This is a genomic window from Thalassovita sp., from assembly GCF_034670005.1.
Classification (GTDB): domain Bacteria; phylum Pseudomonadota; class Alphaproteobacteria; order Rhodobacterales; family Rhodobacteraceae; genus Thalassobius.
Map to the genome: position 1 here is coordinate 341,307 of NZ_JAXMOH010000003.1, position 82,448 is coordinate 423,754.

The 82,448-nt window shown below is 59.0% G+C and carries 76 protein-coding genes and 2 tRNA genes (1 of these 78 only partly in view); 48 read left to right on the plus strand and 30 right to left on the minus strand.

Annotated features, from left to right (window positions below; translation table 11 throughout):
• The 4 genes from VOI23_RS09135 to VOI23_RS09150 form a co-directional block, all read left to right on the plus strand.
• Positions 1–280 carry the 3' portion of a hypothetical protein gene (locus VOI23_RS09135; protein ID WP_323784348.1) on the plus strand. It extends 98 nt beyond the left edge of the window, so the window shows 280 of its 378 coding nt (coding positions 99–378); the start codon falls outside the window, past its left edge; the stop codon is at positions 278–280.
• A gap of 47 nt (positions 281–327) precedes the next feature.
• Positions 328–660: a helix-turn-helix transcriptional regulator gene (locus VOI23_RS09140; RefSeq protein WP_323784350.1), complete on the plus strand. Its 333-nt coding sequence runs from the start codon at positions 328–330 to the stop codon at positions 658–660.
• A gap of 110 nt (positions 661–770) precedes the next feature.
• The gene (locus VOI23_RS09145) at positions 771–1,073 is read left to right on the plus strand and encodes a monooxygenase (protein WP_323784352.1); all 303 of its coding nucleotides are present in this window, start codon (positions 771–773) and stop codon (positions 1,071–1,073) included.
• 168 nt (positions 1,074–1,241) lie between these two features.
• Positions 1,242–3,266: an NADPH-dependent 2,4-dienoyl-CoA reductase gene (locus VOI23_RS09150; protein ID WP_323784354.1), complete on the plus strand. Its 2,025-nt coding sequence runs from the start codon at positions 1,242–1,244 to the stop codon at positions 3,264–3,266.
• 98 nt (positions 3,267–3,364) lie between these two features.
• On the opposite strand, the gene VOI23_RS09155 is transcribed toward VOI23_RS09150, so the two are convergent.
• Positions 3,365–3,697: an antibiotic biosynthesis monooxygenase gene (locus VOI23_RS09155; RefSeq protein ID WP_323784355.1), complete on the minus strand. Its 333-nt coding sequence runs from the start codon at positions 3,695–3,697 to the stop codon at positions 3,365–3,367.
• The gene (locus tag VOI23_RS09160) at positions 3,694–4,017 is read right to left on the minus strand and encodes an NIPSNAP family protein (protein ID WP_323784356.1); all 324 of its coding nucleotides are present in this window, start codon (positions 4,015–4,017) and stop codon (positions 3,694–3,696) included. Before VOI23_RS09160 ends, VOI23_RS09155 begins: the two co-directional genes overlap by 4 nt.
• 74 nt (positions 4,018–4,091) lie before the next feature.
• Here VOI23_RS09160 and VOI23_RS09165 point away from each other — a divergent pair, with 74 nt between their 5' ends.
• From VOI23_RS09165 to VOI23_RS09185, 5 genes are all read left to right on the plus strand, one after another.
• Positions 4,092–4,784, plus strand: coding sequence for a winged helix-turn-helix domain-containing protein (locus VOI23_RS09165; RefSeq protein ID WP_323784357.1), 693 nt, complete (start codon positions 4,092–4,094; stop codon positions 4,782–4,784).
• A 62-nt stretch (positions 4,785–4,846) separates the two neighbouring features.
• Positions 4,847–5,755, plus strand: a complete 909-nt coding sequence (locus VOI23_RS09170; RefSeq protein ID WP_323784358.1) for an AEC family transporter — start codon at positions 4,847–4,849, stop codon at positions 5,753–5,755.
• A 151-nt stretch (positions 5,756–5,906) separates the two neighbouring features.
• The gene (locus VOI23_RS09175) at positions 5,907–6,812 is read left to right on the plus strand and encodes a LysR family transcriptional regulator (protein ID WP_323784359.1); all 906 of its coding nucleotides are present in this window, start codon (positions 5,907–5,909) and stop codon (positions 6,810–6,812) included.
• A gap of 400 nt (positions 6,813–7,212) precedes the next feature.
• The gene (locus VOI23_RS09180) at positions 7,213–8,832 is read left to right on the plus strand and encodes a methyl-accepting chemotaxis protein (RefSeq protein WP_323784360.1); all 1,620 of its coding nucleotides are present in this window, start codon (positions 7,213–7,215) and stop codon (positions 8,830–8,832) included.
• A gap of 237 nt (positions 8,833–9,069) precedes the next feature.
• Entirely contained in the window at positions 9,070–10,206 is a 1,137-nt protein-coding gene (locus VOI23_RS09185; protein WP_323784362.1) for an acyl-CoA dehydrogenase family protein, read from the plus strand.
• On the opposite strand, the gene VOI23_RS09190 is transcribed toward VOI23_RS09185, so the two are convergent.
• From VOI23_RS09190 to ureE, 6 genes are all read right to left on the minus strand, one after another.
• Positions 10,207–11,088, minus strand: a complete 882-nt coding sequence (locus tag VOI23_RS09190) for a transglutaminase family protein (RefSeq protein ID WP_323784364.1) — start codon at positions 11,086–11,088, stop codon at positions 10,207–10,209. It lies immediately after the preceding gene.
• 5 nt (positions 11,089–11,093) lie between these two features.
• A complete protein-coding gene (locus VOI23_RS09195) occupies positions 11,094–13,475 on the minus strand; it encodes a circularly permuted type 2 ATP-grasp protein (protein WP_323784366.1) in 2,382 nt (793 codons plus the stop codon).
• A 6-nt stretch (positions 13,476–13,481) separates the two neighbouring features.
• Positions 13,482–16,820: a transglutaminase family protein gene (locus VOI23_RS09200; RefSeq protein WP_323784368.1), complete on the minus strand. Its 3,339-nt coding sequence runs from the start codon at positions 16,818–16,820 to the stop codon at positions 13,482–13,484.
• A gap of 128 nt (positions 16,821–16,948) precedes the next feature.
• Entirely contained in the window at positions 16,949–17,572 is a 624-nt protein-coding gene (gene ureG / locus VOI23_RS09205) for an urease accessory protein UreG (protein WP_323784371.1), read from the minus strand.
• The gene (locus VOI23_RS09210) at positions 17,569–18,237 is read right to left on the minus strand and encodes an urease accessory protein UreF (protein WP_323784373.1); all 669 of its coding nucleotides are present in this window, start codon (positions 18,235–18,237) and stop codon (positions 17,569–17,571) included. Before VOI23_RS09210 ends, ureG begins: the two co-directional genes overlap by 4 nt.
• On the minus strand, positions 18,203–18,715 hold the full coding sequence (ureE, locus tag VOI23_RS09215; RefSeq protein WP_323784375.1) for an urease accessory protein UreE: 513 nt from the start codon (positions 18,713–18,715) through the stop codon (positions 18,203–18,205). The genes VOI23_RS09210 and ureE overlap by 35 nt, the downstream gene beginning before the upstream one ends.
• A 108-nt stretch (positions 18,716–18,823) precedes the next feature.
• Between ureE and VOI23_RS09220 the strand changes: the two genes are divergently transcribed.
• On the plus strand, positions 18,824–19,147 hold the full coding sequence (locus tag VOI23_RS09220) for a hypothetical protein (protein ID WP_323784377.1): 324 nt from the start codon (positions 18,824–18,826) through the stop codon (positions 19,145–19,147).
• Here the strand turns inward: VOI23_RS09220 and ureC are convergent.
• The 5 genes from ureC to VOI23_RS09245 are packed head-to-tail and all read right to left on the minus strand — an operon-like array spanning position 19,144 to position 22,739.
• Positions 19,144–20,904 (minus strand): urease subunit alpha, encoded by a 1,761-nt coding sequence (gene ureC / locus VOI23_RS09225; RefSeq protein ID WP_323784379.1) that lies wholly within the window; start codon positions 20,902–20,904, stop codon positions 19,144–19,146. The two genes, VOI23_RS09220 and ureC, sit on opposite strands and share 4 nt — an antisense overlap.
• Before the next feature lie 21 nt (positions 20,905–20,925).
• Positions 20,926–21,315, minus strand: coding sequence for a lysozyme inhibitor LprI family protein (locus VOI23_RS09230; RefSeq protein ID WP_323784381.1), 390 nt, complete (start codon positions 21,313–21,315; stop codon positions 20,926–20,928).
• Entirely contained in the window at positions 21,312–21,617 is a 306-nt protein-coding gene (locus VOI23_RS09235; RefSeq protein ID WP_323784383.1) for an urease subunit beta, read from the minus strand. Before VOI23_RS09235 ends, VOI23_RS09230 begins: the two co-directional genes overlap by 4 nt.
• Before the next feature lie 41 nt (positions 21,618–21,658).
• Positions 21,659–21,961 carry an urease subunit gamma gene (locus VOI23_RS09240; protein ID WP_323784385.1) on the minus strand — a complete coding sequence of 101 codons (303 nt, stop codon included), beginning with the start codon at positions 21,959–21,961 and terminating at the stop codon, positions 21,659–21,661.
• A gap of 1 nt (position 21,962) precedes the next feature.
• Complete coding sequence (locus VOI23_RS09245) at positions 21,963–22,739, minus strand: urease accessory protein UreD (RefSeq protein WP_323784388.1); 777 nt, start codon at positions 22,737–22,739, stop codon at positions 21,963–21,965.
• 470 nt (positions 22,740–23,209) lie between these two features.
• Here VOI23_RS09245 and urtA point away from each other — a divergent pair, with 470 nt between their 5' ends.
• The 17 genes from urtA (at position 23,210) to VOI23_RS09330 (ending at position 41,166) form a co-directional block, all read left to right on the plus strand.
• A complete protein-coding gene (urtA, locus tag VOI23_RS09250) occupies positions 23,210–24,490 on the plus strand; it encodes an urea ABC transporter substrate-binding protein (RefSeq protein WP_323784390.1) in 1,281 nt (426 codons plus the stop codon).
• 70 nt (positions 24,491–24,560) lie between these two features.
• Positions 24,561–26,516, plus strand: coding sequence for an urea ABC transporter permease subunit UrtB (urtB, locus tag VOI23_RS09255; RefSeq protein WP_323784393.1), 1,956 nt, complete (start codon positions 24,561–24,563; stop codon positions 26,514–26,516).
• Position 26,517: 1 nt separating this feature from the next.
• Positions 26,518–27,747, plus strand: coding sequence for an urea ABC transporter permease subunit UrtC (gene urtC / locus VOI23_RS09260; RefSeq protein WP_323784395.1), 1,230 nt, complete (start codon positions 26,518–26,520; stop codon positions 27,745–27,747).
• Positions 27,747–28,487, plus strand: coding sequence for an urea ABC transporter ATP-binding protein UrtD (gene urtD, locus VOI23_RS09265; protein WP_323784397.1), 741 nt, complete (start codon positions 27,747–27,749; stop codon positions 28,485–28,487). Before urtC ends, urtD begins: the two co-directional genes overlap by 1 nt.
• Positions 28,488–28,490: 3 nt before the next feature.
• The gene (urtE, locus tag VOI23_RS09270) at positions 28,491–29,186 is read left to right on the plus strand and encodes an urea ABC transporter ATP-binding subunit UrtE (RefSeq protein ID WP_323784399.1); all 696 of its coding nucleotides are present in this window, start codon (positions 28,491–28,493) and stop codon (positions 29,184–29,186) included.
• A 91-nt stretch (positions 29,187–29,277) separates the two neighbouring features.
• Positions 29,278–29,354: transfer RNA gene (locus tag VOI23_RS09275), tRNA-Met, on the plus strand.
• A 514-nt stretch (positions 29,355–29,868) separates the two neighbouring features.
• Positions 29,869–31,497 carry a methyl-accepting chemotaxis protein gene (locus VOI23_RS09280; RefSeq protein ID WP_323784401.1) on the plus strand — a complete coding sequence of 543 codons (1,629 nt, stop codon included), beginning with the start codon at positions 29,869–29,871 and terminating at the stop codon, positions 31,495–31,497.
• A gap of 69 nt (positions 31,498–31,566) precedes the next feature.
• On the plus strand, positions 31,567–31,863 hold the full coding sequence (locus VOI23_RS09285) for a hypothetical protein (protein WP_323784403.1): 297 nt from the start codon (positions 31,567–31,569) through the stop codon (positions 31,861–31,863).
• A gap of 26 nt (positions 31,864–31,889) precedes the next feature.
• Complete coding sequence (locus VOI23_RS09290; RefSeq protein ID WP_323784405.1) at positions 31,890–32,255, plus strand: response regulator; 366 nt, start codon at positions 31,890–31,892, stop codon at positions 32,253–32,255.
• Positions 32,255–34,243, plus strand: coding sequence for a chemotaxis protein CheA (locus VOI23_RS09295; RefSeq protein ID WP_323784407.1), 1,989 nt, complete (start codon positions 32,255–32,257; stop codon positions 34,241–34,243). The genes VOI23_RS09290 and VOI23_RS09295 overlap by 1 nt, the downstream gene beginning before the upstream one ends.
• Positions 34,240–34,740 carry a chemotaxis protein CheW gene (locus VOI23_RS09300; protein WP_323784409.1) on the plus strand — a complete coding sequence of 167 codons (501 nt, stop codon included), beginning with the start codon at positions 34,240–34,242 and terminating at the stop codon, positions 34,738–34,740. Before VOI23_RS09295 ends, VOI23_RS09300 begins: the two co-directional genes overlap by 4 nt.
• 107 nt (positions 34,741–34,847) lie before the next feature.
• Positions 34,848–35,351, plus strand: coding sequence for a chemotaxis protein CheW (locus VOI23_RS09305; RefSeq protein WP_323784411.1), 504 nt, complete (start codon positions 34,848–34,850; stop codon positions 35,349–35,351).
• A 36-nt stretch (positions 35,352–35,387) separates the two neighbouring features.
• Positions 35,388–36,224, plus strand: a complete 837-nt coding sequence (locus VOI23_RS09310) for a CheR family methyltransferase (RefSeq protein ID WP_323784413.1) — start codon at positions 35,388–35,390, stop codon at positions 36,222–36,224.
• On the plus strand, positions 36,224–37,363 hold the full coding sequence (locus tag VOI23_RS09315) for a chemotaxis response regulator protein-glutamate methylesterase (protein WP_323784415.1): 1,140 nt from the start codon (positions 36,224–36,226) through the stop codon (positions 37,361–37,363). Before VOI23_RS09310 ends, VOI23_RS09315 begins: the two co-directional genes overlap by 1 nt.
• 4 nt (positions 37,364–37,367) lie before the next feature.
• Positions 37,368–39,071: a hypothetical protein gene (locus VOI23_RS09320; protein ID WP_323784417.1), complete on the plus strand. Its 1,704-nt coding sequence runs from the start codon at positions 37,368–37,370 to the stop codon at positions 39,069–39,071.
• A 399-nt stretch (positions 39,072–39,470) separates the two neighbouring features.
• On the plus strand, positions 39,471–40,358 hold the full coding sequence (locus VOI23_RS09325; RefSeq protein ID WP_323784419.1) for an ABC transporter permease: 888 nt from the start codon (positions 39,471–39,473) through the stop codon (positions 40,356–40,358).
• 4 nt (positions 40,359–40,362) lie between these two features.
• Positions 40,363–41,166 carry an ATP-binding cassette domain-containing protein gene (locus VOI23_RS09330; RefSeq protein WP_323784421.1) on the plus strand — a complete coding sequence of 268 codons (804 nt, stop codon included), beginning with the start codon at positions 40,363–40,365 and terminating at the stop codon, positions 41,164–41,166.
• On the opposite strand, the gene VOI23_RS09335 is transcribed toward VOI23_RS09330, so the two are convergent.
• Together VOI23_RS09335 and VOI23_RS09340 are read right to left on the minus strand one after the other, a co-directional pair.
• The gene (locus VOI23_RS09335; protein WP_323784423.1) at positions 41,154–44,123 is read right to left on the minus strand and encodes an ATP-binding protein; all 2,970 of its coding nucleotides are present in this window, start codon (positions 44,121–44,123) and stop codon (positions 41,154–41,156) included. The two genes, VOI23_RS09330 and VOI23_RS09335, sit on opposite strands and share 13 nt — an antisense overlap.
• A 427-nt stretch (positions 44,124–44,550) precedes the next feature.
• Positions 44,551–45,483 (minus strand): LysR family transcriptional regulator, encoded by a 933-nt coding sequence (locus VOI23_RS09340; protein ID WP_323784425.1) that lies wholly within the window; start codon positions 45,481–45,483, stop codon positions 44,551–44,553.
• A gap of 100 nt (positions 45,484–45,583) precedes the next feature.
• On the opposite strand from VOI23_RS09340, the gene VOI23_RS09345 reads away from it, so the two are divergent.
• From VOI23_RS09345 to VOI23_RS09370, 6 genes are all read left to right on the plus strand, one after another.
• Positions 45,584–46,807, plus strand: a complete 1,224-nt coding sequence (locus tag VOI23_RS09345; protein ID WP_323784427.1) for a urate hydroxylase PuuD — start codon at positions 45,584–45,586, stop codon at positions 46,805–46,807.
• Positions 46,808–46,922: 115 nt separating this feature from the next.
• Entirely contained in the window at positions 46,923–48,032 is a 1,110-nt protein-coding gene (locus VOI23_RS09350) for a class I SAM-dependent RNA methyltransferase (RefSeq protein WP_323784429.1), read from the plus strand.
• A gap of 57 nt (positions 48,033–48,089) precedes the next feature.
• Positions 48,090–49,955 (plus strand): DNA mismatch repair endonuclease MutL, encoded by a 1,866-nt coding sequence (gene mutL / locus VOI23_RS09355; RefSeq protein WP_323784431.1) that lies wholly within the window; start codon positions 48,090–48,092, stop codon positions 49,953–49,955.
• Positions 49,952–51,124, plus strand: a complete 1,173-nt coding sequence (locus VOI23_RS09360; protein WP_323784433.1) for a DNA recombination protein RmuC — start codon at positions 49,952–49,954, stop codon at positions 51,122–51,124. Before mutL ends, VOI23_RS09360 begins: the two co-directional genes overlap by 4 nt.
• Positions 51,125–51,201: 77 nt before the next feature.
• A complete protein-coding gene (locus VOI23_RS09365; RefSeq protein ID WP_323784435.1) occupies positions 51,202–51,528 on the plus strand; it encodes a DUF3775 domain-containing protein in 327 nt (108 codons plus the stop codon).
• A gap of 334 nt (positions 51,529–51,862) precedes the next feature.
• Positions 51,863–52,162 carry a hypothetical protein gene (locus tag VOI23_RS09370; RefSeq protein WP_323784437.1) on the plus strand — a complete coding sequence of 100 codons (300 nt, stop codon included), beginning with the start codon at positions 51,863–51,865 and terminating at the stop codon, positions 52,160–52,162.
• Between the two features lie 54 nt (positions 52,163–52,216).
• Here the strand turns inward: VOI23_RS09370 and VOI23_RS09375 are convergent, their stop codons facing one another.
• The 7 genes from VOI23_RS09375 to VOI23_RS09405 form a co-directional block, all read right to left on the minus strand.
• Positions 52,217–53,359: a saccharopine dehydrogenase family protein gene (locus VOI23_RS09375; RefSeq protein WP_323784439.1), complete on the minus strand. Its 1,143-nt coding sequence runs from the start codon at positions 53,357–53,359 to the stop codon at positions 52,217–52,219.
• Positions 53,360–53,371: 12 nt separating this feature from the next.
• Positions 53,372–53,620 (minus strand): SemiSWEET transporter, encoded by a 249-nt coding sequence (locus VOI23_RS09380; RefSeq protein WP_323784441.1) that lies wholly within the window; start codon positions 53,618–53,620, stop codon positions 53,372–53,374.
• A 2-nt stretch (positions 53,621–53,622) separates the two neighbouring features.
• Positions 53,623–54,672 carry a saccharopine dehydrogenase gene (locus VOI23_RS09385; protein WP_323784443.1) on the minus strand — a complete coding sequence of 350 codons (1,050 nt, stop codon included), beginning with the start codon at positions 54,670–54,672 and terminating at the stop codon, positions 53,623–53,625.
• A 33-nt stretch (positions 54,673–54,705) separates the two neighbouring features.
• Entirely contained in the window at positions 54,706–55,365 is a 660-nt protein-coding gene (locus VOI23_RS09390) for a histidine phosphatase family protein (RefSeq protein ID WP_323784445.1), read from the minus strand.
• 87 nt (positions 55,366–55,452) lie between these two features.
• Positions 55,453–55,689: a WGR domain-containing protein gene (locus VOI23_RS09395; RefSeq protein ID WP_323784447.1), complete on the minus strand. Its 237-nt coding sequence runs from the start codon at positions 55,687–55,689 to the stop codon at positions 55,453–55,455.
• Between the two features lie 63 nt (positions 55,690–55,752).
• A complete protein-coding gene (locus tag VOI23_RS09400) occupies positions 55,753–56,454 on the minus strand; it encodes a response regulator transcription factor (protein WP_323784449.1) in 702 nt (233 codons plus the stop codon).
• Positions 56,451–58,373, minus strand: a complete 1,923-nt coding sequence (locus tag VOI23_RS09405) for a PAS-domain containing protein (protein WP_323784451.1) — start codon at positions 58,371–58,373, stop codon at positions 56,451–56,453. Before VOI23_RS09405 ends, VOI23_RS09400 begins: the two co-directional genes overlap by 4 nt.
• Before the next feature lie 201 nt (positions 58,374–58,574).
• Between VOI23_RS09405 and VOI23_RS09410 the strand changes: the two genes are divergently transcribed.
• From VOI23_RS09410 to VOI23_RS09450, 9 genes are all read left to right on the plus strand, one after another.
• On the plus strand, positions 58,575–60,548 hold the full coding sequence (locus tag VOI23_RS09410) for an AMP-binding protein (protein ID WP_323784453.1): 1,974 nt from the start codon (positions 58,575–58,577) through the stop codon (positions 60,546–60,548).
• Positions 60,545–61,360, plus strand: coding sequence for an ABC transporter ATP-binding protein (locus VOI23_RS09415; RefSeq protein WP_323784455.1), 816 nt, complete (start codon positions 60,545–60,547; stop codon positions 61,358–61,360). The genes VOI23_RS09410 and VOI23_RS09415 overlap by 4 nt, the downstream gene beginning before the upstream one ends.
• Positions 61,361–61,400: 40 nt before the next feature.
• Entirely contained in the window at positions 61,401–62,402 is a 1,002-nt protein-coding gene (locus VOI23_RS09420; protein WP_323784457.1) for a branched-chain amino acid ABC transporter permease, read from the plus strand.
• A 3-nt stretch (positions 62,403–62,405) separates the two neighbouring features.
• Positions 62,406–62,663, plus strand: coding sequence for a hypothetical protein (locus VOI23_RS09425; protein ID WP_323784459.1), 258 nt, complete (start codon positions 62,406–62,408; stop codon positions 62,661–62,663).
• A 22-nt stretch (positions 62,664–62,685) separates the two neighbouring features.
• A complete protein-coding gene (locus VOI23_RS09430) occupies positions 62,686–63,762 on the plus strand; it encodes a branched-chain amino acid ABC transporter permease (protein ID WP_323784460.1) in 1,077 nt (358 codons plus the stop codon).
• Between the two features lie 83 nt (positions 63,763–63,845).
• A complete protein-coding gene (locus tag VOI23_RS09435) occupies positions 63,846–65,129 on the plus strand; it encodes an ABC transporter substrate-binding protein (protein ID WP_323784462.1) in 1,284 nt (427 codons plus the stop codon).
• A 74-nt stretch (positions 65,130–65,203) separates the two neighbouring features.
• Positions 65,204–66,028 carry an ABC transporter ATP-binding protein gene (locus tag VOI23_RS09440; RefSeq protein WP_323784464.1) on the plus strand — a complete coding sequence of 275 codons (825 nt, stop codon included), beginning with the start codon at positions 65,204–65,206 and terminating at the stop codon, positions 66,026–66,028.
• Positions 66,029–66,111: 83 nt separating this feature from the next.
• Entirely contained in the window at positions 66,112–67,332 is a 1,221-nt protein-coding gene (locus tag VOI23_RS09445; RefSeq protein WP_323784466.1) for a phenylacetate--CoA ligase family protein, read from the plus strand.
• Between the two features lie 29 nt (positions 67,333–67,361).
• Positions 67,362–68,963 carry a peptidoglycan-binding protein gene (locus VOI23_RS09450; protein WP_323784468.1) on the plus strand — a complete coding sequence of 534 codons (1,602 nt, stop codon included), beginning with the start codon at positions 67,362–67,364 and terminating at the stop codon, positions 68,961–68,963.
• Between the two features lies 1 nt (position 68,964).
• On the opposite strand, the gene VOI23_RS09455 is transcribed toward VOI23_RS09450, so the two are convergent.
• From VOI23_RS09455 to VOI23_RS09465, 3 genes are all read right to left on the minus strand, one after another.
• Positions 68,965–70,806: a PHA/PHB synthase family protein gene (locus VOI23_RS09455; RefSeq protein WP_323784470.1), complete on the minus strand. Its 1,842-nt coding sequence runs from the start codon at positions 70,804–70,806 to the stop codon at positions 68,965–68,967.
• Positions 70,807–71,027: 221 nt separating this feature from the next.
• On the minus strand, positions 71,028–71,153 hold the full coding sequence (gene ykgO, locus VOI23_RS09460) for a type B 50S ribosomal protein L36 (RefSeq protein WP_012177066.1): 126 nt from the start codon (positions 71,151–71,153) through the stop codon (positions 71,028–71,030).
• Between the two features lie 71 nt (positions 71,154–71,224).
• A tRNA-Val gene (locus VOI23_RS09465) sits at positions 71,225–71,299 on the minus strand.
• Positions 71,300–71,449: 150 nt separating this feature from the next.
• On the opposite strand from VOI23_RS09465, the gene VOI23_RS09470 reads away from it, so the two are divergent.
• A complete protein-coding gene (locus VOI23_RS09470; RefSeq protein WP_323784485.1) occupies positions 71,450–72,310 on the plus strand; it encodes an N-formylglutamate amidohydrolase in 861 nt (286 codons plus the stop codon).
• On the opposite strand, the gene VOI23_RS09475 is transcribed toward VOI23_RS09470, so the two are convergent.
• Positions 72,311–73,564 carry a DNA polymerase IV gene (locus VOI23_RS09475; protein ID WP_323784488.1) on the minus strand — a complete coding sequence of 418 codons (1,254 nt, stop codon included), beginning with the start codon at positions 73,562–73,564 and terminating at the stop codon, positions 72,311–72,313. It abuts the gene before it with no gap.
• 38 nt (positions 73,565–73,602) lie between these two features.
• Between VOI23_RS09475 and VOI23_RS09480 the strand changes: the two genes are divergently transcribed.
• A complete protein-coding gene (locus tag VOI23_RS09480) occupies positions 73,603–74,034 on the plus strand; it encodes an NUDIX hydrolase (RefSeq protein WP_323784491.1) in 432 nt (143 codons plus the stop codon).
• Positions 74,035–74,064: 30 nt separating this feature from the next.
• Here the strand turns inward: VOI23_RS09480 and pyrF are convergent, their stop codons facing one another.
• A complete protein-coding gene (pyrF, locus tag VOI23_RS09485; RefSeq protein WP_323784493.1) occupies positions 74,065–74,781 on the minus strand; it encodes an orotidine-5'-phosphate decarboxylase in 717 nt (238 codons plus the stop codon).
• Between the two features lie 54 nt (positions 74,782–74,835).
• A complete protein-coding gene (locus tag VOI23_RS09490) occupies positions 74,836–75,096 on the minus strand; it encodes a hypothetical protein (protein WP_323784495.1) in 261 nt (86 codons plus the stop codon).
• Positions 75,097–75,313: 217 nt separating this feature from the next.
• On the opposite strand from VOI23_RS09490, the gene clpB reads away from it, so the two are divergent.
• Entirely contained in the window at positions 75,314–77,932 is a 2,619-nt protein-coding gene (clpB, locus tag VOI23_RS09495) for an ATP-dependent chaperone ClpB (protein ID WP_323784497.1), read from the plus strand.
• A 63-nt stretch (positions 77,933–77,995) separates the two neighbouring features.
• Here the strand turns inward: clpB and VOI23_RS09500 are convergent, their stop codons facing one another.
• Both VOI23_RS09500 and VOI23_RS09505 read right to left on the minus strand, forming a co-directional pair.
• The gene (locus VOI23_RS09500) at positions 77,996–79,453 is read right to left on the minus strand and encodes a calcium-binding protein (protein WP_323784499.1); all 1,458 of its coding nucleotides are present in this window, start codon (positions 79,451–79,453) and stop codon (positions 77,996–77,998) included.
• A 202-nt stretch (positions 79,454–79,655) separates the two neighbouring features.
• Complete coding sequence (locus VOI23_RS09505) at positions 79,656–80,099, minus strand: DUF302 domain-containing protein (RefSeq protein ID WP_323784501.1); 444 nt, start codon at positions 80,097–80,099, stop codon at positions 79,656–79,658.
• A gap of 217 nt (positions 80,100–80,316) precedes the next feature.
• Between VOI23_RS09505 and msrP the strand changes: the two genes are divergently transcribed.
• The 3 genes from msrP to msrQ are packed head-to-tail and all read left to right on the plus strand — an operon-like array spanning position 80,317 to position 82,042.
• Positions 80,317–81,213, plus strand: a complete 897-nt coding sequence (gene msrP, locus VOI23_RS09510; RefSeq protein ID WP_323784503.1) for a protein-methionine-sulfoxide reductase catalytic subunit MsrP — start codon at positions 80,317–80,319, stop codon at positions 81,211–81,213.
• A 20-nt stretch (positions 81,214–81,233) separates the two neighbouring features.
• Complete coding sequence (locus VOI23_RS09515; RefSeq protein WP_323784516.1) at positions 81,234–81,446, plus strand: GDCCVxC domain-containing (seleno)protein; 213 nt, start codon at positions 81,234–81,236, stop codon at positions 81,444–81,446.
• Positions 81,425–82,042: a protein-methionine-sulfoxide reductase heme-binding subunit MsrQ gene (gene msrQ / locus VOI23_RS09520; protein ID WP_323784505.1), complete on the plus strand. Its 618-nt coding sequence runs from the start codon at positions 81,425–81,427 to the stop codon at positions 82,040–82,042. The genes VOI23_RS09515 and msrQ overlap by 22 nt, the downstream gene beginning before the upstream one ends.
• Positions 82,043–82,448: the final 406 nt, after the last annotated feature.

Below are 82,448 nucleotides of genomic sequence, written 5' to 3' on the forward strand. Positions count from 1 at the left end.
AGTGATCCACCTTGAGGCACGGTTGCCCGATGTCGAGTTGATTGAGGACACCGATGCGGGGCGTTGGGTGCTGCGGGTGCCGATCCCGGCCGAATTGTTGTCGGACGGGGTGCAAAGTTTCGTGATCCGCGATGCCGAAAGCGGCGAAACGCTGGAAAGCTTCGCGATACTGGCGGGCGAGGTGATGGCCGACGATCTGAGGGCCGAAATCACGCTGCTGCGCGAAGAGCTGGACATGTTGAAACGCGCCTTCCGGCGGCATTGTCTGGAAACCATGTGAGGGGGGTAGACTTGCCTCGACGCAGTAATATCCATACTTCTTGAAGTATGGATAAAAATAGAGCACTCGCCGTCTTCGCGGCCCTGTCACAATCAAGCCGTCTCGACGCGTTCCGCCTGCTGATCAAGGCGGGAAGCACAGGCATGGCGGCGGGCGAGATTTCGGGTGCTCTGGGAGTGAAGCAAAACACCATGTCAGCCAACCTGTCGCTGTTGTTTCAGGCCGGGCTGGTCAGGACGATCCGCGAAGGCCGTTCGATCCGCTATTTTGCCGATATGGACGGGCTGCGCGCGATGTTGGCCTTTCTGATGGAAGACTGTTGCGGCGGCGACCCCGATCTGTGCCGTCCTGTTCTGGATGCCCTTGCCTGTGAGGTTTGATGAAAACGTCTGAGCTGACATCACGACCTTGCGGAACGTCTGAAATCGTTGCCGCAACGGGTGAACATGAAATCCGCGACCTGAACGCGGATATCTGCTAGGATCAAGATATGATTACAGAGATTGTCACTTTCGACCTGCCAGCTGACATGTCCCGAGAAGAGGTGTTGGCCCGGTATCAGGCGACGTTGCCGCGCTGGCGCGCCAACCCGGAGCTGATCCGCAAAACTTACCTCTATGATCCCGACGGCAATCGTGGCGGCGGGGTTTACCTGTGGAAGTCGGTAGAGGCGGCCAAGGCCGCGCATGATGCCGATTGGTGCCGCATGGCCGAGGAAACTTATGGCTGCGCGCCCCGGTTCGATTATTTTGAAGCCCCGCTGATCTTGGAAAACGACAACGACAAGGCGTAGGCGCAGGCCTTTGGTCTGCTGAAATCGGTTCCCGGGGCAAGACCGCAGACTGCCCGGTGTTGGCCCGACTTGCGCCTTGTTGCGCCCTGCCTTCGCTTTACGCTGCGTTTTGGATGACAATCCGCGCGGCCTCGGGCCAGATACCGGCCAATTGCAGGGAGGCATGTCATGACCACTTATCCGCACCTACTCGCCCCGCTTGATCTGGGATTCACCACGTTGAAGAACCGGGTCCTGATGGGGTCGATGCATACCGGGCTGGAAGAAACCAGGGATTGGCCGCGGGTGGCTGAATTCTATGCCGCCCGGGCCCGTGGCGGTATCGGTCTGATGGTGACCGGCGGGATCGGCCCCAATCTGGAAGGATCGGTGGCCCCCGGCGCGGCGATGATGGTCAGCGATGATGACGTGCAGAACCATTCGGTTGTCACCAAGGCGGTGCATGATGCGGGCGGCAAGATCGCGATGCAGATCCTGCATGCTGGACGCTATGCCTTTGGCCCCAAATGCGTCGCGCCCTCGGCGGTCAAATCTCCGATTTCTCCCTTCCCGCCAAACGAGCTGGACGAGGACGGCATCGAAAAGCAGATCGGCGATATCGTCAACGCTGCCGTGCGGTCGCGCAAGGCGGGCTATGACGGGGTCGAGATCATGGGATCGGAGGGCTATTTCCTCAACCAGTTCCTGGTAACCCATACCAACAAGCGGACCGACCGCTGGGGCGGGTCCTATGAAAACCGGATGCGGCTGCCGATCGAGGTTGTGCGGCGTGTGCGCGCAGCGGTGGGAGAGGATTTCATCATCATCTATCGTCTGTCGATGATCGACCTGGTGCCTGACGGATCGACCTTTGAAGAGGTGGTTCAACTGGCGCAAGAGATCGAAAAGGCGGGCGCAACGATCATCAACACCGGTATCGGCTGGCACGAGGCGCGGGTTCCCACCATTGCCACATCGGTGCCGCGCCGTGCCTTTGCCTGGGTCACCAAGAAACTGATGGGCAAGGTCGGCATTCCGGTCGTTACCTCGAACCGGATCAATACGCCCGAAGTGGGTGAAGAGGTTCTGGCCGAGGGCTGTGCCGACATGGTGTCGATGGCGCGCCCGCTGCTGGCCGATGCCGATTTCGTGGTCAAGGCAGAGACCGGACAGTCCGATCATATCGCGCCCTGTATCGGCTGCAATCAGGCCTGTCTGGATCACACATTCGGCGGCAAGCTGACCTCTTGTCTGGTCAATCCACGCGCCTGTCATGAGACCGAATTGGCGATCACCCCGACCGAACGGCCCAAAAGCATCGCCGTTGTCGGGGCGGGACCGGCCGGTTTGTCTGCGGCGCTGACCGCGGCGGAACGTGGCCATGCGGTCACCCTGTTCGACAAATCCAACCGGATCGGCGGGCAGTTGAATATGGCGCGGCAGGTCCCGGGCAAGGAAGAATTCAACGGGCTGGTCGATTGGTTCGCCAATATGGTCGCCGATGCGGGCATTACCGTGAAGCTGAACGCCGAAGCCGGGGTCGACGATCTGAAAGGCTTTGACGAGGTGATCATTGCCACCGGCGTCCTGCCGCGTGACCCGGGTATTCCGGGGCAGGACCGGGACAATGTCCTGAACTATATCGACGTGCTGCGCGACAAGGCCGAGGTCGGGCAGAAGGTGGCAATCATCGGTGCCGGTGGTATCGGGTTCGACGTGGCCGAATTTCTGGTCACCGGTGACAGCCCGACGCTGGATCTGCCGGAATGGTTGAAGGAATGGGGTGTTGCCGATCCCGAGATGGTGCGTGGCGGTTTGGCGCCCGAAGGGCCGCAACCGGATGCGCCGGTGCGCCAGGTCACGCTGATGCAGCGCAAGGCCAAGGCGCTGGGCAAAGGATTGGGCAAGACCACCGGCTGGATTCATCGCGCGACGCTGAAAATGAAAGACGTCGAAATGATCGGCGGCGTGAATTACGAAAAGATCGACGACGCGGGCCTGCATATCAGTTTCGGCGAGGCGCGGGAAAATCCGCGGGTGATCGAATGCGACACGGTGGTCCTGTGCGCCGGGCAGCTGAGCGAACGGTCGCTGGCCGACGCGCTACAAGCGGAAGGCATTTCCTGCCACGTGATCGGCGGTGCCGACGTTGCGGCGGAACTGGACGCAAAGCGGGCGATCAATCAGGGCACGCGGCTGGCGGCGGCACTTTAAGGTTGGGGTGCGGGGGCGTTGCCCCCCTTGGCCTGCGGCCAATTCCCCCCAGAGTATTTTGGCCAAGATGAAAGCGGCGCGGGAACCCCGAGGAAGCTCTATGCCTGTGGCTTTGGGGCCTCGTCCCGATCGGTCATGCCGTAATCGCGCAGCACCTGAACCACCTTCAGCCGGTAATCGGAAAAGATGCCCGCCCGGCCCTTGGCCTGCGCGACGCGGTGTTCGGCCAGGTTACGCCAGGTCTGCACCGCCTCTTCGTCGCGGAAGAAGGACAGCGACAACAGTTTGTCGGGATCGTTCAGGCTCTGGAACCGTTCGACCGAAATGAAACCCTCGACCTGTTCCAGCAATGGTTTCAGGTCGGCGGCGATGTCGAGGTATTCGGGCTTGCGCCCCTCGGCAATGTGGACTTCGAAAATGATCGCGATCATGATTGTTCTCCGTGCGGGGTCGAGGCCAGTTTGAAAAAGCAGCGGTCTTCGCGCAACAGGAAGCCTTCGCGTTGGGCAAATTCATAATTTTCCCGTCCCAGCGGATCGGCGGCCAGCCGGGCGCGATAGGATTCGTAATCGGCAAGGCTGGGCACGTTGTAGATGCCATAGGCGAGCGTTGTCGATCCTTCGTGCGGGGCGTAATAGCCGACCAGTTCGGCGCCGTTGCGTGGGATCGACTGACCCCAGTTGCGGGCATAGGTTTCGAATTGGGCCTTCTTGGTCGGGTCGATCTGGTAGCGGATGATGCAGGTCAGCATGTGCGGTCTCCTTTGTCGCGATGGCCGACCTATAGCGGCTTGTCCGGATGGAATGCTTCGGTCATGATCGAACTATGAAAGAAGGTCCCGATATCGCCCGCATCGCCGCCCTGATCGGCGATCCCGCCCGCGCCAATATCCTGACCGCGCTGATGGCGGGCAAGGCGCTGACCGCCAGCGAATTGGCGCAGGAGGCTGGGGTCAGCCTGCAGACGACCTCGGCCCATCTGGCCAAGCTGGACCAGGGCGGGCTGATTGGCATGCGCAAATCGGGGCGGCACAAATATTTCCGGCTGGCGGGGGATGAGGTCGCCGGGGTGCTTGAGGCGCTGATGGGGCTGGCGGCCGGGGCCGGGCATCTGCGCACGCGGACCGGGCCGAAGGACGTGGCGATGCGCCGGGCGCGGGTCTGTTACAACCATCTGGCCGGGGAAATGGGCGTGCGGATGTATGCCGCGATGCTGGGCCGGGGATATCTGCGGCAGGAGGGCGAGGCGCTGGCGCTGACCCCGGCGGGCACCGACTTCGTCGCCTCCTTGGGCATCGACTTGGGCGCTCTGCCGCGCAGCAAGGCGCCGATGTGCCGCGAATGCCTGGACTGGAGCGCGCGGCAATCGCATCTGGCAGGGCAGTTGGGCCGGGCCATGCTGAGCCATTTCATCGCCCGGGGCTGGGCCCGGCGGGACAAAGGCAGCCGGGTGGTCTGGTTCAGCCCGGCGGGCGAGGCAGCCTTCGACAGGCTGTTCGGCGCGGTGCAACCGGCCTGAGTCCGGGCGCTTTGCGCTTGTTCGCGCCCGGTCCGCGCCGTTAGATGTCAATAGGGGGCATCATGGTTTTCATCTCGATCCTGCTGGGGCTGTTGCCCAGTTTCATAATGGTGGGTCTGGGCGGGCTGATCCGCAACCGGTTGTCGGCGAATGCCTGGCAGGGGCTGGACCGGCTGAATTTCGAAATCCTGTTTCCGGCGCTGATTTTCGTGGCTGCATCCAGCCGTCCGATTGCCCTTACGGATATGGCGCGGATCGGCCCGGCGGTTTGGGCGATCCTGCTGTTTGCAATGTCGCTGGGATATCTGGCGCGGCGTTTCGGCCCCGACAGTTTCCGCGATTTCGCGGGCGCGTGGCAGACCGCGTGGCGGTTCAATACCGCGCTGGGGTTCGTCGCAGTGGAAACGCTGCACCCGGCCCCGGTGGGGGAATTGGCGGTGGCGGTGGGGATGGCGATCCCGATGGCCAACCTGCTGGCGGTGACGGCGCTGTCGCGCGGCAGCGGCAATTGGCGGCAGACTGTTTTCAAGGTGGCAACAAATCCATTCCTTCTGGCGTCGGTATCGGGCGTGATTGTCGGGGTCAGCGGGCTGTCGATCCCGGTGCCGGTGATGGCGCCGCTGGAAATGTTGTCGCGGGCTGCGATTCCGGTGGCGTTGATTTCCGTTGGCGCAACAATGAACTGGGGCGCTTTGGCCCGGATGACCCGGTTCAGCGCCATTATCGTGGCGACGAAATTGATTGCAGCCCCGGTTGCGGCACTTTCGCTGTGCCTTGTCGTTGAACCGGGGGAGGCAATTGCCCGCACGCTGATCCTGTTTGCGGCCTTGCCTACGGCGTCGGCGGCGCATGTTTTGGCTGCGGGCTTTGGCGCGGATCGCGAATTGGCGGCAACATTAGTGGCGCAGTCGACCCTGCTGGCTGCGGCCACTTTGCCGCTGTGGATCACCGTAATTACGGTTCTGTTTTAGAAACAATCGATCCGTGCAACACAGCGTTTCCTTGTTTCCGTGCCATTAACGATCCCTGACTTTACCCCGATATTGTCCAGTGCTTGCCCCAGTGCTGCCCGATTTCACCGTGATACCGGATGCTGAAGACGCAATACTGAAGGGTACGCAGATGGATCGCCTGACCGAAATGGAAGCTTTCGCCACCGTAGTGGACCAAGGAGGCTTCACCGATGCGGCCAAGAAAATGGGGATTTCGAAATCCGCTGTTTCAAAGCATGTTTCCAGTCTGGAAGCGCGCCTTGGTGCCCGTTTGCTGAACCGCACAACCCGCCGGGTTAGCCCGACCGAGATCGGGCTGGCCTATTACGACCGCGCCCGCCGGGTTCTGACCGATGCCGGTGAAGCCGACGCCTTGGTCAGTTCGATGCAATCGGCCCCCTCGGGCCTGTTGCGGATCAGCGTCGCCACCGATTTCGGTGTCAATCATTTGTCCCCGATCCTGGGCGAATTCCTGTCCGATTTCCCCGACATCACCGTCAATATGGTGCTGAACAACCGTTACGTGGAACTGATCAGCGAAGGGTTCGACATGGCGATCCGCATCGGTGAGCTGGAAGACAGCACCCTGCGCGCCCGCAAGCTGACCGAGACCACCAAGCGGATGATCGCCAGCCCGAAATATTTCGAACAACATGGCCGGCCGCAGAAGATCGACGATCTGAACGAACACAAGCTGCTGCATTATTCCAACCAGTCGAACGGCAATGTCTGGAAACTGACCGCGCCGTCGGGCGAAAAGCGGCAGGTCCGCACCGCCGGCTGGCTGAGCGTGAATGACGGACAGTCACTGCTGAATGCGGCGGTGTCGGGGCTGGGGATCGCCTATCTGCCCAGCTACCTTTATGCCGATGCGATGAAACAGGGTCTGGTCGAGGACGTGATCCCCGAGTTGCCGATGGAAACCCAAGGCATCTATGCGGTGTATCCGCCGGGCCGGTTCACCCAGCCCAAGGTCCGTGCCTTCATTGATTTCCTGGCTCATGCCTTTGCCGACAAAGGCCCGAGCATCTGGTAAGTATTTCCTCACGCGTTGATCAAGCGCCCCCTGGACCCTGGTGATTTCACCGGGGTCTTTTTCTTTGGGTTTCCGCGAATAAGTAACCGGCGCGGCGCGGCGCGGGCTGCGGCGGAAGTCTGCAAGACCTTCCAAATCCCACATTCAGGGGTACGAGTTCGTCTTTGCGGTCCAGAATTTTCAGGACACGCGATAAAGGCAGCTGCCTGATTTGTAAGCATTATGAGGTGTTTGGTCGAATTTTGTGAAATGATTGGAAAATATTCTGCAATAATTTTCATTTAATGAAATTAAAAATAGTTTCCTAATATGAACTTGTGAGTGGGCGTATTTCTAATTGAACATCAAAGGTCAGGCAGATGTGCTTGTTCGGTTTGTGCCCATGGCAGGAGTTTTTTCGATGAGTCAGTTTCGTAGTCGCCGTCCAGGTCTGTTCCAAAGCGTCTCGGCAAAAATCCTGTCCATTCAGGCCATTTCCTTTGTTGCGATGATCGTGATCGGGATCGCGGGCTATCACGGCATGACCTCGATCACTGCACGTCTGCATTCTGTTCACTTTGATCGCGTCGTGCCGCTGATCCATCTGAAAGAGATTTCCACCGGCTATGCGGTTGACGCGGTGCGCGTGGCGTCTTCTCCGGTGCATGGCGAACAAAGCTGGGCGCAAGCGCTGGCCGAGCTACAGGCGGTTCATGCCGAAATCGAAAAGAACTGGGCCGCCTATACGGAAAATGATCTGTCCCCCGGGGAAGCCGCGATCTTTGAAGACCTGCAAGCAGCCCGGCCGGATGCTGAAAAGGGGCTGAACAAACTGGAGGCATTGCTGCAAGCGGAAGACGCTGATGCGCTGCAAAACTATGTCTTTTTTGATTATTCGTATGAGTTCGAACCGATGTATTTTGCAGTCAAGCGCCTGATGGAATATCAGCAGCGCGAGGCAGACGCGATGACCTATGAGGCCGAAGCGCTGGCCAGCGATCTGACCAAGGCAATCGTCGGCCTTAGCATTGCGGCGATCGGTTTGGCGCTGATCGTGCTTTTGATGTTTAACCGCAAGCTGAAGCGGCAACTCGGTGCGGCGTTGCGACTGGCTGGGAATGTGGCCGCAGGCGATCTTCGGGAAACGGCCACCGTGCGGTCGCATGATGAAATCGGCCAATTGGTCGGGTCGCTCAACTCGATGGTTCTGAAACTGCGGGACGTGGTGGGTGATGTGACCGATTCGGCGCGCAACGTGGCTGCTGCCGCAGGACAGACATCCGCGACCTCCGAGCAGCTGAACCGGGGCGCTGTCGATCAGGCGGCGAGCAGCGAAGAAGTGTCCGCATCAATGACCCAGATGGCGGCCAACGTGCAAAGCAGCGCCCGCAACGCGATGGAAACCGAGGACATGGCGAAACGTGCCGCAGAGGACGCGCGCCAGACCGGAGAAACCGTGGCAGAGGCGGTGCAATCAATGCAGACCATCGCGAACACCATCACGGTGGTCCAGGAAATCGCCCGTCAGACCGATCTTTTGGCGTTGAACGCCGCAGTGGAAGCCGCCCGTGCCGGCGAACACGGGCGCGGATTTGCGGTGGTGGCGCAAGAGGTGCGCAAGCTTGCCGAAAATTGTCAGCAGGCGGCGGAAGAAATTTCAACGCTGTCGCGGAACACGACGACATCCGCAACCAGCGCCGGTGAAAAGCTGTCAAAGCTGGTCCCTGATATCGAAAAGACCTCGGCCCTTGTTTCCAGCATTTCGGCCAGCGCGCGCGAACAGTCGATCGGGGTTGATCAGGTTGCGACGGCGATCGAACAACTTGATCAAGTGGCGCAGCAAACCGGCGCCGCGTCAGAGGAACTGGCCGCCAATGCAGTCGAACTGTCGAGCCAGGCGGATTTGCTGGAACAGACGATTTCCTTCTTCAAGCTGGACCAAGAAGAGCCCGCGCAGGACCAAGCGGAGCTGTTGATCATGCCGAGTTTCGCGGAACAAGACCCGCAAGCGGATTTCAAGCCGCTGAAGGTAGTCGCCTGATCGGCAAGGAAACTTAGCGGCAGGCCGTGCCCCGCAGGTCTGACCCCAACCACGTCCAATTGGAACCCGATACGTCCCGGCGTATCGGGTTCTTCCTGTCTGCCGATGACGGAACGGGCCGGGATCGGGGGGCTTGCAAAACTCCTGCAAGGTTTTGCGCCGATACCCTCTTTGCGTTGGGCCGGGGTTCTGACATCTTGCCGGCCAATCGGGAAATGGCAGCGGGGAGGCTTCATCATGACCGTACTGACCGAAGATCAACAGATGATTCAGGATATGGCGCGGGGGTTTGCCCGTGATGTGCTGGCACCGGGCGCGGCGGCGCGGGATCGCTCGAAGGTTATCGAACCTGAGATTCTGGCACAGATGGGCGAACTGGGGTTCCTTGGCATGACGGTGCCGGAAGATCTGGGCGGTGTCGGGGCCGATTACGTGTCCTATGCGCTGGCTCTGATCGAAATCGCCGCCGGGGACGGTGCGGTTTCCACTGTGATGAGCGTGCATAACGCGCCCTTCAACGCGATCCTGCAACGCTATGGCAGTGATGAACAGAAAGACCGGGTGTTGCGCCCCGCTACCGCGGGAAAGTTCATCGGGGCCTTCGCCCTGACCGAACCCCATGCCGGGTCCGATGCCTCGGCCATCCGCAGCCGGGCGCGACGGGATGGCGACGATTACGTGATCAACGGCGAAAAGGCGTTCATCACCTCGGGCCAGATCGGTGAATGGGTGGTGGTCTTTGCCCGCATGGAAGGCAGCGAAGGCAAGAACGGGATCACCGCGTTTCTGGTCAAAACCGACACCCCCGGCTATCACGTCACGTCGGTCGAGGAAAAGCTGGGTCAGCGCTGTTCCGACACTTGTGCCTTGCGGTTCGAGGACATGAGGGTGCCCGCCGATATGCGGATCGGCGCAGAAGGCGATGGCTATCGCATCGCCTTGTCAAGCTTAGAGACCGGCCGCATCGGTATCGCGTCGCAATCGGTCGGCATGGCGCAGGCGGCGCTGGATATGGCGATCGACTATGCCAAGGACCGGCAGTCTTTCGGTCAGCCGCTGATCGCTCATCAGGCCGTCGGGTTCCGTCTGGCCGATGCGCGCACCGAACTGGAAGCAGCGCGGCAGCTTGTGCTGAACGCGGCCCGGATGAAGGATGCGGGCATTCCCTGCCTGACCGAAGCGGCGATGGCCAAGCTGTTCGCCTCGGAAGCAGCAGAACGGATCATTTCCGCGTCGATCCAGACCTTTGGCGGCTATGGCTACATGCAGGATTTCGCGGTTGAACGGATTTACCGCGATGCGCGGGTCTGTCAGATTTACGAGGGCACCAGCGATATTCAGAAGCTGATCATCACCCGGGCTCTGGCGGGTTGATCAGTCCAGTGGGATGACATCGACGCGGTGGGAACTGACCTGATCCCCCGCGATCCGCACCACGCCCCGGATAGGTGCTACGTCGGAATAATCGCGGCCATAGGCCGACACGATGTGATCGGCCCCCACCACCAGATCATTGGTCGGATCATATTCCAGCCACCCCAGTTGCGTCCCGCCCCAGACGCGGACCCAGGCATGCATTGCATCGGCGCCTTCCAGCCGCGGCTGACCCTCTGGGGGAATGGTGCGCAGGTACCCTCCGACATATCCGGCCGGAATGCCGATGCCGCGCAGACAGGCGATCATGACATGGCTGAAATCCTGGCAAACGCCGTGGCGGTTGGCGAAGGCCGTTTCGGTGGCGGTATCGACATCGGTGGCGTCAGCATCATAGGTCATGTCTTCATGCAGCCGCTGCCCGATTGCCAGCGCCGCCTGAACCACGCTCATGCCGTCATTGATCGAGGCGCGGGCATAGGCCGTCATGTCGGCATGGGGGCGCACCCGTGGCGACGCGGCGAGGAAGTGATGCGGCGATTCCGGTCCGATATTCCTGACCGCATGCAATTGCGCCCGCAGATCAGTCAGCGCCACGCCATCCGACGCCGCGAGCGGTGGCGGCGAGGTGCAGGCCACTTCGGTCAGAAGCGCCACGCTGAGCGCGTTGATCGGCATCTGAAAGGCGATTTCGGTGACCTGATTGCCGAAGAAATCCAACCAGTCTCTGCGTTCGCTTGGTGGTGGCGACACCGTCACATTACAGTGCGTCACCTGTTGACGTCCCGGGATCGGCCTAGGGCTGACCCGGATAAGATTGCGCGCCGCATGAGAGGCGGCGGCATAGGTGTAGTCCTGCTGCATCCTGATTTCGTACCGCATCACCATCACCTCATGTAAATCGATGACAGGCTGGTGCTGAGTTCAAAGAGTCGCTGGCGGATATCGTCGAAATCCGTGCTCTCGATGTCTTCGGGTCGGGCGCCGATCAGGAATTGCTGAACCGCTGTGATCTGACGGAACAGGGTTTCACGCCACTCCGTGTGGTCGGGATTGCGCGGCAGATCGGGCACCAGGCTGCACAGGATGTCAATTTGGAACAGGACCGACCGGGGGTTGCCCAGATCGAGCATCATCAGGTCCAGCACGCTGTAACGGTTGGGATCGACCAGAAACAGCCGCTGGTGGGTGGATATGCTGTCGCCATATTCGATCGCCAGATCGAGGCTGCCATTTGGTGCCCCGGCAGCGGTGAAGCTTTGCAACACATCGTTCAGCGTGATCGCCCGTTCCAACGCCCGTCCGAATTCAAGAAAGCGCCAGCCGGACGACCGGTACATGTTTTCCAGAACCAGCCCGCCGAAGCCTGACAATTTGCGCAGCAGAACGCTCATCGCGCGGGCGCAATCGTCGCCGGCGCGCACGGTTTCGGCCATCCCTGTCAGCGTCTGGTTGAGATCGCTCAGCGCCACCCAGGCATCGACCGAGAACCTGTCGCGCACCTTGCTGGCGCAGTGGGTTGCGGCACCAATTTGCTGAATCAGCACCTCGGGCAAATCCTGATCCAGATCTACGCCAAGCCGGTCGAGATGCGCCGCCAGATGCTGTAACCGCTGCGAATGGGCCGGTTCGCCTTCGCTGATGCGGCGGTGATAGCTGCGGATCAGGCGGATCGTGCTTTCGGCCCGTTCGACATAGCGGCCCAGCCAGAACAGGTTGTCGGCGGCGCGACTGGGCAGGGCACCCTGCAACACCCGCTGATAGGTATCGCGGTTGGGGTCCAGCGGGTCACGCGGCACGTCTTTGTCCGACACCACCCAGACATCGGCGACCGATCCGCCCCGTTGCATCGACAGTGCCGAATTTTCACCGCCAGGTCCGATCCGGGCATAGCCGCCGGGCATCACCGCCCAGCCGGTGGGGGTGCGGGCCAGAAACACCCGCAGCACCATGGGGCGCGGCACCAATCGGCCATTTTCATAGCAGGGCGTGGTCGACAGGCTGACGGCCTCCTGACCGACAAGGGTGCCGTCCCAATCGTCGGGGCGGGTGAGGCCGTTGATACCGGTCGGGCCCATTGCGCTGATATTGGAATCATGCGGCAATCCGGTCGTCAGAGCCGGGGCCAGCGCCAGTTTGTGGATGTTGTTTTGCACATAGGCACGGGCGCGTGGGTCGCCACACCACCATGTTGCGATATTGGGCAGTTTCAGCTTCTGGCCCAGCAGGATTTCCGACAGCCGCGGCAGGAAGGCCATCAGGGCGCGGGTTTCCAGCACGCCGCTGCCCAAAGCATTGCTGAGGGCAAGGCTGCCAGAGCGGACCGCGCTGACCAGTCCCGGGGTGCCGATCCGGCTGGTTTCGTTCAGTTCCAGCGGGTCCGCGAATTGCGCATCCATCCGCCGCCACAACATCGACACCGGTTTCAACCCCGAAACGGTGCGCACCATGGCCTGACCGTTATGGACGGTCAGGTCCTCGCCTTCCAGCAGCATCAGGCCAAGATAGCGGGCGATGAAGACATGTTCGAAATAGGCGTCGTTATTGGGCCCCGGGGTCAGGATTGCCAGCATGTCGCCATCGCTCATCCCGCGCAGCGCGTCGCGGAACCGGCGGAAGAACCCGGCCAGCCGGTGGACATTGGTGTCGGGAAAGAAATCGGAATACATATGCGCGCTGGCGCGGCGGTTTTCCAGCGCGAAACCGGCACCCGACGGCGCCTGAGTGCGGTCGCCCAGCACGAACCAGCTGCCATCTGGATTGCGGCCCAGTTCGAAGGCCAGATGTTGCAGGTACCGGCCCGAACGGGGCCGGATGCCGACCATCGGGCGCAGCCATTCGGGGTTTTGCGCCAGCAGTTCCGCAGGAAGCTGCCCGTTGCGGACCAGCCGTTGTGGGCCATAGATATCGGCCACGACCCGTTCCAGCAGGTTGGCACGCTGAATCAGGCCGGTTTCGATCCGGGCCCAGTCGCTGTCATGCAGCAACACCGGGATATGGCTGAGCGGCCAGTCGCGGTCTTCGCCAGAGGACGTGGAATAGCGGCGAAAAAACACCCCCATGTCGCGCAGGTATTGATTGCCGCGATGAAACCGGGCTTCGCATTGGGTCGGTCCCAGCCGGTTCAGGTAGGCAATGAAATCGCGCCAGACCGGCCGCATGACCCCCTGAGCATCGAACAGCTCATCCGCCGTGCCGTCAGGCACGCTGTAGCCTTCCGGCAAATTTGACGGGTCGGGCTGGTTGATCCGTTGCTCATCATCCGGCATCGGCGGTCAGATCCCCGGTGAGCGCCTGAGATCCAATGTATGCGGAAATTCCGGATGCGTTGTCTCGGGCGCGGGTATGTATGTCCCAGATGTATGACCGTGCGGTTCGAACCGCGCAAGCCTGCGCGCTTCGGCTTCGTTGCCATTGACCGGAAAGGTTTCGTAACTGCGCCCGCCGGGATGGGCAACGTGATAAACGCACCCGCCCAGAGCGCGGCCTGTCCAGCTGTCGTAAATGTCAAAGGTCAGCGGCGCGTTGACCGGCAAAACGGGATGTAATGCCTCGGCCGGTTGCCAGGCTTTGAACCGGACAGCGCCTACAAAGGTGCCGGCCTCTTCGGTTGCGGCCAGTGGCACGGTACGTTGATTGCAGGTGACGACATAGCGATCTGGAGTGGGGGTGCTTAGTTTGACCTGTAGCCGTTCCACCGAACTGTCGGTGTAGCGTACCGTTCCGCCGATGGCGCCGGTTTCGCCCAGCACGTGCCACGGTTCCAGCGCCTGACGTAGTTCCAGCGTGTTGCCTTCATAGGTGACTTCGCCGCAGAACGGGAAGCGGAATTCAGACTGCGCCTTGAACCAGTCGGGGTTCATGTCAAAACCGTGATCTCCGAGGTCGCGTAACACGTCCATCAGGTCATCCCACAAGAAATGCGGCAGCATGTACCGGTCGTGCAGCACCGTGCCCCAGCGTACCGGTTTGCCTTTGATCGGGGCCTTCCACATCCGTGCGATGATGGCGCGGATCAGCAATTGCTGCGCAAGGCTCATGCGTGGATTTGGCGGCATTTCAAAGCCACGGAATTCAACCAGACCCAGCCGCCCGGTGGGACCGTCGGGGGAATAGAGCTTGTCGATGCAAATTTCGGCCCGGTGGGTGTTGCCGGTCACGTCGATCATCATGTTGCGCAGCAGCCGGTCGATCAGCCACGGCTGCGGTGCGGGACCTTCGTCGGGATCGGGAATCTGGCTCAGCGCGATTTCCAGCTCGTACAGGCTGTCATGGCGGGCTTCGTCGATCCTTGGTGCCTGCGAGGTCGGGCCGATGAACAGGCCCGAGAACAGGTAGCTGAGCGATGGGTGCCGCTGCCAGAAGAGGATCAGCGACCGCAGCAGGTCGGGGCGGCGCAGGAACGGGCTGTCGAGCGGCGTGGCGCCGCCCACGACCACGTGATTGCCGCCACCGGTGCCGGTGTGACGCCCGTCGAGCATGAATTTATCGGCACCCAGACGGCATTGCCGGGCTTCTTCATACACGGCTTCGGTGGTGGCAACGCAGTCGTCCCAACTGTCGGCGGGGTGAATATTGACCTCGATCACGCCGGGATCGGGGGCGACGCGGATCACGTTGATACGCGGGTCATGCGGCGGGGAGTAGCCTTCGATATGCACTGGCAGGCCCAGTTTGCGGGCCGCCGTTTCGGCGGCAGCGACCAGTTCAAGGTAATCTTCGGCATCTTCGACCGGCGGCATGAATACGCACAGGCGACCATCGCGTTCTTCGACCGACAGGGCGGTGCGCACCGCGCCGCCGACTTCGCCGAGTTCCTGTTCGATAATATCCTGACCGGCGCGCCCGGCGGTGATGCTGGACACCGGTTGGGTATGTTCCGGCGTCGGTTCGGGTTTTTCACGTTTATTGTCGAAATCGGGCAGGTCGCCGCGCGGCACCGTCGGGTCGGTGACATAGGTATAGGGATATTGCGATTTCGGAAGATGCGGCAGCGCGTCGAGCGGCAGGCGGTAGCCGACCGGGCTGTCACCGGGCACCAGAAACAGATGGCCGCGGCGCATTTTCCATTTTTCCGACCGCCAGACATGGCCGGTCGCCTTGGATTGCCAGCGCTGGATCGGCAGCACATAGCCCGCCGGATCGGTCAGCCCGCGGCCAAAGACACGGGCGATGCGATTGCGTTCTTCGGGGTCTTTCAGTTTCGAATTCTGCGGCGTGACGTTTTCGGGCAGGTTGCCTTCTTTCACGATCCATTCGGCGGGGTCTTCAAAGGCGGGTTGCACCATGTCAGCATCCACCCCGAGCGTTTCGGCAATGCCGGTCATCAGCTTGGCCGCATCGTCATGAGTGGCGCCGGTCTGGGCGGTTTCCGTTGCGATCAGGTCTGGATCGTGCCAGATCGGTTTGCCGTCCTTGCGCCAATAGAGCGAAAAGGTCCAGCGCGGCAGGGTTTCACCGGGATACCATTTGCCCTGTCCGTAATGCAGGAACCCACCGGGGGCGAAGCGTTTTTGCAGCCGCCGGATCAGGGTGTCGGCCAGATCGCGTTTCATCGGACCAACGGCGGCGGTGTTCCATTCGTCGCTTTCGAAATCGTCGATCGACACGAAGGTCGGTTCACCGCCCATGGTCAGGCGCACGTCGCCGTCTTTCAGGCTGTCGTCGACCTTGGCCCCCAGGGTCAGCAGGTCGGTCCAGGCTTCGTCCGAAAACGGTTTGGTGATGCGCGGATGTTCGGCGGTGCGTTTGACCGTCATGTCAAAGTCGAAGTCGACCTCAGCGGCGCTGGCCATGCCGGAAATGGGCGCGGCGTTGCGGTAATGCGGCGTGGCGGCCAGCGGGATATGGCTTTCGCCAGCCAGCAGCCCGCTGGTCGGGTCCAGCCCGACCCAGCCGGCGCCGGGGATGAAGGCCTCGACCCAGGCGTGCAGATCGGTGAAGTCATGTTCGGTGCCCGAGGGACCGTCGAGGGCCTTAAGGTCCGGTTTCAGCTGAATCAGGTAGCCCGACACGAAGCGCGCGGCGATGCCCAGATGGCGCAGCACCTGCACCAGAAGCCAGCTGGAATCACGGCACGACCCGGTGCCGATTTCCAGCGTTTCCTCGGGCGTTTGCACCCCGGGTTCCATGCGGATGACATAGCCGACATTGGAACTTACCAGTGCATTCAGGGCCACCAGCTTATCCGTGGTGCGCAAACTGTCGCGCGGGATCGCGGCGACGAAATCGGCCATCAACGGCCCCATCGGTTCCGGTTTGAGGTAGATCGACAGATCCTCATCGAAATCCAGCGGGTAGGTGAAGGGCCAGTTTTCCGCGCTTTCCTCGACGAAGAAATCGAACGGATTATAGACCGACATATCGGCGGTCAGATCGACCTCGATCTTGAATTCCCGCACCGGTTCTGGAAACACGAAACGCGCCTGCCAATTGCCATACGGGTCCTGCTGGTGGTTCACGAAATGCGGTTGCGGCCCGACTTTCAGAGAATGGCTGATCACCCGTGTTCTGCCATGCGGTGCAGGGCGCAGGCGTATGATCTGAGGGCCCAAGCTGACGGGGCGGTCATATTTGTAATGAGTCAGGTGATGAATAGAAGCAATAATCGCCATTGGATACCTGTCTGATTGGTCATTTGCCCAGTATGAAGGAGCTGGAAATCCGGATCATTTCGAAACGCGCGCCGGGGTCTGTCCGGTCGAGCTTATCTGCGGCGCTGCCGAAAAAACAGGCAAAGCGTTCAAGTTGCCGCGACCAGCCCGCCGATGTCTTCGATCAGGGCGATCACCGGTTCGATACCGTCACCCCGGCGCAGCGCGGTAAAGACAAAGGGCCGCCCGGCGCGCATCCGCGTCGCATCGCGGTCCATCACCTCCAACGACGCACCGACATGCGGGGCGAGATCGGTTTTGTTGATCACCAGAATGTCGGATTTGGTGATCGCCGGACCGCCCTTGCGCGGGATTTCTTCGCCTGCTGCCACGTCGATCACATAGATGGTCAGATCGGCCAGTTCCGGGCTGAACGTGGCGCTGAGATTGTCACCCCCCGATTCAATCAGTACCAGATCGAGGTCGGGGTGGCGGTTGCGCATTTCATCCACGGCGGCGAGGTTGATCGAAGCGTCTTCGCGGATCGCCGTATGCGGGCAGCCGCCGGTTTCAACCCCGATGATGCGGTCCTGCGGCAGCACCTGCAACCGCATCAGCGCTTCGGCGTCTTCCTGAGTATAGATGTCATTGGTGATCGCGCCGATGGAATAGCGGCCCGACAGCGCCTTGCACAGGGCGGCGGTGAGGGTGGTTTTCCCGGCGCCAACCGGGCCGCCGATGCCGATGCGCAGAGGACCGTGAGGGGAAGTCATGAACGGAACAGCCTTGTATATTGGGTTTCATGTTTCATCGCGGCGATATCGGCCAGAAAGACCGAACCGCCCAGATCGTCAAGCTCCAGCGTCTCGGTGTCCCGAGCAAGGGTTTCACAAAGCGGTGCGAGCGCGGTCACGATGGATTGACCTTCGGTCTGGCCCAGGGGCACCAGCCGGATCGCCGCCGAGGTCAGGTTGCTGGCGAAGGCGTGCAGATACATCGCGCCGGTCTGGCGCAGGGGGATATTGTTACGCCTGGCAGCATGGCCGACGGCCACCGGGTAGGTCAAATCAGGCAGGTCATCGCCCCAGATCGCGGTGGTCGTCCGGCAGAACGCTGCCCCCTGTGCATTGGTTTCCAGCAGCCGTTCCTTCGACGCGGCAAAGGCGCGGGCGGTCTCGTCGATGTCACGCAGCGCAGCCGGGTCGGCGCGATAGGCGCAGGCCAGCAGGATCGCGTCGTTGCGGCCCGTTCCAAAGCGCAGGATATCGCCCAGCCAGTCGCGGAAACTGTCGGCGTCCTGCACCTGTCCGGCCTCAATCGCCCATTCCAGCCCGTGGCTATAGCTGAAGGCCCCCACCGGGTAGGCGGGCGACAGCCATTGCGCCAAAGTCAGAAGAGCCTGTTCAGTGATCATGTTCATGTCCGTGGGAATGAGCATGGCCGTTTTCATGGCTGTGCAGGGTCGCGCCATGTTCGTGGCTATGAGTGCGGCCATGACCATAGGCGCCGCCTTCGGGGAGGAAGGGTTCGCTGACCTCGCTTACCGTGGCCCCCAAGTGGTGCAGCATCGCTTCGATCACGTGGTCGCGCTGGATCAGCAGCCGGGCGGCTTCGATTTGGCAGGGGGTGTGGCGGTTGCCGATATGCCAGGCCAGCCGGGGCAGGTTGTCACCGGTGATCTGCAGAAGGTTTTCATCCGCCGCGTTGACTTCGATCCGTCGCCCGTCTTGCAGTTCGAAGGCGTCACCATCACCGACAGAGGTGGTTTGTTGCAGATCGACCAGAAACCTGTCTCCCTGCACCGTTCGCAGCATTTTGCGGCGCAGGAAACGTTCCTCATAGGTTAACGCCACCTTGCCGATGGAGTCGCTCCAATCGCCTTTTTTTCGCAACATGTATGCATTTGGCAGGGTCATTGCATATATCCTGTGTCAGACCGGGATTGAGATTTGTTAAACTTTGGTCTGCATCCGTCGTCTAAAAAAACAACAAGAAGCGTTTAAACGGTAAAAGGGGAAGTACTCATGATGATGAAATTTGGCCTTGCGGACGAGCTTGCCGACATTCGTGAAGAAATCGCGCGTTTGCGTGAAAAGGAGGCGGCGGTTCAGGCCGCGATCCTGAGCTTCGAAGGGCCAGTGCCAGCCGGACGCTTCCACCGCATCGAACTGATCGAACGTCGGGAGTTGGTGTTCGACAAGGACCGCCTGCCCGAAAAAGTCAGGGACAATCCCCGGTTCTGGCGGCAAAAGGTCAGCCAGAGCGTGCGCTGCCTGCCGATCCGGCCGCAGCTGGACCGTCCGGGTTGGCCGATCCGCCGATTGGTGTCGTCTTCGCTGAGCCATTAGAACATGAAATAACGCTGTGCCATCGGCAGAACATCTGCCGGTTGGCAGGTCAGCAATTCGCCGTCGGCGCGCACCTCGTAGGTTTCGGGATTGACCTCGATATGCGGGGTGGCGTCATTCAGCCTCAGGTCCTTTTTGCCGATATTGCGGGTGTTCTGCACCGCGACGGTCTGTTTCGCCAGCCCCAGCGTGGCGCCGATGCCCTCGGCCTGCGCGGCGGCGGACACGAAGGTGACGGCGGATTGTTCCACCGACCGGCCATAGGCGCCGAACATCGGGCGGCTGTACACCGGTTGCGGCGTTGGAATCGACGCGTTGGGATCGCCCATCTGCGCCATCACGATTGTGCCTGCCATCAGAACCATTTCCGGTTTTACCCCGAAAAACGCCGGGTTCCATAGCACCAGATCGGCGCGCTTGCCTTCCTCGATACTGCCGATTTCGTGGCTGATGCCATGCGCGATGGCCGGGTTGATGGTGTATTTGGCGATATAGCGGCGGACGCGGAAATTGTCGTTTTCGCCGACCTCCTCGGGCAAACGCCCGCGCTGTTTCTTCATCTTGTCGGCGGTCTGCCAGGTGCGGATCAGCACCTCGCCCACCCGGCCCATCGCCTGACTGTCGCTGGCGATAATGCTGAAGGCGCCCATATCGTGCAGAATGTCCTCGGCGGCGATGGTTTCGCGACGGATCCGGCTTTCGGCGAAAGCGACGTCTTCGGGGATTGATTTGTCCAGATGGTGACAGACCATCAGCATGTCGAGATGTTCATCGACGGTGTTGACCGTGAACGGCCGCGTCGGGTTAGTCGAGGACGGCAGCACGTGGTCTTCGCCGCAGATCTTGATAATGTCGGGGGCGTGGCCACCGCCCGCGCCCTCGGTATGGAAGGCGTGGATGGTGCGGCCCTTCATCGCCGCCACGGTGTGTTCGACAAAACCGGATTCGTTCAGCGTATCGGTGTGGATCATCACCTGCACGTCCCAGGCGTCAGCGACCGACAGGCAGCAATCGATGGCGGCGGGGGTGGTGCCCCAGTCTTCGTGCAGTTTCAGCGCACAGGCGCCGCCCTTGATCTGTTCCTCCAGCGCCGCCGGAAGCGAGGCGTTGCCCTTTCCCGCAAAAGCGAGGTTCATCGGGAAGGCGTCCGCGGCCTGCAGCATCCGGCCGATATGCCACGGGCCCGGGGTGCAGGTGGTGGCCAGCGTGCCATGCGCCGGGCCGGTGCCGCCGCCGAGCATGGTGGTCAGGCCCGAATGCAGCGCGTCCTCGATCTGCTGCGGGCAGATGAAATGAATATGGCTGTCGAACCCGCCAGCGGTCAGGATGCGGCCTTCGCCCGCGATCACCTCTGTGCCCGGTCCGACGATGATGTCGACACCCGGTTGCGTATCGGGATTGCCCGCCTTGCCGATCTTGGCGATGCGGCCGTTCTTCAGCCCGACATCGGCTTTGTAGATGCCTGTGTGATCGACGATCAGCGCGTTGGTGATGACGGTGTCCACCGCGCCGCCCGCGCGGGTGACCTGGGATTGCCCCATGCCGTCGCGGATCACCTTGCCACCGCCGAACTTGACTTCTTCGCCATAGGCCAGCGCATTGGCCCCAGACCCGCCGCTGGCGGCGGCACCGGCGCGTTCGGCGATCAGGTCGCGTTCAACCTCGATGATCAGGTCGGTATCGGCCAGGCGCAGCCTGTCGCCGGTGGTGGGGCCGTACATGGCGGCATAATCGGAACGGGATATCTTGGCAGGCATCGGTACGGGTCCCTTTCAGGCTCAATTCATCTCGGACAGGCTGCGCAACTCTTCGGTGCGCTGCCGGGTCAGGCGTTCTTTGCAGCTCAAAACCATCAGCGGTTCCATCGACCCGCCCCGAAAGGCAAAGCCTTCGGCGGCACAGGCATTGTCGCGGAACGGGATCCAGGCGCGCTGGGCATCGCGCAGCGCGGCTTCGGCCCCTTTCAGGTTTTCGGGCAGATAACTGTCGGTGGTCCGCATGAAATCGCGGGCCATCTGATAGGCCAGATTCAAATCCTCATCGGCATATTGCCACATCTGATAGGCGCATTGGTTCATGTCCTGCTGGGTCTGCGGGGCGCTGCAATCGAGCGCCTGCGCGGCACCGGATGTGGCCAGCAAGGCAGACAGGGTGATAATCAGTTTCACAGTTTGCCCATCACTTTCTGATTGAATCCGTAAATCGCGCGGTTGCCCGAAACCGGGACCAGCGTCACCTCGCGCCGCTGGCCCGGTTCGAACCGCACCGCGGTCCCGGCAGCGATGTCCAGCCGCATGCCGCGTGCGGCGCCGCGGTCGAAATCGAGCGCCGGGTTGGTTTCATGGAAATGGTAGTGCGATCCGACCTGCACCGGGCGGTCGCCGGTATTGGCCACCATCAGGGTGATGGTTTCGCGGTCGGCGTTCAGCTCCAGCTCGCCTGCCGCGGGAAACAATTCACCGGGGATCATGGGCGCCTCTCCTCTTTCATCTTGCTAAAAATACTCAAAATTCAACGGATCGGATCGTGGACCGTCACCAGCTTGGTGCCGTCCGGGAAGGTTGCTTCGACCTGCACTTCATGGATCATCTCGGCGATGCCTTCCATGCACTGGTCGCGGCTGATCACCTGCGCGCCCGCCTCCATCATCTCTGCGACCGAACGGCCGTCGCGGGCACCTTCAACCACCGCGTCGGTGATCAGCGCGATCGCTTCGGGATGGTTCAGTTTGACGCCGCGCGCCAGCCGTTTGCGGGCCACTTCGGCCGCCATTGCGACCATCAATTTGTCTTTTTCTCTGGGTGTGAGATTCATGTCAGATCATCCAGGTTCTGGGAAGGTTGCCCCCGTTCAGGCAGGTCAGAACGGGAAGTAGGGTTTTGCGCAGTTCGAACCCGTCAAGGCTTAGAAGGCGCAGATAAAGCAGACCCGGCCGGATCACCGATGCCCCGGCGCTGTCCGGCAGCAGAGCGCGGATTTGCGGCAGCAGGCTGTCGGCTTCGTCGGTGGTGGTTGCCAGCAGGACCGTGGCCATCGCGCCCGCGCCCGCACCGATGGCGGTGCGCGCCATATGTGCCCGCAGATCGCCCTGCAATCGCATCGTGTCGGCAAAGATCAGGCTGCCGTCGCGGATCACCCGGATCTGGTCGGTCAACTGCGCAGCGTCCACGGTTTCACCCATCGCCGCGCGGCCAAAGATCAAGGGTTCGGCCAGTAGCAGGCGGGCGTTACCCGACAGATTGACCGTCAATCGACGGATCAATGCGGCGCGGTCGAAAAGGATGGTTTCCTGCGGCAACCAGTCTAGCCTTGCGCCGTCTGCGGCGCTGAGGTCGGTTTCGATCTGGCCGACCTCGCCGGGCTGGGCGCGGTAGATCCGTTCGGAGGCTTGCGTGGACAGGCGCAGATGGCTGCCTGCCTTTGCCCCGGCGTGCAGCGACAGGTGGTCGCCACCGGTAACACCGCCCGCAGTGTTGAGCAGAATGCCGGTCAGTTCCTTACCGTCTCCGCGCGGGAACAGCATCTTCATGCAGCCGGATGTGCGCAAATCGGAGAGGGCCGAGCGGTCGCCGCGCAACTTGGAAAACACCATTGCCGTGCCTTCTGCACGGGGCTGCTGCGAAATAGGCAGGCCTGATGATATTTTGGCCGCGATAGTGATGATCCCCTCCAGCATTCATGCCTTTGCACGGAATCGGTCGCACAAAGCGCAGCAGCTTGGAAGTGGAACGCTTAAAAAACGGGCTGAGGGTGGATTTCGACTAAATATGAGCCCAATTAATGGGCGCTAGCCTTGGGTTTTGCTTAAAAAATAACCAAATGCGGCAGTGCAGCAAAACGGATGTGCCGGGAAAGTTGCGCGGTTGGCTGCTTCCGACCTCTCTTGGCTCTGCCCCCAGGGAAATGCGTTTCCTGCACGGGGCGTGTGACGACCGCAAGGATGTGGAAATCGAACGGCCGTCACACTGGTGCAACAAATCACATGTTGCGGGGGATCACGTAAGCGGTCCGGCGTTGCCGGACAAGACTTGCATATAAAAAAGCCCCGCCTGGAGGATAACTATGACTTTTCTGAAATCCACGCTTGCGGGGGCTTTGGCTCTGGGCGCGCTGAGCCTTCCGGCCGCCGCCGCCGAAGACACCATCAAGATTGGCGTGCTGCATTCGCTGTCCGGGACGATGGCGATCTCGGAAACCACGCTGAAAGACACGATGCTGATGCTGATCGACGAACAGAACGCCAAGGGCGGCGTGCTGGGCAAGCAATTGGAAGCGGTTGTCGTCGACCCGGCGTCCGACTGGCCGCTGTTTGCTGAAAAAGCGCGCGAATTGCTGACGGTGCAGGATGTTGACGTGATGTTCGGCTGCTGGACCTCGGTATCGCGCAAATCGGTTCTGCCGGTCATCGAAGAACTGAACGGGTTGCTGTTCTACCCGGTGCAGTATGAGGGCGAAGAAAGCTCGAAAAACGTATTCTACACCGGTGCGGCGCCGAACCAGCAGGCGATCCCGGCGACCGATTATTTCCTCGATGAGTTGGGAGTCGAAAAATTCGCGCTGCTGGGGACTGACTATGTCTATCCGCGTACCACCAACAACATTCTGGAAAGCTACCTGAAGGGCAAAGGCATCGCCGAAGAGGATATCTTCGTCAACTACACCCCCTTCGGCCATTCCGATTGGTCGAAAATCGTGGCCGATGTCGTGGCTCTGGGCGCGGATGGTAAAAAGGTCGGCGTGATCAGCACCATCAATGGCGACGCCAATATCGGTTTTTACAAGGAACTGGCTGCTGCCGGTATTTCGGCTGATGACATTCCGGTCGTGGCCTTCTCGGTCGGCGAAGAGGAATTGTCGGGTCTCGACACCGCCAACCTGGTTGGCCATCTGGCAGCCTGGAACTATTTCCAGTCGGCTGAATCCGAACTGAACGACGAATTCGTCGCCGCCTGGAAGGCCAAGATGGGCGACGAACGCGTTACCAATGACCCGATGGAAGCGCATTTCATCGGCTTCAACATGTGGGTGAACGCGGTTGAAGCGGCCGGTACCACCGATGTCGACGCGGTTTCCGCCGCCATGATCGGCCAGGAATATCCGAACCTGACCGGTGGCACTTCGGTCATGCTGCCGAACCATCACCTGGCCAAGCCGGTTCTGATCGGCGAAATCCAGGCAGACGGTCAGTTCGACATCATCAGCCAGACTACCGAAGTGCCGGGCGACGCCTGGACCGATTTCCTGCCGGAATCGGCGGTGCTGAAGTCGGATTGGAAAGATCTGGGTTGCGGTATGTACAACACCGAAACCGAAAGCTGCGTTCAGATCAAATCGAACTACTGATTGAACGTTTGGGTGGGCACCGACCGGGTGCCCGCCCACCCCTTCCCCAAAATACCCCAGGTTCCCAGAAATGCGGCAGCTTCTCACCCTGTTCAGCGCAGTGATCCTGCTCGCGCTTTCGCTCCCGGCGCAGGCCGGTCCGGTGCAGGATATCCTGCAAGAGCACAGCGCACTCATCTCCAAATCATCGCGCAAGACGATTCAGCCCGCTATTGATGCACTGGCCAATAGCGGTCTGCCGCAGGCGCAGGCGGTTTTGCAGACCTGGCAGAGCAAGGACATGTGGTTGCGGACCGGGGATGGGCTGTTCTTTCGCGGTGAAACGCTACCCTCGGGCACCATCCGGCTGAGCGATTTCGACAGCGGCGAAGCTGTCGGTGAGGCCGACAAGAAAACGCTGAAACAGCTCAAACCCAATTCCGGGGTGCGGGCGCTGATCGGGACCGCGCTGGTGCAGTTTCAACTGTCCGATCCCGATCCGGCGCGACGCGCTGAGGCATTGACCGCTATCGAACGAGCGCCCGATGCGTCCACCCTGCTGCCGCTGCGGGCTTCGATCGAAAGCGAAACCGATCCCGACTTGAAGGCACGCAAAATCCGTACCGAACGGTTGCAGACGATTTCCTTCGATCCCGACGATGATGCCCGGATTACGGCGCTTGCCGCGATCAAGGGCGATCTGGGGGTCGATGTGCGCGCGGCTCTGAACCCGATCCTGACCTCCAAACGTAAGGTTTTTGCCGGTGAGCCACCAGCGGGGCTGAATATCGCGCGGGCATTAAAACCGGGGTCGGACGATCTGACCGAAACCGAAGCCTATGATCTGATCGTTGCTGCCGGTCTGGGTGTGCCGCGGCTGACGCCCGAAGCGCTGCGCGCGGCCATGCTGAACAACATTGCGGATGGCATGGTCGGCGGCGTGCCGGTGGCCGAATTGAATACGCAGGCGGCACGGGAACGCGCCTATGCCGGTCTGGTCAAGGCCGGGATCGTCCCCGCCGCCGTCACCGATGCAGAGGCCGCCCAAGCGGTCCGGGCGCATCGTTTTGTCGATATCTATGACGAACCGTCTCAGGCAGTAACAGATGCCGCCAGCGCGACGCTCGATGCGATTGAAACCAAGGTGGCGCTCAATCAGGCGCTCGATCTCGGGCTTGATGCACTATCGCTCGCCTCGATCTATTTTCTGGCCGCGATCGGGCTGGCCATCACCTTTGGCGTGATGGGGGTGATCAATATGGCGCATGGCGAATTCATCATGATGGGCGCCTATACCGGTTACGTGGTGCAGCAGATCATCCCCAACTACACCGTCTCGATCATTGTCGCCATCCCGATGGCCTTTGCCGTGACCTTCGCTGCGGGCGTGGCGATGGAACGGCTGGTGATCCGCTGGCTCTATTCACGGCCTCTAGAAACCCTGTTGGCGACTTTCGGTATTTCCATCGCATTACAGCAGATCGCCAAGAACATCTTTGGCACCCAGGCGCGGCCCTTGACCTCGCCCGGTTGGCTCGACGGGGCGTGGGTGCTCAACGACGTGGTGGCGATCAGCTATATCCGCATCGCGATCTTCGTTCTGGCGATGATATTTCTCGGGTTTTTCCTGTTCCTGATGAAGAAAACCCGGCTGGGTCTGGAAACCCGCGCGGTGACGCAGAACCCGCGCATGGCGGCCAGCATGGGGATCAACCCGGATCGGGTCAACATGCTGACCTTTGGGCTTGGTTCCGGCATTGCCGGCATCGCCGGTGTCGCCATCGGGCTTTATGCCAAGGTGACCAGTGAGCTGGGGGCCGATTATATCGTGCAAAGCTTCATGACCGTGGTGGTGGGTGGCGTTGGCAATATCTGGGGTACGCTGCTGGGCGCGACCATGATCGGATCGTTGCAAAAAGGGATCGAATGGCTGAACCCGTCCAACACGCTGGCGGCGCAGACCTACATGATCATCTTCATCATCATCTTTATCCAGTTCCGGCCAAGAGGCATCATCGCCCTCAAGGGCCGCGCCGCGGGAGATTGACATGAAAAACAGTTTTCTGATGCGCAACCCGTCCGTGCTTATCTTCCTCGGCCTGCTGGCGCTGTTCACCCTCGCCGTCACCTTGATGTCCGAAGCCACCGGCGCGGGTTTGATTTCCACCAGTTTCGTCAAAACGCTGGGCAAGACTTTGTGCCTGTGCCTGATTGCCATCGCGATGGATCTGGTCTGGGGCTATACCGGCATTCTCAGCCTTGGCCATTTCGCCTTCTTTGGCTTGGGTGGCTACATGATCGGGATGTGGCTGATGTATGAACGCACCCGCCAGATCGTCGAAACATCCTTGGCCAATGCTGAAATTCCACCCACTTCCCAGGAAGTGGTCGATGCCATCGGCAGCCAGATATTCGGCGTGGTGGGCAGTAGCGATTTTCCCGCTGTATGGGCCTTTGCCGACAGTCTTTCCCTCCAGCTCATCCTCGTGGTCGCGGTGCCGGGACTTCTGGCGCTGGTCTTCGGCTGGCTGGCCTTCCGGTCCCGCGTGACCGGCGTCTACCTGTCGATCCTGACCCAGGCGATGACGCTGGCGCTGGCGCTTTACCTGTTCCAGAACGACAGCGGGTTGCGCGGCAATAACGGGCTTTCCGGGTTGCAGAACCTGCCGGGTGCCGATGATATCCCGCAAAGTCTGGTGTCGATCTGGTTCTTCTGGGCCTCGGCGCTGGCGCTTGGTCTTGGTTATCTTCTGGCGGCCTTCGTGGTGTCGGGCAAGTTCGGCAGCGTCATCCGCGGTATCCGCGATGACGAAGCGCGGGTGCGGTTCCTTGGCTATTCGGTCGAAGGCTACAAGCTGTTCATCTTCGTCATCACCGCGATGATTTCGGGCATTGCGGGGGCGCTTTACTACCCGCAGGCGGGCATTATCAACCCGGCTGAAATCGCCCCCATCGCCTCGATCTACCTCGCGGTCTGGGTCGCCATCGGCGGGCGCGGCCGGCTTTATGGTGCGGTGATCGGGGCGGCCTTGGTGTCTCTGGTATCCACATGGTTCACCGGCGGACAGGTGCCCGATCTGCCGCTGGGCGGCTATACCGTGAAATGGGTCGATTGGTGGCAGGTGCTTTTGGGTCTCAGTTTCGTCCTGGTCACGTTGTTCGCCCCCAAGGGCATTGGCGGACTGATCGATCTTCTCGACGGCATTCGCAGTCCCAACCGGCACGGCGCGCCCTTGGGCCCCGGAAGCGGGTCGTTGCAGGAAAAGGAGGCACAGTAATGAGCACGCTTCTGGAAGTGTCCGGCGTTTCGGTCAGTTTCGACGGCTTCAAGGCGATCAACAATCTGTCGTTCCAGATAGGTCAGGCCGAGATGCGCGCCATTATCGGGCCGAACGGCGCGGGCAAAACCACCTTCATGGATATCGTCACTGGCAAGACGCGACCCGATGCGGGCCGGGTGATCTGGGGTGAAAAATCGGTGTCTTTGCTAAAAATGTCCGAGGCCCGTATCGCCCGTGAAGGGGTGGGGCGCAAATTTCAGCGCCCAACCGTGTTCGAAGATCAGAGTGTCCACGACAATCTGCTGATGGCGTTGAAGAATGACCGCAAACCGTGGGCGGTGCTGTTCTTCAGGCCGAAATTCAGGGACCTGGCCCGGGTCGAAGAACTGGCCAGTGAAATCGGCCTGAGTGCCGAACTGGCGCGCAAGGCCGGAGAGCTGAGCCACGGTCAGAAACAATGGTTGGAAATTGGCATGTTGCTGGCGCAGGAACCGCGTTTATTGCTGGTCGATGAACCCGCCGCCGGAATGACATTGTCGGAACGCGAACACACCACCGACATCCTGGTCGAGGCGGCCAAGACCCGCGCTGTCGTGGTTGTCGAACATGACATGGAATTCGTCCGGCGACTGAATTGCAAGGTCACGGTGCTGCATGAAGGGTCGGTTCTGGCCGAAGGATCGCTGGACCATGTCACCCAAAACAAAGACGTCATCGACGTATATCTGGGGCGCTGAGAGATGCTGAAGATCGACAACCTGACCCTGCATTACGGCAGTTCGCAAATCCTCAACGGGGTTTCGCTGGAGGCCCAAACCGGCAAGGTGACCTGTGTCATGGGCACCAATGGGGTCGGTAAAACGTCGCTGCTCAAGGCGATATCAGGCACTCATTTGCGTTCCGGTGGCACGATGGAACTGGACGGCGAAGACCTGGGCCGTTTGCCGGCGCATCAGTTGGCCAAGAAGGGCATTGGATATGTGCCGCAGGGACGAATGATTTTTCCGCTGCTGACGGTGCAGGAAAACATGGAAACCGCCTATGCCTGCCTGCCGCGGTCGGAACATGTCATCCCCGGAGAAATTTACGAACTGTTCCCGATCCTGAAGGAATTCCTGCATCGTCGGGGCGGCGACCTGTCGGGTGGGCAACAACAGCAGCTGGCCATCGCGCGGGCGATGATCACCAAGCCGAAACTATTGCTGCTGGATGAACCTACCGAAGGCATTCAGCCCAATATCATTCAACAAATCGGCCGGGTGATCGAATATCTGCGCGATCAGGGCAATATGGCGATCGTTCTGGTCGAACAGTATTTCGATTTCGCCTATGCGCTGGCGGATGATTTCGTGGTGATGCGGCGCGGCTCGGTGTTGAAACGCGGGACCAAATCGGAAGTGACCCGGGATGAACTGGTCGAGGCGGTTTCGGTCTGACCGGTTTGACCGTTGCGATGAAAAAGAGTCGACCCGGCGCATTTTCGCCCTTGACGCCATCGCCCTGCTTTCGTAATTCGCATTCCACTTTGGCGGTGTAGCTCAGTTGGTTAGAGCAGCGGAATCATAATCCGCGTGTCCGGGGTTCAAGTCCCTGCACCGCCACCATTCCCCTACAGCAGAAAGACGATGATCCGCCGCCATCTGCGCGTGGAGCACAGTGCCGATATTGGGGCATTTTGCCATCGAAAGGGTATCCGCCGCAGGGACTGCCGGTAGGACGAATGTCGCGGTGCCCTTACCATAAATAGCGAGTCGCCGCGATTTGCTGCCTGCCATTCGTTGGCTTGCCAAGGTTCAAATGAGTCGGATTATCCATCAATAAGGCGGTGTGTCCCAGACTTTCGACTAAGTTTCGCTCTCAAGCGTGATGCGACCTTAGTCACATTCGTTGATCCCTGTAAAATTCCCCGTTTCATGCCGTTTTCATAGTCAGAGCGCTTCGTGCGTGTTTCGTGATGGTAACGGTTTTGGGTGTGTTCGAATGTACGGATCAGTCTCGACATTGAGTTCTTCGACAGCGCAACCGCGTCACGATTTCATTTCGGAATGCGGTTTGGCCTCCAGCGAGAGGGCTGCGCCCTTTTCCCAAGTACATAGTTCTGCCTCAGAAGGATAAACCATGCGGTTCACACTCAAAGCCCGGTTGGCTCTGACTTTTCTTTTCATTCTGAGCATGTTTGCCGGCAGCATGTATTTTGCTGTCAGTGAGATGCAAAAAGCCAATGCGACCTTCGATCGTGTGGTTAATGTCGAGATGGCCAAGGTCAACATCATCGAGGAAATCGCGGCCACGGAAAGCGCCTTGCGCAGTGTGGTTTCAGAAATCCTGATCCCTTTGCCGACCGGAGAACCCGAGCGGATACCGGGTATGATGAAGGAAATCGACCGGCTGAACGGTGTCTATAACGGGCTGGTCAAGGAACTGCAGGCGAATGTCGATGAGGAAACTCAGAACTCGCTGTCACAGTTGCAGACGATGCATGACCTTGCCTATGAAACCAACCAGACATCGCTGGAATACAGTCAGAGCGGATCCAAGGGGAAGGCCCGGGCGGCGACGATCCTGTACCATAACGGATCGCGCGACGCGACGAATGCAGCACTGGATGTGCTGACCGGCCTGACCGAAACGGTGAACACCGGAATGCAGGCCGAAGTGGAAAAAGCCAAGGCGGCGCTGTCCGAAACGGTGCGCAACATGTCGATCCTGGTTGTGGTTGGCTTCGTGATCAGCGGCATTTCGGCGTTGCTTATCCTGCGCAGCATTTCGTCGGGGTTCAAACGGTCGATCGAACTGGCCCGCCGTGTGGCCGAAGGCGATCTGCGTGAAACCGCCACTGTGACAGGCAATAACGAAATCAGCGATCTGTTGAACGTTCAGAACGAGATGGTCCTGCGTCTGCGCGATACCGTTGAAAACGTGGCATCGGCCGTGCGCAACCTGGCGTCGGGCGCCAACCAGATGGCGGGAACGTCGGAATCGTTGTCCGAAGGGGCGTCGGTTCAGGCCGGGTCGACCGAAGAAGTGTCGGCCGCGGTCGAAGAAATGTCGGCCAATATCAGCGCCAGTTCGGACAATGCGACCACGACCGAGGAAATCGCAACCAGAGCCGCAAACGATGCACAAGCATCGGGCGATGCGGTGTCCGAGGCGGTCGACGCGATGAAAACCATCGGCGAACGCATCATGATCTTGCAGGAAATCGCCCGTCAGACCGACCTGTTGGCGCTGAACGCAGCCGTTGAGGCGGCCCGCGCCGGTGAACATGGTCGTGGTTTTGCGGTGGTCGCTTCTGAAGTGCGCAAGCTGGCCGAGAACAGCCAGAAAGCCGCTGCCGAAATTTCAGCCCTGTCCGCGAATACTGTTACCTCGGCAACAAAAGCGGGCGAGATGCTGAAGGAACTGGTGCCCAATATCGAAAAGACCTCTTCGCTGGTCAGCGACATTTCTTCAGCGTCGCGCGAATTGGCGATCGGGTCGACCCAGATCAGTGAATCGGTTCAGCGTCTCGACAGCGTGACACAGGCAAACACCTCGGCTTCGGAAGAAATGTCGAGCGCGGCAACCGAGCTGTCGAGCCAGGCTGAACAACTGGCCGAAGTGATTTCTTTCTTTCAGGTCGATGAACGCATCGTGTCGCACGACGTGGTCGAGGAAGGTGACGAAGAAGAGGGCGGGGCCGACCTGTACCTCGGTGACGACGGCGAAAGCGACAAAGACGGCGCCGATTTCAAACTCGCCTCGTAAACCCCTGCCTGGCGAGGGCACCGTGCCCCGCCATCCCTGCGTATGCGAATAACAGACAAGGAACATTCAATGCCCGATACGGCCCTGCAGATCACCCTGGATAGCGCCAGCACATTCGAAACGCTGGTTCCGTTCCGCGACGCGCTCGTCGGACTGCCTGAGGGAAAAACGGCAGCGCTTGATCTGGATCTGGCCGAGGATGCGCCGCCGTCAGTGTTGTTCGCATTCGGCCAGCTACTTGCCGCTGCTGAAAAGGAAAGCCGCGTGAGCCCGGAAAATCTGGCCGATCTGGCCGAAGCACATGTCCCGTTCAGCGCAATGTTGGCGCAGACGGGGCTGGGATCCGTTTTGACTGAAACGGCATAAGAAACCATCGCAAAGGTTGAAGAGACATGAGCAAAGACATCCTGATTATCGACGATTCCCCTTCTGTCCGGCGCATGGTCGCAATGACTTTGCAGCAGGAAGGGTTTGAAGTGACGCAATGCGAAGACGGCGCGCAGGGGTTGGAAACAGCCAAGGCCAAACGCTTCGACATGGTTATTACAGACCAGAACATGCCCAACATGACCGGCATTGAATTCATCCAGGCCTATCGTAGCGATCCCAGCAGCAACGGCGTTCCTATCATTTTCCTGTCGACGGAAAGCGAAGGCAACCTGAAGGATCAGGCGCGGTCGGCGGGGGCGTTGGGCTGGATCATGAAACCGTTTGAACAGGCCAAGCTGCTGGCCGTTGTGAATAAGGTGGTCGGCTGATGATTGATGCAGAAACCCAAGAGATATTCCGTCAGGAAACCGAGGCGCTGATCGAAAGTCTTCAGGATGCGCTGCTGGAGTTGAACAAGACACCAGACAATGCCGAACTGGTGACTCAGGTTTTCCGCGATCTGCATACGCTGAAGGGCACCGGTGCGATGTTCGGTTACGCCCGTCTGGCCGCGTTCATTCACGATTTCGAAGCCGCCTTTGAGGCGGTGCGGTCCGGCAAATCGACCGTCACCCCCGAGTTGATAGCAGTGTCGTTGAAAGCCTATGATCTGATCGTGGAACTGCTGGAAGGCGAAGACCCGCCGGAAGACCGCGATGCCGAGCTGAAAGCGGCGCTGAGCGCTGTCACAAAGGGGGAAGCCCCGGCAGCCGCGCAGGCGGACGCCCCCGACGAAGTGGCGTCCTCCGAGGGGGAGGTAGAGGGCTGGACACTGGTTTTCAAACTGCCGCCGGATTTTATGGAAATCGGTGGCAACCCAATCGCGATGCTGGACGAGCTGATCGAGATCGGCGGCGAAGGTACCAAGGTCGAAGCCTTGACCGATGGGCTGCCCGCTCTGGCCGATCTGAAACCGTCGGAAATGCACACCGCATGGCGGGTGACGTTGCCTGCGGACGCTTCGGAAGCGGACATCCGTGACGTTTTCATGTTCCACGAGGACCAGATGGAACTATCGCTGGAACCGATCCGCGCGGCACCGTCGTCTGCGGTTGCAGCGCCAGAAGTGGCGGTGAAGGCAGAAGACAAGGCCGCGTCAGACCAGAAACAGGCGGCTCAGGGAGCCAAGAAACCAGGCACCGCCAAGGTGCAGATGCGGGTTTCGGCCGAACGTCTGGACGATATCATGGACCGCGTCGGTGAATTGGTGATCGCCGAGGCCCGGTTGTCGGATTTGGCGGCGAAGCTGGAAAACCCAGACCTGATGGAAGTGGTGGAAAATATTCAGCGCCTGGCGCTTGGCCTGCGCGACACCACGATGGCGATCCGGATGACACCGATGTCGAGCATCACTGGACGGTTCCAGCGTCTGGCGCATGACCTGGCGGGCAAGACAGGCAAGGATTTCGATTTCGTCATCGAAGGCGAAACCACCGAGCTGGACAAGACGGTGATCGAAAAACTGTCCGATCCACTGGTTCACATCCTGCGCAATGCGGTGGATCACGGTCTTGAAGATCGCGAAACGCGGATTGGAGCAGGAAAAGCCGAACGCGGCACCGTCACGCTGAGCGCGCGCTATTCCGGCGCGGACGTGCTGATCAGCGTGAAGGATGATGGCAAGGGGCTGGACCCCGATTTCATTCACCAGCGCGCCGTAGCGCGTGGCTTGATTGAAGAAAATGCCATTCTGACCCGGAGCGAAACCTTTGCGCTGCTGATGGAGCCGGGGTTCTCAACCGCCGAAAAGATCACCGACCTGTCCGGGCGTGGCGTTGGTACCGACGTGGTCAAATCGACGGTGGAGGCGCTGCGCGGATCGGTGGAAATCGAATCTGAACTGGGTGCCGGATCTACCTTTACGTTGCGGCTGCCGCTGACTCTGGCGATCATCGAAGGGCTGTTGATGCAGGTCGGTGATGAGCGTTTCACCATTCCGCTGGCCGCGGTGGGTGGTATCGTGGAACAGCCCGAAGATTTGCGCAAAGGGTCCGAGCCGACCACCGTAATCGAACTGCGCGAAAAGCTGGTTTCGATCATGCGACTGCGCGAAGTGTTCGGATGTTCGGGGCCGGTTAACGAGCATCCCAAGGTGGTTCTGGTGGAAACCGGCGACACCCAGATCGGTCTGGCGGTCGATCGGATCATCGGGTCCTACCAGACGGTCATCAAGCAATTGTCACCGATGCACAGCCGCCTGAACGTTTTCTCGGGTGCCACCATACTTGGTGATGGCGATGTCGCGCTGATCATCGATGTGGCGCAACTGGTCAAGTCTCAGGGACTGGACAATCTGGACAAGGAGCAAGCAGCATGAGCCTGTCACTGATATCCGCCACCGAAGATGAACTGAAGGATCTGGTGGCCTTCGAAATGGGCGGCGAATTGATGGCGGTGCCGACCCGCATCCTGCGCGAAGTGCTGGAGCCGCCCCGGATCACCCGGGTGCCGATGGCAGGGGTCTATTCTGCCGGTCTGATGAATGTGCGCGGCGTGGTCGTGCCGGTGACCGATCTGCGTCCGCTGTTTGAAATGCCGGATAAGCCGTTCGATATCGACACCCGGATTCTGGTTCTGGAACTGGCGCTGGGATCGGGAAATGTCACCATCGGGTTGATTGCCGAAAAGGTGCACGCCGTGATGTCTATGGATCCCGAAACCGTACAGCCAGTGCCATCGGTCGGAACCCGTTGGCCGGCGCAGACCATCAAGGGCATCGGCCGTTGGCAGGACCGTTTCGTCAACCTGATCGATCTGGAACGTGTCGCCCAAGAATATATTGGCGCGGCTCATGCCGACGATGAAGCAGCATGAGGATTTCGCCATGCGCGATCCGGCCTTTCGAACACTAACAACCGCACGGCCCATTGCAGCAGTAATGCGTGCCGCAGCCTTTCAAACCGTGAAACAGGACGCCGAACATGCTTGATCAGCAGCTCATGACCGATGAAATCCAAAAGACTTTTCTGACCTGTAGCCTGGGTGAGGAATACGTCGCCCTGCCGGTATCGCGGGTGGTGGAAATCCTCGACCCCAAGCCGGCCACCAGGCTGCCGCAAGCCCCTGAATTTTTGCTAGGGTATATCGATCTGCGCGGCGAGAGCATTCTGGTGGTCGATCTGCGCCTGTTGTTGGCGCGGCCATTCAAGGAAGACACCACCGAAACCCGGATCGTGGTTCTGTCGGTCCGAAACGGCGAATCTGAAATGTCCGTTGGCCTGCGTGCCGATCAGGTTTTCGAAGTGACCCGTCTGGACGACGACAAGCTACAGACTTTCGCTCAGGACGGATTGCTGAACTGGGATGCCCGCATGGTCGAAGGTGTCGGCCGTCGCAACGGCGATTTCGTTACGGTTCTCGATCTCGACCGGATGCTGAGTTCGAAGGTGATCGCGGAATTTCACCAAGCCCCCGAAGAGACTTAAGAGCAGCCATAATATTAAAAAAATAAAGGGATTGCCATGTCGTCACCCATCATTGCCGCCGACCGAGAGCTGCGCACAAAACTGTGCGCCATCGTGACCGAGAAAACGGGCATTCTGTTGCCCGAAAACAAATCGACCATGATCGAAGGCCGGCTGCGGAAACGCATTCGTGCGGTCGGCGTGCCGGATATCCGCACCTATCTGAGAATGGTGTTTGACGACGGCCAGCTGCAAAGCGAACTGCCGCATATCATTGATGTTCTGACCACGAACAAGACGGATTTTTTCCGCGAAAAAGCGCATTTCGGGTTCATGGAAAAGCACATCCTGCCCAAGCATTCTTCGACGCGCAGTTTCAAGTTCTGGAGCGCGGCAAGTTCGAGTGGCGAAGAAGCCTATACCGCGGCGATGATCTTTGCCGAGCATGCCAAGCGCAATCCGGGGTTCCAGTTTTCGATTCTGGGTACTGACATTTCCAGCATCGTGGTGACCAAGGCACGTCAGGCGATTTATACCCGTGAGGAACTGGTTGATATCCCGCAGTCGATGCAGGACGAATATATGGAAATGGGCCATTCCAGCGATGGCCGCGAACTGGCACGCATCGTGCAGAACCTGCGCGACAAGGTGGTGTTTGCCCAGATGAATCTGACCGATCCGAATTTTCCCGTCGACCGGAACATGGACGTGATCTTCTTGCGCAATGTTTTGATCTATTTCGACGAAGCGATGCAGAAAAAAGTCGTCTCAAAAATTGCCGACCATGTGCGTCCTGGTGGTTATCTGTTCGTTGGTCATTCTGAATCCGCGGCTGTGACAGACCCCCGGCTGGGCCAATGCGCTGCCGCTGCGTTCCGCAAGGAGATTGTGTGATGAATGCACATGTTACAACGCACGATCAGGTGCGGGTGATGATCGTCGAAGATTCGCTGACCGCACGCACGATGCTGAAGCAGATGGTCGAAACCGCGCCCGATCTGAAAGTGGTTGATATGGCGCGCGATCCGTTCGATGCCGCCGAAAAGATGCGCAAGGCATTGCCCGATGTGATCCTTTTGGACGTGGAAATGCCGCGTATGGACGGCCTGACTTTCCTGCGCCGGATCATGGCGCAGCATCCGATCCCGGTCGTGATCTGTTCCAATCACACGCAACAGGGATCGGCCGCGTCGATGAAGGCGCTGGAGATGGGGGCCGTTGAAGTCCTGTCGAAGGCGGATGTCGGGGCGTTGTCCAAGGATGACGAAGGTACTCAACGGGTATGTCACGCGGTTCGCGCAGCGTCGCAGGCGCGGATCAGCCCAAAATCCAAGGCGAAACCGAAACGCACGGTGCGCGATTTCAATCCGCAGAAGAAGCAATCCCCCGATGTGATCATGCCAAGGCGCAATCCGACTGCACCGGCAGTGGTGAAAACGCCGCCGATCATCGGCATCGGCGCCTCGACCGGCGGGACCGAAGCATTGGCCCGCGTGCTGAAAGAGTTGCCGGTCGATTGCCCGCCTATCGCGATTGTCCAGCATATGCCGGAAAAATTCACCGAAGCGTTCGCCAACCGGCTGAATAAACTGTGTGACATTACCGTGCGCGAAGCCCGCGACGGCGACAAAATGGAGCGCGGTCTGGCGCTGGTCGCGCCGGGCAGTCACCACATCACGATCGAACGCAACGGCCGGGCCTATATCTGCCGGGTCATTGATGGGCCGCCGGTGTCGCGGCACAAGCCGTCGGTCGATGTCTTGTTCCGGTCGCTGTCGATTTCTGCCGGTGCGAATGCGCAGGGCGTGATCATGACCGGGATGGGCGATGACGGTGCCCAATGTTTGTTGGAAATGCGCGAAGCCGGTGCATCGACCTTGGCGCAGAACGAAGAAAGCTGCGTCGTCTATGGGATGCCGCGCGAAGCGGTGGAGCGCGGTGCGGCGGAAAGTGCCGTGCATCTGTCCAAGATCGCGTCGCAGATCATGAGTTTTGATGCCGAGCACCGAGCCAGGGTTGCTCTGAAAGGGTAGTGTGATGAAAGAGTTTCGTATGGTGCCAGTGGATGCGCACGGTCTGAATGACGGCCCGTTTTTGCGCATGGAAAGCGTTCTCAGCGACATTCTCGACAAGCTGTTTTTCGCCTTTGACACCACCAAGAAGCTGCGCGAAGGCGTGGCCGATCTGGATCGGTTGCTGGAACCGGCTAACCTGACCCTGATCCACGACCGGATGCAGGCAGTGTCCGATCTGTTGGATGAAATCGACCGCAACAGCGGGGATGCGAAAGCGTTCGTAAAGGACCTGCGCGACAACAGCCACAAGATGTCGATGACGCTGAGAGAACTGTCCAAGATCATTCAGTCGTCGAACATTGTATCGCTGAATGCGCGGATCATTGCACAGGGCCACCGGCATCGACCGCTGGGCAGTCAGTTGGTGCGACTGGCCGAAAGCCTGTCGGATATTTCCAGCGACGCCTCGGGTCTGGTGAACGAAATGTTCGATGTGATCGACAGCATCGTCGCCGCGACCGAAGACATGGGTGGCAATGTCGAACAACGTGCGCAGGCTTTGTTTTCGACGCTGAAGCCACGTGCGCGGGCGCTGGAAACTGCGTTGACTGCGCTGGAACAGGGCATGACCGCAGCACGGTCCGCGTCTGCCTGGCTGTCTGAATTTGTGGCGGTTGCCGAACGCGACGTTTCCGAGGTCATTTCGGCGTTGCAGGTTGGCGACCGAAGCCGACAGCGCGCCGAACATGTTCGTTTTGTCACCAGCCGCGCGTCGCTTTATCCGCCGCAATCGGTCGAGGGGCACAGTCTGATCCTTCTGGCTAAGGCACAGATGCAACAGACCGTGACCGAGGCGGTCACCGATACCCGCAAGGCCAGCAGGCAGTTTTCCGATCTGGCCGGTCGGCAGAACGAATTCCTGGCACGCTGCCGGGAAATCGCGTCTTCTTTCGAAGACAGTGCCCGTATGCTCAATCTTAACGACCATGATAGCGGCAAGCGCAAGTTTGACTTTGCCGCCAGCGCCAGGGCGCAGGAAAAAGCCCAGCAACGACTGCAAGAGGCCGACGATTCACTGGTTGCGCGGTCCAAGACATTGTCGGATTGCGCGTTCCAGATGCAGTTGGCGGCACTTAACACGATCATCACCTGCGCCCGTGGCTTCAAGGAAGCGATGGACATGATCATGATTTCCCAACAGATCAACGAAGTCATTTCCGAAGCGCCGGTAACCTTCGATCTGTTTGCCGAGACAATGGATCTGACCAAGCAGCGGGTGACTGAATGGGCGTCGCGCGAGGTCGGTGCAGTGGATGCCGAAATTGATGGGATCGGCGAAAACGATCCGACTCTGGTCGAGGCGCAAAATGTTCTGGCGAAGCTTATGCCCAGCCTGACCAATGACGCGCCGCAGATCGCACAGGCGATATCGTCGAGCGCGGAAACCTTTTTGTCGTTCTTTCGAGAACTTGAACAGCTGGCGCAGCAAGATCTGGTCGAAGTGGCGCCACTGGCGCTGTCTGACGCGATCACATCGGAAACCTTTGCGCAGCATCTGAAAGAGATCCGCGCCAGCTACACGATGCAGGAAGAACGCGATATCCAGGATATCATGTTTGCCGAACTGAGCGGCAAAGACGGCAGCGAACAGGCGGCTGCGAAGCCCGAACCGCAACCCGCAGCGGTCGAGACCGAAGATGACGATTTGTCGGATATCTTTTTCTGATCAAGCCACCATTCTGTATTTGACCGCGCAAGCGCCTCATGGCCTTGGGCGGTCTTTGCATGCCACCACAAGATATTGTGTCTAAGATCGCGTTAAGATTGCAATTCCGGGCCACCTCGCCGCAAAAATTTTCTAAAAATTGTTTTCTTTAAGGGTGTGGAGATTTTTCCTATGCTTGAAGAGGTTTTGAAGATTCGCGGTTGGGTTGATTGACGGGCCGCAGGCGGGGAGGGGCACATGTCGGAGTTGGGCACCAAGGTGTCTGCGAAAACGGGACTGGAAGCTGCCGCTGCGGTTCCCAATTCAGCACCCGAACCGACAACGCCGGGAAGCCTAAGCTTTGCTTTTTTCAAATCCGGGCCGTCTTTAATGGAATGTCCCGCTTTTCGGGGCGCAGCAATGTGTTTTGTTGTGTTTTCGATCCTGATCGATGGGTTCTTTTCAATCGATACCCTTTCGGCGGTTCTGCTTGTTTCGGCGCAGCTTGGAATCGTTGCTACCGGTGTCGGGCTGCTGTTGACCGCGCGGGAATTCGATCTGTCCGTCGGGGCGGTGTTTGCCCTGGCCGGTGGCATGACGGTTGTTGGTATCAATATCGGTCTGGTCCCGACATTTACCGTCGCGGCGGTGTTGACGGGGGCCGGAATCATCGGCGCGTTGAATGGATACCTGGTCACCCGGCTGAAGGTGCATTCGCTGCTTGTGACGCTCGGTACGATGCTGATTTGTCATGCCGTTGTCGCGGCATTGATGCAGAGCCAGAAGATGCAACTGAACGGATATTACTGGTCATTCGGGCTATTCGATTTCAGGCTGTTCGGGGCCATTCCGATCAGTGTCGTCTGGATGGTTATGTTGGTTCTGCTGGCTGCTCTGGGTGTGGGCCGGACCCGGTTTGGGAATTGGATCTACGCCACCGGTGCCGATCCGCTAGCGGCGTATAATCTGGGTGTGCCGGTGACGGCGGTGCGGTTGCAGAGCTTTGCCATTGCATCGCTTATGGCGGCGCTGGCAGGGGTGATGAGCATCGTCCAAACTGGCAACATGGCCTTGGTGGCTGGCGATGCTCTGGCTTTGGAAGCCTTGTTGGCGGCGCTTGTCGGGGGTGTGCGGCTAAGCGATGGGCGCGGCACCGTTTCAGGTATAATATGCGCCGTTCTGGCCCTCAAAATGAGCCAGCAGGCGCTGGTTATGGTGGGCGGCGACCCGGTTTGGTACCGCACCGGGGTCATGGTAGCGCTGGCTTTGATCACGTTCCGGTTTCTGCAACAGCGGCAGGAGGTCTGAACGGATGTCGGATGGTTTCGCTGGTCCCCGTCTGTCGCTGCAGAACGTTTCTGTCGCGCCGGGGCGCCAGCCCGGATTGGAGAAAATCAGCTTCGATCTGTACCCGGGGGAAATTCTGGCGGTGCAGGGGGATGCCGGAGCGGGCAAGACATCCCTTGTGCGGCTGCTTGCCGGTTTGCAGCGCCCTGACAGTGGCAAGATCGTGTGGCACGGCAAACCGGTTTCGCTGGGGGCGCCGCAAGCTGCGATTTCATTCGGGATTTCCACTGTTTTCGAAACCCATGCCCTGATCCCCGGATTACCGATCTGGCGCAGCCTGTTTCTGCTTCACGAAAATCGGATCGGGCGCAGGATCGGTCCGGTTCTGATTCTGAACAAACGTCAGGCCCGTGAAAAGGCGCGGACCGTCCTTGCTGCGGCCGGTGTCGATACCTTGGATGTGGATCAACCCGTCACGCGGCTGTCCTTGGTGCAGCGTCGGGCGCTGGCCATTGCACGGGCGGTCTATTTCAAAACCGGGCTTCTGGTGTTGGACAATGTTACCTCTGCACTGTCGGCGGGCGAGTCGGACAACCTGCTTGAGCAAATCGACTCGGCCCGAAAAACTGGAATGAGCGTGATCTTTTGCACTGCTAATGCCGAACAGGCAGATAAAGTTTGTGATCGGGGCCTGATATTGCAGCAGGGTCGGATTCGGACTTTGGGTAAGAGGTTCGAAGCCGCCGAGGTCAAACAGCGGGAGAATGCGATGCGAACCAGCGCCGGCACCAAGTTCCGGGGCAGGAAGCTCGCGCCTCAGGCGTCGTGATGGGCTTTGCCGTTTGAGGCATAAGAGGCCATCAGGGCCTTCAGCTTGGCCGGGGTCAACGGTTTTGGGATGTATTCGTTGATTTCACAAGTTTGGCAGAGTTGTTCGATTTCCATCGTCAGGTCGGCAGAAACCGCGACAATGGGCGTCTGTGGCAGTCTGCGTTTCATTTCCTCATCGCGGATACAAGCAGCCATCTGGAACCCGTCCATGATCGGCATGTGGCAATCCGACAGCAACAGCGCATATTTCCCGCTGCGCCACAATTCCAGACCTTCCTTGCCATTGGCGACGGCATCGGCGGCGATCCCCAGTTCCTGCAACATGCGCATGGTGATGTCGCGGGTCATCTTGTCGTCTTCGATCAGCAAGACCTTGCTTTGAGGTATCACAATGGTCGCCAGTTTCTGGACTGGTTTGGATTTCAGGTCGATCAGTTTCCGGATCAGCATTGACGGCAGCAGAGCCGTCACCGCCATGCGGGTATCGCTGCTGATCTGGTCGTTGTCTTCGACCGTGTTGACGATTTCCAGCAGCGGCACAGCGTCGATATTCTGAGACAGGTTTTTCAGTTCAGCCACGGTTTCACCATAGATGATGACATAGTCGGGCTTTAGATCCGGATTGCTGTCCAGCGGCAGGTTGTTTTCCAATAAAACGGCACCGGCGTTTTCGACGTAGCTGCGCACGATATCGCATATTTCCGAATTTCTGCCTTTGAACAAAACCGTATTGCCAGCCAGCGGCTTGGCAGGCTCCGCAGGCAGGGCCGAAGGTTCGGACGGGGCAAACCGCAAAGGGATCTTAACCTCGAATGTTGACCCGAAGCCGGCATTGCTGCTGACACTGATGGTTCCGTCCATCAACCTGACCAGACGATCAGTCAGTGCCAGTCCCAGCCCGGTGCCGCCATAATGGCGGCGGATCGACCCATCCGCCTGAGTAAACGGCAGGAAGATCTGGTCCATGGTTTCCTGCGTCATGCCGATGCCGTTGTCGCGAACCCGCAAGATTACGTGCTGGGTGTCTCCGTGGCGGATGCCAGGCAGGATGGATACCTTAACTTCTCCATCACGTGGCATCTGAGCGCTGAACTTGATCGCGTTGCCGATCAGATTCGTCAGGACCTGGCGCAGCCGCAGCCCGTCGGCCTGCACGAGTGGTAAATCGGGAGCGCAAAAGGGGATCAGCCGGACATCGCTATTCCAGGCTTGCCAGCGCAGCGTGTCGGCGACATCGGCCAGCACGTTTTCCAGAACGACATCCTGCAGATTAAGATCGAGAGTGCCCGATTCCATCCGGGAGAAATCGAGTATGTCGTCGATCGTACCCAGAAGAAGCTGGGCCGAGCGTTGCGAAGCGTCGAGAAGATTGCGGTCTTCGGTATTTGCCGCGCGGCCGATGATCAGTTCGATGGCCGAGATCACACTGATCAGCGGCGAACGCAATTCATGGCTGATGGTCGATAGGAAGGATGCCTTGGTGCGATTGGCGGCTTCCGCCTTCTTCAGCGCTTCGCGCAGCTTGGATTCACGCCGGTCAATGTCGCGGTAATCGTGAACCACCACCAGATATTCGTCATGCGACCTGTCGCCAGCAAGCCGTTCAACCCGAAGCCCGATTGGAATATTGCCGTCGCCCCGTCCGATTCCACGTCCACGAACGATCATGTCGACATCGCCGCGACCTAGGGTTTTCAGCTCTTGCGGGGACAGTTCCCCATCATAGTCGGGACCAAGCGTGACAAAGGTGGTGATCGGTTCACCGATGGCCGCTTCATGGGCGAGGCCGAACACGTTCCGGAAGGCCGGGTTCACCTGGGTGATCACGCCTTGGGCATTGAGCAGGAAATTGACATCCTTGTTGGCTGACAGAACCGATTCCATCATGCGGCGTTGCTTGTCCGCGTGCCGAGTGGTGAACAGCATTGCCAGAAACACCAGCGTGGACACCAGCATGCCAAGGGCGAAGGCTATAAAAGTCAGATTTTTGAACAGGGCTGCCGTCTGGTAGGCGGTTGCCTTGTCGATTTCAGTGACCATGCCCAAGCCCAGAGCGTCGTTGAACGACCAGGCCCCAACGGCTTCAACGCCGGCATAGTTTTCATACCCTTCTGTCGAAACACCATCGACGCCGCGCAATGCTTCGCGGACAGGCATGATGAAATCGCTTGGATCTGTGGCGTCGGGGCTGGTCAGCGGGCGCGCCGTGCTTTGACTCCAAAAAGCGTGGTTTGCCATCTGCTCGTTTTCGCCAGGTGGGGTCAGAAGATTGCCGTCGGAATCGAAAGCATAAGAACGCAATTGTTCCCCTGACAGGCTGGCATTGACCAGTGGGAATAGTTTGGTTTTTGGCGGCAGACGCAGGGCAAAAAGAGCGATCACCTGACCGTTTTTCTGCCGGATCTGAGTCACAGCGAAAAGCGTGGTATTGCCACGGGAGAAGGCTCCATCCGACAGTGGTACATCCGATTTCTGCAACCGGGTCACGAGCGTCTTTCCGGCGAGAGCGGAAAAAAACATTTCCGGTTGCTTCAGCAGCAGGTTGGGTGTGCCCGTATTGGCGGCCCTGGACGACGCCAGACTGGTCCCGTCCGGTGCGATCAGGAAATAGCCTTCGATATGGTCGCTTGCCAGGTAGGGTTCAAAGAATTTACGCAATTGTATCTGGTCAGGGTGAACCAGCAGCGCGTCGCGGTCATCGCGGATTTCCAGCAGGTTTTGCGTTGCGGACTGGATCAAAGCCAGTTCCGAAATTGCGATCGCTTCGCGTTTGTTCGCATCGGCCCAGATATCCAGCAAGGATTGTGTAGTGTGCACCCCATCCTGCAATTGCACCGCAAGCGCATCGCGGTAGTTCTTGTCGAGAATTTCACGCGTGATCAGGTAACCCGAGCTCAAAATACTGACTGCGAGCAGGTAGACCATCACAACTATGGATTTGATGTTACGTTCCACCACTCACCCATTGGTCGGGAATTGGGGCGTCATCGCGCATCCAAACAGCGCTAGGCGTCCCGTCTGCGACGGGTGGGGCCGTACAGTGCCTGCAATAGATTTGCGCGTTTTCAATTCGCGGCCCTCTGGAACCGCCCGGCCGCAGAAACTGCCCTTTCCGACCGAAGTTTGTACTTTGCACATGTGGCGCGAAATTCCATTCTATCCGAGGTGGATGCGGAGCCAATTTCTGTAGAAAAGGAGTAAAGTCTTCAAAAGAACCTACTGCATGACGGAGCTATTTCCATAGCCTTACATACTAAAGAGACATATTTTGGCAGCGTCTTGCCTACTATTGTATGTATAGCTGCCGAATATGTTCGTCTGTGGCGATTTTTTCAGGGTTGAATTATACCGTTGGTTGTGGTTCGCGCGGGGATATGAAGGTTCAGGCTGGCAAAACATAGCTCTCATGCAGTTTGGCCAATTTTTCCCGACAATTGCGGACCATGAATTCAGCAAAGAGCTGCACCTTCGGGTCGCGTAAGCGGCGACTGGGCGACAGGCACACAAGCTGTGTCGGCAGCGGCGGCGTACGCTGAGCCACCGGCACCAGAGTACCGGATGCGAGGTGCTCGGCGATTTCGAAAATCGGTTTCAGAATAATACCCGATCCGTTCAACGCCCAGCCGGTCAGCACATCGCCGTCATCGGATTCGAACGGGCCACTGATTTCGAATTTGCGCGGCCCTTTTTCGGTTTCCAGAGTCCATTGAAATTCCTGTGCGCCGGGAAAACGCAGGTTCAGGCAATCGTGGGTTTGGGTCAGCAGATCGTCGCCGGTTTCCGGCATTCCGCGCCGGGCGATGTAGTCGGGAGAGGCGCAGAGAATGCGCGGGCAATCGGCGACAACGCGTACCTTCAATTCGCTGTCCTGCAACGGCCCGAGATGAAAACACAGATCAAGCCCTTCCCCGGTCACGTCAATGATCCGGTCTGACAGTCGTAACCGGACGTCAATTTCGGGATAGAGCGCTTTGAATTCCGGAACCAATGGAGCGATGAAGCGTCGCCCGACGCCCAGCGGCGCCGCGACGAACAGCGTACCGCGCGGCGATTGGGTTGCGACCATCACCTTGGCCTCGGCCTCTTCGATCGCATCGAGTATCTTGCTGGCTCCGTCATAGAACAGTTTGCCATGTTCGGTTGCGTGCAGCGCACGAGTAGTGCGGTTGAACAGCCGCACACCCAGATGCCGTTCCAGATCGGCAATCCGCGACGATGCCACCGCAGGTGATGTGCGTTGATCGCGCGCGGCGGCGCTCATGCTGCCCAATTCATAGACGCGCAGGAACATGCGGATGTTATTTACATAGGCCATTTTCAGCTAGTTCTTGAAACTGTTCTTCCGATTTGAAGAATTAACAAACAAGTGCGGCGGGGGATACCCTGCTTTCAAATCCGATCAGCAGGAGGTTTCGATGTATGATTTTGCCGCCATGGGCGAATGGCTGGAATTCGCGGTCCGTTGGCTGCATGTGATCACCGCAATCGCCTGGATCGGATCGTCGTTCTATTTCATCGCTTTGGACCTTGGGTTGCACCGCGACCGCAAGCTTGCCACCGGCGCCGATGGCGAGGAATGGCAGGTGCATGGCGGCGGTTTCTACCACATTCAGAAATATCTGGTGGCACCGGACAACATGCCCGACGGGCTGGTCTGGTTCAAATGGGAAAGCTATTCGACTTGGCTGTCGGGCTTCGCTTTGCTGGCGGTGGTTTACTATCTGGGAGCCGAATTTTACCTCGTCGATCCGGCGGTGATGGATCTGGCCAGTTGGCAGGCGGTGTTGATTTCCATGGCCTCGCTGGCGTTCGGCTGGGTGGTCTACAACACGCTGTGCAAGCAGTTCGTGAACGCCAATCAGACCGCGCTGATGGTGGCGCTGTTCGTGGTGTTGGTGGGCATGGCCTATTTCTATACCTCGGTGTTTTCGGGGCGCGCCGCGATGCTGCATCTGGGGGCGTTCACCGCCACGATCATGAGCGCGAACGTATTTTTCATCATCATTCCCAATCAGAAAATCGTGGTGGCTGACCTGATCGCCGGGCGCAAGCCGGATGCGCAATACGGCAAGATTGCCAAGCAAAGGTCGACTCATAACAATTACCTGACCCTGCCGGTTATTTTCCTGATGCTGTCGAACCATTACCCGCTGGCCTTTGCCACCGACTATAACTGGATCATCGCCAGCCTTGTGTTCCTGATGGGGGTGACGATCCGGCACTATTTCAATTCGCTGCACGCGCGGAAGGGTAATCCGACCTGGACCTGGCTGGCCACCGCGTTGCTGTTCGTTCTGATCATGTGGTTGTCCACCGCGCCGATGTTCCGCACCGAAGAGCAGGAAGAGGCGCATGGCGCGGCCCTGCGGTTTGCCCAAACCGAAGGATTTGACGAGGTCGCCGACATCGTCATGGGCCGGTGTTCCATGTGCCATGCGGCTGAACCCGGTTGGGACGGGCTGCATTGGGCCCCGAGAGGCGTGCGGCTGGAAACCCCGCACCAGATCGCGATGCAGGCGCGCAACATCTATATGCAGGCCGGATTGAGCCATGCGATGCCGCTGGCGAACCTGTCTTTTATCGAACCCGCGGAACGGGCCAAGATCGTGGCCTGGTATCAGGCGGCGATAAAAGGCTAACAGCGGATCAGATCGTTCCAAGGACCGCTAACGCTGGGTATCTGTAAGCCTGTGTTTCTTCGTGCCGTGGTAAATTCCTGTCGCGCCCCGACGCAAACCCCGCTAATCAGGCGCAATGGATTCAGAATTTGAAATTTTCCTCGCCACCCCGCCGGGGTTGGAGCCTTACCTCGCCGACGAAGCCCGAGAAAAGGGCTTTGCCGAGGTTAGTGCCGTGCCCGGTGGCGTCACCCTGACCGGGGGCTGGCCCGAGGTTTGGCGCGCGAATCTGGAATTGCGCGGGGCGTCGCGGGTGTTGGCGCGGATCGGATCGTTTCGCGCTTTTCATCTGGCGCAACTGGATAAACGGGCGCGGAAATTCCCTTGGGGCGATATCTTGCATCCGGGTCAGTCGGTTAGGGTCGAGGTGTCGACCAACAAGAAATCAAAAATCTATCATGCCGGGGCCGCCAAGCAGCGGTTGGAAACGGCCCTTGCAGAAGAATTGGGTGCGGTCATTTCTGACCAAGCCGAGGTGCAGATCAAAGCCCGGATCGACGATAATCTGGTTCTTCTCAGCATCGATACGTCGGGCGAAAGCCTGCATAAACGTGGGCTGAAGGCTGCTGTTGGCAAGGCGCCGATGCGTGAAAACATGGCGGCCCTGCTGCTGCGGGCCTGTGGCTATGACGGGTCTGAGCCGGTGCTTGACCCGATGTGTGGATCGGGAACCTTTCCGATCGAGGCGGCCGAGATCGCACTGGGAATGCTCCCGGGGCGGGCCCGGTCGTTTGCGTTTGAAAAATTGGTCGGATTCGATGCAGATCAATGGCAACAGATGCGGGCGTCGGCGAAGGTGCAATCTACCGATTTGCGGTTCTACGGATCAGACCGCAATGCCGGGGTTATCGAGATGGCGCGCAGCAATGCAGACCGCGCCGGGGTTGCCGAGTGCACCACCTTCACACATGCCGCGATCAGCGATCTGGAACGTCCCGAAGGGCCGCCGGGGCTGGTCATGGTGAACCCACCCTATGGTGCGCGGATTGGCAATAAAAGGGACCTCTTCGCGCTGTATGGATCGCTGGGGCTGGTGTTAAAACAGCGGTTTTCCGGCTGGCGTGTCGGGATCGTGACCAGCGAACCGGGCCTGGCCAAGGCCACCACTCTACCGTTCGAACCGCCGGGACCGCCGATTGCCCATGGCGGGCTGAAGGTGACGTTGTACAAGACCGCTGCGCTGTAATCCTGCTGAGAATTCGGCAATGGTCGAATCGCGGCGGCTTATGCTAGGTCTTGTTGTATGGTTCAGGCATCCCCCAATATAAGCGAAAATCAGCCCGTTATCCGACAGCTGGACGAAGGCACGATTAACCGTATCGCCGCCGGTGAGGTGGTCGAACGACCGGCTTCGGCGGTGAAGGAACTGATGGAAAACGCCATCGACGCGGGTGCGAAGCGGATCGAGGTGGCCATTGCCGATGGCGGCAAGACGCTGATCCGGGTGTCTGATGACGGCTGTGGCATTGCCGCAGATCAGTTGCCGCTGGCCTTGTCGCGCCATGCGACGTCGAAAATCGATGGGTCGGACCTGCTGGACATCCACAGTTTCGGGTTTCGCGGCGAAGCACTGCCCTCTTTGGGTGCGGTGGGACGGTTGAGCATCACCAGCCGGGTGGACGGTGCCGAAGCTGCACAGATTGCAGTGACCGGTGGGCAGATGTCGACGGTCAAACCCGCGGCGTTGAACCGGGGCACGGTGGTTGAATTGCGCGACCTGTTTTATGCCACCCCCGCGCGGTTGAAATTCCTGCGCACCGACCGGGCCGAAACTCAGGCGATCAACGACGTGGTCAAACGGCTGGCGATGGCCGAACCGTTCATCGGCTTTACCTTGCGCGATGTGTCGGGTGGCGGCGAAGGCCGGGTCACGTTTCGCGCCGATGCCGAAAGCGGCGATCTGTTTGACGCGTTGCATGGCCGTTTGGCCCGGGTCTTGGGGGCGGAATTTGCCGAAAATGCGCTGAAGATCGACGCCGAACGCGACGAATTCATGCTGACCGGCTATGCCGCTTTGCCGACCTATTCGCGCGGATCGGCGGTGGCACAGTTCCTGTTCGTCAATGGTCGCCCGGTGAAGGACAAGCTGCTGATCGGGGCCCTGCGCGGGGCCTATTTCGATTTTCTCAGCCGGGACCGGCACCCGGCAGCGGCCTTGTTCGTCGAATGCGATCCACACCGGGTCGACGTTAACGTGCACCCGGCGAAATCCGAGGTGCGGTTCCGCGACCCCGGCATGGTGCGCGGGCTGATCGTTTCGGCGCTGCGTCATGCCTTGGCCGAGGCGGGGCATCGGGCATCGACCACGGTGGCCGGGGCCACTTTGGGTGCGTTCCGCCCCGAACCGGTGCAGCCGGGCCCGGCGCGGGTCTACCAGATGGACCGCCCGTCGCAGCAGGCGATTGCGCAAAGTTACCGGGCGCAGGCCCCCGAGCCGGGATTTGCCGAGTTTGGCCAAAGTTACAGTGCGCGGGTGGAAGAGGTGGTCGAAGCTGGTCCGGTCGGGCCGGATGAGACTAGGGTCGAGGCGCTGCCTCTGGGGGCTGCGCGGGCACAGGTGCATGAAAATTACATCATCGCCCAGACCGAAACGGGCATGGTGATCGTTGATCAGCATGCGGCGCATGAACGGTTGGTCTATGAAAAACTGAAACACCAGATGGCCGAAAACGGGGTCGCGGCGCAGGCTCTGCTGATCCCCGAAATCGTTGAACTGTCCGAAGGCGACTGCGCCCGGATCATCGACATCGCGGCGGATCTGCAAAAGCTGGGACTGGGGATTGAACCCTTTGGCGGCGGGGCTATCGCGGTGCGTGAAACCCCTGCCATTCTGGGCGAAGTCAACGCGCGGGCGATGGTATTGGACATCCTGGACGAACTGGCCGATCTGGGCGACAGCCAGACGGTACAGGCGAGGATCGAAGCGATCCTGAGCCGGGTGGCCTGTCATGGGTCGATCCGGTCGGGCCGCCGGATGCGGGCAGAGGAAATGAACGCGCTGTTGCGCGAAATGGAGGCGACGCCGCATTCGGGCCAGTGCAATCACGGCCGGCCCACCTATGTGGAGTTGAAGCTGAGCGATATAGAACGGTTGTTTGGGCGGACATGATCGAAATCGGCGGCCAGCAATACCATTTGGGCGACCCTCAGGTGATCGTGGCATTGGCGGTCGCGGGCATTGTTTTTCTGGTGATGATCCTGCTGATCATGTCGGTCCGGGCTTCGGGGCGGTCGGCGCGTCTGACCGAACCTTTGGCGCGCCAGATCGGGCAGATGGGACAGCGGGTGCAGGCGCTGTCGGATGGGCAGCAACAGTTGGCCGGAGGGCTGACCCATGTGGCCGAGGCGCAATCGGCGGCGCAGACCAATATGTTGCGATTGATGGAACAGCGGCTGGCGCAGGTGCAGAACCAGATGACCGAGAACCTGCAAGGAACGTCCCGGCGCACGGCGCATAGTCTGGGCGAATTGCAGCAGCGGTTGCAGGTGATCGACAAGGCACAGGAAAACATCACCAAACTGTCGGGTGACGTGCTGAGCCTGCAGGACATCCTGTCGAACAAGCAGACCCGGGGCGCCTTTGGTGAAATCCAGTTGCGCGATATCGTTGGCAAGGCGCTGCCCAGTGACAGTTTCACCTGGCAGGCGACGCTGTCGAACGGCAAGCGGGCCGATTGCCTGATCCACCTGCCCAACCCGCCCGGCCCGATCGTGATCGACAGCAAGTTCCCGCTGGAAGCCTATGAGGCGCTGCGCCGGGCCGAAACGCAGGATCAACTGAACCGCGCGGCGCAATTTCTACGCCAGACCGTGCGGACCCATATCCGGGCGATTTCCGAAAAATATCAGATCGAGGGCGAAACCGCCGACGGGGCATTGATGTTCCTGCCATCCGAAGCGGTCTATGCCGAGCTGCACGCGAATTTCCCCGAACTGGTACGCGAAGGGTTCGACAAACGTGTGTGGATCGTTTCTCCAACCACCTGCATGGCGACGCTGAACACGATGCGGGCGATTCTGAAAGATGCCCGCATGCGCGAACAGGCCGGTGCCATCCGGCGCGAATTGGCGTTGTTGTTTGCCGATGTGGAACGGTTGGGGACGCGGGTGGAAAACCTTGACCGGCATTTCGGGCAGGCGGCCAAGGACATTGCCGACATCAAGATCAGTTCAGACAAGGCGGGCCGTCGGGCGCGGCGGCTGGACAATTTCGATTTCGAGGAACTGGCCCCGGACCCCGATGCCCACGCGGTTCCGTTGGAAACGCCGAAAACCTAACTTAATCCAGATCAAGGACGCGGCATGGTGCCGGTTTCATGGTATGATCCAAATACGCGCGAATAGGAGAATGAGATATGCTTGAAATCAGCATCAGAAAAGTTGCCAATGTGATCCTCATGGCGCGGGAACTGAACCGCGCCGAAGGCGAGTTGCGCGCCTTCCTTGATCGGCTGAACGAAGAGGAACAGGTCGATCTGGTCACGTTGATGTGGATCGGGCGCGGCAGCTTTGAGGCGGAAGAATGGGCAGAGGCCCGTAGAACCGCATCAGAAGAGGCCACCACCCCGACTTCCGACTACCTGATCGGAACGCCACATTTGTCCGACCATCTGGAAAACGGGCTGGATGCGCTGGGTCTGTCGGCGATTGACGAAGAAGACGACCTGATCCGGGGCGGCTGATCCTGTACCCTATGACAAATATCTGGGCCTCGCTGTGAATGCGGGGCCTTTTTTGATTTCAGTGCGGTGAGATCATTGGGTAATTTTCTGATCCGGACGGATGATCGGATGTGAACGCGCAGCTCAATTCAGCCTGCTGTCATTGGTTAAGCAGCTGATTTCTTTATCTTTGTGCGATCACAAGTAAGTGTCGTGCATTTTTGCGCGGAGAGGGACGGTTTTTCACACATATTTCAATGGCTTGGGTCCGTTGAAGGTTGGGGTTGGCGCCGCCATCTGTTGCTCAGGTCGCAGCGAGCGACACTGAATAGACCAACCCTTGAAAGGAAAAGACATGAAACTCATCATCACCACCGCCGCAATCGCCCTGACCGTTGCTTCGGCCGCATTTGCCGGACAGGACTATGCCACGGATACCGTTTCGACCCGCAGCGTTCCGGCTTCGACCTATCAGGATAACCGTGATCGCGGACAATTTCCTGCGGACACCCTGTCGGTTACGATCGGTCAGAAATCGACCGTTGATGCGATTGCTTATCAGACCGAGCGGGATCTTGGCCTGTATCAGGACGAAATCGTGAACGTATATACGTTCAGCGGGCAGCCTGCGGATACTTATCCCAGCCTGCGCTAACGTTCCGGCCTCTGCACACTATCAGCGCCCGCCCTTTGGCGGGCGCTGTTGCGTTCAGGCGAGATGATCGACGATGTCCATATGCTGGGCAAGAGTTTTGATTTCACCCAGCCAATCGTTCAGCACCGGCGCGTCTGCCGGGGCGGCCGATACGCCCGGCGCGATCTTGCCTTGCAGCACTGATTCAATCGCCAGCGACACCGGTACCGAGACAAGTCGCGCCATCGCGTTGCCGCGGTCATCGCCCCAAGCATCCATGACATAGGTCTTGTGCCAGACCTCAGCGCCGTCTTTCACCGCTTTCAGCGCCACGCAAAGCACGACGCGGTCGGGTTCACCTTCGTCATAGGCGTTCTCGGTCCAGAACTGATCGGACATTTCTTTCAGTCGCGCGTCGCCTTCGGGCCCTTCCAGCGTTTCGATTTCTTTGAACACCTCCGACCAGGCGTCGGTCCAGCCGTTCAGCCGCAGAGTGCCGCGCACGAACTGGCGCACCGGCCAATCGGGATCGAAGCCATATTCGGCCATGAAGGGCAGGGAGTCGCGGTTGGGATAGACTTCGAAACCTTCCGGCATCGGCAGTGGCGCGGTGTAGCTGCTGATTGCGTCCCAAGGGCGGTTCACGTCGAACGGTTCGAAGTCTCGGATCGACCGGGACGGCGAACGTAGCGCCTTCAGCACGCCCAAGGGCGACCAGCTGAATTTGTAGCGGAACGGGTTTTCGTTCTTCGGCACGCCGCCGCAATAGGAAATGAAGGACAGCTCGTTGGCCGGATCGAAGGCGTCCGACGCCTTGTAATCGGCCATCAAGGCATGCGCCATCAGATGGTCGATGCCCGGGTCGAGCCCCACTTCATTCACCAGGCAGAGACCTTTTTTCTTAGCCGCATCGTCCAGCGCCCGCATTTCCGGCGCGATGTAGGACGAGGACACGAAATGCGCGCCTTTTTCCAGGCATAGCTTGGCCAATGGCACGTGATGATCGGCAGGCAGCATCGACACCACCACATCGCCTTCGGCGACGGCCCCGGCCAGCGTGTCCATATCGAAAGCGCGAATGTCGTCGGTCAGATCACCGACCGCTTCTTGCGCTTTCTCCACTGTCCGGTTCCAGACCGTGACCTTGTGTCCGTTTTCGATCAGCCGGCGCAGGCCGGGAATGGCCGATAGGCCGGTGCCACACCAATGAATGGTCATGGGTTGCCCCCCTTAGTTATATTTCAGTTTCGCCGCGACGATGCTCAGCACGATCAACAGAGCGCAGCCATTGGCAACGATCAACGGCCAGTCCGTCACCAGCAGACCATAGAGCAACCAGAGTGTCACGGTCAGAAGGAACAGAATATTTGCCGCCAGCGACAGGCCGGACGTATCGCGGGTAGACCACGCCTTCCAAGCCTGCGGAACCCAACAGACAGTGCCGAGAAATCCGGCGAAATAACCAATATAAAGTTCCATGATCAGCCCATATGACTTGCGAAAGTGGCCTTGGCCCGGCCCCAGACGCCCGTTTCCAGATCGGTCAGCGTCAGCAGCGACGGCAGAAGCTGCGCGGCATAGTCCTTGGAGCTTTCCACCGGGAGCATCGAAGGCAGGTTGTCGATCGCCATCACGTCCATCACCGGGTCGGTCGCCACGCGCAGCGCCGGTTCGGCCCAGCTGGTGGCGCGGTCATAGACCGGGATCGGGTTGTAATCGCTGTCGGGGTCGCAGGCCACGTCGCCGATGGCGTTGAGCTTGCGCGGCTGATCCAGCGCTTCGCGCGGGACGAAGACCGGGGTGCCGGGACGGGCGAAGATGCAGTTGAGGAAAATGTCGTGGTCGAGGATTTCCGGGAACGGCCCGCCGCTGGCGGTCTCATTCATGTCCCATTTGGTGACTGCGACACCCATCGCGCTGCAAAGATCCGCCGCGCCGGTACCGACCCGGCCCAAAGCGCCGATCACGATGGCGTGTGGCCGGTTAGTACCGGTCGCGTCCAGTTCGGCCAGCAATTCGGTATTCAGCGCGTCCTTGCTGGGATAGACCCCGACGGGGCCGCAGATTTCGCCGCGCTGCTGCGCTGCCCAGGTTTTCAGCGTTACCGCCGCCCCGGCATAGCCGGCCCAGTAGCCGAAGGCGGCGACGCGGCGGCCGTTTTCATCGACAAGGTATTCCAGATCGTACAGCGTGCCGCCGCCCGCCTTGAACCGTTGCAGCAGCGCCTTGCCCGAATGCTGCCCCTTATAGGCATGTCCGAACATGATATGACGATGCGACAGCGGGGTGCCGTCTTCGGGCAGTTCCTTCAGGCCAAAAATGATCGCGTCCAACGGCGCGTCTGGCCATGAGTTTTCCGCCGCGATTTCGACGCCTGCGTCGCGGTAGCTGTCGATTGGAATGGCGCGCACATGGCTTTCCTCAACCGTAACGCGGAAACCTGCCTTGATCAGGTCGGCTGCGCCTTCTGGGGTCAGGCCGACCCTGTCTTCGTTCGGGCGCTGTTCTGCGCGGACCCAGAGATGTGTCATGTTTCAGAGCTTTCCAGTCACATATGCGTGGTATCAGAGATGAGTTTGGGCATATTGCCGGTCCGGGTGATCCAGATGCGGCACCGCATTGAATTGGGTCAGTGCCAGATCGTCGCCGATCCGGTGCAGACGATGGACCGAGGTATTCATGATAGCAATGCAGCTACGGGCAAAGGCGGGGATATCCAGCCCCAGCACATGGCGCATCACCATGCCGATCAGCCCGCCAGAGGTCACCACCAAGGCGGGACCACGACCTTGGCTGATTTCGACGATGATCGAACCAACCCGGTTTTCGAATTCTTGAAAGCTTTCCGGTGGATGGGCGATACCCCCGCTTTGCCATTTTGACAGCAGCATCGGCATATAGGGTACGAATTCTTCGCGCGAGGCGGGCAGGGGGATATCCTGTTGGTCGCGCAGCAGGTTGGCCAAGGTAAAGAATTCCATTTCGTTAAGTCGATTGTCTTGCACGATTTCGGCATGGGTTTCCGCCTGCATCGCGCTGGCGGTTTCGACATGGCGAGTCAGCGTGCCGCAATAAACCCGTTCGAAATGTTCGCCGGTAGCGCGGATATGATCGCCCAGCCAGGCCGCTTGCTGGGTGCCCAGATCGCTGAGTCTGTCATAGCTGACTTCATCTTGCGCCGCAGTATTGGCCTGACCGTGGCGGATGAGGGTAATGGTGGACATGTGCTTTGCCTTTCGGGTTGGGCAAAGGCCTAGGCAAAGCCGCGTCCGGGTGCAATGGTCCTGCGCCCAAAAATGCCGGAAAATGGTTCAGGCTGCGGATCGGTTATAGCCCCGTTTCAGCGCCGCATTACGCAGTCGGTCGGCCTGTTCCGAGGCCTGGCGCAGATTGCCGAACAAATCGATCCGGCTTTGGCCTTTACCGCCGCTGATGCCCCATTCGCGCAGCACCGAAACCTCTTCAAAGAGGTTCATTTCAATCTCGACCCGGTAATAGCGCGGGAGGAAGGATCGTACAGAGGGACGGTAAAGCAGGCAGCAGGTCATATTGTGAATCTATGCGGGCGATTCGCCGGGATCAAGCCTGTTCGACCCGGGGCGCGCAGCCTGTCAGTTCCAGCTGACATCGCCCAGGAAAATATAGCCGGCGCCATAGATCGTTTTGATCAGGCGGGGGTTCTTGGGGTCTTCGCGCAGCTTGGTCCGCAACCGCGAAATCCGTACATCCATCGCGCGATCGAAACTTTCCCCGGCCGCGCCGCCCAGCGTTTCCTGCATTGCCGCGCGGGAAATCAGCCGTTTGGGCCGTTCCAGAAACAGCCGGAGGACTTCGCCTTCGGCATGGGAAAACGGGGTTTCTTCGCCCGCTTCGTTTTCCAGAATGTAACTGTCGAAATGTGCGCTCCAGCCGTTGAAACGGGCTGTGTTGCCCGATTGCGGCTGCGACTGATCGCGCCGCAGGCGCGCGCGGATGCGGGCCACGACCTCGGCCGGGTCGAAGGGTTTGATAATATAGTCATCCGCCCCCAATTCCAGCCCGGTAACGCGGTCCTGCACCTGTGCCCGACCGGAAATGATGATGACCGTCGCGCCCTGTTCCAGCGCCAGCCTGTGTACCAGAGTCAGCCCGTCCTTGTCTGGCAAGGACAGATCGACAAGGCAGACATCAGGCGTTGCCGTTTTCAGCGCGGCCTCGAATTCAGTGGCGCGGCCAAAGCTCAGGGTGCGGAACCCTGCTTCGGACAGGGCATCGGACAACATCGAGCGTATTGCCGGTTCGTCGTCGAGGATGGTGACAAGGGGCGCGGTCATTCAGTGGCGCTTTCATGGTGCAAAAAAGAGGTGAGCTGCGATTGGGTAAAGGGTTTACGCAGCAATGGCGCCCGCGTCGAGGCCATTTGGAAAAGCGGGTGTTCAGGAGGAAGCGAGGTCATCAGCGACAAAGGCTGGTGATTGTCTGGCAGCGCTTCGAGCAGATCAAGCCCGGATTTTTCCCCGGCTAAGGTGATGTCGGACAGGATGCGATTGATTTCCGGCAGCTCTTCCAGCAGCGCCAGAGCTTCGTCGGCGCTTTCAGCTTCGATCACCGTGTTACCCATCGCGGTCAGCATCGCACGCACGGTTTCACGCAGGTCCGGGCTGTCCTCGACCAGCAGCACAAGCCCGGGCTGCAGCGGCGGCGGGGCAGGTTGCAGCGGCAGTCTGATGACGACGCGACCGCCGGTTTCGGTGTTGCAGATCCGCAGCCGCCCGCCTGCCAGTTTGGTCATGTCATAAACCATCGACAGGCCCAGCCCCGACCCTTCGCCGCCCTTGGTGGTGAAAAACGGTTCCAGCGCGTGTTCCAGAGCGCTTTCAGAAAATCCCGGACCGGTGTCATCGAGGATGAATTCGGCCCAAAGGTTCTGTACCGGGGCAACCGTCAGGCTGATCTGGCCGGAGGTGCCGCAGGCATCGCGGGCGTTCAGGATCAGGTTGAGTAGCGAATCCTGTAGCATGCCGGTATCCAGCATCAGCATGTTTTCGTGCAGCAGGTTGTTGATATGCAGGGTGAAATTGTCCGGCAGCGCCGGGTTGGTCAGGATTTGCAGGTCGTGAAGCATCAGGCTGACATCGGCAGGGGCAGGATTCCATTCCCGTGCACCGGTGATGTCGGCGATGCGATTGAGCAGAGCCCCGCCGCGATGCGTTGCCGAAAGCGTCGCTTCGATCTGGCGCTGGGCCGGTTCGGGCAGGTCCATCCGCCGTAACCGCGACTGGCTGCCCAAAATGATGGTCAGCAGGTTGGAAAAATCATGCGCCATACCGCTGGTCAGTTGCGCCGCCATTTCCCGGCGGCGTGTCTGTTGCAGTGCTGTGCGCGCCTGGGTTTCGCGGGTGATGTCCATCGACAGGATGTAGACGCCTGCGTCCGCACCACCGGCATCCTGCGCGGGGGTGAAGGCGGCGCGGATGCGTCGTGAACTGTCTTCGTCAAAGAATTCAAAGACCGAGGCGGTTCCGGAATAGGCGTTTTCCAAATGTGGCAGGATCGCATTGTAGATATCCGTTCCCAGAGCGTCCCTGATATGCAGGCCGACGATGTTTGACGGTCGTCCGGGCATGATCGAAGACAGCCTGCGGTTCGAAAACGTATAGCGCCGGTCCATTCCCAGATGAGCGATATGGGCGGGCATCATTTCGGTGGTCTGCCGTGTGCGTGCCTCGGTTTCGGTCAGCTGCCTTTTGGCTTCTTCCAGCGCCGTGATGGTCGCGGCGAGTTTGCGGTTAGAAGTGGCAAGTTGCTCGGCATAGGTCAGCACCTTGTCCGACAATTCCTCGGACCGGGCGCGCAGCAATTCTTCTTGCTGCTTGGTGCGGGTGATGTCGGTGTAAACGGTAACCCAGCCGCCCTGCGGCAGCGGCGACCCTTCAACTGAAATCCAACGGCCATTGGCGCGTTTGCGTTCCATATAATGCGGGGTGAAGGTCTTGGCCTGTTCCACCCGGGCCTGAACCGCTGCTTCAATATCATCGACATTACCATATTCGCCGCGTTCGGCGAGGTAGCGAATCGTTTTTCTGAAATCGGCCCCGGGTTCGACCAAATGCCCTGTCAGTTCAAACATTTCCCTGAATGGGCGGTTGCAGACCACCAGTTTGAGATCGCGATCATAGATAGACAAACCTTGCTCGATAAGGTTCAGCCCGGCCATGGTCATCGCCGCAATATCCTGTGGTATATGGGGCATTCTTGCTCCTCCTGTGTCATGGCTAACATTCGGGGACGGTGGCGGAAAGCGCCTGAACTGAAGATGTTACAATTCGTTAGATTTGGGAAATGATCAGGAAAAAGTTGACGTTGAAATTTAATTTCGCTCCCTTTGGCTGAGGGAGAATCGCGGCAAGGAGAGTCGCAAGTCCGGTTTAACGGGCATTTGGGAGGAACAGAATTGGCACAGTCGTCACAGACGGCGGGGGGGCTTAAGTCCATCCCGGCGTTGTTGCACCGTAACGCCACCGAATTTGGTGACAGACCCGCCTATCGGGAAAAAGAATTCGGGATCTGGCAGAGCTGGACCTGGAAACAGGCAGAAACAGAGATCACCAATCTCGCCCTGGGTCTGATCAATCTTGGCGTCAACGAAGGCGATTTCATCGCGATCATTGGGCGCAACCGGCCATATATGTATTGGTCAATGGTTGCCGCCGAATCCGTTGGCGCGGTGCCGGTCCCGATCTATCAGGACAGCGCTGCCGAAGAGATGGTTTATGTTCTGGATCATTGCGGCGCACGCTTTGTGATCGCAGAAGATCAGGAACAGGTCGATAAGGTCATCGAGATTCAGGACCGCCTGCATCAGTTCGAGCATATGATCTATCTCGACCCGCGCGGGATGCGGAAATATGACCATTCCCGCCTGCATGAATTCAGCCATATTCAGGAACAAGGCTACGCTGCTCGTGAAGAGCTAACGCCGGAGCTGAAGCGCCGTAGCGACAAGTTGGATTACGATAGCGTTTGCGTGATGCTCTATACGTCGGGCACCACGGGCAAACCCAAGGGTGTGGTTCTGTCGAACCGCAACGTGATCGAAAGCGCCAAGAATTCCAGTGAATTCGATCATCTGCGCCTTGATGAAGAAATTTTGGCCTATCTGCCGATGGCCTGGGTCGGGGATTTCATTTTCTCGGTCGGTCAGGCCTATTGGTGCGGTTTCTGCGTCAATTGCCCCGAAAGCGAGGAGACGCTTCAGTCTGACTTGCGCGAAATCGGTCCGACCTACTATTTCGCCCCGCCGCGGGTGTTCGAGATCGAACTGACCAGCGTGATGATCCGGATGGAAGATGCCTCGCCGCTGAAACGGCGCATGTTCCATTACTTCATGGATCACGCCAAGAAGGTGGGCGGGGATATTCTGGACGGCAAACCGGTTGGTTTCGGGGATCGTTTCAAATACTGGCTGGGCGATCTGTTCGTTTATGGCCCGCTGAAGAATACGCTGGGCTTTTCCCGTGTCCGTGTCGGCTATACCGCTGGCGAAGCGATCGGACCGGAGATTTTCGATTTCTACCGGTCGCTCGGCATCAACCTGAAACAACTTTATGGTCAGACCGAAGCGACGGTGTTCATTACCGCGCAACCCGATGGCGAAGTGCGATCGGATACGGTTGGCGTGCCATCACCCGGAGTCGAAATCAAGATCGGCGATAGCGGTGAAGTGTTTTACCGCAGCCCAGGCGTGTTCGAGTATTATTACAAGAACCCTGAAAGCACCGCATCGACCAAGGATGCCGAAGGCTGGGTCGCCACCGGTGATGCAGGGTTTATCGAACCTGATACCGGACATTTGCGGATTATCGACCGCGCCAAAGATGTCGGCAAGATGGCCGATGGCAGCCTGTTCGCGCCGAAATACGTTGAAAACAAGCTCAAGTTCTATCCCAACATCCTTGAAGCGGTGGTGTTCGGGAACGGTCGCGATAAATGTATGGCGTTCATCAATATCGACCTGAGCGCGGTCGGAAACTGGGCCGAGCGGAACAATATCGCTTATTCCTCTTATCAGGAACTCGCGGGCCATCCGCAGGTTCTGAATGCGATAAAATCGCATGTGGAAGAGGTCAACAGATCCGTCGCCGAAGATGAAATGTTGTCGGGGTGTCAGGTTCATCGGTTCCTGGTGCTGCACAAGGAACTGGATGCCGACGATGGCGAACTGACCCGTACCCGCAAGGTGCGCCGCCGGATCATCGAAGAGAAGTTCAGCGATCTGATCGACGCATTGTATAGCGGCAAAGACGAAATCTTTACCAAGACCGAAGTGACCTACGAGGATGGCCGCAAAGGGTCGATCAGCGCGACGCTGAAACTGATCGATGCCGAGGTGGCACCTGTGACAACGCAGAAGGTGGCGGCAGAATGAGTAACCAAGAAGGATACGTCACCGCAGATGGCCGCAAAATCGGCGGCACCCTGATGGAGATGAAGAACATCACCCTGCGTTTCGGCGGGGTGAAGGCGATCACCGATATCAGTTTCGACATCAGAGAAGGCGAGATCAGGGCTATCATCGGTCCGAACGGTGCTGGCAAGTCGTCGATGTTGAACGTGATTTCGGGCTTCTATGTGCCGCAAGAAGGCGAAGTGTGGTTCAAGGGGGCGAAACGCCCGCCGATGAGGCCATATCAGGTGGCGCAACAGGGCATCGCCCGGACATTCCAGAATATTGCCTTGTTCGAAGGCATGACGGTTCTCGACAACGTGATGACCGGACGGCTGAACTATATGAAGACCAACATTTTGAATCAGGCCATCTGGAAAGGCAAAGCTGAGAAGGAAGAGATTGAGAACCGCGAAGCAGTGGAAAAGATCATCGATTTCCTTGAAATCCAGTCGATCCGAAAAACTCCGGTGGCGCGGTTGCCCTATGGTTTGAAAAAGCGGGTCGAACTGGCCCGCGCGCTGGCTGCTGAACCGATGCTGCTGCTGCTGGATGAACCGATGGCGGGCATGAATGTTGAGGAAAAAGAGGACATGAGCCGCTTTATCCTTGATGTGAATGATGAATTCGGCACCACAATCGCCCTGATCGAGCACGATATGGGCGTGGTCATGGATTTGTCCGACCGGGTGGTGGTGATGGATTACGGCAAGAAGATCGGGGACGGAACCCCCGACGAGGTGCGCGGAAATCAAGACGTGATCGACGCTTATCTGGGGGTGTCTCATGACTAATTTTGCGCACAGAATTCAACTGGTTAAGGGGGCGTAACGGATGCCTACGCAGCTTCTCTTCGGGGCCGAGGTTCTACTGAACGGTCTTATGGCGGGCGTTCTCTATGCGCTTGTCGCGCTCGGCTTTGTTTTGATCTACAAAGCATCGGGTATCTTCAACTATGCCCAAGGTGTGATGGCGCTGTTCGCGGCGCTGACATTGGTGGGGATCATGGACGGGCAGGTGCCTTTCAGCCATCTGATCAACGCCGTTCTGGGCACTGACGTTCACCATTTTGGTTGGCATATCAACGGGCTGGTATCCATCATCCTGACCATGGGCGTGATGATCGTGCTGGCTTTCTGTGTTCAGCAGTTCGTGTTCCGGCATCTGGTCGGACAGGAACCGATCATCTTGTTCATGGCCACGATCGGACTGGCCTATTTCATGGAAGGCTTCGGCGACCTGATGTGGGGGTCTGACATCAAGAAACTGGACGTTGGCCTGCCGCAAGGAGGGAGTTTCTGGATCGAGGATAATTCCCGGTGGCTGGGCTTTGGCAATGAAGACTTCTATGGCTTCTTCATCGACAAACTGGACATTGTTGCATCGGTTATTGCGGCTATTCTGGTTATCATTCTGGTGCTGTTCAGCCAGTACACCAAACAGGGCCGGGCGATGCGCGCGGTGGCAGACGATCACCAGGCGGCCCTGTCGGTTGGGGTCAGCCTGAATTTCATCTGGGTGATGGTTTGGTCCGTCGCGGGCTTCGTGGCGCTGGTCGCGGGCATCATGTGGGGGGCCAAGTCAGGCGTTCAGTTTTCGCTGTCATTGATCGCGCTTAAGGCGCTGCCGGTTCTGATGTTGGGCGGCTTTACCTCGATCCCCGGCGCGATTGTTGGTGGGCTGATCATCGGTGTCGGCGAAAAACTGTTCGAATTCACCGTCGGTCCGCTGGTCGGCGGCGCGACAGAGAACTGGTTCGCCTATGTTCTGGCGCTGGTATTTCTGGTGTTCCGGCCGCAGGGCCTGTTCGGTGAAAAGATCATCGAGAGGGTCTGAGACATGCAGAAACTCATCGCTTTGATCAACGTGATCGCATGGGCTGGATTTTGGGCCTTCGGTTATCTCGCCCTCACGTCGGATGGGTTTACCGACCGGCAGCTGATCATCTCTGCCATTCTGGCCTGTATTGGCTTTGGTGTGGGTGTGGTCGCCTATCTGAAACTGGCGCGCAGCGCCGAGGAAAGTGGCTATGCCGCCAAGACCAAGCAGATTGATCCCGCAACCCGTGAACGCGCTCAGGCCGAGCACCCGCTGTAAGCGGCAGAAAGGAAAATAACAGATGTTCTATCGTGAAGCGGGCGAATTCAAAACGTCCTATGTCGATGACAACCAGACTTTCCCGATCCGGTTCGATCGGTACCGGTACTATTTCGTCCTGTTCGCCGCCTTCTTGGTTATCCCGTTTGCGGTCAATGATTACTGGGTGAACGCGGTGTTCATGCCGTTCCTGATCTATTCGATTGCCGCGATCGGGCTGAATATCCTGGTGGGATATTGCGGACAGGTTTCGCTGGGTACCGGTGGTTTCATGGCTGTCGGTGCCTATGCCTGTTACAAGCTGATGACCGCGATGCCTGAAGTGAACATTTTCTTTCATGTTCTGATGGCGGGTGGGATCACCGCGATGGTCGGAATGGCCTTTGGCCTGCCGTCGTTGCGGATCAAGGGGTTCTATCTTGCGGTGGCGACGCTGGCGGCGCAATTCTTTCTGGTTTGGCTGTTCAACAAGGTGCCGTGGTTCTACAACCACTCGGCCTCAGGCCAAATCAGCGCGCCTGAACGTACCGTTTTCGGCATTGCGGTGACCGGCGCCAATACCAGCGCCTGGGCCTCCTATATGTTCTGTCTGGTCTTCGTTCTTGTCTGCGCCATTCTGGCGCGGAACCTGACCCGGGGCACACAGGGCCGGAAATGGATGGCGATCCGCGATATGGACATCGCCGCAGAAATCATCGGTGTCGACCCGCTGAAAGCGAAGCTGAGCGCTTTTGCTGTCAGTTCCTTTTTCATCGGCGTTTCGGGGGCATTGTTTTTCTCGGTGTATCTCGGCGCGGTTGAAGTCGGCGAAGCCTTCGGGATCACCAAATCGTTTCTGGTACTGTTCATGATTATCATCGGTGGTTTGGGGTCGATATTTGGGTCCTTCGCCGGGGCTGCCTTTCTTGTACTGTTGCCAGTTCTGCTGAAAAACGTTCTGGTTGGAATGCTGGGTTGGCCGACCGATCTGGCCGCACATCTGGAATTCATGATCGTGGGGGCGATGATCATCATCTTCTTGATCGCCGAACCTCATGGGCTGGCGCAACTGTGGCGCGTCGCCAAAGAAAAACTAAGGCTTTGGCCCTTCCCACACTAAGGACGGGCCCTGCCATAAGTCCGGGGGTCGGAGGAGCCCCGGTACAAAACCATCGGATATGACCAAAGGGAGGAACTTTACCGATGAAATTGAAATTGATCTCTGCAGCGATTGCTGCACTTGTGGCGGCATCGCCGGCCATGGCTGATCTGACATTCACGTCGCTCAGCTACCGGACCGGACCTTACGCCGCGAACGGCATTCCGTTTGCCGACGGCTATGCCGATTACTTCACTCTGCTGAACGAACGCGATGGCGGCATCGGTGGCGAAAAGGTCAACCTGATCGAATGCGAAACCGGCTATAACACCGAAAAAGGTGTGGAATGCTATGAGTCGACCAAGGGCGAAGGCGCTCTGGTTTATCAGCCGCTGTCGACCGGTATCACCTATCAGCTGATCCCCAAAGTGACTGCTGATGATATCCCGCTGCACTCGATGGGCTATGGCCGGACCTCCGCCAAGAACGGCAAGGTGTTCAGCAATGTCTTCAACTATCCGGCCAACTACTGGGACGGGGCGTCGGTTGCAATCAAGCACCTGCTTGACCTCAACGGCGGTGATCTGAGCGGCAAGAAGGTCGCGCTGGTCTATCACAACTCGGCCTACGGCAAGGAACCGATCCGTACGCTTGAAGAGCTGTCCAAAAAGCATGGTTACGAACTGACCCTGCTGCCGGTCGACCATCCCGGACAGGAACAGAAGTCGCAGTGGCTGCAGATCCGCCGCGAGCGTCCTGATTACGTGATCATGTATGGCTGGGGCGTTATGAACCAGGTTGCCATTCAGGAAGCCGTGAACATCCGTTTCCCGATGGATCACTTCATTGGCATCTGGTGGTCCGGTTCGGAAAATGACGTTAAGCCTGCCGGTGAAGCCGCAGATGGCTATAAGGCTCTGACCTTCCACAACGTGGGTTCGGATTACCCGGTGTTTGAGGATATCCAGGATTTCGTTGTCGACGAAGGCAAGGCCGCAGGCGCAGGTGACCAGATCGGTACCGTCCTGTATAACCGTGGTCTCTATGCCGCGATGCTGGCAGCTGAAGCGGCCAAAACCGCTCAGAAAATCCACGGCACCTCTGCGATCACCCCTGCGATGATGCGCGACGGTATGGAAAACCTGGAAATGACCGAAGGCAAGATGACCGCTCTGGGTCTGCCCAACTTCGGTCCGTCCTTCAAGGTGAGCTGTGAAAACCACGGTGGCGATGGTTATGTCGCCGTGACCCAGTGGGATGCGAAAGCCGGTAAATGGAACATGATCACCGACTACATGCAGTCGGATCAGGACGTTCTGGCACCGCTGGTTGCTGAAGATTCCGAGGCATATGCCAAGGAAAATGGCATCACGCCGCATTGTAACTAAACCTCTCATAGCTCCGGCCGCGCGTTTGTGCGCGGCCGGGGCCCCACTAACCGATAACCAGAAAGTTTACGCAGATGCTGGATGCAGGACCCACCGACGAGACCCTTCTGGAGGTCAGCAATATCGAGGTGATCTACAACCACGTGATCCTGGTGCTGAAAGGCGTGTCGCTAAAAGTGCCAAAGGGTGGGATTACCGCTCTGCTGGGCGGGAATGGCGCAGGCAAGACCACCACGCTCAAGGCGATTTCGAACCTGTTGCATTCCGAACGTGGCGAAGTCACCAAGGGCAGCATCACCTATCGCGGTGAACGCGTAGAGGAACAAGCCCCGGCCGATTTGGTCCAAAAGGGCGTGATCCAGGTGATGGAAGGGCGCCATTGCTTTGAACACCTGACGGTCGAGGAAAACCTGATGACCGGCGCGTATACGCGCAAGGATGGCAAGGGCGCGATCAATGCCGATCTTGAGATGGTCTACAATTATTTTCCGCGCCTGAGAGAGCGCCGCCGCAGCCAGGCGGGCTATACCTCGGGGGGGGAGCAGCAGATGGTCGCGATCGGGCGTGCAATCATGAGCCGGCCTGAAACGATCCTGCTGGACGAACCATCGATGGGGCTGGCTCCACAGCTGGTCGAAGAAATTTTCAACATCGTGAAGAACCTTAACGAAAAGGAAGGCGTGACCTTCCTGCTGGCAGAACAGAACACCAATGTGGCGCTGCGCTTTGCCCATTACGGTTATATTCTGGAATCCGGTCGTGTGGTGATGGATGGTCCGGCCGCCGATTTGCGCGAAAATCCGGATGTGAAGGAATTCTATCTCGGAATGTCCGAAGAAGGCCGCAAAAGCTTCCGCGATGTGCGGTCGTATCGCCGCCGCAAGCGTTGGCTGAGCTGAGGACGTTTTCACCGGGCCCGGGGCCCGTCCCAATTTACTGTTGCACCGGTTGAGAGAGCCGGGCTGTTCCGGAGATATTAATTATGAGCCGTTTCTTTGACGATCTCGAAACCCGCAGCGCGGATGAGCGCGCGGCAGCGCTGACCGAGGCGCTGCCGAAACAGATCGCGCGGGCACAGGGATTGCCCGGCTATCGCGGATCTCTGGACGGGGTTGATGCGGCGACGGTCAGATCGGTTGAAGACTTGGCGGCGTTGCCGGTCTTGCGTAAATCTGACCTGAGCCGGGCGCAGGAGGCGAATTATCCGTTTGGCGGGCTGACCACGAAACCCGCCAGCGGTTTTGCGCATATCTTCCAATCGCCCGGCCCGATCTATGAACCGGGCGGCGTTGAACACGATTGGTGGCGCGTGGGACGGTTCCTGCATGCCTGCGGCATCGGGAAAGGCGATATCGTTCAGAACTGTTTCGGTTATCATCTGACCCCGGCGGGAATGATTTTCGAAAGCGGTGCCCGTGCGGTTGGCGCGGCCGTGCTGCCTGCGGGCACCGGACAGACCGAGTTACAGGCCCGCGCGGCGCATGACGTGGGCGTTACAGCCTATTCCGGCACGCCGGATTACCTGAAGGTGATTCTGGACAAGGCCGAAGCGATGGGGCTCGCGCTCAAGATTTCCAAGGCTGCTGTGGGCGGGGGCGCGTTGTTTCCGTCGCTGCGGCAGGAATATATGGACCGCGGTATTACCTGTTTGCAAAGCTATGCCACGGCCGATTTGGGCAATATCGCTTATGAAACCGAAGCGATGGAAGGCATGATCGTCGACGAATGCGTGGTGGTGGAAATCGTCCGTCCCGGTACCGGTGATCCGGTTGCACCCGGTGAAGTGGGCGAAGTGGTGGTGACCACCCTGAATGCCGATTATCCGCTGATCCGTTTCGCCACCGGCGATCTGAGCGCAGTGATGGCGGGGCAAAGCCCCTGTGGCCGCAGCAATACCCGCATCAAGGGCTGGATGGGCCGGGCCGATCAGACAACCAAGATCAAGGGCATGTTCGTGCGCCCGGAACAGGTGGCGCAATTGGTCGCCAAGCATGACGATATCATCAGGGCCCGCGTGATCGCAGGCCGCACGAGCGAAATGGACACGATGACGGTGCAGATCGAAACCGAGGCGCAGTCACCCGAAGCCTATGCCGCGTCGGTGGTCGATGTGTTGAAAATGAAGGGCAAGATTCAGCTGGTTGCGCCGGGAACTTTGCCCAACGACGGAAAAGTTATCGAAGATCAGCGCAGTTACGACTAAGCTGGGGCAGAGCCTTGGGGAGGTCTGCCATGCGATTAGTCACACTGCGAGCCGGTTTCGTTGCCGCCATATTGCTCTGGCCCTTTGGGGCCAAGGCAGCAGATTATGCGCTGATTCTATCCAACCGAAGCTATGACAACGCCGCTGCGGAACCGCAGGCGGCGTCATATGATTCTTGGACTAAAATGCTGCGCGGTGCCGGTTTTCAGGTTTTCGGTGGGCAGGATTGGAAAACCGAGGACATGATCCGTTCGGTCGAAGAGTTTCGACTCACGCTAAACGAAGGTGATGCGGATCGAATCATCGTTATGTTGTCCGGGCGCGTCGTGGCGTCGTTCAATGATAGTTGGTTGTTGGGGCGTGAGTATCGCGGACTGTCGAGCGTGAATGCCGGGCGCTACGGGTTATCTCTGGCAGAACTGATCCGTATACTTGAGACCCATCAGGGCCACGGGCTGATGGTGGTCGCACCATCCTGGAGCAGCCGAGAAGGGGCCGGTGCTGGATTGCGGGTGGGCGCGCTAACTCTGGCTGAGGCACAGGGTGTTGCAGTGATGACAGGACCGACCGGAATGGTCGAACCAGTGGTCCGCGACGCGCTGTTGGCCCAAAACCGGCCGCTGGGCCGGATTGCTCGCAACCTACCGAAGGGCGTGGTGCTTAGGGGCTATCTGCCCGACGATATTCCGCTTGGTCGCGGCGGTGACGGTCGTGCTGATGTGGTACCGCAAAGCGATGCGGCCTATTGGAGCGCAGCGCGCGATATCGCCAGTGTCGAAGCATATCGCGCTTATCTCAACCGTTTTCCGGCGGGTCTGTTCGCCACAGAAGCGCGCCGGTTGATTGATGCCATGGAAAACGAACCCCGGCATCAGGCGGAAGAAGAGGAAAACGCTTTGCGGCTGACGCGGGACGACCGGCGGCAGCTACAGCAGGACCTGAGTTTGCTCGGCTTCAATACCGGCGGTGCGGACGGCATTTTCGGCAGGGCGACGCGGGCGGCCATTTCGAGCTATCAGACAAGCCGCGGATATGCCGACACGTCTTATCTGACCGCACAACAACGGGGGCGTATTCAGCGCGAAGCAGCGGAAGTGCGGGTGGATCAAGAACGTCAGGATCGCGCCTATTGGGACCAAACCGGCGCGCAGGGATCCATTCAAGGGCTTCGTACCTATCTCGACCGCTATCCCAATGGGATCTTTTCCCAAACCGCCCGCAGAAAGCTGGACGAAATGGACCGCAACCGCAGCGAGGAGGCTGCATGGAACAGGGCGGTGCAGCAGAACACAATTGCCGGCTATCGCGGTTTTGTTCAGGCATTTCCCAATAGCCGTTACGTCGCAGAGTCCCGTGACCGTATCGCCCGGCTGGAACGGCGCAACGCCGATCTTGCTGCGATAGAAAAGGCCAAGACCGAGGAGCGCGCGATAGCCGGCAACCCGGTTTCACGGCTTATGGTGGAGCAGGCCCTGTCGCAGACCGGATTCGATCCCGGCCCGGTTGACGGGATTTTCGACAATCGGACGCGCGGGGCGTTGAAGAGCTTCCAGCAGTCCACGGGGCTTGCGGTGACCGGGTATGTATCACAACAAACGATGGTGGGTCTGACGAGAGAGATGTCGCGCTAGTTCATTTCTGAAAGACATAGGTGCCCGGTGCCGGCACCAGCGGCGGGAGGCCCTTTTCCGCAGCTCCCATTGCGGGTGGGGCCACCTGATCGGCAGAGGTTTGCACTTTGTGTAGCCAGTCGTTCCATTCCAGCCACCATGATCCGTCTTTGGGATCATGTGCAGCGACCCAGCTGTCTGGGTCGCTGTAAAGGGAATCGGCGGGGCGGAAGCCAATGCGGTAATGCCGTCCCTTATGTCCCGGTTCGCTGAGGATGCCGCCATTATGGCCGCCCTTGGTCAGAACGAAGGTCAGATCACCGTCGGTGAAAAGTTTGGTCTTATAAACCGATTTCCAAGGCGCGATGTGATCCTTTTCGGTGGCCACGACGAAGAAGGGAGCCTTGATATCCTTCAGCGCGATCACCCGCCCTTCGACCGCAAAACGGCCTGCTGTCAGACGGTTTTCCATGAACAGCCCGCGCAGGTATTGCGAATGCATCTTGTAGGGCATCCGGGTCGCATCCTGATTCCAAACAGAAATATCGGCCTGCTTTTCATCGATCCCCATCAGGTACCGCCGTACAGCGCGGGTCCAGATCAGGTCTTCGGCGCGGAGCGCCTGAAATGCACCGCTCATCTGCTTGCTATCCAGGTAACCCTGTGACCACATCATCGAATCAAGAAATGTCAGTTGGCTTTCATCCATAAACAGCATCAGTTCACCGGCTTCGGTGAAATCTGTCTGTGCCGCCAGAAGCGTGATTGATGCCAGCCGGTCGTCGCCATCCCGCGCCATGGTCGCGGCGGCGATTGACAGGATGGTGCCGCCAAGACAGTAGCCGCAGGCGTGAATTTTTTGATCCGGCACGATGTCGGAAATCGTGTCAATTGCGGCCATAACTCCGTTTTGCCGATAATCATCCATCGACAGGTCGCTCTGCGCCGCAGTGGGATTGACCCAGGACATTGCGAAAACGGTAAAGCCCTGAGATACCAAATTCCTGATCAGCGAATTATGTTCGCTGAGATCGAGGATGTAATATTTCATGATCCAGGCCGGTACGATCAGGATCGGTTCTGCCCCTACCTTGTCGGTTTGCGGGCTGTATTGAATCAGTTCGAACAGGTCGTTTCGGTACACGACCTGGCCCGGAGTCGCCGCCAAGGTTTCACCGACACGGAATTCTTCGGGCTGTTCGACCGGCTCATCGGTCACGTATTGCTGAATATCCTCGGCCAGATTTTTCAGTCCTTCGATGAAGGATTCGCCTTTCGTTTCGCGTGCTTTTTTAATGATTTCAGGGTTCAGTATCGGCAGGTTCGACGGCGATGCCGCGTCTAGCATCTGCCGAATCATGAAGGCGGCGCGACTGGTATTCTTTTTCTGTGCGCCGGGCACATCATTGGTGGCGTGATCCCACCAGTCCTGTACCGAGAGGAAACTTTGCTGAAGCATTGAAAACGGCGGTTTGCTCCAGCTTGGATCGGTGAACCGGTGATCGGTGGCTTTGGGTTTGAATGGCAGTTTCGGGGTCTGGCTGAATTGCTCGGCAGAAAAGGACGCCAGTTTGAACATGTTCTTTTGCGCATGATCCAGCAGTTCCATCTGTCGGCCTGGCGCGGTGGCCAGATGTACCGCCCAATCAACCCAGGCTTCAGATGCGGCGTAGGGCGACAGGCCAGAGGTCAGTTTCGACATCGCTGCGCGCAGCGACCGGTCCAGAGCGTCATGCGGATGGGGAGTCGGGGATGGCTGTGCAGTTCCGGGCGGTACCTGTGATTTGATCTGAGCGACGGGCGGTTTCGCCGCTTCGGGATCGGGCAGTTTCACGACATTCGGTTTTGCAGCAGACGGTTTCATCGCGAATCCCTTTTCACGTTTGGTGTCCAACTCATGCAATGATTCGAATGAACACTTAATGACACAGATCAGGATATGGGGATCAGCAGGGCATTCTAACAGCCGTGCCTTTGATTTAGGCATTTCTCAGCGCACGCGGCATGGCTTTTTCTGAGCCTCAGACACGGAAAAAGACCGCTCTGAATCTCAGAGCGGTCTCTAAAAAGCTAAGTAAGCTGTGCTCAGCCCTGACGGGCTTTGAAGCGGCGCTGAGTCTTGTTGATGACGTAAACGCGGCCTTTACGGCGCACGACACGGCAGTCGCGGTGACGCTGCTTCAGCGAGCGGAGCGAGTTCTTGACCTTCATGGCCTATCTCCTTCATTCGCGGCGCGCCTTTGCGCCTGGGTTGCGGGTCGCTTCTAGGGAAGCGAAGTAAATGGTGGGCGATACAAGGATCGAACTTGTGACCCCTTCGATGTCAACGAAGTGCTCTACCGCTGAGCTAATCGCCCGTATTTGTCCAGTTTGGCCCCGAGCCCCAAAGAAAGGGGCGCGGAAGTCCGCGCCGGTTCGGACCCTATAAAAGGAGTCGGCGGAGGGATCAAGGGCTTTTGGCGACAAGAATATTCAGGCTAAGATATTTTCCAAATATGGAGTCTCCATTGCCCAAGGTCGCGTTCGAGATCATTCACCCCGAAAGGCGCAATACCAGCGTGGTATTCGCATCCCCGCATAGCGGACGGGATTATCCCGCGTCGTTTTTACGTCGCACCGTTTTGAACCAGCATTCGATTCGAAGCTCGGAAGATGCCTTTGTAGACAAGCTGTTCGATTGTGCGCCGCGTTTCGGGGCGCCGCTGTTGCTGGCAGGGGCGCCGCGGGCCTTTATCGATCTCAACCGTAGCGCCGACGAACTGGACCCGGCGCTGATAGAAGGCGTGCGAGGTGTCGGGCATAATCCGCGAATCGCTTCGGGTCTTGGTATTATCCCACGGGTGGTTGCCAATGGTCGCGCGATCTATAGCGGCAAGATCCCCCGGGAAGAGGCCGATCGGCGGATCAATACCTATTGGGTTCCGTATCATACTGCGCTGCAGAAGCTGTTGAGCGATTCGTATGCGCGCTTTGGTGAAGCGATCCTGATCGATTGCCATTCGATGCCGCATGAGGCGGTCGATAACGTGGAACGGTCGGGCGTGCCACGGCCCGATATCGTTCTGGGGGATCGTTTTGGCGCGGCGGCCGGGTCAGAAATCGTCGAACAGATCGAGACCGTCTTTCTGGAAGCCGGTTTGCGGGTGTCGCGGAACACCCCCTTTGCCGGGGCTTATACGACGCAGCATTACGGCCGCCCATCACGGCGACAACATGTGATCCAGATCGAAATCGACCGGTCGCTGTATATGAACGAGCAGATGATCCGGCCGAACAACAATTTCAACGCGTTCCGCAGCCTGCTGCGCGAGGTCGTGGCGCGGATTACGGATATCGGGGCCCGGGAAACGAAGCTGGCGGCAGAGTGATCAGCGCAGCGATCTGCCTTTCTTGATCATGTCCTTGCCGAATCGTTCGCGGATCGCATCGGTGGCGCGTTCGGCCTTGCTGCGCTTACCCGCCTCGGGGTCCAGCAGGTCGCCAGCCAGCCCAGCCTGATCTTCCGGGCATAGTTCGGACAGTCCGACCCCGATCAGGCGATAGGGGCCAGTGCCGGCGAGTTGATCGAACAGCGACCGTGCATTGCGGTAAATTGTATCCGCCAACTGGGTCGCATCATATAGTTTGTGTCGGCGTGTCAGGGATTTGAAATCGGATCGCTTGAGCTTCAGCGTGACCACCCGGCCCGCCAGTCCCTTTGCTTTGGCCCGGTCGGCGACCTTTTCCGCCATCCGCCACAGGTGCCCGTCAAGGATATCCGCGTCGGAGGTGTCTTCGAAAAATGTCGTTTCGTTGGAAATCGATTTCATTGGTTCATGCGCGGTGACCCGGCGGCGGTCCTGACCGCGGGCCAGATGCCACAGCCTGTCGCCCATAGACCCAAAACGCGCATTCAGGTCTTCGCGGTCCCAGCGCAACAGGTCGGTAAATGTACGAATTCCGGCCTTGTTCAGGGCTGTCTGGGTCGCCTGTCCAACCCCCCAGATCATCTGAACCGGTTTGTCGCGCAGGAAATCCGCCGTTTCGGCGTTACCGATCACCGAAAAGCCGCGTGGTTTCTGCAGGTCTGAGGCGACCTTGGCGAGGAATTTGTTGTGGCTGAGCCCGATCGACCCTGTCACGCCCAATTCGTCCTTCATTCGATTGACCAGCCGCGCCAGCATTGCCGCGGGCGGCGCACCGTGCAGGCGTTCGGTGCCCGACAAATCCATGAAGGCTTCGTCCAGCGACAACGGCTGCACATCCGGGGTCAGGTCCTCCATCATCCGGCGGATGTCGCGCGATACTTCGGCATAGACCTGCATGCGGGGTTTGATCACTACCGCGTCGGGGCAGAGTTTCAGCGCCTGAAACATCGGCATTGCGGAATGAACGCCGCGAATACGCGCGACATAGCAGGCGGTCGATACCACGCCGCGCCGTCCGCCACCAATGATCACGGGTTTGTCAGCCAGTTCGGGATTGTCGCGCTTTTCAACTGATGCGTAGAATGCGTCACAATCCATATGGGCAATTGATAACGAAAACAGTTCAGGATGATGCACGAGTCTGGGACTGCCACAGGATGGGCAGCGCGGGCCGGCGTCAAAATCTGTCACGCAATCTCGACAAAGCGATGGCATAGAAGCGGCGTTTCCTTAGATCAGGCTAAGATAGGTATATGTGTATTGAGAATGACGTTACAGCATTCGCTGGGGCCAAGCTGATGCTTTTTATGGGCGGCCGGCTGGCGGTGATCCTGCGGGATGATTTTCCTCATATCCCGTGGCCGGATTTCTGGGATTTTCCGGGTGGCGAATGTGATCCCGGCGAAACGCCGGAACAATGCGTGATCCGCGAAACCGAGGAGGAATTGTCAATCAGGCTGGAACCGGGCGACTTGGTCTGGAAACAGGTTTTGCCGCGCGACAATCAACTGCCGGTGTGGTTCTACGCGGCGCATTTGTCAGCGGCGCGGGTGGAGGAAATCAAACTGGGCGATGAAGGGCAGCGCTGGCAACTGATGGATGCCGGGACCTATCTGGCCCATCCCAAGGCGATTCCGCATTTCGCGGAACGGCTGCGGATTTACCTGCACGAACGCGAAGGGTAGCGATCTGCAGTCGTTTCCGCGTTGGGCCGTTCAGCTGTTAGGCGTTTTGGCTTGCGGGCTGTTCATTTCGGCCAGGATTGCATCGGCAGCAGCGCGCGGATCGGGCGCTTGCCAGACCGGACGGCCAACGACGATATGGTCGACCCCGTCGGCCACCGCCTGAGCCGGGGTGGCGATGCGTTTCTGATCGCCCAAGGCGGCCCCGGCCGGACGTACGCCGGGGGTGACGATCAGGCGGCCTGCGGCTTCGGGCAGGGCGCGGATGCGGGCGGCTTCCTGCGGCGAGGCGATAATGCCATCGGCGCCAGCTTCGAATGCGCGGGCGGCGCGTTCGACCACCAGATCGGCCACCGCGCCCGGTTTGATCAGGCTGGCATCAAGGTCATCGCGGTCAAGCGAGGTCAGGATTGTCACCGCAAGGATTTTCAGATCCTTGCCCGCTGCGCCTTCCTTGGCGGCCCGGACCACATGCGGATCGCCATGCACGGTCAGGAAATCAATATCGAACTGCGCCAGCCCGCGCACGGCGCTTTCCACCGTGGCGCCGATATCGAATAGTTTCATGTCGAGAAAGATGCGCTTGCCGAAATCCTGCTTCAGCTCGTTGGCCAGCGCCAACCCGCCCCCGGTGAGCATCCCAAGGCCGATCTTATAGAAGGACACGGCGTCGCCCAATTGTTCGGCCAGCCGCAGCCCTTCGAGGGCATTGGGAACATCGAGGGCTACGATCAGACGGTCATCGGACATGAGAATGGGCGCTCCTGCAAAGTTGCGCCCTTTTCGCGGGATATCGGCAAGCCGTCAAGCAGCGGCGGGTTCGGCGGCTAGAATTCCAGGGGCAAAGGACAAGGAAACGCGGCCATTGCGGTATTCCGGCATCCGGCCCAACTGACGCAACGCTTCGGAAATCAATGCATGGTGGCAACTGGTCGGGGTCACATCGGTTACCGCGCAATGCATTTGCACATGGCCCTTGTCGGATTCGAATGACACGAACCCGGACGCCTTGCCCGATTCTGAACTTCCCTGCATCTGCGAAACTTCGATTTGAGTAATATACATTGATACGCCCTGCACTGATTCACTGAAACTATCGAAGAAGATGTTAAATTCGGATTACATTTAAGATACGGCTGAATGGGCTGTTTTTACAGATGTGCTGAGGGAGGGGTCTTGAACTATCCTTTCTGAGTAACCACCTCACTTTTGAGGCCCGGAAATGGGGCGTGCCGCGAAGCGGGCGCTGCGGAAATAGGGTGCTTTTGAAAAGGAGAATACGATGGACTTGAACAAGTTCACCGAGCGGTCGCGCGGTTTCATTCAGGCGGCACAGACCATCGCGATGCGGGAAAATCACCAGCGTCTGGTTCCAGAACATCTACTCAAAGCATTGATGGATGATGATCAGGGGCTGGCAGCCAACCTGATCACCCGCGCGGGCGGTGCGCCCGACCGTGTGATCGAGGCGGTGGATGCCGCCGTTGCCAAGCAGCCGAAAGTGTCCGGCGACGCAGGTCAGGTCTATATGGACAACGCCACCGCGCGGGTTCTGGACGAGGCCGAGAAAGTTGCCAAGAAAGCGGGCGATAGTTTCGTTCCGGTCGAACGGATGCTGATGGCACTGGCTTTGGTCAAATCCAAGGCCAAGGACGCGCTGGATGCCGGTGCTGTGACACCACAGAAACTGAACGGGGCGATCAACGACATCCGCAAGGGGCGTACCGCCGATACCGCGTCTGCCGAGGAAGGCTATGACGCGTTGAAAAAATATGCCCGCGACCTGACCGAGGCCGCTGAACAGGGCAAGATCGACCCGATCATTGGCCGGGACGAAGAAATCCGCCGTTCGATGCAGGTGCTGAGCCGCCGGACCAAGAATAACCCGGTGCTGATCGGGGAACCCGGCGTGGGTAAGACCGCGATTGCCGAAGGTCTGGCGCTGCGCATCATCAATGGCGACGTGCCCGAAAGCCTGAAGAACAAGAAGCTTCTGGCGCTGGACATGGGGTCATTGATCGCAGGCGCGAAATATCGCGGTGAATTCGAGGAGCGCCTGAAAGCGATCCTGAAGGAAATCGAAGCTGCCGCAGGCGAAATCATCCTGTTTATTGACGAGATGCACACTCTGGTCGGTGCCGGTAAGGCGGATGGCGCAATGGATGCGGCCAACCTGATCAAGCCTGCCCTGGCGCGGGGTGAATTGCATTGCATCGGCGCGACCACGCTGGATGAGTATCGGAAATACGTGGAAAAGGACGCAGCTCTTGCGCGGCGATTCCAGCCGATCGTAGTCGAAGAACCGACCGTCGAGGACACGATTTCGATCCTGCGCGGGATCAAGGAAAAATACGAACTGCACCATGGTGTGCGGATTTCCGATGCGGCGCTGGTGTCGGCGGCGACGCTGTCGCATCGCTATATCACCGACCGGTTCTTGCCAGACAAGGCGATCGACCTCGTTGACGAGGCGGCGAGCCGGTTGCGGATGGAGGTCGATTCCAAGCCCGAAGAGCTGGATCAGCTGGATCGTCAGATCTTGCAAATGCAGATCGAGGTCGAGGCGCTGAAGCTGGAAGAGGATGCGGCGTCCAAGGACCGGTTGGAAACCTTGGAAAAGGAACTGGCCGATCTGCAGGATCACAGCGCCGAGATGACCGCGAAATGGCAGGCAGAGCGTGACAAGCTTGCCGGTGCACGCGACATCAAGGAACAGCTGGACCATGCCCGCGCTGAACTGGAAATCGCCAAGCGCGAAGGCAATCTGGCCAAGGCCGGTGAGCTGTCCTATGGCGTCATTCCGGGGCTGGAAAAGCAGCTTTCCGAAGCGGAAGCGCAGGAAGAGCAGGGCGTCATGGTCGAAGAGGCCGTGCGCCCCGAACAGATCGCCGCCGTGGTCGAGCGTTGGACCGGTATTCCCACCGCGAAGATGCTGGAAGGCGAACGCGACAAGCTGCTGAGGATGGAAGACGAACTGCATCGCCGGGTGATCGGTCAGAATGCGGCCGTTAAAGCCGTGGCCAACGCGGTGCGCCGCGCACGGGCCGGTCTGAACGACGAAAATCGTCCGCTGGGATCGTTCCTGTTCCTTGGGCCGACCGGTGTCGGTAAGACCGAACTGACCAAGGCGGTCGCCAATTACCTGTTTGACGACGACAACGCGATGGTCCGCATCGACATGTCGGAATTCATGGAAAAGCATAGCGTCGCACGCCTGATCGGTGCACCTCCGGGCTATGTCGGGTATGACGAAGGCGGGGTTCTCACCGAAGCGGTTCGGCGCCGTCCCTATCAAGTGGTGCTGTTCGACGAGGTCGAAAAGGCCCACCCGGATGTGTTCAACGTGCTGTTGCAGGTGCTGGACGATGGTGTGCTTACCGATGGACATGGCCGCACGGTTGATTTCAAGCAGACACTGATCGTGTTGACATCGAACCTGGGGGCGCAGGCGCTGAGTCAGTTACCCGATGGGGCTGACGCTTCGGATGCCAAGCGTGACGTGATGGATGCGGTGCGGGCCCATTTCCGCCCCGAATTCCTGAACCGTCTGGACGAGACCATCATTTTCGACCGGCTGGGCCGGGCAGATATGGATGGTATCGTTGAAATCCAACTGAAGCGTTTGGCCAAACGCCTTGTCGGTCGCAAGATCGCACTGGAGCTGGATGACGAGGCCAAGAAGTGGCTTGCCGATGAAGGCTACGATCCGGTCTTCGGGGCTCGACCGCTGAAGCGGGTGATCCAGCGTGCATTGCAGGACCCGCTGGCGGAGATGTTGCTGGCCGGCGATGTTAAGGACGGCGATACACTGGCAGTGTCCGCCGGTGCTGAGGGTTTGATCATCGGCGACCGGGTTGGATCTTCGAACCGCCAGCCGCCCGAAGATGCGGTCGTGCACTAAGTCCGATAGCTAAAGAAAAGAGCCCGCCCCGACTGGGGCGGGCTTTTGCATGTCTGGGGCAGATCAGACGAAGAAGAAGTCATCGGCATCTATGTTGGTGGCCAATGTATTCAGCAGGGTCACTGTATATCCGCTGTCGACCGTGATGACAGTATTCGCACCAGTCTGGACGATCATCACATCATCGGCCGAAGATACACCGACCGCATTGAAGTCGAGCAGATCGAGACCGTCTTCGAAATCGGTGATCGTATCGTGGCGGAAACTGTCTTCGAACACGAACAGATCGTTGCCAGCCCCACCGCTAAGCAGATCGTCACCAAGCCCGCCATCCAATACATCGTCGCCGTCGCCGCCAAAAAGCTGGTCCTTGCCTGCACCGCCGAACAGCTCGTCGTGGCCGTTCTGTCCCCAGATGCGGTCATTGCCACTACCCCCGAGCAGGGTGTCAGACCCGTCTTCACCGTAGAGGCGATCATTGTTGGCACCGCCGTCGATATAATCGTCGCCGGTTCCGCCGGTCAGTTTGTCATTGGATGCATCGCCAAAGATCGTGTCGTCGCCGCTGCCGCCATGAACCGTGTCCTTGCCGGACCCGGCAATGATCAGGTCGTCGCCGTTTTCCCCGTAAAGCGTGTCTTCGCCGGTTCCGCCGATGATTTCGTCATCCCCACCGCCGGAATAAATCCAATCTGAACCGGCACCGCCATTAATAGTTTCATTGGCCGCAAGTCCGACGATGTGATCGGCATTTTCGCTGCCGATCACGGATGGGGCGGCGGCGAGAATGAAATCTCTGGTACCGAGATCTCCAAGCTGGGTGTTTTCCAGCAGAACAAAGTTTTCGCCCCCAAGCCAAAGACGGACAGTGTCGCCTTGCTGAACCGCGTTCATTTGACTGATATCCCAAATCCCCAGATCGGTAACGTCGATCCGGTCTGCGCCATCGCTGAAATCGGAAATCGTATCCACGCCAGCTTTTTCGCCAAAGAAGAAGACATCCGATCCGCTGCCGCCCGTCAGGCTGTCATTTTCAGTGCCGCCACTGAGCCAGTCGACCCCGGCGCCACCGGTCAGCGTATCCGAGCCACCCGACCCGATCAAAGTGTCGTTACCGTCATCGCCCTGTGCCAGGTCGTTGCCCGATCCGGCATGCAGGTAATCGGCCCCGATCCCGCCTAGAATTATGTCGTCATTATTGCCGCCCATCAGCGTGTCGCTGCCGGTTCCGCCTATGAGCAGATCATTGGCGTTGCCGCCCGACAGGCTGTCATCACCATCCCCGCCCAGCAACGTGTCATGACCGCAGGCTCCGATCAGCGTATCGCCGCCGCTGCCGCCTTCGACATAATCCGACCCGTTACCGCCGGCGATGGAATCGTCGCCAGCCCCGCCCAGAACCTGATCCGCGCCATTGTCGCCGAAATAGGTGTCGTTGCCGTCCAGCAGATCAATGTAATCTGCGGTGATGCCACCCGACAGTGAATCGTCCGCAATGGTGCCTTGCGAAAAATCGGCCATGAAATCGCCTCCTAAACTGAATGAAGGCCCAGACAAGTTGTCAAAACCGGGCCGGAAAAGAATGGGGAAGGTTAGCGCGGTGACCGAGTCGCGCCAAAGGATATGTCGAAAATGGGGCAAATACCGAACAACCCCCACTGATTGAGTGGGGGTTGTTTCGGGTTTTCACGCAGTAATAGCTTGGGGCGGCGATTGTCCGCGATTAGTCCATGCCGATGGCCGCGCGGGCAATCGTATCTACCAGCGCCTGCACCTCTTTCATCGGGCCATCGGGGAATTCCCGGTAACCGATGATCGTCTTGCCGGTGTCGGGCTGTTGCGCAACAAAGATATCGTAAGGGCAGAACCGGATATTCATCGGATCGGCCTCCATCACCTTGCGTGACAGTTTGGCGGAACAGAAGCTGTAGACATCTGCCTGGGTGAAAATCGTCACGTCCGATCCAACATCAGCCCGGGTGCGTTCCAGCATTTCACCCACATGGCTGGTGGCGTCGATGATCAACCCCTGGTCCAGAATCGCATTTTCCAGCCCGAAAATGACATCTTCGAAGCTGTCCTCTGTGGAATAGCTGACCAAGCCGTCGGCGAAAGCCGTGGTGGCTGTTGCTGCGGCAAGAGCCGCGGCCACAAAAAGTGGTTTCATATGGATTCCTCCTGCGTATCGGCGGCCACGCGACCGCATAGTCCCTGAAGAGCTTAGCCTGTATTGCCTGTATGGCATTGACACAGGTCAAGCCTATTTCCAGCTTTGTATAGGAAGCCGTTTGTTTCAACCCGGCACGTGATTGTGAGCCGATGTGGTTTGGTCTGTTGGGGATAGCGCGTTAGCTTTGGCTTAACCGCAGAAAAAGGATGCCCTGATGGCTGGCCGCTGGAAAAACACACTGACCGAGAATGATGTCACGTCCGAGACCGCCTATTTGAGCCGGCGCCAGATCATGGCTGGAATGGCAGGGCTCGGTCTGGCGGGGCTGGGCAGCCCGGCCGCAGCCGAGACCTTGACGCCCAATAGTTGGGAAGATGTGACCAGCTACAACAATTTCTATGAGTTTGGCACCGGCAAGGATGACCCGGCCCGTTATGCCGGTCAGTTGACCACGTCACCCTGGAAGGTCAAGATTGACGGAATGGTCGACCGGCCGGGCGCGTATGACCTCGACGACATTCTCAAGAAGATGACGATAGAAGATCGTATCTATCGCTTCCGCTGTGTCGAAGCCTGGTCGATGGTGATCCCGTGGAATGGATTCGAGCTGGCCGATCTGCTGGCCCTTGCCGGGGTCCAGAGCGGCGCGAAATATGTCGCCTTCGAAACTTTGATGCGTCCCGAAGAAATGCCGGGGCAGCGGGTGCCAGTGCTTGAGTGGCCCTATGTCGAGGGGTTGCGCCTTGATGAGGCAATGCACCCTCTGACCATCATGGCCACCGGGATCTTTGGCAAGGATCTGCCCAATCAGAACGGCGCGCCGCTGCGGCTGGTGGTGCCGTGGAAATATGGTTTCAAATCGATCAAGTCGGTGGTGCGCATCACCCTGACCGACAGACAGCCGCCAACCAGCTGGAACAAGGCCAATGCGCGTGAATACGGATTCTACAGTAATGTGAACCCGACCGTGGATCATCCGCGCTGGTCGCAGGCCAGTGAACGCAAGATCGGGGGCGGGTTGTTTGCCAAGCGGGTGCCGACGCCGATGTTCAATGGATATGACGAGGTCGCGTCGCTCTATCGCGGCATGGACCTGAAGAAAAACTTCTGATCGTGGCGCAGCGAACTGCCATAGAAACGGTTTCGGTCCTGACCTGCCCCGAATGCGGGCATACGCAGGCCGAAACCATGCCGGAAAACGCGTGCCAATGGTTTTATGAATGTACTGCCTGCGCGGCATTGCTGACGCCGCTTGCGGGCGATTGTTGTGTCTTTTGTTCATATGGGACGCGTCCCTGTCCGCCGGTGCAGGCGGGAATTAAATGTTGTGGGGACTGGTCGTGATTGATTGGCTTAACCGTACTGCCCGAAAACTGCCGACATGGGTCCTCTATGTTCTGGGGCTTCTTCCTATCCCATATCTGTTCTGGCAAGGCTGGAGCGGCGCACTCGGTGTCGATCCGGTCAAGGCGCTGGAGCATATGTATGGGGAATGGGCGCTGAAGTTACTGATTGCCGGATTGGCGATCACCCCGTTGCGACGCTATGCGGGGGTGAACCTGGTGAAATTCCGCCGGGCGCTGGGATTGCTGGCCTTTACCTATGTCGTGGCGCATCTGCTGATCTGGGCGCTACTGGATGTACAGACCCTGACGCGGGTCTGGGCCGATATCGTCAAACGTCCCTATATCACTATCGGCATGGCGGCCTTTGTCCTGATGTTGCCGCTGGCGCTGACGTCGACCAACAGAGCGATCCGCCGGCTGGGTCAGACTTGGCGCAAGCTGCATCGCCTGACCTATGCGGTCGCTGTGCTGGGGGCGGTGCATTTCATCATGGTGGTGAAAGGCTTCCCGGTTGAGCCACTGGTCTATCTGGCTGTGGTTGCGGTCCTGCTGGCCCTTCGGGTGAAACTGCGATCACGGGTGCGACTGGCCTGATCCGGGATTTGGCGGGGTTAAGAGCGATTCTCGTTCGATGACTCGCAGCCAACCGTTCCCGAACCCGCCCCGAAAAGCTGAGTCTGATGGGGTGTTTGGGGGTAAGCCTGTGGATAACTCAAGATATGGTAGGCGCAATCGCTGCAAAGCGGCATTTGTCGCGCCTTTCACTGATCATCAAAACAAAACAACCTTGTTAACTTATTGTTTTTTAACGATTTCACATAAAGTTCAAAAAAAACACGGTTTCGATGAAAAAAGGGGTTGCGGGTATCCCGCTATAACCTTAGAACCCCCTTCACCGGCGGCGCTGAGGCGCACAACGGGACGCGGGACGGAACGACGGAGCGGTGCTCTGGAGGGAAGCGAAGCGAGAAAACATTGAGGTTTATGAAGCGGGCGGCGC

Excerpts from the sequence above, each read along its gene's own strand:
- VOI23_RS09310 (WP_323784413.1), top strand. The coding sequence starts at position 35,388 with ATGTCGTCACCCATCATTGCCGCCGACCGAGAGCTGCGCACAAAACTG.
- VOI23_RS09455 (WP_323784470.1), bottom strand. The coding sequence starts at position 70,806 with ATGAAACCGTCTGCTGCAAAACCGAATGTCGTGAAACTGCCCGATCCC.
- VOI23_RS09210 (WP_323784373.1), bottom strand. The coding sequence starts at position 18,237 with ATGCTCATTCCCACGGACATGAACATGATCACTGAACAGGCTCTTCTG.
- VOI23_RS09220 (WP_323784377.1), top strand. The coding sequence starts at position 18,824 with ATGATGATGAAATTTGGCCTTGCGGACGAGCTTGCCGACATTCGTGAA.
- pyrF (WP_323784493.1), bottom strand. The coding sequence starts at position 74,781 with ATGTCCGATGACCGTCTGATCGTAGCCCTCGATGTTCCCAATGCCCTC.
- VOI23_RS09365 (WP_323784435.1), top strand. The coding sequence starts at position 51,202 with ATGCTTGAAATCAGCATCAGAAAAGTTGCCAATGTGATCCTCATGGCG.
- VOI23_RS09370 (WP_323784437.1), top strand. The coding sequence starts at position 51,863 with ATGAAACTCATCATCACCACCGCCGCAATCGCCCTGACCGTTGCTTCG.
- VOI23_RS09380 (WP_323784441.1), bottom strand. The coding sequence starts at position 53,620 with ATGGAACTTTATATTGGTTATTTCGCCGGATTTCTCGGCACTGTCTGT.
- VOI23_RS09480 (WP_323784491.1), top strand. The coding sequence starts at position 73,603 with ATGTGTATTGAGAATGACGTTACAGCATTCGCTGGGGCCAAGCTGATG.
- VOI23_RS09150 (WP_323784354.1), top strand. The coding sequence starts at position 1,242 with ATGACCACTTATCCGCACCTACTCGCCCCGCTTGATCTGGGATTCACC.
- VOI23_RS09295 (WP_323784407.1), top strand. The coding sequence starts at position 32,255 with ATGATTGATGCAGAAACCCAAGAGATATTCCGTCAGGAAACCGAGGCG.
- urtE (WP_323784399.1), top strand. The coding sequence starts at position 28,491 with ATGCTGAAGATCGACAACCTGACCCTGCATTACGGCAGTTCGCAAATC.
- VOI23_RS09395 (WP_323784447.1), bottom strand. The coding sequence starts at position 55,689 with ATGACCTGCTGCCTGCTTTACCGTCCCTCTGTACGATCCTTCCTCCCG.
- clpB (WP_323784497.1), top strand. The coding sequence starts at position 75,314 with ATGGACTTGAACAAGTTCACCGAGCGGTCGCGCGGTTTCATTCAGGCG.
- VOI23_RS09500 (WP_323784499.1), bottom strand. The coding sequence starts at position 79,453 with ATGGCCGATTTTTCGCAAGGCACCATTGCGGACGATTCACTGTCGGGT.
- ureC (WP_323784379.1), bottom strand. The coding sequence starts at position 20,904 with ATGCCTGCCAAGATATCCCGTTCCGATTATGCCGCCATGTACGGCCCC.
- VOI23_RS09290 (WP_323784405.1), top strand. The coding sequence starts at position 31,890 with ATGAGCAAAGACATCCTGATTATCGACGATTCCCCTTCTGTCCGGCGC.
- msrP (WP_323784503.1), top strand. The coding sequence starts at position 80,317 with ATGGCTGGCCGCTGGAAAAACACACTGACCGAGAATGATGTCACGTCC.
- VOI23_RS09170 (WP_323784358.1), top strand. The coding sequence starts at position 4,847 with ATGGTTTTCATCTCGATCCTGCTGGGGCTGTTGCCCAGTTTCATAATG.
- ureG (WP_323784371.1), bottom strand. The coding sequence starts at position 17,572 with ATGACTTCCCCTCACGGTCCTCTGCGCATCGGCATCGGCGGCCCGGTT.
- VOI23_RS09450 (WP_323784468.1), top strand. The coding sequence starts at position 67,362 with ATGCGATTAGTCACACTGCGAGCCGGTTTCGTTGCCGCCATATTGCTC.
- msrQ (WP_323784505.1), top strand. The coding sequence starts at position 81,425 with ATGTTGTGGGGACTGGTCGTGATTGATTGGCTTAACCGTACTGCCCGA.
- VOI23_RS09280 (WP_323784401.1), top strand. The coding sequence starts at position 29,869 with ATGCGGTTCACACTCAAAGCCCGGTTGGCTCTGACTTTTCTTTTCATT.
- VOI23_RS09345 (WP_323784427.1), top strand. The coding sequence starts at position 45,584 with ATGTATGATTTTGCCGCCATGGGCGAATGGCTGGAATTCGCGGTCCGT.
- VOI23_RS09445 (WP_323784466.1), top strand. The coding sequence starts at position 66,112 with ATGAGCCGTTTCTTTGACGATCTCGAAACCCGCAGCGCGGATGAGCGC.
- VOI23_RS09245 (WP_323784388.1), bottom strand. The coding sequence starts at position 22,739 with ATGGTGTTTTCCAAGTTGCGCGGCGACCGCTCGGCCCTCTCCGATTTG.
- urtB (WP_323784393.1), top strand. The coding sequence starts at position 24,561 with ATGCGGCAGCTTCTCACCCTGTTCAGCGCAGTGATCCTGCTCGCGCTT.
- VOI23_RS09145 (WP_323784352.1), top strand. The coding sequence starts at position 771 with ATGATTACAGAGATTGTCACTTTCGACCTGCCAGCTGACATGTCCCGA.
- VOI23_RS09165 (WP_323784357.1), top strand. The coding sequence starts at position 4,092 with ATGAAAGAAGGTCCCGATATCGCCCGCATCGCCGCCCTGATCGGCGAT.
- VOI23_RS09315 (WP_323784415.1), top strand. The coding sequence starts at position 36,224 with ATGAATGCACATGTTACAACGCACGATCAGGTGCGGGTGATGATCGTC.
- VOI23_RS09415 (WP_323784455.1), top strand. The coding sequence starts at position 60,545 with ATGAGTAACCAAGAAGGATACGTCACCGCAGATGGCCGCAAAATCGGC.
- VOI23_RS09425 (WP_323784459.1), top strand. The coding sequence starts at position 62,406 with ATGCAGAAACTCATCGCTTTGATCAACGTGATCGCATGGGCTGGATTT.
- VOI23_RS09235 (WP_323784383.1), bottom strand. The coding sequence starts at position 21,617 with ATGATCCCCGGTGAATTGTTTCCCGCGGCAGGCGAGCTGGAGCTGAAC.
- VOI23_RS09160 (WP_323784356.1), bottom strand. The coding sequence starts at position 4,017 with ATGCTGACCTGCATCATCCGCTACCAGATCGACCCGACCAAGAAGGCC.
- VOI23_RS09190 (WP_323784364.1), bottom strand. The coding sequence starts at position 11,088 with ATGCGGTACGAAATCAGGATGCAGCAGGACTACACCTATGCCGCCGCC.
- VOI23_RS09200 (WP_323784368.1), bottom strand. The coding sequence starts at position 16,820 with ATGGCGATTATTGCTTCTATTCATCACCTGACTCATTACAAATATGAC.
- VOI23_RS09360 (WP_323784433.1), top strand. The coding sequence starts at position 49,952 with ATGATCGAAATCGGCGGCCAGCAATACCATTTGGGCGACCCTCAGGTG.
- urtA (WP_323784390.1), top strand. The coding sequence starts at position 23,210 with ATGACTTTTCTGAAATCCACGCTTGCGGGGGCTTTGGCTCTGGGCGCG.
- VOI23_RS09140 (WP_323784350.1), top strand. The coding sequence starts at position 328 with ATGGATAAAAATAGAGCACTCGCCGTCTTCGCGGCCCTGTCACAATCA.
- urtD (WP_323784397.1), top strand. The coding sequence starts at position 27,747 with ATGAGCACGCTTCTGGAAGTGTCCGGCGTTTCGGTCAGTTTCGACGGC.
- VOI23_RS09385 (WP_323784443.1), bottom strand. The coding sequence starts at position 54,672 with ATGACACATCTCTGGGTCCGCGCAGAACAGCGCCCGAACGAAGACAGG.
- VOI23_RS09490 (WP_323784495.1), bottom strand. The coding sequence starts at position 75,096 with ATGTATATTACTCAAATCGAAGTTTCGCAGATGCAGGGAAGTTCAGAA.
- VOI23_RS09155 (WP_323784355.1), bottom strand. The coding sequence starts at position 3,697 with ATGATCGCGATCATTTTCGAAGTCCACATTGCCGAGGGGCGCAAGCCC.
- VOI23_RS09300 (WP_323784409.1), top strand. The coding sequence starts at position 34,240 with ATGAGCCTGTCACTGATATCCGCCACCGAAGATGAACTGAAGGATCTG.
- VOI23_RS09180 (WP_323784360.1), top strand. The coding sequence starts at position 7,213 with ATGAGTCAGTTTCGTAGTCGCCGTCCAGGTCTGTTCCAAAGCGTCTCG.
- VOI23_RS09375 (WP_323784439.1), bottom strand. The coding sequence starts at position 53,359 with ATGACCATTCATTGGTGTGGCACCGGCCTATCGGCCATTCCCGGCCTG.
- VOI23_RS09440 (WP_323784464.1), top strand. The coding sequence starts at position 65,204 with ATGCTGGATGCAGGACCCACCGACGAGACCCTTCTGGAGGTCAGCAAT.
- mutL (WP_323784431.1), top strand. The coding sequence starts at position 48,090 with ATGGTTCAGGCATCCCCCAATATAAGCGAAAATCAGCCCGTTATCCGA.
- VOI23_RS09390 (WP_323784445.1), bottom strand. The coding sequence starts at position 55,365 with ATGTCCACCATTACCCTCATCCGCCACGGTCAGGCCAATACTGCGGCG.
- VOI23_RS09240 (WP_323784385.1), bottom strand. The coding sequence starts at position 21,961 with ATGAATCTCACACCCAGAGAAAAAGACAAATTGATGGTCGCAATGGCG.
- VOI23_RS09330 (WP_323784421.1), top strand. The coding sequence starts at position 40,363 with ATGTCGGATGGTTTCGCTGGTCCCCGTCTGTCGCTGCAGAACGTTTCT.
- VOI23_RS09340 (WP_323784425.1), bottom strand. The coding sequence starts at position 45,483 with ATGGCCTATGTAAATAACATCCGCATGTTCCTGCGCGTCTATGAATTG.
- VOI23_RS09320 (WP_323784417.1), top strand. The coding sequence starts at position 37,368 with ATGAAAGAGTTTCGTATGGTGCCAGTGGATGCGCACGGTCTGAATGAC.
- VOI23_RS09405 (WP_323784451.1), bottom strand. The coding sequence starts at position 58,373 with ATGCCCCATATACCACAGGATATTGCGGCGATGACCATGGCCGGGCTG.
- VOI23_RS09475 (WP_323784488.1), bottom strand. The coding sequence starts at position 73,564 with ATGCCATCGCTTTGTCGAGATTGCGTGACAGATTTTGACGCCGGCCCG.
- VOI23_RS09305 (WP_323784411.1), top strand. The coding sequence starts at position 34,848 with ATGCTTGATCAGCAGCTCATGACCGATGAAATCCAAAAGACTTTTCTG.
- VOI23_RS09350 (WP_323784429.1), top strand. The coding sequence starts at position 46,923 with ATGGATTCAGAATTTGAAATTTTCCTCGCCACCCCGCCGGGGTTGGAG.
- VOI23_RS09285 (WP_323784403.1), top strand. The coding sequence starts at position 31,567 with ATGCCCGATACGGCCCTGCAGATCACCCTGGATAGCGCCAGCACATTC.
- VOI23_RS09505 (WP_323784501.1), bottom strand. The coding sequence starts at position 80,099 with ATGAAACCACTTTTTGTGGCCGCGGCTCTTGCCGCAGCAACAGCCACC.
- VOI23_RS09175 (WP_323784359.1), top strand. The coding sequence starts at position 5,907 with ATGGATCGCCTGACCGAAATGGAAGCTTTCGCCACCGTAGTGGACCAA.
- ureE (WP_323784375.1), bottom strand. The coding sequence starts at position 18,715 with ATGACCCTGCCAAATGCATACATGTTGCGAAAAAAAGGCGATTGGAGC.
- VOI23_RS09435 (WP_323784462.1), top strand. The coding sequence starts at position 63,846 with ATGAAATTGAAATTGATCTCTGCAGCGATTGCTGCACTTGTGGCGGCA.
- urtC (WP_323784395.1), top strand. The coding sequence starts at position 26,518 with ATGAAAAACAGTTTTCTGATGCGCAACCCGTCCGTGCTTATCTTCCTC.
- VOI23_RS09195 (WP_323784366.1), bottom strand. The coding sequence starts at position 13,475 with ATGCCGGATGATGAGCAACGGATCAACCAGCCCGACCCGTCAAATTTG.
- ykgO (WP_012177066.1), bottom strand. The coding sequence starts at position 71,153 with ATGAAGGTCAAGAACTCGCTCCGCTCGCTGAAGCAGCGTCACCGCGAC.
- VOI23_RS09430 (WP_323784460.1), top strand. The coding sequence starts at position 62,686 with ATGTTCTATCGTGAAGCGGGCGAATTCAAAACGTCCTATGTCGATGAC.
- VOI23_RS09400 (WP_323784449.1), bottom strand. The coding sequence starts at position 56,454 with ATGACCGCGCCCCTTGTCACCATCCTCGACGACGAACCGGCAATACGC.
- VOI23_RS09185 (WP_323784362.1), top strand. The coding sequence starts at position 9,070 with ATGACCGTACTGACCGAAGATCAACAGATGATTCAGGATATGGCGCGG.
- VOI23_RS09325 (WP_323784419.1), top strand. The coding sequence starts at position 39,471 with ATGTGTTTTGTTGTGTTTTCGATCCTGATCGATGGGTTCTTTTCAATC.
- VOI23_RS09420 (WP_323784457.1), top strand. The coding sequence starts at position 61,401 with ATGCCTACGCAGCTTCTCTTCGGGGCCGAGGTTCTACTGAACGGTCTT.